This window comes from Actinomyces sp. HMSC065F12 (assembly GCF_001814535.1).
GTDB classification, from domain to species: domain Bacteria; phylum Actinomycetota; class Actinomycetes; order Actinomycetales; family Actinomycetaceae; genus Pauljensenia; species Pauljensenia radingae_A.
The window spans coordinates 80,899-170,048 of the sequence record NZ_KV816976.1 but is presented as its reverse complement, the minus strand read 5'-3'; the positions used below and the strand labels follow the sequence as shown (position 1 = coordinate 170,048).

At 59.9% G+C, this 89,150-nt stretch carries 72 protein-coding genes and 1 tRNA gene (1 of these 73 running past the window's edge); 23 read left to right on the top strand and 50 right to left on the bottom strand.

The features are described from left to right. Positions 1-595: 595 nt before the first annotated feature. Positions 596-1,249 (top strand): hypothetical protein, encoded by a 654-nt coding sequence (locus tag HMPREF2975_RS05885; RefSeq protein WP_141757308.1) that lies wholly within the window; start codon positions 596-598, stop codon positions 1,247-1,249. Between the two features lie 15 nt (positions 1,250-1,264). Here HMPREF2975_RS05885 and HMPREF2975_RS05880 read toward each other — a convergent pair whose 3' ends face one another. Continuing rightward, the gene (locus tag HMPREF2975_RS05880) at positions 1,265-3,634 is read right to left on the bottom strand and encodes a glycogen/starch/alpha-glucan phosphorylase (protein WP_070726454.1); all 2,370 of its coding nucleotides are present in this window, start codon (positions 3,632-3,634) and stop codon (positions 1,265-1,267) included. Positions 3,635-3,967: 333 nt separating this feature from the next. Here HMPREF2975_RS05880 and HMPREF2975_RS05875 point away from each other — a divergent pair, with 333 nt between their 5' ends. The 5 genes from HMPREF2975_RS05875 to HMPREF2975_RS05855 all read left to right on the top strand — a co-directional run bounded on the left by HMPREF2975_RS05875 (position 3,968) and on the right by HMPREF2975_RS05855 (position 12,191). Continuing rightward, the gene (locus HMPREF2975_RS05875) at positions 3,968-5,992 is read left to right on the top strand and encodes a maltotransferase domain-containing protein (RefSeq protein ID WP_070726451.1); all 2,025 of its coding nucleotides are present in this window, start codon (positions 3,968-3,970) and stop codon (positions 5,990-5,992) included. A gap of 197 nt (positions 5,993-6,189) precedes the next feature. Further along, positions 6,190-7,905: a maltose alpha-D-glucosyltransferase gene (gene treS / locus HMPREF2975_RS05870; RefSeq protein WP_058237816.1), complete on the top strand. Its 1,716-nt coding sequence runs from the start codon at positions 6,190-6,192 to the stop codon at positions 7,903-7,905. Further along, positions 7,898-9,307, top strand: a complete 1,410-nt coding sequence (locus tag HMPREF2975_RS05865; RefSeq protein WP_058236973.1) for a phosphotransferase — start codon at positions 7,898-7,900, stop codon at positions 9,305-9,307. Before treS ends, HMPREF2975_RS05865 begins: the two co-directional genes overlap by 8 nt. A gap of 102 nt (positions 9,308-9,409) precedes the next feature. Continuing rightward, positions 9,410-11,599 (top strand): 1,4-alpha-glucan branching protein GlgB, encoded by a 2,190-nt coding sequence (glgB, locus tag HMPREF2975_RS05860; protein ID WP_070726449.1) that lies wholly within the window; start codon positions 9,410-9,412, stop codon positions 11,597-11,599. 70 nt (positions 11,600-11,669) lie between these two features. Then, complete coding sequence (locus tag HMPREF2975_RS05855; protein WP_070726447.1) at positions 11,670-12,191, top strand: O-acetyl-ADP-ribose deacetylase; 522 nt, start codon at positions 11,670-11,672, stop codon at positions 12,189-12,191. Positions 12,192-12,253: 62 nt separating this feature from the next. Here HMPREF2975_RS05855 and HMPREF2975_RS05850 read toward each other — a convergent pair whose 3' ends face one another. The 24 genes from HMPREF2975_RS05850 to HMPREF2975_RS05730 form a co-directional block, all read right to left on the bottom strand. Next, positions 12,254-13,216, bottom strand: coding sequence for a tetratricopeptide repeat protein (locus HMPREF2975_RS05850; protein ID WP_227469280.1), 963 nt, complete (start codon positions 13,214-13,216; stop codon positions 12,254-12,256). Then, complete coding sequence (locus HMPREF2975_RS05845; RefSeq protein WP_058236976.1) at positions 13,217-14,230, bottom strand: DUF8094 domain-containing protein; 1,014 nt, start codon at positions 14,228-14,230, stop codon at positions 13,217-13,219. Then, positions 14,227-15,879 (bottom strand): hypothetical protein, encoded by a 1,653-nt coding sequence (locus tag HMPREF2975_RS05840; protein ID WP_141757307.1) that lies wholly within the window; start codon positions 15,877-15,879, stop codon positions 14,227-14,229. The genes HMPREF2975_RS05845 and HMPREF2975_RS05840 overlap by 4 nt, the downstream gene beginning before the upstream one ends. A 498-nt stretch (positions 15,880-16,377) precedes the next feature. Beyond that, positions 16,378-17,631 (bottom strand): N-acetylglucosamine-6-phosphate deacetylase, encoded by a 1,254-nt coding sequence (locus HMPREF2975_RS05830; RefSeq protein WP_058236979.1) that lies wholly within the window; start codon positions 17,629-17,631, stop codon positions 16,378-16,380. A 13-nt stretch (positions 17,632-17,644) separates the two neighbouring features. Further along, on the bottom strand, positions 17,645-18,343 hold the full coding sequence (gene nucS, locus HMPREF2975_RS05825; RefSeq protein WP_070726439.1) for an endonuclease NucS: 699 nt from the start codon (positions 18,341-18,343) through the stop codon (positions 17,645-17,647). A gap of 27 nt (positions 18,344-18,370) precedes the next feature. Continuing rightward, on the bottom strand, positions 18,371-18,793 hold the full coding sequence (locus HMPREF2975_RS05820) for a DUF2550 family protein (RefSeq protein ID WP_058236981.1): 423 nt from the start codon (positions 18,791-18,793) through the stop codon (positions 18,371-18,373). 79 nt (positions 18,794-18,872) lie between these two features. After that, on the bottom strand, positions 18,873-19,136 hold the full coding sequence (locus tag HMPREF2975_RS05815; protein WP_058236982.1) for a F0F1 ATP synthase subunit delta/epsilon: 264 nt from the start codon (positions 19,134-19,136) through the stop codon (positions 18,873-18,875). After that, a complete protein-coding gene (gene atpD / locus HMPREF2975_RS05810) occupies positions 19,136-20,590 on the bottom strand; it encodes a F0F1 ATP synthase subunit beta (protein ID WP_371935771.1) in 1,455 nt (484 codons plus the stop codon). The genes HMPREF2975_RS05815 and atpD overlap by 1 nt, the downstream gene beginning before the upstream one ends. Before the next feature lie 18 nt (positions 20,591-20,608). Beyond that, a complete protein-coding gene (locus HMPREF2975_RS05805; protein ID WP_058236983.1) occupies positions 20,609-21,535 on the bottom strand; it encodes a F0F1 ATP synthase subunit gamma in 927 nt (308 codons plus the stop codon). Positions 21,536-21,538: 3 nt separating this feature from the next. Further along, the gene (gene atpA / locus HMPREF2975_RS05800; RefSeq protein ID WP_070726435.1) at positions 21,539-23,173 is read right to left on the bottom strand and encodes a F0F1 ATP synthase subunit alpha; all 1,635 of its coding nucleotides are present in this window, start codon (positions 23,171-23,173) and stop codon (positions 21,539-21,541) included. A 43-nt stretch (positions 23,174-23,216) separates the two neighbouring features. Beyond that, entirely contained in the window at positions 23,217-24,044 is an 828-nt protein-coding gene (locus HMPREF2975_RS05795) for a F0F1 ATP synthase subunit delta (protein ID WP_058236985.1), read from the bottom strand. Next, a complete protein-coding gene (locus HMPREF2975_RS05790) occupies positions 24,044-24,628 on the bottom strand; it encodes a F0F1 ATP synthase subunit B (protein WP_058237819.1) in 585 nt (194 codons plus the stop codon). Before HMPREF2975_RS05790 ends, HMPREF2975_RS05795 begins: the two co-directional genes overlap by 1 nt. Positions 24,629-24,633: 5 nt before the next feature. After that, the gene (gene atpE / locus HMPREF2975_RS05785; protein WP_058236986.1) at positions 24,634-24,840 is read right to left on the bottom strand and encodes an ATP synthase F0 subunit C; all 207 of its coding nucleotides are present in this window, start codon (positions 24,838-24,840) and stop codon (positions 24,634-24,636) included. 45 nt (positions 24,841-24,885) lie between these two features. Beyond that, entirely contained in the window at positions 24,886-25,785 is a 900-nt protein-coding gene (atpB, locus tag HMPREF2975_RS05780) for a F0F1 ATP synthase subunit A (RefSeq protein ID WP_070726433.1), read from the bottom strand. Between the two features lie 143 nt (positions 25,786-25,928). Next, the gene (locus HMPREF2975_RS05775) at positions 25,929-26,456 is read right to left on the bottom strand and encodes a hypothetical protein (RefSeq protein WP_058236988.1); all 528 of its coding nucleotides are present in this window, start codon (positions 26,454-26,456) and stop codon (positions 25,929-25,931) included. 2 nt (positions 26,457-26,458) lie between these two features. Beyond that, positions 26,459-27,601: a glycosyltransferase family 4 protein gene (locus HMPREF2975_RS05770; RefSeq protein ID WP_058236989.1), complete on the bottom strand. Its 1,143-nt coding sequence runs from the start codon at positions 27,599-27,601 to the stop codon at positions 26,459-26,461. Positions 27,602-27,613: 12 nt separating this feature from the next. Next, entirely contained in the window at positions 27,614-28,273 is a 660-nt protein-coding gene (locus tag HMPREF2975_RS05765; RefSeq protein ID WP_070726430.1) for an L-threonylcarbamoyladenylate synthase, read from the bottom strand. A 4-nt stretch (positions 28,274-28,277) separates the two neighbouring features. Beyond that, positions 28,278-29,186, bottom strand: a complete 909-nt coding sequence (gene prmC, locus HMPREF2975_RS05760; protein ID WP_070726427.1) for a peptide chain release factor N(5)-glutamine methyltransferase — start codon at positions 29,184-29,186, stop codon at positions 28,278-28,280. After that, entirely contained in the window at positions 29,179-30,282 is a 1,104-nt protein-coding gene (gene prfA / locus HMPREF2975_RS05755) for a peptide chain release factor 1 (RefSeq protein WP_070726425.1), read from the bottom strand. Before prfA ends, prmC begins: the two co-directional genes overlap by 8 nt. A gap of 83 nt (positions 30,283-30,365) precedes the next feature. After that, the gene (gene rpmE / locus HMPREF2975_RS05750) at positions 30,366-30,578 is read right to left on the bottom strand and encodes a 50S ribosomal protein L31 (protein WP_058236992.1); all 213 of its coding nucleotides are present in this window, start codon (positions 30,576-30,578) and stop codon (positions 30,366-30,368) included. A gap of 174 nt (positions 30,579-30,752) precedes the next feature. Continuing rightward, positions 30,753-32,618 carry a transcription termination factor Rho gene (gene rho, locus HMPREF2975_RS05745; protein ID WP_058237821.1) on the bottom strand — a complete coding sequence of 622 codons (1,866 nt, stop codon included), beginning with the start codon at positions 32,616-32,618 and terminating at the stop codon, positions 30,753-30,755. A 269-nt stretch (positions 32,619-32,887) separates the two neighbouring features. Continuing rightward, positions 32,888-33,832: a homoserine kinase gene (gene thrB, locus HMPREF2975_RS05740; RefSeq protein ID WP_070726485.1), complete on the bottom strand. Its 945-nt coding sequence runs from the start codon at positions 33,830-33,832 to the stop codon at positions 32,888-32,890. A 148-nt stretch (positions 33,833-33,980) separates the two neighbouring features. After that, entirely contained in the window at positions 33,981-35,093 is a 1,113-nt protein-coding gene (gene thrC, locus HMPREF2975_RS05735) for a threonine synthase (protein WP_070726420.1), read from the bottom strand. A gap of 3 nt (positions 35,094-35,096) precedes the next feature. Then, positions 35,097-36,404 (bottom strand): homoserine dehydrogenase, encoded by a 1,308-nt coding sequence (locus HMPREF2975_RS05730; RefSeq protein WP_058236994.1) that lies wholly within the window; start codon positions 36,402-36,404, stop codon positions 35,097-35,099. Between the two features lie 263 nt (positions 36,405-36,667). Between HMPREF2975_RS05730 and HMPREF2975_RS05725 the strand changes: the two genes are divergently transcribed. The 6 genes from HMPREF2975_RS05725 to hrpB all read left to right on the top strand — a co-directional run bounded on the left by HMPREF2975_RS05725 (position 36,668) and on the right by hrpB (position 45,771). After that, positions 36,668-38,410 carry a pyruvate dehydrogenase gene (locus tag HMPREF2975_RS05725; RefSeq protein ID WP_070726417.1) on the top strand — a complete coding sequence of 581 codons (1,743 nt, stop codon included), beginning with the start codon at positions 36,668-36,670 and terminating at the stop codon, positions 38,408-38,410. 264 nt (positions 38,411-38,674) lie between these two features. After that, positions 38,675-40,771: a formate C-acetyltransferase gene (gene pflB, locus HMPREF2975_RS05720; protein WP_058236996.1), complete on the top strand. Its 2,097-nt coding sequence runs from the start codon at positions 38,675-38,677 to the stop codon at positions 40,769-40,771. Positions 40,772-40,827: 56 nt separating this feature from the next. Then, positions 40,828-41,079 carry an autonomous glycyl radical cofactor GrcA2 gene (gene grcA2, locus HMPREF2975_RS12935; protein WP_058236997.1) on the top strand — a complete coding sequence of 84 codons (252 nt, stop codon included), beginning with the start codon at positions 40,828-40,830 and terminating at the stop codon, positions 41,077-41,079. A 146-nt stretch (positions 41,080-41,225) separates the two neighbouring features. Next, positions 41,226-42,107, top strand: a complete 882-nt coding sequence (gene pflA / locus HMPREF2975_RS05710) for a pyruvate formate-lyase-activating protein (protein WP_070726483.1) — start codon at positions 41,226-41,228, stop codon at positions 42,105-42,107. A 123-nt stretch (positions 42,108-42,230) separates the two neighbouring features. Then, complete coding sequence (locus HMPREF2975_RS05705) at positions 42,231-43,127, top strand: aldose-1-epimerase (RefSeq protein ID WP_058237823.1); 897 nt, start codon at positions 42,231-42,233, stop codon at positions 43,125-43,127. Continuing rightward, positions 43,108-45,771, top strand: coding sequence for an ATP-dependent helicase HrpB (gene hrpB / locus HMPREF2975_RS05700; RefSeq protein ID WP_227469279.1), 2,664 nt, complete (start codon positions 43,108-43,110; stop codon positions 45,769-45,771). The genes HMPREF2975_RS05705 and hrpB overlap by 20 nt, the downstream gene beginning before the upstream one ends. A gap of 183 nt (positions 45,772-45,954) precedes the next feature. On the opposite strand, the gene HMPREF2975_RS12930 is transcribed toward hrpB, so the two are convergent. The 11 genes from HMPREF2975_RS12930 to HMPREF2975_RS05650 all read right to left on the bottom strand — a co-directional run bounded on the left by HMPREF2975_RS12930 (position 45,955) and on the right by HMPREF2975_RS05650 (position 58,030). Further along, the gene (locus tag HMPREF2975_RS12930; RefSeq protein ID WP_070726415.1) at positions 45,955-47,835 is read right to left on the bottom strand and encodes a S8 family peptidase; all 1,881 of its coding nucleotides are present in this window, start codon (positions 47,833-47,835) and stop codon (positions 45,955-45,957) included. A 141-nt stretch (positions 47,836-47,976) separates the two neighbouring features. After that, on the bottom strand, positions 47,977-48,183 hold the full coding sequence (locus HMPREF2975_RS12265; RefSeq protein ID WP_141757305.1) for a hypothetical protein: 207 nt from the start codon (positions 48,181-48,183) through the stop codon (positions 47,977-47,979). A 239-nt stretch (positions 48,184-48,422) separates the two neighbouring features. Further along, a complete protein-coding gene (locus HMPREF2975_RS05690) occupies positions 48,423-49,262 on the bottom strand; it encodes an aldo/keto reductase (RefSeq protein ID WP_092648689.1) in 840 nt (279 codons plus the stop codon). Positions 49,263-49,362: 100 nt separating this feature from the next. After that, positions 49,363-50,817, bottom strand: a complete 1,455-nt coding sequence (gene lysA, locus HMPREF2975_RS05685) for a diaminopimelate decarboxylase (protein ID WP_070726411.1) — start codon at positions 50,815-50,817, stop codon at positions 49,363-49,365. Between the two features lie 45 nt (positions 50,818-50,862). Further along, positions 50,863-52,542 (bottom strand): arginine--tRNA ligase, encoded by a 1,680-nt coding sequence (gene argS / locus HMPREF2975_RS05680; protein WP_058237002.1) that lies wholly within the window; start codon positions 52,540-52,542, stop codon positions 50,863-50,865. 96 nt (positions 52,543-52,638) lie between these two features. After that, positions 52,639-52,711: transfer RNA gene (locus HMPREF2975_RS05675), tRNA-Arg, on the bottom strand. A gap of 84 nt (positions 52,712-52,795) precedes the next feature. Next, the gene (locus HMPREF2975_RS05670) at positions 52,796-53,473 is read right to left on the bottom strand and encodes a DUF4126 domain-containing protein (protein ID WP_070726408.1); all 678 of its coding nucleotides are present in this window, start codon (positions 53,471-53,473) and stop codon (positions 52,796-52,798) included. Between the two features lie 59 nt (positions 53,474-53,532). Beyond that, entirely contained in the window at positions 53,533-54,297 is a 765-nt protein-coding gene (locus tag HMPREF2975_RS05665; RefSeq protein ID WP_070726404.1) for a glycerophosphodiester phosphodiesterase family protein, read from the bottom strand. After that, positions 54,288-55,388: a M23 family metallopeptidase gene (locus HMPREF2975_RS05660; RefSeq protein WP_083314443.1), complete on the bottom strand. Its 1,101-nt coding sequence runs from the start codon at positions 55,386-55,388 to the stop codon at positions 54,288-54,290. Before HMPREF2975_RS05660 ends, HMPREF2975_RS05665 begins: the two co-directional genes overlap by 10 nt. 258 nt (positions 55,389-55,646) lie before the next feature. After that, positions 55,647-56,696, bottom strand: coding sequence for a hemolysin family protein (locus HMPREF2975_RS05655; protein WP_070726401.1), 1,050 nt, complete (start codon positions 56,694-56,696; stop codon positions 55,647-55,649). After that, entirely contained in the window at positions 56,693-58,030 is a 1,338-nt protein-coding gene (locus tag HMPREF2975_RS05650; RefSeq protein ID WP_070726398.1) for a hemolysin family protein, read from the bottom strand. The genes HMPREF2975_RS05655 and HMPREF2975_RS05650 overlap by 4 nt, the downstream gene beginning before the upstream one ends. A 272-nt stretch (positions 58,031-58,302) precedes the next feature. Between HMPREF2975_RS05650 and HMPREF2975_RS05645 the strand changes: the two genes are divergently transcribed. Further along, positions 58,303-62,085, top strand: a complete 3,783-nt coding sequence (locus tag HMPREF2975_RS05645; protein ID WP_083314442.1) for a multifunctional oxoglutarate decarboxylase/oxoglutarate dehydrogenase thiamine pyrophosphate-binding subunit/dihydrolipoyllysine-residue succinyltransferase subunit — start codon at positions 58,303-58,305, stop codon at positions 62,083-62,085. Between the two features lie 335 nt (positions 62,086-62,420). Then, positions 62,421-63,023 (top strand): GDSL-type esterase/lipase family protein, encoded by a 603-nt coding sequence (locus HMPREF2975_RS05640; protein ID WP_058237007.1) that lies wholly within the window; start codon positions 62,421-62,423, stop codon positions 63,021-63,023. A gap of 34 nt (positions 63,024-63,057) precedes the next feature. On the opposite strand, the gene HMPREF2975_RS05635 is transcribed toward HMPREF2975_RS05640, so the two are convergent. The 4 genes from HMPREF2975_RS05635 to HMPREF2975_RS05625 all read right to left on the bottom strand — a co-directional run bounded on the left by HMPREF2975_RS05635 (position 63,058) and on the right by HMPREF2975_RS05625 (position 66,430). Further along, on the bottom strand, positions 63,058-64,467 hold the full coding sequence (locus HMPREF2975_RS05635; RefSeq protein ID WP_227469278.1) for an Nramp family divalent metal transporter: 1,410 nt from the start codon (positions 64,465-64,467) through the stop codon (positions 63,058-63,060). Between the two features lie 808 nt (positions 64,468-65,275). Next, positions 65,276-65,350 carry a 50S ribosomal protein bL37 gene (locus HMPREF2975_RS13075; protein ID WP_371935780.1) on the bottom strand — a complete coding sequence of 25 codons (75 nt, stop codon included), beginning with the start codon at positions 65,348-65,350 and terminating at the stop codon, positions 65,276-65,278. 175 nt (positions 65,351-65,525) lie between these two features. Beyond that, the gene (locus HMPREF2975_RS05630) at positions 65,526-65,837 is read right to left on the bottom strand and encodes a hypothetical protein (protein WP_058237008.1); all 312 of its coding nucleotides are present in this window, start codon (positions 65,835-65,837) and stop codon (positions 65,526-65,528) included. Further along, a complete protein-coding gene (locus HMPREF2975_RS05625; protein ID WP_070726475.1) occupies positions 65,834-66,430 on the bottom strand; it encodes a sigma-70 family RNA polymerase sigma factor in 597 nt (198 codons plus the stop codon). The genes HMPREF2975_RS05630 and HMPREF2975_RS05625 overlap by 4 nt, the downstream gene beginning before the upstream one ends. 325 nt (positions 66,431-66,755) lie before the next feature. Between HMPREF2975_RS05625 and HMPREF2975_RS05620 the strand changes: the two genes are divergently transcribed. Genes HMPREF2975_RS05620 through rsgA form a run of 3 tightly spaced genes read left to right on the top strand, consistent with a single transcriptional unit; the run spans position 66,756 to position 69,768 of the window. Then, positions 66,756-67,262 (top strand): DoxX family protein, encoded by a 507-nt coding sequence (locus HMPREF2975_RS05620; RefSeq protein WP_070726395.1) that lies wholly within the window; start codon positions 66,756-66,758, stop codon positions 67,260-67,262. Then, positions 67,259-68,698 (top strand): 3-phosphoshikimate 1-carboxyvinyltransferase, encoded by a 1,440-nt coding sequence (gene aroA / locus HMPREF2975_RS05615; RefSeq protein ID WP_070726392.1) that lies wholly within the window; start codon positions 67,259-67,261, stop codon positions 68,696-68,698. The genes HMPREF2975_RS05620 and aroA overlap by 4 nt, the downstream gene beginning before the upstream one ends. After that, positions 68,695-69,768 carry a ribosome small subunit-dependent GTPase A gene (gene rsgA, locus HMPREF2975_RS05610; protein ID WP_058237828.1) on the top strand — a complete coding sequence of 358 codons (1,074 nt, stop codon included), beginning with the start codon at positions 68,695-68,697 and terminating at the stop codon, positions 69,766-69,768. The genes aroA and rsgA overlap by 4 nt, the downstream gene beginning before the upstream one ends. A gap of 101 nt (positions 69,769-69,869) precedes the next feature. On the opposite strand, the gene HMPREF2975_RS05605 is transcribed toward rsgA, so the two are convergent. Then, positions 69,870-70,610, bottom strand: a complete 741-nt coding sequence (locus HMPREF2975_RS05605; protein ID WP_070726474.1) for a glutamine amidotransferase — start codon at positions 70,608-70,610, stop codon at positions 69,870-69,872. Between the two features lie 93 nt (positions 70,611-70,703). Here HMPREF2975_RS05605 and HMPREF2975_RS05600 point away from each other — a divergent pair, with 93 nt between their 5' ends. Genes HMPREF2975_RS05600 through HMPREF2975_RS05590 form a run of 3 tightly spaced genes read left to right on the top strand, consistent with a single transcriptional unit; the run spans position 70,704 to position 76,026 of the window. After that, positions 70,704-71,513 (top strand): inositol monophosphatase family protein, encoded by an 810-nt coding sequence (locus HMPREF2975_RS05600; protein WP_070726389.1) that lies wholly within the window; start codon positions 70,704-70,706, stop codon positions 71,511-71,513. A gap of 53 nt (positions 71,514-71,566) precedes the next feature. After that, complete coding sequence (locus HMPREF2975_RS05595) at positions 71,567-72,838, top strand: exonuclease SbcCD subunit D (RefSeq protein WP_070726386.1); 1,272 nt, start codon at positions 71,567-71,569, stop codon at positions 72,836-72,838. Next, positions 72,835-76,026: an AAA family ATPase gene (locus HMPREF2975_RS05590; protein WP_070726383.1), complete on the top strand. Its 3,192-nt coding sequence runs from the start codon at positions 72,835-72,837 to the stop codon at positions 76,024-76,026. The genes HMPREF2975_RS05595 and HMPREF2975_RS05590 overlap by 4 nt, the downstream gene beginning before the upstream one ends. 12 nt (positions 76,027-76,038) lie before the next feature. On the opposite strand, the gene HMPREF2975_RS05585 is transcribed toward HMPREF2975_RS05590, so the two are convergent. The 3 genes from HMPREF2975_RS05585 to HMPREF2975_RS05575 are packed head-to-tail and all read right to left on the bottom strand — an operon-like array spanning position 76,039 to position 78,564. Further along, complete coding sequence (locus HMPREF2975_RS05585) at positions 76,039-76,578, bottom strand: DUF6912 family protein (protein ID WP_141757304.1); 540 nt, start codon at positions 76,576-76,578, stop codon at positions 76,039-76,041. Between the two features lie 58 nt (positions 76,579-76,636). Further along, positions 76,637-77,947 (bottom strand): CpaE/TadZ family protein, encoded by a 1,311-nt coding sequence (locus tag HMPREF2975_RS05580; RefSeq protein ID WP_070726382.1) that lies wholly within the window; start codon positions 77,945-77,947, stop codon positions 76,637-76,639. Beyond that, complete coding sequence (locus HMPREF2975_RS05575; protein WP_070726379.1) at positions 77,944-78,564, bottom strand: SAF domain-containing protein; 621 nt, start codon at positions 78,562-78,564, stop codon at positions 77,944-77,946. Before HMPREF2975_RS05575 ends, HMPREF2975_RS05580 begins: the two co-directional genes overlap by 4 nt. A 258-nt stretch (positions 78,565-78,822) precedes the next feature. On the opposite strand from HMPREF2975_RS05575, the gene HMPREF2975_RS05570 reads away from it, so the two are divergent. Then, positions 78,823-79,038, top strand: coding sequence for a helix-turn-helix domain-containing protein (locus HMPREF2975_RS05570; RefSeq protein ID WP_058237829.1), 216 nt, complete (start codon positions 78,823-78,825; stop codon positions 79,036-79,038). A 7-nt stretch (positions 79,039-79,045) separates the two neighbouring features. On the opposite strand, the gene HMPREF2975_RS05565 is transcribed toward HMPREF2975_RS05570, so the two are convergent. After that, the gene (locus HMPREF2975_RS05565; protein ID WP_141757303.1) at positions 79,046-79,654 is read right to left on the bottom strand and encodes a hypothetical protein; all 609 of its coding nucleotides are present in this window, start codon (positions 79,652-79,654) and stop codon (positions 79,046-79,048) included. Positions 79,655-79,735: 81 nt separating this feature from the next. On the opposite strand from HMPREF2975_RS05565, the gene HMPREF2975_RS05560 reads away from it, so the two are divergent. Together HMPREF2975_RS05560 and HMPREF2975_RS05555 are read left to right on the top strand one after the other, a co-directional pair. After that, complete coding sequence (locus HMPREF2975_RS05560; protein ID WP_141757302.1) at positions 79,736-80,884, top strand: hypothetical protein; 1,149 nt, start codon at positions 79,736-79,738, stop codon at positions 80,882-80,884. Beyond that, the gene (locus HMPREF2975_RS05555; RefSeq protein ID WP_083314439.1) at positions 80,881-81,363 is read left to right on the top strand and encodes an Rv3235 family protein; all 483 of its coding nucleotides are present in this window, start codon (positions 80,881-80,883) and stop codon (positions 81,361-81,363) included. Before HMPREF2975_RS05560 ends, HMPREF2975_RS05555 begins: the two co-directional genes overlap by 4 nt. A gap of 85 nt (positions 81,364-81,448) precedes the next feature. Here the strand turns inward: HMPREF2975_RS05555 and secA are convergent, their stop codons facing one another. From secA to mtrB, 5 genes are all read right to left on the bottom strand, one after another. Continuing rightward, positions 81,449-84,427 carry a preprotein translocase subunit SecA gene (gene secA / locus HMPREF2975_RS05550; protein WP_070726374.1) on the bottom strand — a complete coding sequence of 993 codons (2,979 nt, stop codon included), beginning with the start codon at positions 84,425-84,427 and terminating at the stop codon, positions 81,449-81,451. Positions 84,428-85,100: 673 nt separating this feature from the next. Beyond that, positions 85,101-85,775, bottom strand: coding sequence for a ribosome hibernation-promoting factor, HPF/YfiA family (hpf, locus tag HMPREF2975_RS05545; protein WP_058237022.1), 675 nt, complete (start codon positions 85,773-85,775; stop codon positions 85,101-85,103). Positions 85,776-85,952: 177 nt separating this feature from the next. Next, positions 85,953-86,726 (bottom strand): ComF family protein, encoded by a 774-nt coding sequence (locus HMPREF2975_RS05540; RefSeq protein ID WP_227469277.1) that lies wholly within the window; start codon positions 86,724-86,726, stop codon positions 85,953-85,955. A 48-nt stretch (positions 86,727-86,774) separates the two neighbouring features. Next, positions 86,775-88,514, bottom strand: a complete 1,740-nt coding sequence (locus HMPREF2975_RS05535) for an LpqB family beta-propeller domain-containing protein (RefSeq protein WP_193600003.1) — start codon at positions 88,512-88,514, stop codon at positions 86,775-86,777. Continuing rightward, positions 88,511-89,150, bottom strand: partial view of an MtrAB system histidine kinase MtrB gene (gene mtrB / locus HMPREF2975_RS05530; RefSeq protein ID WP_070726369.1) — the 3' end only. Its footprint extends 1,019 nt past the window's final position; the window shows 640 of its 1,659 coding nt (coding positions 1,020-1,659); its start codon lies beyond the right edge, outside the window; the stop codon is at positions 88,511-88,513. Before mtrB ends, HMPREF2975_RS05535 begins: the two co-directional genes overlap by 4 nt.

Sequence of the window (89,150 nt, the reverse complement as noted above, 5' to 3'; positions counted from 1 at the left end):
CCACTTTCGCGCTCAAAATATGTAAGGTACGCCGTGCTATTGATTAGTAAGTTCTAGTAAGCTATACTGACATTGATACAGCTTCAATACTAACAATGTTGTTGGGAGGCAACCAGATGCACAAGACACCACTGTCTACGAGAATTCTTTCAGTGCTTTTTTCAGTGTCCTTGCTAACTTCTGTGTTCACGGTGCTATCACCTCATCAGGCAAATGCGGCATCAGCGAGCACAAGCGCCACATATTACCGATCCAACACGATTTTCACCACTGTGCGGCACCATACTCCCGGCTATATGTCATGGGAAAACCAACGGGGCACAACGCACTGGAGTGACGGCACCACAACATCTACCTACTGCGGTGGCGCCTCAGGCGACGCAGTAGCCTTGCGCTACCCGGGAGGGAATCAGTTCGCAGTAACATACTTCATTCCGACGAAGGCCAATCACAAGAGTTTCCCGCAAAGCTACGGGGCACGTGACTTTGTTATGTCCTTCGCAATCAAAGGTACCTGTGGCGCGCCGCCATGGGAAGAATCTCGATCAGTATGGGGAGTGATCCATTACTAATGCATACATCCATCACGAATCACATGCGCGCCACGCGCATTCTTCTGATCGCAGCAGGACTTCTATGCATCGCAGCGACCTGTCTTGCACTGTTCGTCCTCACGCCCAGCACGCAGGCAAACAGGACTGAAGCGCGCAACCCTGATCTTGCACAATACGCTCAAAGCGCCGATATTCCAGAGCAGATCAGCACTCAGGCACAGCAGGAAATGGCACAAGTGGGCGAGGAATACCCGCCTGGCGCCACCCCGCCCACCGTTGCCGACCTGCTTCCGTGGGCAGTAGGCGCTGAAGTGGATTCAGTAAGCACCGATCACATTCAGTACACGTCCGGCGCCGATAACCCCGTAGCAATGCGTCAGGCACAGCAAACTGACCCGTCTACCGACGCTCCCGTCACAGTCGTCACCGCCGAAGGAGATGTTGCGGTCCTCGCAGCCCTTGACTGGGAGTGTGCCTGGATCAAGGAATTCGTTAACGCCACGAACAGTGGAAACGCGGACCGTGTGAACACAGCAGTGACGCAGATCAGCAAATTCCCCGATCTTGACGTCATCCAGCGTTTTAACCCTGAAGTCGGTGAAGGACACGCCCGTGACGTCATTCCCCGCATCCAGCAAGGAGACGTCGAATTTGCGAACTATTGGCTCGCTACCACATGTAGCGAGCCTGAATAGTTCAGCGTGACAGGATCACTGGTCGATCGGGGCTGCCTCAAGCTTCCACACCTCGCGCGCATAGTCGCGGATCGTGCGGTCCGATGAGAAGCGTCCCGACTTCGTGATGTTGACCCATGTCTTGCGTGCCCATGCCTGGCGGTCACAGTAGTCACGCGCCATCTGGTCGCGAGCCGTGCGGTAGGCATCGAAATCACCCAGCACGTAGTACACGTCGGCCGGATCGTAACTGCCTTCCAGCAGTGACAGACGCAGGTCATGGAAATCACCTGTGCCGCCGTCATCCAGCGTGCCGTCAGTCATTGCATCGAGCACACGCTTCAGTCCAGGTACGTTTTCATAGTGCCAGCGCGGATCGTATGTACGGCGCAGTTCAGGCAACTCATCTTCCGTGGCACCGAAGATGTAGGCGTTATCCTGGCCCACAGCGTCCAGAATCTCCACGTTCGCGCCATCGAGCGTGCCCAGCGTCAGTGCACCGTTCATCATGAACTTCATGTTCGAGGTGCCCGACGCTTCCTTGCCGGCAGTTGAAATCTGCTCAGACACGTCAGCAGCCGGAATGATGTGCTCAGCAGGCGAGACGTTGTAGTTTTCCACGAAGATAACTGTGATGCGCCCGTCAATGTCAGGATCGTTGTTGACCAGATCCCCGATTGAGTTGATCAGCTTGATGATCGCCTTGGCACGTATATATCCCGGCGCTGCCTTCGCACCGAAGATGAACACGCGCGGCGGCAGATCCAGTGACGGATCCTCCTTGAGTCGGTAGTACAGGTCCAGAATGTAGAACGCATTCATCAGCTGACGCTTGTACTCGTGCAAACGCTTGATCTGCACGTCGAAGATCGCATCAGGATTGACCTCAATGCCCTGGCGGTTCTTGATCCACTGAGCAAAGTCAACCTTGTTGTCATGCTTGATGTCGATCAGTCGCTGCAGAACACTCTCGTCAACGCTGTCAGTGAACTGTGCGAGGACGTCAAGATCGGTGACCCACTGGTCTGAGCCGGTCACCTCGTCAAGCAGGGCGGACAGGCGCGGGTTGCACTGACGCAGCCAGCGACGAGGGGTCACACCGTTCGTCTTGTTATTGAAGCGCTCGGGCCAGATGTCATGCCACTGACGCAGCGTTTCGCGCTTGATAATTTCTGTGTGCAGCGCGGCCACACCGTTAATCGAATACGACGCATAGCAGGCAATCCACGCCATGTGCACCATGTTGCCCTGGACCGGAGCCATGTAGTTGATGGTTCCCTCGTCGATGCCGCGCTCAGTCATGTCGATGCGGAAGCGGCGGTCGATTTCGCGCACAATTTCCATGATGCGCGGGAAGAGGCGATCAAAGATCGATGTCTCCCACTTCTCCAGCGCTTCAGCCAGCACCGTGTGGTTCGTGTACGCGAACGTGTGACTGACGACGTCCCATGCTGCTTCCCACGTCCAGCCGTACTCATCCAGCAGGATTCGCATCAGTTCGGGGATGGCCAGAACCGGGTGAGTGTCGTTGAGCTGAATCGCATTGAAATCAGCCAGCGTTGTCAGGTCGCCCTCGTGCTGGGCAATATGGTTGGCAACAATGTCGTGCAGCGAGGCGGCGCAGAAGAAGTACTGCTGGCGCACGCGCAGGATCTTGCCCTCGAACGTGGAGTCATTGGGGTACAGCACGCGTGAAATGTCGGCGACGGCTTCACGCTCGACAATGGCGTCAGTGAAGCGCTGCGAGTTGAACGCGTCGTAGTCGAATTCTTCAACCGGCTCTGCACGCCACAGTCGCAGCGTTCCCACGTTACGTGTGCCGTATCCGGTGATCGGCATGTCGTAGGGAATGGCTCGCACATCCATGTCGGCATAGTGAATGATGCGCTGTTCTTCCTCGCGGCGCACAATGAAGGGGTAGCCCTCCTCCATCCACGCATCGGGCTGTTCACGCTGGAAGCCGTCCTCAAACAGCTGCTTGAACAGGCCATAGCGGTACAAGATTCCGTAGCCGTTCACCGGGTAGTCCAGTGTGGCGCAAGAGTCGAGGAAGCAGGCTGCCAGTCGCCCGAGGCCACCGTTGCCCAGCGCTGCATCCGGTTCCTGTTCCAGGACATCGGACAGCGTCTGGCCAAAAGAATTGACGATCTTTTCTGCCTCATCCGTCAGGCCGAGGTTCGACAGGTTATTCAGCAATGCGCGACCCATCAGGAATTCGGCCGAGAAATAGTGTTCCCGTCGTTTGGTTGCATACAGACGGTTGGTACGATCCCAGTCGCTCGCGACGCGGTCAACAACTGCCGCAGAAAGGCCCTGCCACATTTCCATGAGGGTGGAGCGATCTGCTGGTCGACCTGAAAAGGAGCGGACTTGCGAAGTGGCTGCATCAGCCAGGCTATACGACATCTAGTAATCAATCCCTTCAGTTAGACACGCTGCAGCAGCTGAAGCACCCGCGTGTAATGCGCTGAATCATTCTCACACACAGCAGTCTAGTGGTCCCTGCATTCAGCGTCGAATGGTGAATATCTCCGCTGAATGCATGGTGAGAAAATTTCATTGACGTTTCACGTGGGGTCTCGAACGTGTCATGGCTCAGTCACGTTCAGCCTTGATGCGACCACAAGATACGGCATGGGAATTCTTCTCGGCGATGCGCACACCACCCATGGTCCCCCACGTGCCTCCCAAATTCAGTACCCTAACAGTGTGAGCCACAAATCTTCTCGACCACTCGACATGACCGTGACGCGCATCCCCGCGGTGGAACTCTCCCCCGTTGTGGAAGGCGGGCGGCTTCCAGCCAAGGCGACCGCCGGTGAGCCATTCCCCATTCGCGCAACGGTGTTTCGCGAGGGACACGACGCCTATCAGGCCGAAGCGGTCCTGATTGACCCCGACGGACATGACCACACGATTGCTCCGATGGTGGATATTGCACCCGGTCTGGATCGCTACGAGGCATGGGTGATGCCTGACCGACCCGGCAACTGGTCATTTTGCATTCAGACGTGGTCAGATCCCTACGCTACGTGGCGACATGATGCCACCATTAAAGTCGATGCCGACATCGACGCTGACCTCATGCTGGAAGAGGGCGCACGCCTGTTTGAGCGCATGATCGAAGGGAGGGCACTGGCCAATTCTGACCAGCAGGGTCTGGCTGAGCCCCATGCGCGCGTCCTCCACAGTGCAATCTCCATCATGCGCGATGCCACCCGATCAAACCAGCAGCGCCTGTCGGCCGGTATATCGTCTTCTGTGCGCCACATTGTGCGTCAGTACCCACTGCGTGACCTGGTCGGTCGCACTGAGGCCTATCCGCTGCATGTCGCGCGCACCCGCGCCCTGGTGGGCTCCTGGTATGAGATTTTCCCTCGCTCAGCCGGAGCATTCCAGCGCCCTGATGGCACATGGGTCTCAGGCACACTGCGCACCGCAATTGAGGAACTCGATCGCATCAGTGCGATGGGATTTGATGTCATCTACCTCACACCAGTTCACCCCATCGGCACGACGTTCCGCAAGGGCAAGAACAATACGCTGAATGCTCTGGAAACCGATCCTGGTTCCCCCTACGGCATCGGGTCAGATGAAGGGGGCCACGACGCGATTCACCCTGACCTGGGAGATTTTGACGATTTCGATGCATTCGTCGCTGCCGCATACGAACGCGGCATGGAGGTCGCACTCGACTTTGCCCTGCAGTGTTCACCGGATCACCCGTGGGTCAGGGACCATCCCGAATGGTTCTCGCAGCGAGCCGACGGCTCCATCGCGTATGCGGAGAATCCGCCCAAGAAGTACCAGGACATCTACCCCATTAACTTCGATCACGATCCTGAAGGCCTGTTCGAAGCGATCCACGACCTGTTCCGCCTGTGGATCGCACACGGCGTGAAGATTTTCCGAGTGGACAACCCGCACACCAAGCCAGTGAACTTCTGGAAACGCATGATGGACACGCTGCATCGCGAATATCCAGACGTGATCTGCCTGGCTGAAGCGTTCACTCGCCCCGCCATGATGCGCACGCTGGGTGCCGTCGGTTTTGACCAGTCCTACACGTACTTCGCGTGGCGTACCTATAAGAAGGAGATCGAAGAGTACCTCAAGGAAGTCTCCGAGCAGACACCGCACCTGATGCGCCCGACATTCTGGCCGACGACGCACGATATTTTGACGCCGCAGATGACCGAGGGCGGCACCGCCATGTTTGCAATCCGCGCGATTCTGGCCGCATGCGGCGCTCCGACGTGGGGCATCTACTCCGGCTACGAGCTGGTCGAATCGGTACCGCGCCCCGGTTTTGAAGAACAGATCAACAACGAGAAATACGAGTACCGTCCGCGCAGGTGGGAGGATGCGGAGCGCACGGGTATTCCTCAGTTGCTCACCCTGCTCAACACTGCACGAGGGCGACATCGTGCCCTGCAGCAGCTTCACCAGATCAGCATTCACCGTACATCCAACGACCAGTTGCTGTGCTTCTCACGGCACATTCCCGGACAGTTCACACCTGATGGGAACTCGGACACGGTGATCGTGGTGGTCTCACTGGATCCGCATCATGAAGTGTGGGGCTCTGTTGACCTCGATGTCAACGCGCCCGGCATGGAGCTGCTCAACGCTGGCCACGGCGGCGGGTTGAACCTTGTCGATGAACTGGACGGCATGGAGTACCGCTGGGGTGCGTCGAATGTGGTGCGGCTGAGCCCGTGGACCCGCATCGGACACGTCTTTGGGGTTGAACAGCAACAGTAGAATGCACCGCGCGCCTCCAGGCGCCGCGGGTCCCACTCGCCGGGCATGAAATGCATACACACCGTGCATCAGCGCGCCGTAACTGGCAGTATGATGCCATGACCGTTGATGATTCATCGCGCGCTGAACTGGACGCCGCACCTGAGACGACGACCGCCACCTCCAGCCACTATGCGCAACTCTCACCATTCCACAATATGACGGTGGACCAGCCACACGAGGATGAAGCCGCCCTCGTCCCTGTGGCCGACGACCCCAGTTGGTACCGCCACGCAGTCTTCTATGAGCTGCTGATCCACTCTTTCCAGGACTCCAACGGCGACGGCGTGGGTGACATTCCCGGCCTGATCTCGCGGCTCGACTACCTCAAGTGGCTCGGTATCGATGCAATCTGGCTGCCCCCGTTCTTTCCTTCCCCTCTGGCCGACGGCGGCTACGACATTTCCGACTACAAGGGCATCGACGAACGCTTCGGCACGATGGATGATTTCCGTGCCCTCGTGGAAGCCGCACATGAACGAGGCCTGCGCATCGTGCTGGACATGGTCATGAACCACACGTCCGACCAGCACCCGTGGTTCCAGTCCTCACGCTCCGACCCGAACGGACCGTACGGCGATTTCTACGTCTGGCGTGACCGACCCAACGAATACGCCGACGCGCGCATCATTTTCGTGGACTCGGAAGTATCGAACTGGACGTGGGATGAGGAGCGCCACCAGTTCTTCTGGCATCGTTTCTTCTCACACCAGCCGGACCTGAACTATGAAAACCCTGCGGTGCGCGAAGCCATGAAAGACGTGGTGCGTTTTTGGTGCACCACCGGTGTGGACGGCTTCAGGTTGGATGCCATCCCCTACCTGTTCGAAGAAGAAGGTACGAACTGCGAAAACCTCCCGGCCACGCACGAGTTCATCGCGGACCTGCGCGCAATGGTCGAAGAAGAGTTCCCCGGCACCGTCATGATTGCCGAGGCGAACCAGCCGCCTCACGAGGTTGTCGCCTACTTTGGAACCGATGAGGCACCCGAGTGCCATATCTGCTTCCACTTCCCGATCATGCCGCGCATTTTCGCCGCACTGCGCGAAGAATCCTCCCACGGGCTGCGCGAAATCCTGGCTGCCACCCCTCCCCTGCCCAAGGGTGGCCAATGGGGTGTTTTCCTGCGCAATCACGATGAACTGACCCTGGAGATGGTCACGGACGAGGAACGCGCCAGGATGTATGAGTGGTACTGCCCTGAAGAGCGCATGCGTTCCAATGTCGGTATACGTCGACGACTCATGCCGCTGCTGCATGCCTCGCGCCGCGAGGTTGAACTGGCCTACGCGCTGCTGCTGTCCTTGCCCGGTTCCCCGTTCCTGTTCTATGGCGATGAGATCGGTATGGGTGACAACGTGGATCTGCCTGACCGTTTCGGCGTGCGCACCCCTATGCAGTGGGATGACACGCCGACGATGGGCTTTTCCGATGCCCCGCAGGATCAGTGGTTCCTGCCGGGAATTTCATCACCGACCTATGACCAGCGCGCAGTGAACGTGGCCGAGCACGCCACCCGCCCGACCTCGATGCTGAACTGGACGCGCAAGATGCTGAACACGCGCCGCAAGCATGCGCCGTTCGGATTTGGTGACATGACGCTGCTGTGGTCCTCTGACGATGCTGTGCTCGCGTTCTTGCGCCGAGACGAATCCGAAACGATTCTGTGCGTCAACAACCTGTCCACTGAACCGCACTCCGCGAAGATCCACCTGCCCGGCATGGCCGGCTGGCATCTGTACGATCTTGGATCGGGCAACGCGTTCCCGGATGTGCGTGACGATGAGACGGTGGACATCACGCTGCCGCGCCACGGCTTTTACTGGCTGGGCGTGACGTTCCTTGAACCAGAAAGTGAGGAAGAAGATGAGTAACGCACCGTCTTCCATTCAACTCCTGGAAGCGATCGCCCCGTGGCTCACGTCGAGGCGATGGTTCCCACGCACCAGCGACCGCACATTGCAGGTCATTGGCGAGCTCAATGCCGATTCAGGCTATCTGGAACCGCCGGGAACTCCGGAGTCCGATTCCGGTGATTTAGCGTCAGTTCGCCTGCTGATCATCCAGGCCGGCTCGCAACTGCTCAACGTCCCCCTCGTTCTCGTTCCGCAGGCCGGAGACGACGTTGCCGAAACGTTCGACAATCCTGCGACGGACGTTGACGAGGGCGACCCCATCGGATCGATTGGTGACCTGAGTATTCTGGACGGCGTGTCGGTGTGGGCATTTTGGGACACGTGGCTGGCGATGGGTCGTGCCGTTGGAACGGTGGATGCTGACACCGTTGAACGCATGCGCGACATGCGTGACCAGGTACAGGTGTATGGAGGCGAGCAGTCGAACACCTCGGTTATTTTCCGAGGTACCACAGACGAGACTCCTGGAATCATCGCGAAGGTACTGCGCGTGCTCACGGAGGGTGCTCACCCGGATGTTGAGGTGCCCACCGCGCTATGCGAGGCTGACTGGAACCACGTGCCACGCGTTTTCGGCTACGTTGCCGTCCCGGCACGCGTGCGTTCGTGGCCCAAGAAGGAATCGGAACTGTGTGTGGCGACCATTATCAGTGAGCTGGTACGCGATGGGCGCGACGGTTTCGTCTTCTTTGTCGATGGTGCCTCCCGCGGTGAAGATCTTACCGAGCAGGCACGTTCACTGGGTACCGTGACAGCTCAGATGCATGAGATTCTGGCGAGGGCTCTGCCCACTGCTGACGGGCCGACGCCATCGCAGATCGCTGCGCGGGTGCGCAACAACCTCGATGCTGCGCACGCTGAGGTCCCTGGCCTGACCGGCGAACTCGTGGATACATTGGGCCGCGAGCTGGACCAGCTCGCACAATGGGACGAGCCGCTTCAGGCGACCCGCATTCACGGCGACTACCACCTGGGGCAGACCCTGCTCAGCGATGATGGGTGGAAGATTCTGGACTTCGAGGGCGAGCCGCTGCGCCCCCTGGCCGAGCGCACCGCCCCTGACCTGCCGCTCAAGGACGTTGCCGGGATGCTGCGTTCCTTCGACTATGCGATGGCGCAGGCACGACGCCTTGCCGATGATGACTCAGCGATTGACGATGCCGTCGCTCACGAGTGGGTCAGCCAGCACCAGCGTGCGTTCCTTGAGGGGTATCACGCTGATTTCTCGGGTCGCGACGACGCACTCATGACTGCACTGATCATTGAGAAGGCAGCCTATGAGTCGATCTACGAACATAGGATGCGTCCAGACTGGCTGAGTATTCCCCTCGATGCGCTCACCGAACTGGCTGAGCGGTAAAACGGTCGACACGTGGAGCACATCGGACGGTCGTTTGTTGCAAAGAACGCCACGACCGTCCGAACGGCCACGCCGTGACCGTGTGCATGGGAAAATGAGGTCATGAACGCCTCACCGATTCCTCAAGATCCAGACCTCCTTGATACAGTGGCGCAGGGGCAGTACTACCTGCCTCATGCCGTGCTCGGAGCGCACCTCAGTGACGGGTCAGTGACGATCCGCACGGTGCATCATTTGGCCGACGCCGTCCAAATTGTCACGCCCGATCAAACAGTTGACGCTGTTCACGAACGCTCCGGCGTGTGGGTTGCCGTCTTTGAATGTGACGATATTCCCGACTACCGAGTGCGCGTGACCTACGGTGACCAGACGACACTGATGGACGACCCCTACCGTTTCCTGCCCACACTGGGCGAAATGGATATTTACCTCATTTCCGAGGGACGACACGAAGAACTGTGGAAAGTTCTGGGAGCACATCTGACTCACTACACCGGCCCGATGGGTGACGTCGAGGGCGTCGCATTTGCGGTATGGGCGCCCAACGCGTCTGCCGTGCGCGTCGTCGGCGACTTCAACTATTGGGACGGCACCGCCAGCGCAATGCGCTCACTGGGATCGTCCGGCGTGTGGGAGCTGTTCATCCCAGGTGTGGGCGTGGGAGCGCGCTACAAATTCGAGATCCGAGGGCCGGGCGGTAACTGGTTCCAAAAGGCTGACCCGATGGCACGTGCCACCGAGATTCCTCCGGCAACTGCCTCTGTTGTCACCGACCGTTTCCACAGGTGGGATGACGATGAGTGGATGGACAGGCGTGCTCACACCACCCCGCACACCGCTGCCATGTCAGTGTACGAAGTCCACATTGGATCCTGGAAACAGGGGCTGGGCTACCGTCAGCTCGCTGATGAGCTGATCGCCTACGTCACCGAAGCCGGTTTCACGCACGTCGAATTCATGCCGGTGGCTGAACATCCGTTCGGCGGTTCGTGGGGCTACCAGGTCACCTCGTACTACGCGCCGACCTCACGCTACGGCACGCCCGACGACTTCCGTTATCTGGTGGACCGCCTCCACCAGGCAGGTATCGGCGTCATCCTGGACTGGGTGCCAGCCCACTTCCCGAAGGATGACTGGGCGCTTGCCCGTTTCGACGGCACTCCCCTGTACGAGGATCCCGATCCGTTGCGTGGTGAACATCCGGATTGGGGAACGTACGTCTTCAACTTCGGGCGTCGGGAGGTGCGCAACTTCCTGGTTGCCAACGCCCTGTACTGGCTCGAGGAGTTCCACGTCGATGGCTTGCGTGTCGATGCGGTGGCCTCCATGCTGTATCTGGATTATTCACGCAAGGAAGGCCAGTGGCGGCCGAATCAGTACGGCGGTCGCGAACACCTGGAAGCCATCCAGTTCCTGCAGGAAGCCAACGCAACTGCCTACAGGCGTCACCCCGGCATCGTAATGGTGGCTGAAGAGTCAACAGCGTGGCCCGGCGTGACCGCGCCAACGTCAGGAGGCGGCCTGGGGTTCGGCATGAAGTGGAATATGGGCTGGATGAACGACACGCTGCGGTACATGCAGGAAGACCCTGTCAACCGTCGCTGGCACCACGGTGAACTCACGTTCTCGTTGGTGTACGCATTCTCCGAGAACTACATTCTGCCGCTGTCCCATGATGAGGTCGTTCACGGCAAAGGCTCGCTCGTTTCGAAGATGCCCGGTGATAAGTGGCAGAAAATGGCCTCGCTTCGCGCACTGTACGCCTACCAGTGGTCGCATCCTGGCAAACAACTGCTGTTCATGGGACAGGAATTTGGGCAGGAACAGGAATGGACCGAGCAGCATTCTCTGGATTGGTGGCTGCTCGATGACGATCTGCATTCCGGGTTGCTGTCGCTGGTGTCGGCTCTCAACAGGATCTATCGCGACGAGCCCGCGCTGTGGGACGACGACTACACGGGCTTTGAGTGGATCGACGCGTCAGACGGCGATCACAACGTGATCTCCCATATCCGCAAGGGAATGGGCTCCGATGACAAGCAGCACCTCCTTGTCTGCGTCACGAACTTTGCCGGCACACCTCACGAGGGCTACCGCGTGGGGCTGCCGTTCAGCGGCCAGTGGGAGGAAATCCTCAACACTGACAGCGAAGAGTTCGGCGGATCCGGTGTGATCAACATGGGGCCGGTCATCGCTGAAGATGTTCCATGGAACGGCCGGCCAGCATCGGCTGAGCTGCGCGTGCCACCGCTGGGTGCGCTCTGGCTGCGTCCTGTCACATCTGAGAACTAGACACGGACGGTTGAGCGGACGGGCAGCAATTCCTGCCTGCTCGCTCAACCGCCCGTGAGATATGCGAGCAATGATGGAACTGATCAGCGGCGACATCACAACACTTGAGGTGGACGCCATTGTCAACGCTGCGAACTCGTCACTGCTGGGTGGTGGCGGCGTGGATGGGGCAATTCACCGCGGAGCTGGGCCCGACCTGCTCGCCGCCTGCAAGAAAGTGCGTGCCAGCCAGTTCCCTGATGGTCTTCCCGTGGGGCACGCTGTAGCGACTGAGGGTTTCAGACTGCCGGCGCGCTGGGTAATCCACACTGTCGGACCTAACCGGCATCGCGGGCAGACTGACCCGGATCTGCTACGCTCCTGCTTCACGTCGAGTCTGCGGGTTGCCGAGGACATCAGTGCACGCTCCGTAGCGTTCTCTGCAATTTCAGCAGGAGTGTACGGCTGGGATATGGAACAGGTTGCGAGTATCGGCATAGAGGCGGCTCGCACCTATGAAAGCGAACAGGACGAGCACGCAATCAGGATCGTGTTCTGCTTATTTGATGACCGAGCCCTGCACGTATGGCGCAGCGTCGCCGGCGAGCACTAGACTGCCCCGACGCGCGGACGAGCCGATTCGAGCTGCCTCAGGTGCGATCACCACACCAGCCTCTAGATCATGAGAGCGGTTGCCAGCCTGCGACGGGCAGCGTTGACTTCCGGTGAGGATCCGGCCACGCGGAACAAGTCCAGGATGCGTGTGCGCAGCTCTTCACGCCTGTCATCATCGGTGCTGTGCTCCAAAGCGCTGATCAGAACGTCGAAGGCCTGAGCGTGCTGGCCGGCGTTAAACAGCTCATCAGCATGATCCAGGTCGTTATCCGCATTCCCAGCCGTGCCGCGCTCAAGCAGACGCACGCGCGCCAACTGGGCTTCGGCATCGTGGTCGCGCGCATTGCGCTCCACGATCTTCTCCCACGCCGCGATCGCGCCGTCGAGGTCACCTGATTCTTCCAGGTCCAACGCATGCTGGTGTTCAGGCGGTACGGGCGCCTTCACGTCCTCCCCGCTGACTGCGACGCGGCCCGTAACCCCCATCTGCTGGGCTGCCGTCAACAGTTCATCCAGGACCGGCACGACCTGTTCTTTAATCGCATTTCCCTGGAAGAGCGGGATCGGGCGCCCACCGATCAGTGCACACACCGTCGGCAAGGCCTGCACCTGAAGTGCGCGAGTGATGCCCGGAGCTTTCTCCACCTCGATCTTCACCAACTGGAAGGCGCCGCTCCTTTCGCGGACGATCCCCTCCAGCATGGACAGAACGGACGATGACTCCAAGGAGCGCGATGACCACAGTGCCATCAGCACAGGAACAGTGCGTGACGTTGCCATGATGTCCTCGAACTGAGCGTCATCGCAGTCGCGAATCAAAGGCACGTTCAGTTGCACCCCGGCATCACCGTCGGCAGGAGCGGCAGCAGGGACGCCCGAAGCGGACAGGTCAACGGCACCGTGAGAATCGGCGACCTGACGCTGCACGTGAGACTGTTCGGAGGCCTCCGCGCTGTGCGCTGCACGCGAGGCTGGTTCCCGCTGCGAATTGTGCTGCGCCATTGATGGATCACTCTCTGCCACTTATTCTCCTTCGGGTTTGGTTGAATCGTCGCGCGTGACCTGCTCGATCACACGTTCAGCGCCGATGACGCGAGCTTTCTGATCGGATCCGGCCTGCGGCAGCTCAATCAAAACCGAGACCAGGTATTTTGCAGATGCCGATCCGATAACCTTGGGGTCTCCCTCGTTAATAGCCGCAGGGGAGCCGCCCAGCTGCATGGTGGATCTGGCAACCGTGCGCTGGTAGGTGTGCGTCATTGCGAACGATGCGGACACGAGGGCTGATCCGTTGTTCAAGACGAGTCCTGAGATCGGCAATCCCTCCGTCTGTGCGTGAGCCGTGACGGTACCGGCGGCCTGCACGGATTGTCCGAGCGATGCGATCTCGTCGAAGTGCGAGCGCGCATACTCGTCTTCTGCGAACATGTCGGATCCGGCGGTGCCAGAATTGAGCATTTCGACGTATTTTTCCACTGCTTCGCTGGGCGTCATGATGAAGCCGTCGGCATCGGCAGGTACGTATGCTGCACCCGTCTCCAGTGGGGCTGTCGTGAATTCTGAGCCGCCCAGAAGGCGCACCCAGTTCTCCAGTTCGTAATTGGAGCGCGCATCCTGCTGAGTGATGACGTAAACAATCGGCAGTTCCCCGTCCGAGCTTTGCTCGATGTCCAGGAACATTCGCGGCCACGTCGTTGAGTTGGTCGATGTCACCATTTCCCCGGTGAGACTCAGCTGCGGCACCGTGGTGTCCTTGGCTTTGGCGAGCACGAACTGTGCACCGCGCATGCGCAGAGCCGGGTCTTTGACGCGTCCGGACAGGGCTTCGGTCGTGCCCTCGTCACTGGCTTGGTCGAGTGCGGCCTGGATATGTCCGAGGATCGTGTTGATGCGGTTGGCATCCAGGTTGGCCGCACCGTTTGCGCCGGACGCTGGCTGTTCAGTGGCCGGTACTTCTATTTCTCCTGACGAGCAGGCGCTGACCATCGACAGTGATGCGAGCATCACCACGGCAGCGCAGATGCGGCGGCGTATCACTGTTCCTCCTTGGTCGATCCTGTTCCGTCACGATGCAGCCAGTTCGACATGATGGACGTCCATGCGCCCTTTTGGGAACGGCCAGTGTCCTGAGGTCGTTCGGCGTCAGCTTGTGTATCGTCGCCCCGTGGATCGTCGCCGTCCTGTGAACGGTCGGTTCGGCTCGCGTGTCCAGTGCCGCTCACATGGTCGGCTTCGTTTTCCGCACGGTCGCCGTCTGTCTGACGTACGAGGGTGTCGCCGCTGTCTGCTTGGTGCGCCGACGGGACGATCGGGATGAGGCCAGTGTTGAATTCGTGGCCATCGATATTCACCGATTCTTCGCCTCGGGAGCGCGCTTCGCGTAATGCGCGTCGCGTCGGGAAGACCATCGGTACACGAGCCACGGACATGTCAATGACACCCGAATCGGTGGGGGCCGAATGTTCGACTGGTTCGGCTGGCTTTGCAGTCTCAGCCGGCTCAGCAAGCTCAGCCGGTTCTACAGCTTCCTCCGACTCAGCGGGTTCGGCAGCCTGTTTCTGTTCGACGAGGTCTTCAGCTTCGCCGTTCATGGCCGGCTCGACAGGTTCAGCGGATTCAGCAAGTTCTTCCGGCTCTTCCGCTGCTTCGTACTGGTTCGCCTCTTCGGAGCGTTTCACCTCTTCACAGTGATCGTGTTCTTGCCGGTGGGCTTGCTCCTCAGGCAAGCCGTCAGCTTCATCTGTCAGGTCGGCTACCGGGACCGGCTCGCTGACATCAAGCGACTCAGCCTTGTCTGCTTCATGGGTACCGTCCTCAGCTTGCGACACGTCACCCTCATCGTCTGCCTCGTCAGAGGCTTCCTCGGCGTCTGGCATCTGGGAGATGTCGATCGGGGCGGTGTCGGTGGTATCAGCCTGGTCACGAGACTTCAGCTCGTCGGCACGTGCCGCGCGGCGACGCTGGTTGCGCCAGATGATGACCGCCATGACTGCGGCGATCAGTGCCAGGACAATGGTCAAAAGCCACACGGCGATCGCTGCGATATTGGTGCGCTCAACCGGCCAAGTCAACGTCAATGTCGGGGCTTTCGAACCGTCTGTCGTGGCCAGTACGGACACCGTGTCAGGAACGGCTTTCAGTGTGAGCGACGCGCTCCCCTGGCCGGCTGCCTGATCCAACCACATGTCATTATCCAACGGGTTCGCAATCGAGGCCCCCGACTGAGCTTCTTCCTTGGCAGTCTGGGCTTCGGACTGTGCCTGGCCATCGGCCGTTGACTGAGGAGCAGCTGCGGATTGCTCGCCATCAGCCACATCCGACGATTGCGCCTGATTCGCATCCGTTTCCGCATGGTCGGTTACTTTCAGCTGTGTCATACCAGCTTCCAGGCCCACAACTTCGGTATAAGCCTCGTCACCGAGCCACCCGATCACATCAGGAGTGGATCCAACCACGACACTGACGGGCGTCGACGCATCGGCAGCTTCGACGGTCACTGTCACGTCTTCTGCTTTCAAAGGGAGCACACGCGCACGCGTCATCACATAGGGCTGATCTGGGTCAGCCTTGGCCTCAATGTGCTGTCCAGGTGCCCAAACGGTCAGTGTCAAAATGCCGATGATGCCAGCAACAAGAGCCACTGCTGCAAGGGCTAAAGCGCTGGCGTAACGTCTGATACCACTCACAGTGTCCGCTCCTCCGCAAAAATTCCTCGTATGTCATTCACAATACAGTGCCCGTTGATGTGAGCGCAGAACCGATGGTAATAATCCATCATATCGCAGAGTCGAAAAGGGCAGTGCCTGACGGGCTCACGAGACAGGCCCAACAAGTCAGGCTCAGAGGGGCCGAAGCCGGTGCTCCCAGCAATGCCGGTGCCAATGGCGTCTGGCTTCCACCCCCTGATCCCATCCAAAGGGTGCTTCTTCGGGCCACGCGACCACATGAGGTGTGCCAGGAGCAATCGGATGGACACAACCAGGACACGTGTACGTCTTCTGCGATCCCGACACGTACGACACCTGATAGTGCAGCCCACCAGGCCCCTCGGCACTAAGCGGCATGGAGGCCAGACGACTCATATCGAGGCGCGGATGTTCGCCGCCCCAAGGTCGTTTTCGTGACCGTCTGCCCCGCCCCATGTCGTGATCGCTCCTCTGGCCGCCTACGTCGTCTTGCCGCTCTTACTTATTCCTATCGCACACGACACCCGCGCGCCACACGCGCAAGGGGTGCAGCTCAGAATCCAGACAGACCACGTCAGCACGCTTGCCGACTTCGAGTGCCCCCACCGTCTCATCGCCAAGGATTCTGGCACCTTGAGCAGATGCCATAAATACCGCATCGACCAGCGGAATTCCAGCGCCTACTGCGACGCGCACGCAATCGAGCAGGTGAGCTGTTCCACCGGCGATCGCTCCGCCATCAGTCAGACGAGCAATCCCATCAGTTACCGTCACAGCCTGAGGCCCAAGCTGGTAGCTGCCATCCGCCATTCCGGCAGCAGCCATCGCATCAGTGATGAAGACGCAGCGCGACCGTCCGAGAACCTCGTACACACAGCGCACCAGCGTGGGATTGACATGCACACCATCACAGATCATCTCCACGACCGCATCACCTCGCGCACCCGCTGCAAGGAACTCTGCAATGGAACCGGGATCGCGGTGGTGCATCGGCTTCATGCCGTTAAACAGGTGCGTCACCGTCGCCAGGGGACGTGTATGGTCCGGGTCTTTCAGCTGATCAGCGTAGCGTCCTCGGGCGTCCTCAAAGACGGCTCGAACGTCGTCCGGCTCTGCATCCGTATGCCCCCACGATGGCAGAGCACCCCCCTCGCGCAGTACTTCAGCCACTGAACCCTCACCGCTGGCGTGCGGTTTCTCCGGCGCCACGGTCATGGTCACCGCGTGCCCGCCAGCCACGTCCAGCAGTTCAGCTGTCAGCACGGGATCCGGGTCGCAGATGAACTGTGGGTCCTGCGCGCCACAGCGCTCATGAGACACGAACGGACCTTCAAAGTGGATTCCAGCCAGCTCCCCTCGATCGGCCAGCGTGGCGAGCATGGCAGCACGTTCCTTGAGGGTCTGCGCGTCAGCAGTCACCAGCGATGCAACAAGGGAGGTCGTCCCGTGAGCGCGGTGCTCGGTAACAGCCGTCATCGCTTGCTCGGGGGTCTGCGCGTTCGGGAACGATTCGCCACCACCGCCGTGGCAGTGCACGTCGACGAGGCCAGGGATAATGATGTCATCGCTCGGCTTCAGATCATTGAGTTGTTCACGAATTGACGAGGGGGCCTCCTGCGCCGCCGCATCACCGACCCAGATAATGGTGTCGCGGTCCCACGCCACTGCCCCATCGTCGATCACCGTATCCGGTGTGACGACCCGTCCTCGAAGAGCAACGAGTGAAGTGGATTGATCAGTCTGATCCGTCATGGTCTCTCTTTTCCTAGAACAGGCGAGATTCTGCGTCATCGACGCCTCGCATTGCGTCGTAGTCGAGTACGACTACTTGGATTCCTCTGTCTTCTGCCAGTGTGCGTGCCTGCCGCGTGACCTCCTGAGCAGCGAAAATGCCGCGAATGTCAGAAAGCAGGGGATCTCTGGCCAGTAGCGACAGGTAGCGAGTGAGCTGTTCCACTCCGTCGACGCCACCGCGTCGCTTCACCTCGATAGCGATGGGAACATTGTGTTCGTCGCGCACCAGCAGATCCACCGGCCCGATTGGCGTGGGATATTCTCTGCGAACCAGCGAGTATCCCGTTCCCAGGATCAAGGGCACCTGTTCAGCCAGCAGAGCCTGCAGGTGGGCTTCCACGCCGTCCTTAATGAGGCCCGGATCCACGCCGAGGTCCTCGTTGACGTCGTGGAGAACGTCGAAAATACGGATGAGCAGCTGGTCGTCAGACTTGGCGGCCTGAACAGTCCACACCTCGCTCACGCCTAGATCCGTTTCATCGGTGCTGGGCTCATCGATGCGCATATGGCACGAGGCGCTCATCCAGTTCAGCGGCTTATAGGAGCCGCCATCGGAGTGAACCAGGACCGAGCCGTCTGCCTTCAGCATGATGACGCGCGGGGCTTTGTCCAGGTGCGCGGTTAGCCGGCCTGAATAATCAACTGAACATGTTGCTACTACGATACGCACGAAAGCGTGCCTGCCTTTTTGCTCGTTTTAGTCGATGGACGATTGCGAGGAACGCGGAGGGCCAGATTCTGCCCATGACACCAGGCCGTTGTAACTGGATGCGGCCATCGCCACCTGCCAGCGATCATCACCGGAGACCAGATGCACTTCGATCATGGTTCCGTCAACAGAGCGAGTGTCGGGCGCTGAGACTTCAAGGGTACGTCGAGGCATTGAGAAAACCGGCCGCATGGAAAACCCCACCAGGCGGTACCAGGTGAGGGTTTCGACTCCGTAATGGGCGACTCCGGCTGTCCAGCCGGACTGAGAGTCTCGGCGCGCCCAGCATCTAAACGATCCCAGGTAGGTGTCCAGCCGGCGGGCACGCACATTGATATAGCCGACGATCAGCATAGCGATGACGGCGAGTATGACGATGAGCCACAGCGCCCACACCAACGCAGTGTTCATGATGCTGTAGCTCCTTCCATGCAGTAATATCGCCTACGTCCGTGATGAATGCTCATCACGGACGTAGTTCTCAGTGTTCTCAGGACTCCATGCCTTCTGCAACAACGGTGACAACGTCAGAATCCACGGAGACGAATCCGCCGGCTACCGGAAATGTCTTCGTGTCGTCGCCAATGGTGAGAATGACGGGACCTTCTTTCAATCTAGCCAACAATGGTTGACGATGAGGCAAAATGCCCAGCGAGCCGTCTTCGACTGGGACCTGCACATACTGCGCAGCTCCCTGCCAGGACAGGCCTCGCTTCGTCACGATTTTGACGCTCAGCGCCCCTGTCTCGGCCATCAGGATTCTGCCTCAAGTTCGTGCCACTTGCGCTCCAGATCCTCAATGCCGCCGATATTGAAGAATGCCTGCTCAGGAACCTTGTCGTAGTAGCCCTCGGCAATGCGCTTGAAGGCTTCGATGGTTTCTGACAGCGGAACGGTGGAGCCTGGCTGGCCGGTGAACTTTTCAGCCATATAGATGTTCTGTGACAGGAACTGTTCGATTCGACGTGCACGCGCAACCGTGACCTTGTCTTCCTCGGACAATTCGTCGACACCCAGAATGGCGATGATGTCCTGCAGCTCCTTGTTCTTCTGCAAGATGGCCTTGACGTGGATTGCCACATCGTAGTGTTCCTGGCCGATCGCAGCCGGGTCAAGCAGACGGCTGGTCGATGACAGCGGGTCAACCGCCGGGTACAGACCCTTCGACGCGATCTCACGGGACAGTTCCGTGGTCGCATCCAGGTGCGCGAACGTGGTAGCCGGCGCGGGGTCCGTGTAGTCATCGGCTGGCACGTAGATGGCCTGCAGCGAGGTAATGGAGTGACCACCGGCAGAGGTGATGCGCTCTTGAAGCTGGCCCATCTCGTCCGCCAGATTCGGCTGGTAACCCACGGCCGAGGGCATACGGCCCAGCAGGGTGGACACCTCGGAACCTGCCTGAGTGAAACGGAAGATGTTGTCGATGAACAGCAGCACGTCCTGGTTTTGTACATCGCGGAAGTATTCCGCCATCGTCAGGCCGGTCAGCGCGATACGCAACCTGGTCCCCGGCGGCTCGTCCATCTGGCCAAAGACCAGTGCGGTCTTGTCGAAGACGCCTGCATCAGCCATTTCGTGAATCAGGTCGTTGCCTTCACGGGTACGTTCGCCCACACCGGCGAACACGGACACGCCGCCGTGATCCTGAGCAACACGCTGAATCATTTCCTGAATCAGCACGGTCTTGCCCACGCCTGCGCCGCCGAACAGGCCGATCTTGCCGCCCTGCACATAGGGGGTAAGCAGGTCGATCACCTTGATGCCCGTTTCGAACATCTTGGTGCGTGGCTCAAGCTGATCGAATGCAGGTGGTTGACGGTGAATAGGCCAGCGCTCTGTGATTTCGAGCTGTTCGCCATCTTTGAGGTTGAGCGGTTCACCGATCACGTTGAAGACGTGTCCCTTGGTGACGTCACCGACCGGGACAGTGATGGGGCCGCCGGTGTCGCGCACGCGGGCACCGCGCACCAGGCCGTCAGTCGGCTTGAGTGCGATTGTGCGAACCAGGTTGTCACCCAAGTGCTGTGCGACTTCCAGCGTCATGACGAATGATTCGGATCCTTCGCCCTGGTCAGGCAGCTCCACATCCACCTGCAGTGCGTTGTAGAGGGCCGGGATCCGGTCAGGCGGAAACTCGACGTCGACAACGGGGCCGACGACGCGGGCAACTCGGCCTTCGCCGGTTTCTGGTGATTCTGTCATGGTCATCTTCTCCATCATGTGGGCTCAGCCGTTAGCCAAGGCGTCGGCCCCGCCCACGATCTCACTAATTTCCTGCGTGATCTCCGCCTGGCGGGCCGAATTCGCCAAACGCGTGTACTTCGTAATCAATTCTTCAGCGTTGTCGGTTGCCGTGTGCATCGCTCGCTGACGCGACGCCAGTTCCGATGCGGCGGCTTGAAGCAGAACGTTGCGGATGCGGCTTTCCACATAAAGAGGCAGCAAAGCATCGAGGACGTCGCGCGCAGACGGGATGAATTCGTATTCAGGGAAAAGCAGTGATCCGTCGTCCTTTACCGGATCGACTTCATTTGTCTCGCCTTCACCATAGGCATCCACGACAGTCAGCGGCAGCATCTGCCTGACCTGAGGAATCTGACTCATCATGTTCCGGAATCGCGTGTAGACCAGGTGAACCTCGGACACGCCGGTCATCCTGTCCTCATCCAGGAACCGCTTCAGCAGTTCCTCGGCGATGCTGTGCGTCATCTCCAGGCTGGGTTCGTCCGATTCACCTTCCCACGAACGCTCGATCTCAGCGCCACGGAAGCTGAAGTAATTCTTGGCGCGACGCCCGCAGGTATACAGGATCGGGGTCTTCCCTTCTTCGCGCAGCGTGGTGATAAGGTGCTCTGTTTCACGCAGAATTGTCGCTGAATAGGCACCCGCCATGCCTCGGTCAGAAGCGACCACCAGCACGGCCACGCGAGGCGTGTCGTTTCGCACGTCGGTCAGCGGGTGCCCCATATCCGTGTGGATGGCAACTGAGGCCACAGCCTGCGTGATCGCCTGCTCGTAGGGTCCCACTTCGGTCGCATCGCGACGCGCCGCGCCGATCCTGGAGGCTGCAATCATCTCCATGGCGCGGAAGACCTTGCTCAGCGTTTGCGTAGACGCAATGCGCTGCTTGTAGATCCTCTGCTGACCAGCCATCGATCAGGCCTTCTTCTCACGGCGACGACGGATAATCTCTTCACGTGAATGTTCAGCTTCAACCTCGCCGTCCTCCAGGTTCTCACCTGGCTGAGCGCTCAGCCACTGCTGCGTGAACTTCTCTGCGGCCTCACGCAGAGCATTCTCCGTGTCATCATCCAGCACGCCAGTCTCGCGGATCGTGGTCAGCACGTCGGAGTGTGAGCGCAGGTAGTCCAGAAGCTGATGCTCATAGGAACTCACGTCAGACACGTCCAGCTCGTCGAGGTAGCCGTGCGTACCCACCCAGATCGATGCGACCTGTTCTTCCACGGGGTACGGCGTGGACTGCGGCTGCTTGAGCAGTTCCATCAGACGCTCACCACGAGTCAACTGCGAACGGGTCGTGGCGTCAAGGTCGGAAGCGAACATTGCGAACGCCGCCATCGAACGGTACTGGGCCAGCGTCAGTTTCAGCGTGCCCGCCACTTTCTTCATGGCCTTGATCTGAGCGTCGCCACCCACGCGGGACACCGAGATACCGACGTCGACTGCAGGGCGCTGGTTCGAGTTGAACAGATTCGACTGCAGGAAGATCTGGCCGTCGGTGATTGAAATGACGTTGGTCGGAATGTAGGCCGATACGTCGTTCGCTTTCGTTTCGATGATGGGAAGACCCGTCATCGATCCGCCGCCCAGTTCATCGGAGAGTTTGGCGCAACGTTCGAGCAGACGTGAATGCAGGTAGAACACGTCGCCGGGGTATGCTTCACGCCCCGGTGGGCGACGCAGCAGAAGGGACACGGCTCGGTAGGCCTCGGCCTGCTTGGACAGGTCATCGAACACGATGAGGACGTGCTTACCCTCGTACATCCAGTGCTGTCCGATAGCGGATCCGGTGTAGGGCGCAAGGTACTTAAAGCCTGCGGGGTCGGATGCCGGTGAGGCAATGATGGTGGTGTAGTCCATCGCCCCGTTTTCTTCCAGTGTGGAGCGCACCGATGCGATCGTCGAACCCTTCTGGCCAACCGCCACGTAGATGCAGCGCACCTGCTTGCTCGGATCGCCCGACAGCCAGTTATCACGCTGGTTCATGATCGTGTCGATCGCGATGGTGGTCTTACCTGTCTGACGGTCACCGATGATCAGCTGACGCTGGCCACGTCCGATCGGAATCATCGAGTCGATAGCTTTCAGACCGGTCTGGAGCGGCTCGTGGACCGAACGACGCATCATCACGCCGGGTGCCTGAAGTTCGAGGGCGCGTCGACCCGTCAGATCCTGGATCTCGCCCAGACCGTCGATCGGATTGCCGAGGGGGTCAACGGTGCGCCCCAGGTATCCGTCACCAACCGGCACAGACAGAACGTCACCTGTGCGGTGAACCGGCTGGCCTTCTTCAATGCCGCTGAAATCACCCAGCAGAACGGCACCAATTTCGCGCACGTCGAGGTTCATGGCCACGCCAAGCGTGCCGTCTTCAAAGCGAAGAAGCTCGTTTGCCATTGCACCGGGCAGGCCTTCCACGCGGGCAATGCCGTCGGCCGTTTCGGTGACGTGTCCGACTTCTTCGACTGCCGCTTGAGTGGGCTTGTAGGAGTCCACAAAAGAATCGAGAGCCGAGCGGATCTCTTCGGAGCTAATCGAGAGTTCAGCCATTGAGCGTTTCCTTTGTCTGTGTATTGTGGTGCGCCTTCATCTATCAGTGCGCGAGGGATTGGTGCAACTGTCGTAGTCGCGTTGCTATCGATGAATCTATGACGAGGTCGCCGGAGATGATTCGGAATCCTCCGATCAGGGAGGGATCGTATGTCATGTCGATGCTGACCGTTTCGCCCAGTTTCTCGTTGAGCATCGTCTGGAGGCGATGCATCTGAGTATCTGTCAACGGGCCGGCACTGATGACGGACACCAGGTTTTCATCTTTCAGGGACGCTGCGTCCTGCGCGATATGGCGCAGATGCGACATCAGCTGTCCTTTGTTGAGCCGTCCGACCTGGCGGCGCACAATCCGCAGAGTCCATGCGCTGACGTGAGGTCCGAAAATCTTTTCCGCCAGAGCTGCCCGATCGTCAGATGATCCACGCCCCAGCACCGACAGCTGCGTGCGCAGCTCCCGGTTGGACAGGAGGACCTGGTGAATGTCGGACAATTCGGAAAGAACCCGGTCCAAGCCGTCATGAGACTTCGCGTCACGCAGAAGAGCGTGAATACCCACCTGCTCCAGACCCTCGATAATGTCACTGGACGATGACCACTCGCCCTCAACGAGAGTGTGAATCACCTCGAGCGTCTGAGAGGTGACCGTGGCGGCGAACAAGTCGTCAGCCAGACGCACCTTGTCCTCACGAGCGCGCGCCGGATCGGTCAATGAGCGACCCAAGCGTGAATCGTCCCTGACCATATCTGCGATAGCGAAGAGCTCTTCCGCCACACGCAGTCCCTGGTCAGTTTCAGAGAACGTGGGCGACAAGATGCGCGACACAACTGACTGTGCGGCATCGACACTCATGCGGCTTGATCTGCGCATTATGCGTTCGTTCCTTGCGGCTGTGCGGAGGTCGACGCAGGCGTGCTCAACGACATGTCATCAAGGTCATCGAGGAAGCGGTCCATCACCCGATGTGACAGATCCTGATCCCTGAGCTGCTCAGAGACGATGCGTTCGGCCAGCTGGGTTGCCAGCTCACCAATGTCCGAGCGCAGCGAAACCACTGCTGACTGGCGTTCAGCCTGAATCTGGCGCTGAGCGTTCTCCTGAATGCGGGCGGCTTCTTCCTGGGCGGATTCGCGAGCCTGAGACTTGATGCGTTTCGCGTCAGCATTTGCCTGCTCGCGAATGGAATGAGCCTCAACGTTGGCCTGCGCCAACGCCTCTTCGCGTTCGCGTTCAGCAAGTGCACGGTCTTCACGTGCCTGTTCAGCAGCATGCAGACCGGCCTCGATGCGCTCCTCGCGCTCATCCATCATCGCGTAGATGCGGGGAAGAGCGAACTTGCCGATGACAAGCCAGATTCCCAGCAAAATGATGGCAGACAGAAAGACTTCGGCCACTGGTGGGACGAGGACGCTCGTCCCAGCCGCCGCATCTCCTGCTTCTTGCATTGGCAACATGAATATCACTGAACGACGAAGGGCATTGCGAAGCCGATCAAGGCGAGGGCTTCGACAAGTGCGGCACCGATGATCATGTTGGTGAACAGACGGCCGGCAACCTCAGGCTGACGGGCGGTTGCTTCCTGGGTCTTGCCCACCAGCATGCCAATACCCAAACCAGGTCCGAGGGTTGCAATTCCGTAGCCGATGTAGGCGATTGTTCCGGTCATGGATTCTTCCTTTTCTGTGTGTGTGCCAAGCGGCTGTGTATTTGACTAATGGGATTCCACCGACAACTTGATGTAGACAGCAGTCAGCGTGGCAAAAATGTAGGCCTGCAGGAAGGCGACGAAGATCTCGAAAAGCGTCATTGCAATGGCTGCCGCGAATGTGGCGACCGCCAGAGCCTTGAGCGAGCCTGCCGCCGCCAGCAGGGCTGACGTCCCGAAGAACGTCAATGCGAGCAACAGGTGTCCCGACATCATGTTGCACAGGAGTCGGACCGCCAGCGTTGCAGGGCGGACAATGAATGTTGAGAAAAACTCGATGGGAGTGATCAGCAGGTAAACCGGCTTAGGGAGTCCCTTCGGCAAGAGCTGCTCAGCAAAGAACGTGCCGACACCGCGGGTACGGATACCCGCCCAGATGAACGACACGTAGGAGAAGATTGCGAACACCAGCGGCACAGCGATTACCGACGAGGCGGCAATGTTGATACCGGGAACGATGCCGGTGATGTTCATTGCGATCACGCCGAAGAAAAAGACGCCGATCAGTGGCGCGTACTGTCGCCCTCGCTTCTCCCCCAACATCGGGATGGAGATCGAATCGCGGATAAACAGGGCGCATGCTTCAATCAGTTGCTGGAAGCGAGTGGGGACGATCTTCGCCCTCATTGCGCCCGCAACAAACAGAGCACAGATCAGCACCGCAGCAATGATGCGTGCCAGTGTCAGGCGGTTGACCACCGTACCGTGTTCAGGTCCGAACAGCGATGGCGGGAAGAAATCTGTCACACCGGGACTGTGGGGATGGCTGCGCAGCGCAGGAATAGCTGTCAGAGCTATCAGAAGAACCAGACCTGCCGTGACAATCCAGTACCAGAGCGGAAGGTTACGTCGCCTGGGCTCAGCGGAGCGTGACGTGACCTGTGTGGACACCTGGGTCGTTGACATCGCCGAGGACGGCCTCCTTTCGATCCGCATGCACTGCGCTACAGGCTAGCCGACACGTGGTGTCACGAGCGTTGCAGCGTCCCTACTCTAACAGGGTTCAGACCCTCTTTAGTGCCAAAACTACCTGATACGCGGGACAAACGTCACATTGAGGTGTCAGCACCCGGATCGTGCTCACCTAACCGCGTGCGGGAGTAGTCGCGAGTTTGCGCCACTTGACCGGATTGCGTCGCAGCTGGGACCACCGTGGGGGTGCGCGTACGCATCAAAATCACGAGTTCAATCACCATCAATGAGAGGATTGTCACGATTACCGTCATCGCGACAACGCGGTGATTGAGCCCCAGGGGGCGCGATGCCAAGAGCGCGACCGCCACTGCCACAAGCTTGAGCAAATATCCCCCGCCGATCCACGCCAGGAACAGATTCGGTCCCTGCGCGACCATGCGCGGCAGTGCAACGAATTCGGCGGCGCACAGGACTGCCACAACCAGGATGCTGACCAGCGCGGTCGCCCAGCCGACCGTTGACATCAACGCCCAGCACACCAGGATCCCGCCTGTCATCACGACGCCTGCAAGCACTATGAACCGGCGCAGCGCTGTCATGGCGTGATTCATCGCTGGCTGAGTAGCTGCGCGGGTGGGCGTGTGGTCATTGTCGAGTGACATGGCTACCTTTCGGATCTCGGGTCGGGCGCATCTGCCTCGGACTGTGGCGGGCGTGCGCGCGCTGATATCTTCCACGGGAATTCAGATGCGGTCAGGATCGTGGCCAGGACAATCAGCGGCACAAAAATCATCACTGTCCGGTTCCATTCAACCAGCAGCAAGGACAATGCGGCAGTCGAAATGATCGCCGTCCATAAATACAAAATCATGACAACGGCGCGATGGGAACGTCCTCGTGCCAATAGGCGATCGTGGAAGTGGGAGCGGTCGGCGTGGAATGGGCTCTTCCCACGCATCATGCGTCGAACTGCCGTCACCATCAGATCTCCGATGGGGACGACGATCACAGCCAGGGGCAAAATAATCGGCATGAGACCGGCGATGATCTGGCTTCGCTCCAGCACGTTGGGGTCGATCTGACCGGTGACGATGACACCGGAGGCAGCCAGAATCAATCCCAGCGTCTCAGCTCCCCCGCCCATCATGATGGACGAGGGGTGATAGTTGTACCACAAGAACCCGGCGCAGATCCCGACCAGTGCAATCACGATCAGTGACGCGGTTGTCGCATATGACTGTGCACCAAGCTGGCGTGACAGCAGGTAGGAATACCCGAAGAACACGGCCGCACCAATCCCCACGACTCCGGCCGCCAGACCGTCCAGACCGTCAATGAAGTTCACGGCGTTGATGATGCCGACCATGACGAACACGGTGGCAATCAGCGACAACCGTGACGACCCGATCGTGATGCCGAAGATGGGAAATGAAACGAGTTGAACACCCTGGAGTGCCATGAGACCGGCGATCAGGATCTGTCCGGTCAGTTTGGTCAGCCAGTCCAGCTCCAGCAGGTCATCGAGCACGCCCAGCACGCACATGGCTGCAGCACCTGCCATCACTGCCCACGGGATGCTGGTCGAATACACGGGCGCCATGTACGGGATTCGTGAGCCGATCAGCAAAGTGATGAGCAGACCGACGGTCATGGCGATGCCACCCAGTCGCGGTATCGGTGTGACCTGAATATCGCGTTCACGCAGCTTCGGCACAATCCCCCACCGCAGACACGCCCATCGCACCAGCGGCGTCATAATCGCGGTGACACCACTGGCTATGAGCATGAGCAGCAGGTAGACCTTCATCGGTGGCGGCCTCTACTTGTCCTCAGGACTTTTAAAAGTGCAGCCCGCTGTATCTTCCAGGTCGCGCGGGTCGATGACGCCCAGGCGGATCAGTGTGGGCTGCTCCGTGGCCATATTGATGATCGTCGAGGGAGTCGCCCCCGCCGTTGGACCACCGTCAATATACAGGTCGACGTGATCCTCGAACGAGGCAGCGGCCGCCTCAACACTGGTGGCGGGAGGCTCGCCCGTCAGATTCGCTGATGTGACGGCCATTGGACCGCATTCGCGCAAAATCGACAGCGCCACCTCACTATCAGGCATGCGCAGTGCGATCGTGCCGCCCGTGTCGCCCAGATCCCAGCCCAGGTCGGGGTGGGCGCGGACGATCAGCGTCAAGCCTCCAGGCCAGAACCGTCGCGCCAGTAAACGCGTGCTCTCACTGATGTCAGTGCCAAGCACGTCCAGCGCTTCATTATCTGCGACCAGAACCGGCGGTGGTTTGGAGCGTCCTCGCCCCTTGGCGTGTTGAACAGCTTCGACGGCGGCAGGGTCGTGTGCGGTTGCGCCGATCCCGTAGACCGTGTCGGTCGGCATGACGATGAGGCCACCACGGTTGACACACGTGCGGATGCGCTGCAGATCCTGCGCTGAGATGCCATGTGAACAGTGAAGAATAGTCGAATGTGCCACGCGGCTATTGTTCCACGACGGGGGCGGTTGCGATAACCATGCGGGGCCGTCCCGTCAAATCCGGTGCCGTATGCACATTCGTGAAGCCCTGAGCTGTAGCGTATGCCACCAGATCCTCTGCCTGAGATTCGGCGTGCTCCATAACGAGTGTGCCGCCCGGAGCCAGCAGGGCGCGCGCCCGGGTCATGATGCCACGTGGGATCACCAGCCCATCTTCTCCCCCGCCATACAAGGCACGCGGCGGGTCCAGTTGCGCTTCGCGTTGCGTAGGGTGGGCGCTGCCGGGAACATACGGCGGGTTCGACACGACAACGTCGGCCCTCCCCTCGTATTCGACGAGGGCGGATAATGCATCGGCGCGTACCAGATGAACGCGCACCGGCTCGATGTCAGCGATATTGCGAGCGGCAAGCTGACAGGCAGCCTCGTCAATCTCCACGGCAAGAACGCGCGAGGCGGGTACCTCGGTGGCAACCGCAAGTGCGATGGCTCCCGACCCTGTACACAGGTCCACCACCACAGGCTCATCCGCACTGCAGGTTCGCGCCGCGTCAATGGCGTGCTGCGCGACCATTTCGGTTTCGGGTCGAACAACGAATACGCCGGGCTCTGCGCGCAGGGTGAGCATCCGAAAATACATGCGACCTGTGATGTGCTGCAGAGGAATGCTGGTGCGCCTCGATGCGATGGCGCAGCGGTAGCGTTCTGCTGCGCGCGCGCCCACCTGGTCCGGGGCGCTCACGAGGCTGTCACAGCCCAGTACCCATTCCAGCAGCTCACGGGCATCCTGGTCGGCGTGTGCTCCCTCCAGGTTGACTGCTTGAAGGGCGCGTCTGCCCCACGCGAACAATTCGCGTGGCGTATAGGTTGCTGAACGCGGCAGCACCAGCTGCTCGTTCAGTGCCCTATTCATCGCCCGCTTTGCCCAGGCGCGCTGCCTCGTCAGCGTCGATCGCTGACTGGATGACAGGATCCAGGGAGCCGGACAACACCTGGTCAAGGTTGTAGGCCTTGAAACCGGTGCGATGGTCAGAGATGCGGTTTTCCGGGAAATTGTAGGTGCGGATGCGCTCCGAGCGGTCAACGGTGCGTACCTGAGACAGGCGCTGTGCGCTGGCTTCAGCCTCACGCTTGGCCCTGGCTTCAGCAGCAAGTCTGGATGCCAGCACGCGCATAGCTGCGATACGGTTTTGCAGCTGCGATTTCTCATTTTGCATCGACACGACGATGCCGGTCGGAATGTGAGTGATGCGCACAGCCGAGTCCGTCGTGTTCACTGACTGTCCGCCAGGCCCTGACGAACGGTAGACGTCGATGCGCAGATCGTTCTGGTCGATTTCAACTTCGTCATCTTCTTCAACTTCCGGCATGACGAATACGCCGGCAGCAGAGGTGTGGATTCGTCCCTGCGATTCGGTGACAGGAATGCGTTGGACGCGGTGAACGCCACCCTCGTACTTGAGATGAGCCCACACGCCTTCTTCCGGGCTGGGTGTGCCTTTGGCGCGGATCGCCATCGTGATGTCCTTGAAGCCGCCCAGCTCGGTGGGCGTGGAGGACAGTTCGGTGACCGACCATCCCTTCGTGGTGGCGTAGCGCTCGTACATACGTGCCAGGTCTGCTGCGAACAGGGCGGATTCTTCGCCGCCTTCACCGCTCTTGACTTCCAGGATCACATCGAGCGCGTCGTCAGGGTCGCGCGGCGTCAGAATATCGACGAGGGCATCGTGCGCCTGGCGGGTCTGTTCCTCCAGGCTTGTCACCTCATCCGCGAATGAGGGATCCTCCTCAGCGAGTTCGCGAGCTGCTTCCATATCATCAGTGGCTGCGCAGTAGCGCTGGTAAGCCTCGGCAACACGGTTCAGTTCGGCGTAGCGCCGCCCCACTTTACGAGCCTTTGCCTGATCGTTGTGCAGTGCAGGATCTGCCATTTGCTGCTCGACACTATGGTGCTCTTCGAGCAGTGCCTGCAGCGTCGGGAATTCATCTGCGTGTGATGCCGATGCCATGCGAGCTCCTCCGATTGTGGCGAAAAGATGTGCGATACAAAGACGCCGGTGCCCTGACGGGTCACCGGCGCTGAAGTCAAACGCTACTTGCTGCGTTTGCCGTAACGGGCTTCGAAGCGAGCCACGCGGCCACCAGTATCCATAATCTTCTGCTTACCCGTGTAGAACGGGTGGCACTGGGAGCACACGTCCACGCGCATCTGACCCGACGTAATCGTCGAGCGTGTTTCAAACGAGTTGCCGCATGTGCACGTCACCGTGGTGGGAACGTATTCGGGGTGGATACCCTTTTTCATGGTTTTCTCCTTACGGGATTCGAGGACGCCGGGTCCGCATGCGCAATCATCGACATCGCGCATTACGCGGTGAACCGGAACCGAGTTGCAATTGTGCCACTTTCCGGCCGATAGATCCAGATGATGTACCGGCGGTGCAGGTGAGATTACCCACCTGCACCGCCGGTGTGTGATCTAGTCAGCGTTCGGCGTGGTCTTCTGGATCAGCATGAGGAACTCAGCATTGGACTGGGTTTCCTTGAGTTTGTCCAGAACCACTTCCAGTGCCTGCTGTTGCTCAAGGGATCCGAGGACGCGGCGCAGCTTCCACATGATGCGCAGCTCTTCAGGCTTGAACAGGACTTCCTCGCGACGAGTGCCCGAGGCGTTGACATCGATGGCCGGGAAGATTCGACGATCTGCCAGCGCGCGCGACAGGCGCAGTTCCATGTTGCCGGTGCCCTTGAACTCTTCAAAGATGACTTCGTCCATCTTGGACCCGGTCTCCACCAGGGCAGAGGCCACGATGGTCAGTGAGCCGCCTTCCTTGAGGTTGCGGGCTGCGCCGAAGAACTTCTTGGGCGGGTACAGCGCGGAAGCGTCCACACCACCGGAGAGGATACGACCTGACGCCGGTGCCGCCAGGTTGTAGGCGCGTGACAGGCGCGTGAGTGAATCGAGCAGCACGACAACGTCCTGTCCCAGCTCGACCAGGCGCTTGGCTCGCTCAATGGCAAGTTCGGCAACCGTGGTGTGGTCGGAAGCGGGGCGGTCGAAGGTGGAGGCGATGACTTCACCCTTGACAATGGAGCGCATGTCGGTGACTTCTTCAGGACGCTCGTCAACCAGGACGACCATGAGGTGAACCTCAGGGTTATTGACCTCGATTGCCTTGGCGATCTGCTGGATAATCATCGTCTTACCGGCCTTCGGCGGGGAGACGATCAATCCTCGCTGTCCCTTGCCGATCGGTGCCACCAGGTCGATGACGCGAGGCGTTACGGCCTTCGGGGTGGTTTCCAGGCGCAGCTGCTCATTGGGGTACAGCGGCGTCAGTTTGCCGAATTCGCGGCGCTCGCCGGCTTCCTCGACAGACATTCCGTTAACGGTGTCCACCTTGACCAGTGCGTTGTACTTCTGGCGCTGGCGCTCGCCTTCGCGAGGCTGACGCACCGCACCGGAGACGGCATCGCCTGCGCGCAGGTTCCACCGGCGCACATTGCCCAAAGTGACGTACACATCGTTCGGGCCGGGCAGGTATCCCGAGGTACGAACAAAGGCGTGGTTTTCCTGAACGTCCAGGATGCCTGCGATAGGTGCCAGCACATCGTCTTCACGAATTTCCGGCTCATTGTCGCGACGTCGGTTGTTGCGCGAATTTCGCTCCGAACGATCTGAGCGGTCTCGGCGCTCGTCACGGTCTCGTCCGCGGCGGCGCGCATTGCGTTCTCTGCGACCGCGCCCACGGGAGTTGTTCGCGTTGTCGCCTTCAGGCAGTTCAATCTCATTGAGTTTGCGGTGAGCTGACTCGCTACCGGACTGCTCAGCGTCGGCCGAGTCATCATCACTGTGAACACCGGCGAGTTCAGCACGCACATCGAGGGCGGCCGCGCGATTCTCACGCGCCTCGTTGCTGCGGTCATACTGGTTGGAGCGTGAACGTCCGTGACCATTACCCTTGCGGGCCAGTGGCTTGCGTTCGCGGTGCTCGTCAGATGAGTCGCCCTCGTCGTGGCCGTCACCCTTGGGAGCCAGCGGCTTGCTCTGGAAGTCCGACCCAGGAAAGTCGAGTGAGAATTGACGCGGCTCGACAGCACCGGCAGTGGCGACGCGGCGACGTCCTCGTGACCGTGTCGGTGTCGAGGCCTGTTCGCCTGTCGATTCAGATTGGTGGCGTTCAGAGGCGTCAGCGGCAGGGCGTTTGTGCTCTGAGCGTGCTTGAGACAAATTGTTGCCGCGGCGGGCAGCTTCGATGGTGGAGACCAGATCGGCCTTGCGCATGGTCGAGACTCCGCGGAGCCCCATCTGCGCTGCAAGTGCCTTCAGCTCCGTCAGCTTCATGGCTGACAATGGCGCGTGATTCGATGCGCCATCAGTGTGATCGTTGCTCACTAATTGTTCCTCACTTGATCGCCCTATGCGGGCAGATGAAATCCGTTGAAAGATACACAAACGGAGGTGTACACGTCGAACAAGTCTTGTGACGAGTACCAGGATGGCCGACACAGCGGCTATGACTGTACAACACAGTCACCGCTGAAAAGTTTAACCACTTCTCCCCCCACTATGCCATCTTTCGCGTGGCAATGCGAGGATTGTTGAGCGGAAAATCACACATTGGGACGCTGCGGGCGATCTGTTCGGATTCCATCCCCGCTGACAGCCAGAGAGCGCACAGTCCAACCCGACCGCTGCGCGCTCGCACGCATGTCATCATCCACGTGGTTCAACGCCATGACAGTGGGTCCTGCGCCGGAGACCACTGCCGCCACGCCGGCTTCACGCAGCCAGTCAACCAGTGCCAGTGACGGCTCCATCACGGCGCGCCGGTATTCCTGGTGCAGATGGTCCTCAGTTGCGTCGAAAAGCCAGCGGCTGATATCCGCATCGTCCGAGCCGACAGTGCGCGCATTGTCGGACATGACGGCAACCAGCACAGCTGCACGTGAAATGTTGGCAACAGCATCGCGATAGGGCACGACGTCGGGCAGGACCTGACGCGCCTTCGACGTGGCGAGTGGGAAATCAGGAATAAACACGGTGGGCGTCATCGACGCGGGGGGCTCAAATCGCAGGGCCTGAGCGTCATCATCACCCATCCACGCCACTGTCATGCCGCCTTCGATTGCGGGGGCCACATTGTCCGGATGCCCTTCCATGTGCGTGGCGAGCTGCAGGATCGTGTGATCATCCAGCGCCTCAGCGTCGCGGATCAGCTCGCGCGCCAGGGCCAGTCCCGCCACGACGGCACTGGCCGATGAGCCTAATCCCCTGCTGTGCGGAATGACGTTATGGCAGTGCATTCTCACGCCTACCTGCGGCGCGCCCACATGATCCAAGCCCACTCGCATCGCACGCACGATCAGGTTGTCGTCGCCCTCGCTGACAGTGCCTGCCCCTTCGCCCTCGACAACAATGCTGGTCGGGCCGGCAGTGGCGTGAACGGACACGATGTCGCGCAGATCCAGTGCGATCCCGAGACAGTCAAAACCCGGCCCCAAATTGGCGCTGGTGGCCGGCACGCTGACACGAGCAAAATCCGCACGCAGTTGCACGATGGTCTCCCACACATTGATTAACAGTGAACGAGGGCGGCGCTCGCCGCCGTTCATGAGGCGATGAAACTTAGTCTAGACCGCACACGGCGCCGAATCGCCCACTAACGGCACAGCGATGCGCCTGCGTGCACCTCGGTAACGTCGGCTACTTCAACCCCAGCAGTTCAGCAACTTCGTGCGTGTCGGGTGCAACGACTTCGGCCTGCACACCCCCGTCAGGCAGAGCCGCGAGCGCCGTCTTCGTATCCTTCAGGCCATTGCCCGTCACCGTGCACACAATTCGTGCGTCGCGCGGAACGCGTCCGTCTTCAGCTGCACGGAGCAGCCCGGCCACGGATGCGGCAGATGCCGGCTCGACGAATACTCCGGCTTCGCCGGCGATGATCTGCTGGGCGCGCATGATTTCCTCGTCGGGAACAGCGGTGATGAGTCCCTTGGAATCGTCGCGCGCACGTGAGGCGAAATCCCACGACGCAGGGAATCCGATCCGGATGGCGGTCGCAATTGTTTCCGGGTTGTCGATGGGGTGTCCGGCAACAAATGGTGCCGCTCCGGCTGCCTGCACGCCCCACATCTGCGGTACGTGTGTGGCAACGGCTGGAAGGTTCCGGTAGGACTCTTCCATCGTGGTGACAGCTTTCTGGCCAGCGTATTCGTTGTAACCCATCCAGTAGGCGGAAATGTTCCCGGCGTTTCCCACGGGCAGTATGTGAATGTCGGGCGCATCGCCCAGCGCGTCAACGATTTCGAATGCGGCGGTCTTTTGCCCCTGTAGGCGGTAGGGGTTGACCGAGTTGACCAGTGCGACAGGGTAGATTTCCGTCAGCTTGCGCACGATGCGCAGCGCATCGTCGAAGTTTCCGTCGACCTGAACCAGGCGGGCACCATGCATGATGGCCTGGGCCAGCTTTCCTGCAGCGATTTTTCCGGCGGGCAGGATCACGACGCATTGCAGTCCGGCAGCCACAGCATAGGCTGCAGCCGAGGCTGACGTGTTGCCGGTGGAGGCGCAAGCGATCATCTGGGTGTCGGTGGCGGCGATTTTGGACACGGCCATTGTCATGCCGCGGTCCTTGAACGAGCCAGTCGGGTTGGCGCCTTCCACTTTCAGCCAGACGCGCGCTCCGACGCGCTTCGAAATGGCAGGAGCTTCTACCAGTGGTGTGCCACCTTCCAGCAGTGTTACAACCGGGTCGGATTCTTCCAGTGGGAGCCGCTCAGCGTATTCACGCAGCAATCCGCGCCATTGATGAGCCATGTGTTATTCACCTTCCATACGTAGGAGCGACGCCACGTCGATGACGGCGTCAGATTGACGGAGTGCTTCAGCTACTGCCAGCACGTCAGCCTCACGGGCACAGTGCGTGGCGATCACGATGGTGGTTTGCGCACCCGGTTCACCGTCACGCTGGTCGACCGAGTGGATGGATACGCCGTGACGGGCGAATACGGAGGCCACGTCAGCTAAAACACCCAGATCGTCATGAACATGCAGACGAAGCTGATAGCGGGTGCGTGTCATGCCCTGTTCAATGATCGGCAGATGCGCGTAGGTGGATTCGCGCGGAGCATGGCCACCGTGCACACGGTGGGACGCCCCGGCGACCAGGTCGGACAATACCGCTGAGGCGGTTGGCGCACCGCCTGCGCCTTGCCCGTAGAACATGAGCCGTCCGGCAGATTCGCCTTCGATGATGACGGCGTTGTACACGCCGTCGACAGTGGCCAGTGGGTGTCCTGTCGGCACGAGGGCCGGGTGGACGCGCGCGTTGATCACTTCATTGCCCAGATCGTCGAGGCAACGCTCAGCCACGGCGAGCAGTTTGATCACGTGATTGGTGCGCGCCGCTTCCATCATGTCGTCAGCGGTGATCTGCGAGATGCCTTCGACGCTGACATCGTTCATGGATACGCGTGAATGGAACGCCAGGGAGGCCAGCAGTGCGCACTTAGCGGCAGCGTCATACCCTTCGACATCAGCAGTGGGGTCAGCTTCCGCGTAGCCTCGTTTCTGCGCGTCGGCAAGGGCTTGTTCGTAGCTGGCGTGTGCGGTGAGCATGGAATCAAGGATGAAGTTCGTCGTGCCGTTGACGATGCCGACAATACGGCTGATCTTGTCACCTGCCAGCGATTCACGCAGACCGTAGACAACTGGGACGGCTCCAGCCACTGCCGCTTCGAAGTACAGGTCCGTATCCGCCTGGGCCGCAGCCTCGTACAGTTCCGGGCCGTGGGCGGCAAGCAGTGCCTTGTTGCCGGTCACGACCGTTGCCCCACCATTCAGGGCCCGCAGCACGTATTCACGTGCCGGTTCAATGCCGCCGATCAGTTCGATGACGATGTCTGCATGGTCGATCGCTTCTGCCGCATCCGTTGTCAGCAGTTCCGGATCGATGTCAACATCACGCGGAGCGTGCACATTTCGCACGACGACAGCTGAGATTTCCAGCTGCGCTCCGCATCGTTCGCTCAAGTCATCGCTTCGTTCGTGGATCAGTCGAATGACCTGCGAGCCGACGGTTCCCGCTCCTAGGATGGCGACTCGCACTGTGCGCGGCTGTTCCGACATCGTGCACCCCTTCATTGATCAGACGTTTCGATAGTGATCCTAACCAAGGCCACAGGCCCGATGCGACAGTGTCCAGTGTGCGGCACATGGATCCGCGTCGTTGATGCTCGCTCCTCGTCAATGGCGACCGTCACTGCGAGCGAGGGCTCCCTCGTGAGCGTCATCACGAGGTATATGGCAGCAAGATTGCGTACAGTAAAAGATGCGCCGCATGTATGTGGTGATTCGCAGATCGATCCTCGACGGTTAAGGAAAAAGACGCAATGAACGTCGCAGAACAACTCGTCAGCCAATTGGTGGAAGCTGGAGTACATCGGATCTATGGAATCGTGGGCGATTCGCTCAACCCAATTGTTGATGCGGTGCGCAAAACCGGAGGATCCGCCAGGGGCGGTATCGACTGGGTGCACGTGCGCCACGAGGAGTCGGCCGCGTTCGCCGCTGCCGCTGATGCTCAGGTGTCCGGAAAACTGGCAGTGTGTGCGGGTTCATGCGGCCCGGGAAACCTGCACCTGATCAACGGCCTCTTTGATGCGCAGCGTTCCGGCGCGCCTGTCCTGGCTATCGCCTCACACATTCCCAGCGTGCAGATCGGACAGTCTTACTTCCAGGAGACCCACCCCGACCGGCTTTTTGTGGAGTGCTCGTCGTACTGCGAAATGGTTTCCACCGCTCAACAGGCTCCGCGCGTCATGAACGCTGCGATCCGTCACGCGATTGGCACTCAGGGTGTCGCAGTGGTGACGATTCCCGGTGACGTGTCTGACCAGAAGGCGCAGGCTCCCACACCCCAGTTCGTTCCGGCTCGCCGTCCGATTCTGCACCCCAACCCCGATGATGTTGCTCAGCTTGCCACCATGCTCAACAAAGCCAAGAAGGTCGCGATTTTCGCGGGTATCGGTGTGGCGGGCGCACATGATGAGGTCATTGCACTGGCAGACGCACTGCAGGCACCAATCGGGCATACCCTGCGCGGGAAAGACTTCATTCAGTACGACAACCCCTTCGATGTCGGCATGACCGGCCTGCTGGGATACGGCGCAGCTGCAGAAGGCATGAACGATGCGGATGTCCTGCTGCTGCTTGGAACAGACTTCCCGTACAACCAGTTCCTGCCTGACACGCTGACCGTACAGGTCGACAACAGCCCCGAAAAACTCGGACGACGCACCGACGTGTCCCTGCCGATCTGCGCCGATGTCAAGGCATTGATTGACAGCCTCATGCCGCAGCTCAAGGGACGCCGCTCATCAGCATTCCTGAAGAAGCAGCTCAAGAAGCACGCCAAGATCATGAAGGCACCCGTCGGCTCCTATACGCGCAAGGTCGAGCACATCAAGCCGATTCACCCCGAATACGTCGCACACGTCCTGAACGAGATTGCCGCACGCGACGCGATCTTCACCGCCGACACCGGCATGTGCAACGTGTGGACAGCCCGCTACATCGATCCGCTGGGGTCGCGCCGACTGATCGGCTCCTTCCTGCACGGATCAATGGCGAATGCTCTGCCTCAGGCCATCGGCGCTCAGGAAGCATTCCCGGACCGCCAGGTGATCTCCATTTCAGGCGACGGCGGCCTGTCAATGCTGCTCGGCGAGCTGGTCACAGCCCGCATGCATGACCTGCCCATCACGGTCATCGTGTTCAATAACTCAACGCTGGGCATGGTCAAGCTGGAGATGCTCGTGGACGGAATGCCTGACTTCGGCACCGACGTGCACGACATGCACTATGCAGATGTCGCGTCCGCAATGGGATTCCAGGCTGAACGCGTGGACGATCCTCAGGATGTGCGCAATGCCTTGACGAGGGCGCTCAGCCATCGCGGTCCCTCCCTCGTCGAAGTCATCACCGATCCAAACGCGCTGAGCCTTCCACCTGAAATTACCGGCGAGCAGCTGTTCGGCTTTGCCACGGCCATGTCGAAGATCGTGTTGAACCGCGGTGCCGGCGAAGCAGTGTCAATGGCAACGTCAAATATGCGCAACATTCCACGCTTCTGATCCGGCGCGGACAGGACTCCCTCGTCGCTTACTGCATAATGCGACATTCGTCATGGGACTTTTGTCCCATTGCTCAGAATGCCGTCAGCATAACCACGCGCAGTGAGACGTAGTCCATAGGTCCTGATTCAGGATCCTCCTAGAAGGCCCAGCGCTTTCGAGAGACAATAAGGTCAGATGTCAAACAGACATACATTGGCTGGCCGCGAACCACGCCACCGAAACCCTTCAGATCGAAGGGACCGGAACCGGAGAAGAGGGATTATGACCACCCAGATGACCGCTCCAACATCCGTCAGCGAAGACCCGTGGGATGGGTTCGAGCGCGGTGCATGGACCGAGCACATCGACGTTCGTGATTTCATTCAGCGCAACTACACGCCATACGAGGGCGACGCCTCCTTCCTTTCTGGCCCTACAGACAAGACACTGCGCCTGTGGGACACACTGGAGAAGAATTACCTGTCCGAGGAGCGCAGGAAGCGCGTACTCGACGTTGACACGGATACACCGGCAGACGTTGACGCGTTCGGGCCCGGATACATCAGCGACGACGACAATGTGATCGTCGGCTTGCAGACCGACTCACCCCTCAAGCGCGCGATGATGCCGTTCGGCGGATGGCGCATGGTGGAAACCGCCATCAAGGAAGCCGGCAAAGAGGTCAACCCTGACGTGAAGAAGATCTTCACTCAGTACCGCAAGACCCACAACGATGCCGTGTTCGATATTTACACACCTCGAATTCGCGCAGCCCGTTCTTCCCACATCATCACCGGCCTGCCGGACGCCTACGGCCGTGGCCGTATCATCGGTGACTATCGCCGCGTCGCTCTGTACGGTGTCGACGCGTTGATCGAAGCCAAGCAGGTTGACAAGGACCGCTACGCTGATCAGCCGTTCTCCGAGCACTGGGCCCGCTACCGTGAAGAACACGCCGAGCAGATCAAGGCTCTGAAGAAACTGAAGAGCATGGCTGCCAGCTATGGCTTCGACATCTCAGGCCCCGCGAAGAACGCGCAGGAAGCTGTGCAGTGGACCTACTTCGCTTACCTCGGGTCCGTGAAGTCTCAGGACGGCGCTGCAATGTCGATCGGCCGCCTGTCCGCATTCTTCGATATCTACTTCGAGCGCGACCTCAAGGCAGGCGTGATCACCGAGCAGGACGCTCAGGAAATCATCGACGCCCTGGTTGTCAAGCTGCGTATCGTGCGTTTCCTGCGCACCGAGGCGTACGATCAGATCTTCTCCGGCGATCCCTACTGGGCAACCTGGTCAGATGCCGGTTTCTCAGAGGACGGTCGCACACTGGTCACCAAGACGTCTTTCCGTCTGCTGCAGACACTGCGCAACCTGGGACCGGCTCCCGAGCCAAACATCACGATCTTCTGGGATGAGAACCTGCCCGCAGGTTACAAGGAATTCTGCGCCTCGATCTCGATTGAGACGTCCTCCATCCAGTACGAATCCGATGAGCAGATCCGCGCTCACTGGGGCGACGATGCAGCGATCGCGTGCTGTGTGTCTCCGATGCGCGTGGGCAAGCAGATGCAGTTCTTCGGCGCGCGCGTCAACGCCGCCAAGGCTCTGCTGTACGCCATCAACGGTGGTCGCGATGAGATGACCGGCAAGCAGATCGTTGACGAGTACGAGCCCATCAAGGGTGACGGCCCGCTGGACTTCGATGAGGTCTGGGCCAAGTACGAGGACATGCTGGACTGGGTTGTGGGCACCTACGTTGAGGCCCTCAACATCATCCACTACTGCCACGACCGTTACGCCTACGAAGCGATGGAAATGGCACTGCATGATTCGGATATCGTGCGCACCATGGGCTGCGGTATCGCCGGCCTGTCCATCGTGGCCGACTCCCTGGCTGCCATCAAGTACGCCAAGGTCGTCCCCGTGCGTGATGAGACCGGCCTGGTTGTGGACTACGAGGTCGAAGGTGACTTCCCGACCTACGGCAACGACGATGATCGTGCAGACGAAATCGCCGCCACCGTTGTTCACACCATCATGGACAAGATCCGTCAGATCCCCCTGTACCGTGATGCCATCCCGACTCAGTCGGTGCTGACCATTACCTCGAACGTGGTTTACGGCCGCGCAACCGGCGCGTTCCCCTGCGGACACAAGGCCGGCACACCTTTCGCGCCGGGCGCCAACCCGCAGAACGGTGTGGACACGCACGGCATGGTCGCATCCATGTTGTCGGTCGGTAAACTGGACTACAACGATGCCCTTGACGGCATTTCGTTGACCAACACGATCACGCCATCAGGTCTGGGTCGGAACAAGGGCGAGCAGGTCACGAACCTGGTCGGCATCCTCGATTCCGGCTTCATTCCTGAAGACTGATTGAGACGACGAACAGTTCTTTTGAGATACTAGAAACAACCTGAGAAGGAGAGATCATGGCAACGAAGACGTTTGATGAGCGCCTGGCCGACATGAAGGACAAGCGTGAGGAGAACGGCGGCATCAAGGGGCTGTACCACGCCAACATTAATGTGCTGGACCGTTCCACCCTGGAAGATGCGATCGACCATCCTGAGAAGTACCCGAACCTGACGGTGCGTGTGTCCGGCTACGCAGTGAACTTCGTGAAGCTCACCCGCGAGCAGCAGCTGGATGTTCTGTCCCGTACGTTCCACCACTCAGCCTGATCCCCGCAGGCACGAGGGCGTCCTCGGCACTGCGCGATGACACCGCAATGCGAAGATCAGAAAACTGAAACGTGCCGCTTGGTTGCCTGCCGATCGATTCAACGACGGCAGGCAGCCAAGCGCTTTTTATGGCAGGAGGTGCATACATGACGACACAGTCACAGCCAGTGGCTATTGAGCTGCTCGGCGACCAGGATTTTCAGCCGCCAGCTAATCGGATGACCGGGGCGGGCACAGCCGGCCTGCAGGAGCTGACCGACCTTGAGCGAACAGATCGTCTGCGCCGTATGCGCGAAGGAACACTCGGGTCGATTCACTCGTGGGAACTCGTGACCGCGGTGGACGGACCTGGTACCCGCATGACGATTTTTCTCAACGGGTGCCCGCTGCGCTGCCTGTACTGCCACAACCCTGACACTCTGAATATGCGCGACGGCCAGCCCATCGAGTCCGATGAACTGTTGCGCCGCATTAAGCGCTATCGCAGAATCTTCCGTACCACCGGCGGCGGAATCACGCTGTCGGGCGGCGAAGCACTGATGCAGCCTGCTTTTACTGCACGCATCCTGCGCGGCGCCCGTGAAATGGGTATTCACACGGCGCTGGACACTTCCGGCTTCCTGGGTGCGATGGCAACTGATGAAATGATCGAGGACACGAACCTGGTGCTGCTCGACGTGAAGTCCGGTGATCCTGATACCTACCGAAAGGTCACTGGCCGCGACCTGCAACCCACCATCAGTTTCGGGGATCGCCTGGCTCAGCACGGCACCGAAGTATGGGTACGTTTCGTCCTGGTGCCGGGTTTGACCGACGATCCGGACAACATCGACCGAGTGGGACGGATCGTCGAAAAGTGGCCGAACGTGTCCCGTCTGGAAGTCCTTCCGTTCCACCAGATGGCGATTGACAAGTGGAAGAACCTGGGGATGACGTACACGCTGGAGGACGTCAAGCCCCCGAGTGTGGAGCACGTGGATAAGGTGCGCGAGCAGCTGCGCCGCTTCGATATTGCAGCGGTGATGTAGCAGTGCCTCGCGCCACCCTTGGCGTGGTTTCCGTCACCCGCGCTCGGGGTGTCAGCGCAGCGGCCTCGAGCCACTACACTGGAAGAAATCTATGACGATTGCCAGCACAGATGGGTGGGAACGATGACACGCACACTTTCCGGACACGATATTGCTCTGCGCGCAGGCGCATACACCGCTCACGTGGTGTCGGTGGGAGCGGCTCTTGCTTCCCTGACGTTCAACGGCCGCGATGTCACGCTTCCGTTCGACCCGAACGTTTTGACGAAGGGCTACTTCGGCAAGACGCTGGCACCGTGGCCCAACCGCATCACCGAGGCGACGTACACGTGGAACGGTGAGCGCATGGACGTGCCGCGAAACGAAATCGAAACCGGGGCAGCTCTGCACGGGCTGGTGTCCTGGACCGACTGGACCGTCGTACACTCCGATTCTGATTCAGCGACCATGAGCACATTCCTGCCGCCGCAATACGGCTACCCCTTCGCCCTCGACCTGTCGGTGACGTACGCACTGAGCGCGGAGCGCGGCCTGAGCATCACGATCTACGCGAAGAATGTGGGCAGCGAACCTGCCCCCTATGGTTGCTCACACCACCCCTACATCACGATCGGTCAGCAGTCGATCGATGCGATGACGCTGACGGTTCCGGCCGGCAAGGTTTTCGATGTCGATAAGCGTTTGGCACCCGTCGAACTGAAAGATGTGGAAGATCTGGATCTGGATTTCCGCTCCGGGCGGCTCATCGGCAGTCAGTCGGTCGATCACGCGTTCACCGAATTGCCCGACGGCACGTGGCAAGTCAGCCTGTGTGACGAGGGTGGCTCATCCGTGTCGGTCACCTCTGACGCGCCGTGGGTTCAGGTGTACTCCGGTGATCAGCAGGGACGTATCGCCACCGCTGTTGAGCCGATGACTTGCCCGCCTGATGCGTTCAATTCCGGGATCGACCTGATCGTGCTGGAACCGGGCGAGGACTACTCGATGACGTTCATGATCAGTGCTGACTTCGTCGAGTGAGCACACTGACACTGTGACGGATCCGGGGTCGAGTGCCAGCGAGCCCCGGCGATCGCTGTTTGATCTGATCACACATCCACCGGACCTGCCTATCGTGTCAGTCCTCGATCAGGTGACGCGCGCCGCGCACCCGGGGACGTTTGCCGTCGTGTCAGCCACCGCCGGGTCCGGTAAGACGACGCTTATTGCGCCCGCTGTCGCAGCGCGCGTCAGCGGCACGGTGGTCTGCACGCAGCCGCGACGTATGGCTGCGCGCGCTTCCGCCCGACGAATCGCCTCCCTGCTGGGTGAGCGTGTGGGGGAAACGGTCGGGTTCACGGTGCGCGGCGAGCGCGCCGTCGGCCCGCACACGCGTATCGAGATGGTCACCCCTGGCGTGTTGGTGCGCCGCCTCCAGGCTCATCCGGATTTGCCGGGAGTGAGTGCCGTAATTCTGGACGAGTTCCATGAGCGTGCGCTCGACTCTGATCTGGCCCTGGCGTTCCTGCTCGATGTACGGCAGACACTGCGTGAGGATCTGACGATCTTCCTCACCTCGGCAACGCTGGATATGGCGCCGACACTGACTTTCGTCCGCGCCCACGCCTGCGAGTGCGAGGGTGCAGATGTCATGACGATTGAGGCGCCGGGCGTGCTGTTTCCACTGGAACAGTCGTGGGCGCCTGCCGCACCGAGCGTTTCTGCTCTCGCACCTGTCGGTGGCAGTGGTCGAGTGGGAGTAAGTCGAGAGTTCCTGGCTCACATGGGTCGCGTTGTCGATGAGACTGTGCAGCGCACCAGCGCAGATGTCCTGGTCTTTGTGCCAGGTGCACGCGAGATCCGCATGCTGATTGATGAGTTGCGTGCGCGTCTGCGAGGCGACGTGGAGATAGTGCCTCTGTTGTCTGCTCTGTCGGCGGCCGAGCAGGACCGTATCCTGACACCTGTGCCTGAGGGCTGCGAGCGACGGCGACGCGTCATCGTGTCCACGTCGATCGCTGAATCGTCACTGACTGTTCCCGGAGTGCGCGTCGTTGTTGATTCTGCGCTGGCTCGCCACCCGTCCATCGACCCGGCACGCGGTGTCACCACCCTGGTCACAGTGCCAGCGTCACGAGCTGAGATGGTCCAGCGTTCAGGGCGTGCAGCCAGGCTCGGCCCTGGCTGGGCGGTGCGGTGCTGCGCGGAAAATGAGTGGGCGCGCCGCCGGCAGACCCCGGCCCCGGAAATCGTGGAGTCTGATCTGACTGATGCACTGTTGCAGTGCGCGGTGTGGGGCGTGCGCGACTTTGCTGACTTGCCGTTGATGGATCAGCCCCCCTCGGGCAATGTCCAGGCTGCTCGCGAGGCGCTGGTCGCTATCGGGGCGCTCGACACTGAGGGCGCGCCCACACCTCATGGCGAGATGATTGCGCGACTGCCGGTCGCACCCTCGCTTGCTCACGCACTGGCAGCCTGCGCGCCGGTCATCGGGGTGGAGGCCGCGTGTGAGTGTGTTGCGATCATTGATGAGCAGATTCGCTGTGACAACGCCGATCTTGCTGCCAGCGTGCGCCGTCTGCGCCACTCCTCGCACGCCGAGTGGTCGCATATACGCGACCAGTCGGCGCGACTGACACGCCTCATGGGTCGATACGCTGCCGACATGTCGCGCCACGCACCTGCAGATCAGCTCAGCCGTGATGACCAGCTTGCCCTCGTCGCGGCCACCGCTCACCCGCAGTGGATCATGCGTAGGCGCCGCGATTCTCCCTTGTCCTACCAGTCGGTGTCCGGTCTGGGAGCGTCCCTGCCCGCCACCAGTCCCCTCGCCGGACAGCAGTGGCTGGCGGTGAGCGATATGACACGGCCGTCAGGCAGTTCAACCGCGCTGATCCGGGCGGCGCTCCCCCTCAGCGAGGATGATGCGCTGGGGTGTGCGGGCGCCCTTGTCCATGAGGACACGCGCGCCTGGTATGATCCGGCAGCACAGCGATTTCGCGGCGAACAGGCCACCATGCTGGGTGCTATTCGACTCGCGTCACGGTCACTCAGGACGCTGCCACCGCAGACTGTTCAAGATCTCATGGAGCAGGTCTTGAATGAGCACGGAATGTCAGCGCTGACGTGGACACCGACCGCCGTGCAGTTGCGTGCCCGCATGGCAGCGCTTCACGAGACTGTCACAGATCCGTGGCCGGATGTGTCGGATGCAGCATTGGCCTCGAGTTTTCCGCAGTGGGGAGCTGAGGATTTACCTGCCTTGGCTTCGGGAAAACCACTGACCAGCATCGATACGATGCGACTGTTGCGTTCGCTGTTGCCCTGGCCTCAGGCTGCGCGACTGGATGAACTGACTCCGCCCGATATTGAGATTCCAACGGGAGCACGTCGGCGCATTGAGTGGACTGAGAACGGGCCGACGCTCACGCTGCGAGTCCAGGAAGCATTCGGGTGGACGTCTACGCCCAGATTCGTCGACGGCCGAGTTCCGCTGATTATTCACCTAACCGATCCGGCCGGTCGTCCGGTGGCGATCACTTCCGATCTTGCGTCGTTTTGGGCTGGTCCCTACCAACAGGTTCGCTCCGAGCTTCGCGGCCGGTACACGAAGCATGCCTGGCCTGAAGACCCCCTGTCGGCTACTCCCAGCTCGCGCGCAAAGGGACGAGGGCGATCCCGCTGAGAGTGTTGAACGGCGGTTGTTGAACGCCGAGGGTTCGCCGGGGCTGCTCAAAGAGCGAAGGATTCCCGCCGGCGCTGCCTGTGGTGGCCTGGACAGACAACGTGGCGCCCACACCACACGGTGCAGGCGCCACGTGTGAGTGCGACATCGGATGCGGTTGCACCCGGTGCCATCCTCACTAAATCAGGAACGCGTCATGCGTCGCGAAGCTGTCAACGCTCCAGCCCCAGCAAGCGCAAGACCGGCCAGTGCCATCGCGGGCACCGATGCGCCGGTACGGGCAACGCTGGGCTTTGCACTGTATGCAGCTGGCTGCTTATTTTGCTCGTCGTGCTTGCGGGTCGTGTCCAGAGTTCCCTGAACAGCCACCGTCACATCGTCATCAGCACGCGCATCGTTATTACGTCCCCACGCGTCGACTGCAACATTCAGCTTCCTGTCCGCAGTGAATGCCTGAGCGACTTTCAACTCAGCTTCCAGAAAGGCAACTTGCGAGTCGAAGGCGCCAGTCCCGTCAAGGGTGGCCACGGACCGACCGTTGACTCGCAAAGCAGCTTTCGTGTAGGGCCCGGAGACTGCTGCACGAATCCTGACGTACTCACCCTGGGGAGCAACTTTCTCATCCGCAATGGCCTTCCACGACTGGCTCTCAGAGTCCCAGTACTCCACTCCCGCAACCGTCGGCTGAGGCTGATTCACTGTGACAGCAGCCAGTGCGTCCACCAGACCGGTGCCGCGGTATTCCTTGCCGTCTGGCGCCTCTGCGTTGTTCGGGTCGGCCAAGACCTTGTAGCGGCCACCTGCCTGTTCACGCAGAAGGTTTGCTGCCTGGTCAGCACTCAGCGTCGGGTTAACGGACCGCAAAAGTGCTGCAACGCCTGCGGCATGTGGCGACGCCATAGATGTACCGCTCTTCGATGCGTACAGTGCAGTCTCATCCCGCCAGTAGAAACCAAGTGGAATCGTTGAGAAGATTCTCGATCCAGGTGCGGCGACATCAATAGCATTCGCGCCGTAGTTCGAGAAGGATGAGCGATTGAAGGGTCCGTCAAGCGGATCTGAACCCTCTGGCTTTTCCACCGAAGAGACCACGACCACTCCGGAAAGATCGCTGGGAAGGTCCACGCCTCCCACTGACGAGCGGTTCTCAATTGCAGCTCCAGCCACATCATTCGGGCTGCCACTGTCTGTCGTCGCGTTGTCAATGTCGCGATCGTCATTGCCGGCAGCCGAGATGTTGAGCACGTCGTGGTCGTGGGAGTAAGCAACCGCGCGAGTCACGGCCTCCAGGCCTGCAGCCTGGTTTTCTTCAGTGGGAAGCCAGTGTTCCCACGGATCGGTGAAGTATGAATTATTGGTCACCGCGATGTCGTGTTCTGCAGCCCAGATGAAGCTGCAGGTAACGTATTCGGGGTAGAACAGACCATCAGCGTTTCCTGCCTTAATCGCGGCAAGTTTCGCATGCGGTGCCACACCGTCAACGCCGATCCCGTTGTGCGCTGCAGCAATCGTTCCAGCAACGTGTGTCCCGTGATCAGATCCAGGTTTCTGGGAGGGCTGCCATGCCTCAAATGAGGTGTCAGGAATACCATTGTGAGCGCATCCAACGGATTTGCTCTGATCGATCTGGTCCTTGAGGTCTTCGTGGGTTCCATCGATACCGGAGTCGATGACACCAACCGTGACCGGCTCAAGCATGACATCGACGGCCGCTGCCTGGTCGGCACGGACAGCCTTCAGACCCCACGCTTTTTCGGATTGAGGATCGGGTGTGTACTCCTGGTCCAGTTCACTGTTCTTTTCAAGCTGGCTGCGACCCGTCATCCTCGTCGATGTGCCTGGCTGCCCTGACGGGGCTGAGTCTTGAGCCGCTTCCACGACAATCTCGTCACCTTTAACCTTGGCGTAGCGGGTGGGTCCGACGTTTGTCAACGGCACCTTCTTGTCGGCCAGTGTCGTGCGCACGTGCTCCGCAAAGTTTCTGTCAGCTGTCTGAGCAAAGAATGAATCGATCTGCGGGTACTGCTGCAGGATCACGGCACCCGTGTCACGCACGGCCGCCACGGCAGCGTTAAACTGATCTGAACTGACGCCGCGCTTGAGGTTAATCGCAAAATTCTGGACGTAGGGAACACCTGGCTCAGGATCGCTCGCATCGTTCGCCTGGGGGGTTCCCTCGTCTGCCGCCCTGTCTGTTGCGGCCGGCTAGTTCGCCGCTACTGGCTGTCCTGACTGGGCGCCATCAGGTGACTGAGGGGCATCTCCAGATTGAGCAACTTCCACTTCTGCACCGTCGTCAGCTGGTGTTCCAGGCTGGGCTCTGCCCACTCCCGTGACGACACCAGCGCTGGCCACGCCAAGAGCAACCGTCACTGCTGTCAGCCGGGCAGCCCGCGTTACATTACGCTGCACACGCATTCTTGACCTCACTTTTACCATGTTGAAAGAAATCTGAGAGTTTGACTTCAGATAAACCGCAGGTTAAGTGAGATGCATTCAAGAAAGGCGCAAGGTTTCACATTCTGATTAGTTTGTCCACAACGTGATCACACACTACAGGTGTCAATATCTTCTGGTCTAAACTACGCCTGAACTGCCGCGACACACAACAACCCCTACGCAACACGCAGTTCTGCCAGTTTAAACGCTCTTTACTCAAATTCGTCCGGATGCGCCCCGATGCGGCCACTTTCACTGTGGAGGGCATCGATCGCCTCCAAGTCAGTTTCCGGCAGGCTCACACCAGCTGCAGCCAGGTTTTCCTCCATGCGCTCAGGCGACGTGGTCTTGGGAATGACCACGCGACCACGTTGCATATGCCACGCCAGAACAGCCTGCGCCGCGGTGACACCGGCACGCTCAGCGATGTCGAGGATCACCGGGTCCTCGAGGTCGCGCGCCTGGCCCAACGGTGAGTACGCTTCGATGACCATCCCCCGGTTACGAGCATCGGACAATACGTCAGGCTGCGAGAAAGACGGATGAACTTCGGTTTGTAAGATCACCGGTGTCACGCCCGTCTCGTCGCGTAGACGGTCGAGGTGATGAGGCAGAAAGTTGGAGACGCCCAGCGCGCGCACGGCTCCCGTGTTGAGCATGCGGATCATGGAACGCCACGTTTCGACAAAAAGATCTTTCGAGGGAACCGGCCAGTGAATCAGATACAGGTCGATGACATCGAGACCAAGCGCACGTCGGGAATTATCCAGCGCCTCAATGGCTCGGTCAGCACCGTGATCGCTATTTTGCAACTTCGTCGTCACGAAAATATCGGAACGCTCCAGACCTGAACGTCGAATCGCCTTACCAACGCCGGCTTCATTGTGATATCCAGCGGCAGTGTCGATGTGCCGATATCCCGCCTCGATCGCCTGTTCGACCCGTTCTGCAGTTTCCTCAGGCGGTATTTGGTAGGTACCAAAACCAACTTGCGGGATGGTCATTCCCTGTTTCAACACAATGTCATTCACGTGAGAGGTCGAATCAGCCATGCATCGACCATAACGCACTGCGCCGCTGGTGCAAGTGGCATTGACGTAATAGGGCGCACAGCTGCCAGTGATCCTGAAGCTTCACCCAGCTTCACGCAGGTCAGGCGAGGCCCACGTCGCAGGCCAGTAGATCTTCCACGCTTTGGGAACGCACGATAACCTCAGCATTCCCGTCGCGCACGGCCACAACGCCTGGCCGCGGCACCATGTTGTAATTCGACGCCATCGACCAGCCATAGGCTCCCGTCGCCAGCACCACCAGCAGGTCACCGCGATGCAGGTCAGCGGGCAGGTCGACGTCCTTCACGACGATGTCACCGGACTCGCAATGCTTTCCAACCACTCGGCAGCGCACCAGCGGAGCACTAAGCCGCCGATTCGCCAGCGTGACGGAATATTCCGCGTCGTACAGTGCGGGTCGAATATTGTCCGACATTCCCCCGTCGACAGCCACGTAGCGGCGCACCAGATCGCCACTGACCTGCACGTCCTTCACCGCACCCACCGTGTACACGGTGACCGTTGTCGTGCCGATCACGGAGCGTCCTGGCTCCACGCTCACTCGCGGGACTGGTTCGTGATAACGCTCAGCTTCTGCTCGAACGGTTGTAGCCAATTCACGCGCCACCTGCGCAGGTGTGGGTGGAATCGGGTCGGTTGACGTATAGGCGATGCCCAGTCCCCCACCCAGATCGATGTCATCGACGAGGACACCCAGTTCCTCATGAATCCTGTGGCGGAAAGCCATGACTATCCGTGCGGCGTGGGCAAAAGGCTCAGCCTGAGCGATCTGCGAGCCGATATGGTTATGCAGACCCACCAGCGTCAGGTTCGGAGCATCCAGAATCGCACGGACGACGCTCATCGCATCGTCACCTGCCACCGATAGACCAAATTTCTGGTCTTCGTGGCTGGTTTGAATCATCTCGTTGCCACCTGCATGGATGCCGGTCTTCACTCGAACCATGACACGCCCTGTCACGCCGCTCTCGGCCGCAATGCGTTGAATCTGATCCACTTCACCAGGTGAGTCCACGAAGATGCGGGCAATGCCTCGGCCGTTACCAGCAGTGAGCGCCACACGGATTTCCTCGTCCGACTTATTGTTCCCATGCAGGCCGATGCGCTCGGGGTCCACGCCGCTGCGCAGCGCACTGGTCAACTCCCCGAAGGTGGAGGTGTCGATGCCCATGCCACGTTCAGTGGCGGTGCGGGCCACGTGGGAGCACATGAAAGCCTTGGCGGCATAGAATGCGTCGCCACCGTTCATGCCGTATCCGTCCCAGAATTCCTCGGTCATGGTGGACGCCCACATACGAGCGCGAGCCTGAAGGTCGCGGTCATCCAGAACAAAAAGCGGCGTGCCGAACTCTTCGGCCATCTCCGTCAGCGCGCACCCACCGATTTCGATGACACCATCATCTGTGCGGCGAGCTGACCACGGCCACATGTCCGCACGCTCGGAAGGCTCGGGACAGACGAGGGTACCAACGGTTGCTTTTGCTGGCACGCTGGGGATCAGAGTCAGGTCGTCCTGTGCATCATGTGCTGACATCGTGGTCCTCTTTCTCGATTCCTGGCGCTGGACAAGCTGCGCGCACTACATGCGCTCAGGGGCGCTCACTCCCAGCAGTGCCAGTCCGTTACGCAGAACCCGCGTCACCGCATCGTTGAGCCACAGGCGGGCCACGTGGGACTCGGTCACGTCCTCGTCAGCGCGAGGGGTGACGCGGCACTGCCCGTACCATGCGTGGTACGTCGCAGCAAGTTGTTCGAGGTAACGGGCCACACGATGAGGTTCACGCATTGAAGCGGCCTGCGCAACAAGCGCCGGGAATGTGGCGAGCACTCCGAGCAGTTCACTGTCGGCAGGATGGTCCAACGCGGACGGGTCGAATCCGGCGTCTCGGCTGACACCGTGTTCAGCTGCATTACGCGCCACGTTGCAGGTTCTGGCGTGTGCGTACTGCACGTAGTAGACAGGGTTTTCGTTTGTGTGCGAGGACAGCAGGTCCAGGTCGATGTCCACGTTTGAATCCATCGATACGCGCACCAGTGAGTAGCGTGCGGCGTCAACGCCCACAGCATCCACCAGGTCATCAAGGGTGACGATCGTGCCGGCTCGTTTCGACATGCGCACCGGTTGTCCGTCCTTGACCAGGTTGACCATCTGGCCGATCAGGATCTGCATGTTGACACCTGGCTTGTCACCAAATGCTTCGCACATGGCCATCATGCGGCCGATGTAGCCGTGGTGGTCAGCGCCGAGCAGGTAGATTGCTGCGTCTGCTCCGCGGGAGCGCTTATCCAGGTAGTAGGCCACGTCGCCTGCGAAGTAGGCAGCCTGGCCGTCCGACTTGATGAGGACGCGGTCTTTGTCATCACCGTAATCGGTGGTGCGCAGCCAGACGGCGCCATCCTCGTCAAACACTTCGCCGCGTTCGCGCAGGATTTCGATGGCACGTGTGACGGCTCCGGAGGTGTGCAGGGAGTCTTCGTGGAAGAACACGTCAAATTCGGCGCGGAAGGCGCGCAGGCGATCCTTGATCTGCGCGAACATCAGGTCAACGCCGCGAGCGCGAAATGCCTCGACAGCCTCTTCATCCGGCAGTGTGGCAGGATCAGGCTCCCCTGCTGCCGCCGCATCGTGACGCACCTGGTCTGCGATGTCCTGAATGTACTGGCCGCCATACCCGTCCTCGGGCGCTTCCTGACCGCGAGCGCGCGCCACCAGTGAGCGGGCGAAACGGTCAATCTGGGAGCCGTGATCGTTGAAATAGTATTCGCGCGTGACTTCTGCGCCGCTCGCGCTGATCAAGCGGGCCAGCGAGTCGCCCACGGCCGCCCAGCGTGCGCCACCCAGATGAATCGGGCCGGTCGGGTTGGCCGAGACGTATTCGAGGTTGATATGCGTGCCGGCAAGTGAGTCGTTGCGCCCATATGCTTCGCCTGCTTCCACGATGGTGCGCGCAAGCTCGCCGGCACTGGCTGCGGCCAGTCGGATGTTAATGAATCCCGGACCTGCGATCTCAACGCTGTCGATCCCCTCGTTCTCACGCAGTGCGTCTGCCACGACGGTGGCCAGGGCACGCGGCGCGGTGTGTGCTTTCTTGGCCAGTTGCATCGCAACGTTGGATGCCCAGTCTCCGTGTTCGCGTTGCCGAGGGCGTTCCACGGTCACTGTTTCAGGGATGTCAGCCTCATCCAGGGTGATGGTGCCGGCGTGGGCGGCATCGCGCACAATACGCGTGATCAGTGCAGAAAGTTCTTCAGGCGTCATGGTTCAAGATTAGACGGCATCGGCACCGTGCTTCCACTCGTTACCGCACTGTGGCGCACCCCGCGTTCAATCTCTCATTGAGCGCCTGCCTGTGAGCGCCCCGAACAGGACTCGAACCTGCGACCTTCTGCTCCGGAGGCAGACGCTCTATCCGCTGAGCTATCGGGGCCAACGCCTGTCGAGTTTAGCACTTCCGCCTGCAGTGGCGCTCCCCTGCTCACGCGCACAGCCAGTGGAAAGGATCACCCGGCATTTAGTCGCGCGTAGGCCGCCCTCGTGCATCGTTGAGATTGTCGAGGGTGTCCGCGTCGCTGATGATCTCTCGTTCGTGACGACCTAATCGCGGGACGCGCTGTAGGGAGCGGCGCACCGTCACGATCGCCCACGCCATGAATGCGATGACAATGACGACCAGGATCAGAGCAATGATGGGTGCGACCACGGCGAGCAGTGAGATCCCCAGGGACGCCGTGTCCTCGCCTGCGGAGATGAACGGAGTGGCCAGGCCTGCGGTTGTCACATTGGCGATCGGACGTGCGGATGCTTTCGTCAGGTGGACGACCAGCGCGATCACCAGTCCGATGACGATGGGCAGCCAGTTGGACGTGTCGGCAAAAAACGAGTCCGGGTCGTTGGTGGCAACCGTTTGTGCACCCACACCAGAGGCGAAGACAATGCCACCGGATGCCGGCCGAATGAATGTGTGCACGATGTCGTTGACCGAATCGAGGGCCGGGATCTTGTCAGCGACGACTTCGACGACCAGAAGGACTGCGAGGATTCCCAGCGACCACCATGATGACAGCCAGTTCCACGCGGGCGGCAGATTCACCCACGACGTGAATTTGTCCAGTGCGCCCATGATGAGCAAGGGAATGTACGCGTTCAGGCCGGCAGCACTTGACAGGCCGGTGGCAGTCAGAATCTCCATAGGTTGATTTTCGCACCGCCGGACGTCGCATCGCTACTTCTGTGTGCAGTAACCAAATGTCAGAGGCGCGCGAGTTCCAGGGCCATCGTGGGCCGGTCGGTAATAATGCCGTCGACTCCCATTCGCCTGACGTGTTCAATATCCGCGGCAGCGTTCAGTGTCCACACGTGGACAGCCAGGCCATGTCGGTGTGCCGTGGCAATGAAACGCGGCGTGACCACGCGAATCCCTCTAAATGCCAGTGGTACTTGTGCGGCAAGCACTCCCTGGTCAGGTCCAGGAACGTTCCATGTGCGCGCACTTGAGGCGGTCGAAGCTGCGCCCATGAGCCTCGCGATCCCTGACATTCCCAGCGACGTGGAAGCGAAGGGGCGGGCGTGGCGAACGCGGCGCAGACGCGGCTCACTGAACGAGGCTAGGACAACTCGATCCCATGCCTCTGCCTGATCAATGACATGGATCAGCGGGTCGACAACCTCATCAACCTTTGCATCAATGTTCCATCGCGCCAGCGGCAGTTTGCTCAGCACGTCTTCGAGTCGTTCAACCGGCTCACCGTTGGCCGTATCAAGGCTGCGGATCTGGTCGAACGTACGTTGCGCAATAGTGACCGGTTCACCGTGTGTGACCTGTATGGAGGGGTCGTGGTGGACGACAACGACACCGTCCAGTGTCAGGTGCACATCGGTTTCCTGGTGGATCACGCCCGCGTCAATGGCTCCGCGGAAGGCGCGCATCGTATTTTCGGGCCTCTCGTCAGCTCCGCCTCGGTGAGCGATGATGAGTGGTCCTCGCTCATCTGCCCGCTGGGAATTTACTGACATACCTGATCCAGGAAATGTGCCTGATGCTCCGGCATCCACTGCATCGGATCGACCGGCGTGTCATCTGCCGTACGGATTTCAAAGTGCAGGTGCGGCCCTGTGGACCATCCTTCATTGCCCACCGCACCGATCACCTGTCCGGCCGTCACGGTGTCGCCTTCCTTCACCAGCACGTCACTGGAACTCTGATGGGCATAAGCCGAGTAGTACACGGTTCCGTCAGGGAGGCGGTGCTCAATACGCACGTAGGATCCTGAGCGGGAGTCCTGGCTGAATTCGACAACCGTGCCGTCAGCAATCGCGTGGATTGGCTCTCCCAGCGTGGACGCCATATCAACGCCTTCATGCATGAGGAGTTGGCCTGAGATGGGTGAGACGCGCATGGAGAACGGTGAGGTCACTTCGTAGCTGCCCTGCTTCAATGGCCACATGACATTGGCAGATTCACGCACCGCACGGTTTCCGTCAGCGGCACCTTCTGCCTGCACACACGGGTCGACGTCCAGTGGCTGGCGTGCGCGTGAACGAGATGCGGCACCGGCGTACGCCTCGAGCGTCCCAGCATGCGTGGTCGTGTTTCCGATCGTCGCCCAGCTGGTCTGAGCAGGCCCGCTGTAGGTGGCTGCGACCGGCTGGTCGGACACATCCTGCGGGCTGAGGAATGCACTCAGCGGGATCGCAATTCCAATAGTGGCGACAGCCAGGACGCTGAGAGCCAGCGGTTTGCGGGTGCGTAGGCGGCTCGACGGCGCATTATTCTGCCTCGTATAGGATGTCGTGGTGCGTCGCACGCGTCGTGAACGTGTTGGACGAGCGTGGCGATCAGCCCGTTTGGGCAGCGCGTCCAGTCCGACCAGAGCCTCATTTCGCGAGGTGTCAGCCGCTTCGTCGTCGATTGACGAGGGCGACGCGTCCGCATGCAGCGAGCGGCGAGATGGGAAAGGTGAGATCACGCTGAGCGCGTCGATGGACTCAGGGCGTGTGTGCTGGTGGATCGTGCTGCGACGAGGAAACGGGGAGGCGATAGTGTGACCCTGTTCAGGTACCGTGTGTGGCGCATCGATTTGCGGTGTCAATTCCGCAGATCCCATGCCCGTTCCTTCCTGAATTCCACAGATATCGCCCTCGACGCATCGTCTTGTCGATTGCGCCGCATAGCACTGACGTCAATATAACCCGCGACAGCTCTGATCACAAAACTATAACGGCCTGTGACCGAGACTAGCTGATGCACTGCCAGATGGGAAGCCTAATCCGCGCGAGACGCACGGGTCATTCATCACATCAGGTCGCCAGTGGGCACCATCACGCACGTTGCACTCCCCCGCCGAGATCTCTGCCGCACAGTGTCACCCGAGCTGTCCGCGCTGCAGGGAATCCCTGACTTCACCGACCAGGTCTTCGAGTATGTCCTCCAAGAACAATACACCGATGACTGCCCCCGATTCCCCCATCACCAGTGCACAGTGTGTCCCCGACTTCTGCATGCGTCGCAGGGCGTCTTCCACCTCGTCATTTTCATGGACGCGATCCATCTTCCGGATCCTCCATGCGGTGATCGGCTCCAGACGCTCCTTTTCAGTATCGGCATAGAGGATGTCCTTGAGGTGAATGTAGCCGATGATTTCGTCGCCGTCTCCAGTCACCGGGAAGCGTGAGAATCCCGTTTGCGCCACGAGGCGCTCGACATCGTTGGGTGTCGCGTCGCGAGGAACCGTGATCAGATCGTCGAGGGCGACCATGTCCGACTTTGCGGTTTCTTCAGAAAACTCGAGTGCTCCGCTGAGCAGTCCCAGGTCGTCCGAGATTGTTCCTTCGCGCTCCGACAGCTTGACGATCGAAGCGACTTCTTCGACGGTGAAGGTCGCGGAAATTTCCGACTGTGGCTCGATTCCGCGGATCTTCAGGAACCAGTTCGCTGCGTTGTCCATTGCATGGATTACACCGTGCAGTACGTGTCCCATCGCGACGAGCGGCGGAGCCAATATCAGCAGCGCGGTGTGCGGCATGGCGATCGAGATGTTCTTCGGCACCATTTCCCCGAACACCACATGCGCGAACAGGACGATCAGGAGGGCCACAACAAACGCGACAACGTGAGCGCTTGCTGACGGCATTCCGATTGCCACCAGCGGGTCGTGAATGAGGTGCGCGATCGCCGGTTCAGCAACGAATCCCAGTGACGTGGAGGCCACCGTAATACCCAGCTGGCAAATTGCCAGCATGAGGGAGACATGTTTGAGCGCGTACATCGCCTGCTTGGCGCCGCGCACGCCTTTGTCACGCAGAGGCTCAATCTGTGATCGCCTGGTCGAGGTGGTGGCGAACTCACCCGCCACGAAGAACGCGTTGATGGCCAACAGCAATATGGTCAGAAAGATGCCAAGTGCGGGGCTCATATCAGCTCATCCTCCTGCTCCTGGTCATCGGTCTGGGGAGGCTCCACTTCAATTTGCGTGACGCGCCGGCCCTGCATCTGCGTGACAGTCAGGCGCACACGATCGACCACCACTGTGTCGCCTGTTTCGGGGACGCGACCAATATTGTCAATGATCAGCCCAGCCAGGGTTTCGTAGCCGCCCTCGTCGGGGACGATAATTCCGAGCCGGTCGGCCAGCTCGTCGGGCCGCAGCCTGCCGGGCACCAGGTATGTGCCGTCAACTTGGGTGCGTATACCGAGGCGACGATGATCATGCTCGTCGGATACCTCTCCGACGATTTCTTCCACGACGTCTTCCAGGGTGACGATGCCGGCAACTCCGCCATACTCGTCCACCACAACAGCCATCTGCAGGCCCTCTTCACGCAGGTGAAGCAGCAGCGGAGCTAGAGACATCGTCTCGGGCACTTTCGGGGCGGGGTTGAGCAGAGAGGACGACAGGACGGACACGTCAGAGCGTTTCTCCCACGGCACAGCAACCGCGCGGCGCAATGAGACAAAACCGAGCACGTCATCACTGTCATCACCAATGACGGGGAAACGCGAGTGACCAGTTTCTTTCGACAGTGCCACGACGTCAGCAGCTACCGCGTCGGATCCAAGCGTGCACAGCAGTCCTCGATCGGACATCACGTCCACGGCGGAGAGCTGACCGACTCGAATAGAGTTCGTGAACAAAGATGCGGTGGAGGTGTCCAGTGTTCCTTCTTCTGCGCTGTGACGCACGAGGGCGGCCAGTTCGGACGCCGACCGGGCAGAGGAGATCTCTTCCTGGGGTTCAATGCCTATTAGCCGCAAAATCGCGTTCGCTGTGCCGTTGAGCAGGAAGATGATCGGTTTGCAGATCCACGTGAACGCCATCTGGAATGGCACCACCATACCGGCGGTTTTCAGCGGGTGCGCCAGAGCAAGGTTCTTGGGCAGCAGCTCACCGAAGAGCATCGAAAATGCATTGATGAGCACGGCTGAGACGAGTACGCCAATCGTTCCGGCAATGGCGCTGGCTAATCCCACGGATATCAGGCCGTCGTTGATCAGTCGGGTCAGAACCGACTGGGTTGTATAGCCCAGCAAAATAGTTGTCAGCGTGATTCCGACCTGGGAACCAGATAGCTGGGTGGACAACGTGCGTGTGGCTTTCAGGACTTGTGCTGCGCGCTTATCGCCTGCTGATGCTCGCCGTTCGACGGATGCCTGGTCAAGTGCAACCAAGGAAAACTCGGAGGACACAAAGATGAAGGTGCCGAATGTCAGCACAACTCCGAGCAGCAAGAAAATGATGTTTAAAACCACGAGGCAACCTCATGTGTGTGCGACTGACTGGGCACACCGCTAGGCATCATTAAAGTGAATGTCAAGGGGCAACTGTCACTGTCCATGATGACCAATAGTGTACAGGCAAATGTTCGGGCATGAACAGTGGTGGACATGCGGCGCGGCCACCCTCGTACCGATATGTAAAGGAATAGACAAGTATTGGGTGGGTATTTGGCCAGCACACGCACAGTTTGACAAAAACTCGATAAATTATCTCAATATCGAGAGACTTCCCCACAAAACCCTCTATGCTGGAGGCGAGCAAACCTCACGTTTCCACGATAGGAGTGACCACGGTGGACGCCTCCGATCAACACGAATCAACTCATGAGTCCGAAAAGGATCAGCAGTGGTGGATTGACCACATGAGGGTCCAGTACGACGAGGATCCCAGTTCAGTTGACGACGCCTGGCGCGAGTACTTCAAGGCTGTCGACGCCCTCGAAAAGGCTGACGAAGCCGATGTGCGCGTCACAGCTGAAGAGGACATACAAGCCAGCGAACCGGACGGCGACGAAGCCGACCAGACTTCGGCAAGTGACGTTGCCGACGAGTCGGAGGAAGAGCGTCCAGCCAACACGATGCTGGTCACACGATCCGACCTTCCTCCCGCACCACTGGCGCAGACCAGTGAAGCCACCTCGCCCTACACGCGCATGACGGCGGCGCGCGCGGCCACTGAGCTCAATGAGGATGCGCGGACCGAAGATCGTACCGATCTGTTGAAGGGCATTGCACGGGCAACGGCGAAAAACATGGACCAGTCGCTGACGATTCCGACCGCCACATCTGCCCGCCAGGTACCGGCAAAACTGCTGATCGAAAACCGTTCACTGCTCAACCGCCACTTGGCTCGCACGACCGGCGGCAAGGTCTCGTTCACTCACCTGATCGGATACGCGCTGGTGGAAGCCATGTGCGAGATGCCGTCAATGAACGTGCGCTACTCCACCGACAAGAAGGGCCGGCCGCAAATTGAGCGTCTCGCGCACGTCGGTTTCGGGCTGGCGATCGACGTGGCGCAACCCAACGGGAAGCGCTCGCTGATGGTGCCGGTCCTGCAGGAAGCGGACACACTGACATTTCTCGAGTTCGTTGCCGCCTATAACGACACGGTGCGTCGTGCTCGCGATGGTGAACTGACCCCGGATGATTTCCAGGGCGGCACCGTGACCCTGACGAATCCCGGCACGATCGGCACCACGACATCTGTTCCGCGCCTGATGACAGGTCAAGGACTCATCGTCGGTGTCGGCGCGACGAACTACCCCGCCGAATTCGCGGGCGTGTCCCCTCGCCGTCTGGCTCAGCTCGGCATCGGCAAGACGATGTTCCTGTCCTCCACCTATGACCATCGCATTATTCAGGGTGCGGCATCCGGCGAGTTCTTGCGGTTGATGGACAACAAGCTGTCCGGCAAGGACGGATTCTGGGATCGCGTCTTCGATACCTATCATGTCCCCCACCCGCCTTATCACTGGGAGCCTGATCGCGAATACGACATTGAGCGCGAAAAAGGCAAGCCTGCACGTATTGCGGAATTGATTCACGCATACCGCTCGCGCGGGCACCTTGCTGCTGACACTGACCCGCTGGCTTATCGTGTGCGGCGCCATCCTGACCTGGATATCACCAGCTACGGCCTGTCGGTGTGGGATCTGGATCGTCAGTTCCCCACAGGCGGTTTTGGCGGGGAATCCTACATGACGCTGAGGGAAATCCTCGATCGTTTGCGCGATACATATACGCGCACCATCGGCATTGAATACATGCACATTCAGGATCCTGAGCAGCGCAAATGGGTCCAAGAGCGCATCGAGAAGCCCTACTCCGTACCCTCGCCTGAGGAACAGCGCCACATTTTGTCTACTCTCAATCACGCGGAGGCTTTCGAGGAGTTCCTCCAGACCAAGTACGTCGGGCAGAAGCGATTCTCACTGGAGGGCGGCGAATCGCTGATTCCACTGCTTGATGCGATCCTGTCGGATGCAGCACAGACCGGTTTACCTGAGGTGGCTATCGGAATGGCTCACCGCGGCAGGTTGAACGTACTGGCCAACATTGCCGGCAAGTCCTACGGGCAGATCTTCTCTGAGTTTGAAGGCAACGAAAACCCGCAGGACGAAGGCTCCGGCGACGTGAAGTACCACCTGGGCACTGAAGGCGTGTTCAGCCGTGAAGACGGTGTGGCCACCAAGGTGTATCTGGCTGCAAACCCGTCGCACCTGGAGGCCGCTGACGGCGTCCTCGAAGGCATCGTGCGCGCCAAGCAGGATCAGCTCCATGACGATGATTTCTCGGTTGTGCCGATTCTGATCCACGGCGATGCCGCCTTCATTGGCCAAGGAGTCGTGCAGGAAACACTGAACCTGTCTCAGCTCAAGGGATATCGAACCGGCGGCACGATCCACCTGATCGTCAACAACCAGATCGGTTTCACAACCGGCCCGACATCGGGACGCTCAACCCGTTACCCGACGGACCTGGCCAAAGGCCTGCAGGTGCCGATCCTGCACGTCAACGGCGATGATCCCGAGTCAGTGGTGCGCATGGGACATCTGGCAATGGCCTATCGCGAGCGCTTCCATAAGGACGTGATCGTGGATCTGGTGTGCTACCGCCGACGCGGCCACAACGAGGGCGACGATCCGTCGATGACGCAACCCGTCATGTATGAACTGATCCGTCAGATTCCATCAACCCGCACCGTCTACATGCGTAACCTGATCGGACGCGAGCAGCTGACCGAAGAAGAGGTCGAAGCATCCATCAAGGAATACGAAGACGAGTTGAACAAGATCCTCACGCAGACCCGTGAGGAAGGCTGGCAGGTTCCTGAATCCCAGCTGCCTGGTCAGGGCATGATGATCGGTTGGGAATCCCCCGTTCCGGCAGGCGCCATCGAACGCATCGGTGAAGCATTCAACACCTTCCCTGATGGCTTCGTTCCCCATCCCAAGATGCTGAAGCTGTGTGAACGGCGTCAGGAAATGGCGACGGGCACGCGCCCGATCGACTGGGGCTTTGGTGAGCTGATCGCTTTGGGCTCGCTGGTCATGGAAGGAACTCCGGTGCGTTTTTCCGGACAGGACGCCCGTCGTGCAACGTTCGTCCAGCGTCACGCGGTTCTGCATGACCACAACAATGGCCGCGAGTTCACTCCGCTCAACTTCCTCACCGACGATCAGGCGATCTTCGAAATCTATGATTCACCCTTGTCTGAGTACGTCGTCATGGGATTTGAGTACGGCTACTCGGTTCAGCGTCCTGATGCGCTGGTCGTGTGGGAAGCACAGTTCGGTGATTTTGCGAATGGTGCTCAATCGGTGATCGATGAGTTCGTCAGCTCATCTGAGCAGAAGTGGGGACAACGCTCCTCGGTTGTCCTTCTGCTCCCCCACGGCTATGAGGGCCAGGGCCCCGACCACTCGTCAGCGCGCATTGAGCGTTATCTGACCTTGGCCGCTGAAAACAACATGTGGATCTGTCAGCCGTCGACACCGGCACAGCATTTCCACATGCTGCGCACGCAGGCCTACAGGCGCCCTCGTAAACCCCTCATTGCGTTCACGCCCAAGCAGCTGCTGCGTCTGCCCGCAGCCAGCTCGTCGATCGACGATTTCACGTCCGGTCACTTCCTGCCCGTCATTGGCGAGGTTGATCAGCGCGTCACCGATGTCAATCGCGTGGTGTTGTGTTCAGGCCGTCTCTACTACGACCTGGTCAAGGAACGTGAGGCGAAGGAAGCATGGTCGACTGCGATCGTGCGCGTCGAGCAGTACTACCCCAAGCCGATCGATGAGATTCGTGAGCAGCTGGATCGCTACCCGGGTGCTGAGGTTATGTGGGCGCAGGATGAGCCCCGCAACCAGGGCGCGTGGCCGTTCATGGCGCTTAACGTGTTCACCGAACTGGGCGTGCAGCCCATCGTGGTGTCGCGTCCTGCATCGGCTTCGCCTGCGGCAGGCCGGGCCTCCACCCACAAGCGCCAGCTCGCGGAACTGCTCGCCACACTCTTTGGCGAGGACTGACCTGCTCGCTTCATAGACGCCTCGTGCTCCTCGATTTGCGCCTCTCGCGCTCGAGGGGCACTTGGCATGTGAGCTCCGCTTCTGTACCATCCGCCCCGTCATCTAAGCAGGACTCTGGGCATTTAGCGCGCGGGCCTGAATCTGCGGAACTTCTTCCTCACTCCTCACAGGCCCGTGCACAGCTGGTGTGTGAACCTCGATCTGCGGAGCTTCTTCGTCGTTCCCACATGCCTTTGAACACCTGTCGCGCCAGAATCTGACCTGCCAGCTTGCGTTACATGTGATGGGCGCTGCGAGCGGCTAATCTAGTGGAAGGTGCATGAAGGAGGAAACCAGTGAAGCGCATCTGCGTGATCGGTGATGACTTGGTTGCCGGAATCGGTGACCCCCGAGCCTTGGGGTGGGTTGGACGCGTCATTGCACGTACCCGTTTTGCCTCAGCCCCCGCCGTCATGCCTCTCGCCGTTCCTGGAGAAACAACCGCAGGTCTCGCTGCCAGGTGGGAAAGTGAAGTCAACGCGCGGATTTCCTCATCCGACACATTACACATGGTGGTAGCCGTTGGTGCGGCCGACGTGCCCAGTGGGTTATCTACACCGCGGTCACGCCTGAATCTGGCCAATATTGTGGACCGTGCGCGCGAGCGCGGCATCTCCACGCTTGTGGTCGGCCCACCGCCTCTGGCCGGAGCCCAGCAGCAGCAGCTGGCGGCCCTTGACCGAGCATGTGCGGAAGTGTGTGACCGCCGGGGTATCACCTACGTGACGTGCCTGGAGCCCCTGGTCGCACATGACCAGTGGATCGCTGACATGGCCGCATCGACAGCCCGCTCCCCCCATGAGCTCACGTTGCCGGCGCAAGCCGGATACGCGCTGATGGCGTACCTGGTTCTTCACCAAGGCTGGTTTGAGTGGGTGGACGCTGACCCGATGCCGTAACAACCTGCCGGCCGCGGCGAGGTTGCCGCGCTGGTCAGAGCCACCCTCCAACGATTTCGAGGATCAGTTTCAGGTTGAGGATTGTCAGCACGATGGTGGACACCCATCCCAGGATTGCGACCCATTTCGCGTTGACGAAGCGCTCTCCCATGATTTTCTTCGACGATGTCAGCCACACCAGTGGCACCATTGAAATCGGCAATGCGATGCACAGGAATACCTGCGATCCCACCAGGAGTTCTTCGAGGGCGACCTCGGAACCATTAAATGCAATCGTGCAGACCAACACAGGAATCACAGTGATGACGCGGGTGATGACGCGGCGCGCCCACAGCGGAATGCGCAGCCTGATGAAACCCTCCATCACGATCTGGCCCGTCAGCGTGCCGGTAATCGTTGAGTTCTGGCCCGAGGCCAGCAGTGCGACAGCGAAGAGCGTGGACAGAACCGGGCTGGCAACTGTACCTGCCAGCGAGGGATTCTGGAGAGCATCGTAGAGCGAGCCGAATGTGGACAGGTCCTCGCTGGAACCGAAGAAGAGCGCAGCACCCAAAAGCAGCAGGAGGCAGTTGATCACGAACGCTGCACCCAGCTGGATGTTCGAATCCCACGTAGCGAAACGTACGGCGCGAGCCTGGTCGCCCTCGTCATGTCGGTTGTAGGAACGAGACTGCACGATGGATGAATGCAGATACAGGTTGTGGGGCATGACGGTTGCGCCCACAATGCCAAGTGCCATGGTGAGTTCGCCGCGGCTCAGCGTCTGGGGTGACGGCAGGAAACCCTTCGCCATGTCGGGGATGCTGGGTTGCGCAAGGATGACCTCGTACAGGAAAACCGCCATGATCGTCAGAATCAGCGTGACGACGATGGCCTCAATCTTCCTGAAACCGACGCTCATCAGCAGCAAGAGCAGCAGCACGTCGAGGACGGTGATGAGGACACCGACGATGAGCGGCAGTCCAAACAATAAGTGCAAGGCGATAGCTGCGCCGATGACTTCCGCCAGGTCGGTCGCCATGATGGCGAGCTCGGTGACGACCCATAGGACGAGCCCGAGTGTGCGCGAGGTGTGGGCGCGCGTAGCCTGCGCCAGGTCCATGCCGGCAACGATGCCAAGTTTGGCTGCCATGTACTGCAGCAGCATCGCGATCAGCGAGGAAACCAGAATGACGTTGAGCAGCAGATACCCGTATTGCTGACCGCCGCCGATGGAAGTTACCCAGTTGCCCGGATCCATGTAACCCACCGCGACCAGGGCGCCCGGGCCCGAAAAAGCGAAAAGTTGGCACAGGAAGCTCGCATTCTTATCAGGGATCGCCACAGTTCCGTTGATCTCCTGCAGAGACGGCCCGTTAGCAAGGGTCACTAAATGCCGGCGACCGTCTGTGCGCGGTGCTGCATCGTCGCGTCCAGTCGTGCGCACTCCACTCTCACGTTTCACGTGCACTTTCTCTTTCTCTTTATCAATCCCTCGGTGCGAGGAGGAATCCCCTCAAACGCCTGGCCTCGAATAAGCCCAGGCAGCTTCCCAGACCCACGGCATCAGAACCATTTGTAGAACCTCACGGGTATACGATACCTCTTTTTCGGCTACCCGGAATTCATCTCGAGATGTCTGCGCCACACTTCACAGCGCCTGTCATGGCCTAGGACCAGCGACCCCAATGTGGATCTCTCGATGCACATACCCCTAGATTTAAGGTCTCTCGTTGCACATACCCCTAAATTTGACTCGCAAAATGCACATACCCCTAGATCAAGCGTCAGCGGAGATACACACAGACACACTCATGGCCCGTGACCAGCGCTTTTGAAAACTCGCCCAAGGACAGGGTTTTTAAATCTAGGGGTTCGTGCACAAAAAAAGCGAAGATCTAGGGGAATGTGCACCTGCCCAAGTTAGATCTAGGGGAATGTGCACCTGCCCAAGTTAGATCTAGGGGTATGTGCACCTACTCGGGCTAGATCTGCGCTTGCGGAGCCGAATGTCAGCCCTTCAAGCCCATAGCCAGCGCGCACCGCTCACCCCATACACACATTTCGGGCATTAACCCAACATTCTGGGCATTAACCCCACCACATTCCCGACTTTAACCACCATTTCCAACGCGCTCCCCGCCCGCGACCGCCTGTCGCCCCAGGCACATAAAAAAGCCCAGCACCATGAGATGCTGGGCTTTACTCGCACGGCCTCAGGATCGTGAGATCCGGTCAGTGACGTGCGTCAGATTAGCTTGCTCGCACACCAACTAGCAGTTGGGACGCTTGCCATGGTTGGCAGCGTTCTTGCGACGTGCACGGCGCTTACGACCACGCTTCGACATCACGGCCTCCTCAAATTGTTGAATCAACTTGCCCAGTTTTCCATAGACTGGCCCAAGTCACAAATATCTCAGGCTAATCGAAACCAATCTCACGTCCCCAGCCTTGGTACTCTCCTCCACTGCCCCGGCATTCACGCCCGTCAGCCTTAGCTCTCAGGTCCACAAGCCCTGCCAATTACTCCTGTTCATACACGCTGCAGATCCGCATCCGCAGCGATTCAGGCGCACGCACCGTGCGCGCCAAGTAGGCCCGTTTGAGCATCTGCCGGAACTGGCGCTCACGTTGGATGGCTCGCTGACAGGTCTGACAGCGCTGCACATGGGCAACCAACAGCTCAGCCGCCCGCTCATCCAACGCTTCGATCGGGATCGCGCGCGCAGCGTCACCCTCGTCGTGACAATCCGACCACGTGCGCATCTCGACATCCACGATCTCGCCGACGTGTGCACGCAGTTGGGAACAGGTGATGTGAATGAGTGATCTCATGCGTTGTCTCCTATCCCGTATTCGCGCGCAAGGCCTGCCAAAGATTTCCTCAATGCCGCCCTGCCGCGATGCAGACGCGACATTACCGTGCCGATTGGAATGTCCAGCGTCTGAGCGATTTCTTTGTAACTGAGCTGCTCGACGTCCGCCAGCCACACGACCACTCGGTAGTCCTCTGACAAGTCCTCCATCGCGTCGCGTACCTGGTCGGACGGAATGCGGTCAAGTGCTTCGGCTTCAGCTGAGCGCAACCCCTCTTCCGAATGCGACGCGGCATCGACCAGCTGCCAGTCCTCCACCGTTTCCGTGCCCGAGCGTTTCGGGGAGCGCTTGGCCTTGCGGTAGTGCGTGATATACGTGTTGGTCAGGATCCGGTACAGCCAGGCCTTGATATTCGTGCCCGGCTTGTACTGGTCGAACTTTGCGTAGGCTTTCTCAAATGTTTCCTGCACTAGGTCCTCAGCATCAGCCCGGTGGCGCGTCATCGACAGTGCCGCGCCGTAGAGCTGGTCAAGCAGCGGGAGTGCTTCAGCCTCGAAACGTTCCTTCTTCCCCACCGGCGCAGACTCTTTAAGCGCAGATCCATTGGCCACAGACTCATTGACGAGGGTGACCTGCCCGCCGTCAGATTCGCCATCCACGCGCGTCGACGGATCCAGATCCGCAGCCGTTTCAGCAGCGGTATGCTCGGCGCTGTGGGTGTGAGTGAACGTGTGTGCCATCAGCATCCACATTAGTGCCAAATGGCCGGCCAGGCCGGCCAGGCCGGTCACACCCACCTGATATCGCGTGTCACCTGCCTGAAAAGCCCCGCGGATGCTCTGTTGCCTCATATACTTCATAACGAGCGGGGAACTGAATTTGTTCCATCGCTTCTTCACAGTCGCCAGATCATCCAGAAGGGCAGACCATAGGATCATGAATATTCTTCGCCTAGTCGCACGACCATTGCTCGCACTCCCATTCATTGCAACCGGGGTGAGCGCAATCAGGAACCCCGACGAACACGTGGAGCGCATTGAACCGGCACGTCCGCTGCTTGACAAGACCGGCCTGACGCTGAGCGATGGCCAGCTCAAACTTGCCACACGCGCACTGGGCGGCGTGACCGCTGTCGCCGGAGTGTCACTGGCTCTGGGCAAGGCCACACGAACCTCTGCAGCGGTATTGGCTCTGACCTCCATCCCTCTGGCTCTGGTGAACAACCCCGTGTGGACGGAGGGAACCCCCGATCAGCGCGCTGCGTGGAGGAACGGCCTGATCAAGGATTTCGCTTTGTTCGGCGGCCTGGTCATCGCCTCGACCGACCGTGAGGGACGCCCATCCGCCACGTGGAAGCTGCGCAACTGGGCCGATCACCGCTCCGAGCTGCGTGCGGCACGAAGTCAGGCATGGGATGACGCTTCGGAGGTCTATCAGGCATGACGGCGGGGGCTTTGCTTCCCCTCTGGTCCGCGCCTTTCATCGAACCTCACCGGCGAATCGATGCCAGCGTCACAGTTCCCGGTTCAAAATCGCTGACCAATCGTGCATTCATTCTGGCCGCTCAGAGTACGAATGAGTGTGTGATCGACGGAGCTTTGGATTCGCGTGACACACGCCTGATGGCCGATGCGCTCGAACAATTGGGCTGCACTGTCGATTGGGATTCCACAGGATCGGCGCGCGTGCGTCCCTCTCGGCACACGATGGGCGAGGCGCGCGCACACATTGACTGCGGCCTTGCCGGAACCGTCATGCGTTTCGTGCCCGCCCTGTGCGCCGCGGCCGGCGTGCACGCGTTTTTTGACGGCGACGAGGGAGCACGCGTACGCCCTCTAGACGCACTCCTGAGCGCTCTGACCAGTGCCGGCGCTCGTATCACCTGTCATGGCGAACCAGGTTTCCTGCCTTTCGAACTCGACGGGATTCCCGCTGATATTTGCGGCAGTGATGGCGTGACCAACCGCCATGCACCGATGACGATTGACGTTGATACACACGAGTCGTCACAATTTGCCTCAGCGCTGCTGTTGAGCGCTCCCCTGCTCGCCACCCGTATGAACAGGCCGGTTCAGATTCGACTCACTGGCCGGGTCGTGTCTCTGCCGCACATTCAGATGAGCGTGCGGACCCTCCAGGAATGGGGTGTGACCGTTCGCTCCGGCACAGACGAGGGTGGCCTGAACGGCCCTGACAGTGCGACCTGTGGCAGCACAACACCAACCGACGCACAGGCTCCCTCGTGGATTATTGAGCCGGAGCTACCGATCCTGAGCCACGTTGCCATCGAGCCCGACCTGTCGAACGCCGGGCCGTTCATCGCTGCTGCTCTGGTCACCGGTGGGCAGGTGCGAATCCCGCACTGGCCCGTGCACACGACGCAACCCGGTGACGCGTTTCGTCAGATCGCTCAGCAGATGGGTGGGCAGGTCAACGTGGATGCCGACGGGATCCTCTGCGTGAAGGGCCCCGAGCGTGGCCGGTTGCTCGGCGTTGACCGTGATATGAGTGACATCGGTGAGCTGACGCCGACCGTGGCGGCGCTGGCAGCTGTCGCATCGACCGAGTCGCATCTATCGGGAATCAGTCATCTGCGAGGGCATGAAACGGATCGTGTGAGCGCTCTGCGCACCGAGATCGAGCGACTGGGCGGTGACGTAACAGAGCACCCTGATGCGCTGACGATTCGCCCGCGAGCGCTCCACGCAGCGGACCTGCACACGTATCACGATCACCGCATGGCGATGTTCGGAGCAATCATCGGACTGGTGGTGGACGGCGTGCGCGTCTTCGATATTGGGACGACAGGTAAGACACTGCCTGATTTTGTCGCGCTGTGGCAGGCGACGGTCGCATCGGCCGAAAGTGGGGATCAGTGAACAGACGCGATATCGGCACTGATGATCCGCGGGTGCGAGTGCGTCCTGGTCGAGGATCCCGGCCGCGCACCAAGAAGCGCCCGGACTGGTCGACCCGCCCGCTGGGTCGCGTTATTGCGATTAACCGCGGGCGTTTCATTGTTGCCGCCGATAGCGGTGTACGCATTGTTGCAGTGCAGGCTCGCGAGCTGGGTCGCGGCTCTGTCGTTGTCGGTGACCGAGTGCGGCTGACGGGAGACCTGTCGGGTGCGAAAGATACTCTGGGGCGCATCGTCGCTGTTGAGGAGCGCTCATCGGTGCTGCGGCGCTCGCGTGAGGATGTGCCTGAACAGCGCGAGAAGATCATCGTGGCAAACGCGCAGCTGATGGTGATCGTTACGGCGCTGGCCAGTCCGCCGCCTCGGATCGGGATGATTGACCGGTGTCTGGTTGCCGCACATGAGGCAGGTATGGAATCCCTCGTCGTCCTGACGAAGTCTGACCTGGCGCCTGCTGACGACATTATTCGTACCTACGACGGCTTTGGTGTCCCCTTTGTCGTGACGACAGCTTCAGGAACCGATGAAGGCGGCTGTGGGCAAGTCACGACTGGTTTGGAGGAACTGCGCGCTCACGTGGAAGGCAGGACGTCGGTGCTCGTCGGCCATTCGGGAGTGGGTAAGTCCACGCTCATCAATGCGCTGGTACCCGATGCGCATCGCAGTGTTGGTCACGTCAATGCCGTGACTGGACGAGGGCGGCACACGTCCACGTCGTTGGAAGCTTTCATGTTGCCGTCAGGCGGGTGGGTGATTGACACGCCCGGGGTCCGTTCCTTCGGCCTGGCCCACGTTGACGAATCCGATGTACTGGCGGTGTTCCCTGAGCTGAAGGATGTGTGTTCGTGGTGCTTGCCGATGTGCACGCATCTGGAGTCGGAGCCTTCATGCGCGCTGGACGCATGGATCAGTGGGCAGGAACCTTTCAACGCGCAACCGGTCAGCAGTGACGAATCGGACAGGCGGCGCAGGATTGTCGATTCGGCGCGCCGACTTCTCGAGTCCACGGCAAGCGCAAGAGCTCACCACTGACGCGCGCCGATCGGCGCACTCGGGCTAGCCGCCCCTGAGGGGCCAGGCCGACTGCGGGAGCTGAGCCGACCGCGAAGATCAGCCTGGCAGCCAGAAGCAGTTCAGCCCCGGCGGAAATGGCGAGCGAAGTTTTGCAGGAATAAGTGCGCGCCCGACACATCGGCCGACGCGGTTTCCGACTCAATGCGGGCACGTTCAGTCGGCGCATAATAACCCCGGTCCGCATATTCGCGGATTCGCACGTCAATACCTGCGTGATCAAGTTCGGGGTGGAACTGGCTGGCCCAGCACGACTCCCCTACCCTGATCAGCTGCACTGGCGCGATAGACGGTCCCTGCGCAATGAGCACAGCACTGTCAGGCATGGCGGTCACGGCCTCGTGGTGGCCGACGAATGCGCGGAACGTGTCGGGCACTCCCTCGCACAGCGGATCCCCTGCGGCGGCCGACGTAAGTGTCATCTGCGGTGCGGAGATCTCCTCGGCAGCTTCAGGTCCGACGCGTCCGCCCTGATGCACAGCAAGTAGACCCAGGCCGTAGCAGATTCCGAAAAAGGGGAAGGACTCGTCGAGGAGGCGGTCAAAGAGTGCGAAAAGGTTACGCTCAATATCGTGCTGTACCTGACTTTTCCGGTCTTCAGGAGCGGCCACGTCAAACGGTGATCCGCACAGAATGATTCCGGAATACTCGTCGAAGTTGACTGATGGGAAGGGTTCAGCTTCCATTCGCACATGTACGATCTCATCGGATGACAGGCCTGCCAGGCGCGGCAGGTTAATCAGCTCATCGCGTGCAACGACTTCTTCGCTACGTGAAGTCAGCATGAGGAATGGTTGTGACATGTCCATACTGTAAACGGAATGTGTCCCGCTGCGCTCAGCGAAGCGCCGCCGTGAGATAGGACTTTACACGCCAAATGCCGATACTGTAGAAGCATGTCTGATACTCGCCGTTACATTGAGGACCTCCGCCTGGCGCACGTCCTCGCAGACCAGGTGGATGCGCTGACGATGGATCGTTTCGGTGCGCAGGATCTTCAGGTTGAGTCCAAGCCCGACCTCACTCCCGTAACCGATGCTGACCGTGCGGCGGAGGATTTGATCCGCTCCCAGCTGTCCCACGTGCGCTCGCGCGACGCGGTAGTCGGTGAGGAACGAGGCTCGTCGGGCCATTCTGCCCGCCGGTGGATCATCGATCCGATTGACGGGACGAAGAATTTTGTGCGCGGTGTGCCGGTGTGGGCAACGCTGATCGCACTGGTTGAAGATGATCGGGTCGTGATGGGACTTGCCTCTGCGCCCGCGTTGAAGCGGCGCTGGTGGGCTGCTGCTGACCAGGGAGCGTGGACCGGCACCTCGTTGATGCGAGCGAAGAAAATCTCCGTGTCGAAGGTGGATTCGATCGAGGATGCGTCCCTGTCGTATTCCTCACTGGACGGATGGCTCCACCATGATCGAGGAGGGCAATTCCTCCAGCTACAGTCATCATTTTGGCGCACCCGTGCCTACGGTGATTTCTGGAGCTACATGCTGGTCGCTGAAGGTGCGGTCGATGCAGCATGCGAACCGGAACTGAACGTGTGGGATATGGCGGCGTGCTATGCGATTGTGACTGAAGCTGGCGGTTCTTTCACGTCGTTGACCGGCGAGGACGGCCCGTGGGGTGACAATGCGTGTGCCTCCAACGGACTGATTCACAAGGAGATTCTGACCCAGCTGGATTGGCCTGACAGCACCTCTGATTAGGGTGTTTGCCGGGGCGGTACGCAAATGCACATGGCATGGAGCACACTGACAGCATGTTGATTGTGCACACCTCTGACTGGCATGTTGGCCGCACCCTGCACGGGGCCGACCTGTCCCCAGCGCGCGACCTCTTCTTCGAGTGGCTCATCGATCTGGTGAAGTCGCGCCACGTCGATGCGCTCCTCATCAGCGGCGATTTATTCGATCGAGCAATCCCTCCCGCCCACGTTCTCCGTCCTCTGTCGGACGCCCTTGTTCGCCTATGTTCACTGACTCGTGTCATCATCATTCCCGGCAATCACGATTCCGCCATTCGGCTGGGCTACCTCGCTCCTTTTCTTCAAGACTCACTCACGATTGCTTCCACCATCGAGGACATTGACCGCCCCATCGTCGTCACGTCCAGCGACGGTGAGCATGCCACCATCTACGCGATTCCCTACCTCGAGCCTGACCTGGTGCGCGAACCCCTGTCTGACATTATTGACGAGGATGGCCAGGCGATTCCGTTGGTGCGTTCGCATGAGGCCGTCATAAGTGCTGCGTTGCGCCGAATCGGTGCCGATATCGAGGCTCGCCACGATGGACACGGTATGCGCAGCGGTGAGGCGACCGGCGGACATGACGGCGGGCGTGACAACGATGAGACCAGTGGCGTTCTGAACAGCGATGACGGCGTGCGAATCGTCATGTCGCACGCATTCTTCACAGGAGGAGCCCCATCTGAATCAGAACGCGACATCCAGGTCGGTGGGGTCGCCTCGGTGCCAGCGGGTGTCTTCGACGAATACGGTATTGACTATGTGGCTGCCGGCCACCTCCACCGGCCGCAAAATATCAGCGGAAGCAGCGCCACGATCCGCTACAGCGGATCACCTATGCCGTTTTCCTTTTCTGAGGCTTCCTCCACCCAGTCGGTGACGCTTCTTCATATTGACGGAGGCACACTCACCGACATTGAGGCCGTTCCCACCCCTATCTGGCGCAATCTCGACGTGATCGAGGGGCCCTTTGAACAGGTTATTTCTGACCAGTATGCGGAGCAGAGAGACGACTTCGTCTCGATCACGGTAACTGACGACATTCGTCCGCGTGACCTGATTGCACGCATCCGTCACGTCTTTCCCTACGCGCTCGCCATCTTGCATGCGCCACCCGTGCCCGCCAGCCAACGCCTTACCGGTCCGAGCAGACAGGCCGCGCGCTCAGATCGTGCCGTCATTGACGAGTACTTCGAGCAGACGATCGGCCGTTCCCTGAATGAAGCAGAGCGGTCCGTCATTGATTCAGTGTGGGAGCAGATCCAGGTCAGGAGCGTCCAATGAAAATTCGTTGCCTTGATCTGGAAGGTATTGGCCCGTTTATCTCTCACCACACAGTGGACTTCACGCGCTTCGACGATGGTGGGCTTTTCCTGCTGCACGGTCCGACCGGGGCTGGAAAATCGACGATTCTTGACTGCGTGAGCTTCGCGCTTTACGGCACAGTTGCACGTCAAGGCGATGCAGATAATGCACGTCTGCGTTCAACGCTGGTTGATGAGAAGGCACCCTCGCGCGTGTCCCTGGTCTTTGAAACAGATGCGGGTATCTTCCGCGTGACGCGTACTCCCCAGTTCACGCGTGAGGGCCGTAAGACTGCCATCAACCAGAGTGCTCACCTGGAAAAGGTTCGAGCCGACGAATCCGGCACCTACGTCACCGTCGATGCGCTCTGTTCCGGAGTCAAAGATACGAATATTGAGATCACTCACCTCATCGGTCTTAACGGCGTTCAGTATCTGCAAACAGCGATTTTGCCGCAGGGAAAATTCTCCCAGTTTCTCACTGCCTCATCTGAAGATCGTCACGCACTGCTATCCAGCATCTTCCAGACTTCTCTTTTCGTCAATTTCGAAACGGCACTGAAGGAGAAGGCCAAGGCGGCGCGAGGAAGCCTCGAACACGATCAGCAACAGGTCAGTTCACTGATTCACTCACTGCCCGCGCAGTTATGGCAGGCACTCGGTGGCACAGACCCTGATTCGACACCGCCGCCCAGCGCCCAGGAAAGTGGGTCCGACGAAAACCAGTCGACGGCAGATCTCAGCGCACACGATTCTCCACCGATCACTGCCGCCATGCTGGTCGAGTTGATCGGCATTGACGATGCTGCCATACGTACGCATCTGGAGGATGGTCAGAGGATTCTTGAGCATCAAGCACACGATGATCTGAAGCGCTCGCATGAGTGTGCGCACACTGCAGAAGAACTGGGCAAGCAGCTGCAAGCCGCGACTGACCTCGCCCGGCGTGTGCGTGAGCGCATCGAACTGGAAAAACGCGCGAGCACACTCAACGCTGAGCGTCACGACATTGACGCAGTGCGCACCCAACTGGCTCGAGCACGCCAGGCAGCTCACGTTATTCCTGTTCTCCATCGCCTGGACGAGGCTCGAACGCGCCAGGTCGACGCGCGCGATGCGCTGGCGGACGCGATGGCTGCTGCCCGCAGTGCCCACGTCGATCCTGCTTACCTGTCAGGTCTGGACACCGACGAATCGCGCGAGCCTTCCCTGGCAGATGACAGTGAGATAGCTGCCACGGTGCTCACGCTGACCCGTGCCCATGACACTCTGCACGCTCGCCACATCAAAATCTCTGAACTGGCCACCGTGGAGGCCGCTTTGCCAGAGCGACGCGAAGCCTTGCAGGGGCAACAAAGTCAGCTCGAGCAGCTTAACCGGCAGCAGGAGTTGCTGCGTCAGCGCATGCGCAACGATGCCGAACAGTTGGAAGCCCTGGCTGCGTCCGATGAGCGGGCAACGACCGCTTCGATCGACCTCACCGCGGCTCAAACGCGCCACGAGGCTCTCGACAAGCGGCTCGACGCCGCACGCCGTGCCGTCACTGTTGCTCAGAAGTTAGAAGACACGATACGCGAAGCTGAACAAGCTCAGGCGCGCATCGACACAGTTCATGACACTATACAGCAGGCGCGGCGCGCACTGCTCGCGCAGTCAGCCCTGCGTATTGCTTCGACTCTGGAATCCGGCAAGCCGTGTCCGGTGTGCGGCTCAACCGAGCACCCATCCCCTGCCCAGGCAGGCGAGGCGGGCACCGTCGATCCTGCTGACATCGACCAGTTGCACGTGCAGTATCAGCAGGAACAGGATGCATTCACCCAATTAAGCGCGCAATGCGCATCGATTCGTTCCACATGGGATGCCCTCGGGCAGCAAGCTGACGGAAGCGTGGAGGATCTGACAGCCGCACTGGCAGACGAAGCACGCACAATCGACGCTCTGAAAGTTGCTCTACAAGCGGTGCAACACGACCAGAAGACCGCCGAGAAACTTCGGACGCAGCGCACACGTGACGACGAATCATGCCGTGACCTGCTCCGCCGCAGTGATCGCCTGACTCACGACATTGAAACGGCGCAGGCAGCTCTAGATACTGATGAGAAGCGGTGTACAGCGGCGCGCGCCCACGGCGATGGCGAAGCGACCTTGCAGGACATAGATCACGACATCACAGTGCAGATCGACGCCATTGACACATTGAGACAAGCCTGTGAAAACGCCATCCACGCGCGAGCTGCCGTCGACCAGGCGCTGGCTGAACAGGCGGATGCCCTCGAACGATACGGCTACGCTGAAGGCGATGGTGGCACCGCCCAGGTGCGCGCTGACATGCGCACCGACGTGGCAATCAGCGAAATGGATGCTCGCATCACAGCGTTTGATCGAGATGACGCACACGTGCACAATTCCCTGCAATCCGAGCGCCTGAAAGACGTTGACACGTCCCGGAGTCCCGACGTTGACGCCGCAGCGCGCAGCTACGAAGACGCTCAGTCAGTATCGCGTGAAGCAGCCCAACGTGCCGGCGCCAGCTCGCAGGTTGCTGCCGATGTGAAAAAAGCTGTGGCAACTGTTCAGGAACGCCTCGACACACTGGTGAAGAACCGCGACGCGTTCGGGCCGCTTGACTACCTCTCGCAGCTGGCATCATCGGGTCAGCTCTCGGCGGACTCACCGCAAACTTCTCTGTCCCACTGGGTGCTCGGTAGACGACTGGATGACGTTCTGGCCTGCGCTAACCCTCGTATCATGACAATTTCGAACGGGCGCTACGAGCTGATTCGTTCAGACAAGGACTATTCGCGCAATAAAGCTCAAGGCCTCGGCCTGACGGTACTCGACCATGAAACAGACAAGGTACGCTCCCCGAAGACGTTATCGGGAGGAGAAACATTCTACATTTCCCTTGCTCTGGCACTGGGCCTGTCCGATGTCGTGACCACCGAAAACGGTGGCATCGAACTGCGCACGATGTTCATCGATGAAGGCTTCGGGTCACTTGACTCCTCCACCCTCGACACGGTGATGGCGCAGCTGGCGTCCCTGCACACATCAGGGCGTACCATCGGCGTGATTTCGCACGTCGCAGACATGACGTCGCGGATCTTAGACCAGATCGAAGTCATACCAGTGGCTTCGGGAGGATCAACACTGCGGGTACGCGCATAGGCACCTCGAGAATCACACGTGGGTACGGCCGCAGCTGACGATGCCACCACCAGCGCACGCGGTGCGCTCACTCGCGTCAAACCACAGCAACGGTTCATCCCACAGCGCGTCAAGAGCCCCGGTCACATCGTCCTCAGTGAGGGCCTGCGTCACGCGCTCAACCAGCGGCGCCGCCTCCGCGTCATCAATGAAGAAAGCCACCACATCATCCCACCGGTACGTCTGGGGACGTGCCTGTGCAACATGCACAGCGGCCAGGTCGCCTGCCTCATCGCTGACCTCAGCCTCAGCCTCACACGCGATGACAACTCGGCGTGCCGGCACACAGAAGGCAGGTGAATCAGGGCATGCGCGAGCCTCATCACCATCTTCTTCGTCCTCTGCATCGCGGCGATCGCGGATCAATTCGAGTGAGGCGAGAGCAGCCTGGTTCATCGCAGAGTCTTCACGCTCCTCAATGTCGTCGCCTCGAAGCCCATCCTCAAGAATCGCCACATACCCTGGTCGAACAGGCGGCTGATCGGCAGATAACTCGTCTAAAACCGCTGGCACATACAATCGCATGCCTCCAGTGTCCCACATCAGTGCCGCGCGCTTGCCGCGGTGAGCATCACGCAGCATGTTCAGGAAGCACAGCCAACACCACCTGGGTCAGCGCGGCCAACGCCTGACCGACCGGCTGATCAGGTTCGGCATGAACAATTGCCCGCGCGTGCAGCAGGGAGGCGCTCACGCGCGAGTCCTCCGGGACAAGTTGAATACTGCGCCCGGGAATCACCGGAGCGAGGGCCTGCACAATCGCGTTGACAGGTCGAGGCCCTGCTCCCGACGATGACACATGGTTGGCCACCAGGATCGGCTCGACGTGCGGGGCGATCTGGCCTACCCACTGATACGCGTCCACAAGCCGATTGATACCCAGAGAATCACCACGAAACACGCACATCACCGCATCAGCGCTCCGCACAATTGCCGCGACCAGGTCATCGCGCGACCCCTGATGCCGATTCCCCGGTGCCACCGGATCCAGCGTTGCTGCAGCCACGTCCACGATGATGAGGTCATACAGCGAGCGGGCCGCCGACAGTGCGCTGACCACCGCTGCCGGTGATACCTCACGCCACCGTTGCGGCGACGTGATTCCCGTGAGAATGTCGAGGGAATCGGTCAGTGGTACTGCAGCTCCCCGAATCTCGTCGGCTCCGACATCAGTGCGCGCAGCAGTCCGTGAGAGCACAGCGATACCCGACGCATCCTGCGCAATACCCGCCATATGAGCCAGGGATGGTGCACACGTGTCAGCATCGACGAGGAGGACGCGCGCACTGGCTGACGCACCCGCCGCCACGTTGAATGCTATTGTCGACCTTCCGGGAGCACCTGACGGCCCCCACACACAGACGATCTTCCCGAATTCCGCAGTCCCGTCAACGCTGCGCTGCGCGTCTGATAACTCGTCATCACCGTCGGCAAATGCGTAGGAGCGCTTTTGATGCGCTATCTGGGCTTCCCGTCGGCCGGACGCATCCTCCCCCGTTTGGGGAAGCTCACCGCTCTCCGGAGAAAAAGATGCACTCATCCCCAAGGCGCGCAGCGAATCCACGATCCCATCAGGTGAATCGGGCTGAGCAATTCCATCAGCATGCAGCGCACGTAAGGACGGCGCATCAGCCAGGGGCGCGAGAACAATGACACCGATATGGTGCGCGTGCAGGTCCTCCACGATGCGGGCATCAAGGTCAGGATCATCAGCATCAATAATGGCGCATTGTGCAACCGATGAGCGCGCGCATGCCCGCACTTCCGTCAGGTCAGCGCACCGGCGCGACACAGTAAACTCCTCGCTTTCGTTGATCGCCTGGACGAGGCGCCCCTCCGTCTGGGTCGGCGCGCACACGATCACACCGATCGGCCCACTCATTGTCCGATCGGAACGGCCGTGATCGTTCCGTTTCCTCCCGTAGCTTCAAGCACGGCTGAGACGTCAGAAAATGGGATACGTACTTCAATTCTGTGCACCGATGCAGCACCGATTCCTGCGGCGCCCTCGACACTGCGAATAAAAACGGCGTTGCCCGATACGACCGTTGGGTGGGACTGATGGTCTTTGCTCATGGAGGCTGAAGGGATCGACCACAGTTCAATGGATGTGCCGGTAGCAGTGGACTCCGGTAGTCCGGCACCTATGTCGATCACGAGGCGGCGATAATCGTCGTCTTCGTCTGTTGTCACTGCTCCCGTTGCAATCAGCTCACCTTTTCCGATGCTGTGCGACGCCAGCGCTCCGTCAGGAAGCTCATCGCGCTGCACATACGCATCGCTTTCGGGCCGTGCATCCACGATCTGCAGATTCGACGTGTCCAGCGGTTCTCCCGGAGCGATGTCGCGCGTTGCCTGATAGATGCTTACTCCGCCGCGGGCATGAGATACAAGGAGTGTGCACGCAAGGATAGACAGCGTGACGAGTGCGATGCCGATCAGGAATCGCGGATCACGTATGACGCTGCGCCGGCGCGGTATTCGGGCGGTGTTCTTCATATGTGGCACTCCCACATCATGCCCGGTTTTTTCCTCGATGTGGAGTTATCCACAAAAACTTCCGCTCACCCCCACACACTGCCTTTGCGGTCAGTTCGCTCTGACCTGCATCTTCACACATGAGGCCTCGTCGAGGAGTCCTCTCGCCTCGTCCACATGCTCACAAAGTGGACACGCAACTTTCGATGAACACCGCACTATATCCACAACAAGTGAATAAAGCTTTACTGAACTGAAAGGAAATGTCATGATATGGGTATGACTTCACGATTCCTGACACTGGCCGACGTCGCTGAAACACTGAACCTGACGATGTCCGCCGCCCGTTCACTGGTGACGTCGGGGGAACTTCCTGCAATCCAGGTTGGCGGCAAGAAGGCATGGCGGGTCGAAGCCAGTGTTCTCGAGCAGTACATTCAGGATCAGTACGCGGCTACTCGTGAGCGCATGAAGGTCGAATCGGCTCACAGCTAACGGCGCGTCAGATCATCAGCGAATCTGCCATCTGGCTCGGCGCACGCAGTGTGCGTATCCCACCCGTCGACAGCGACATGACGACTGGAGTGGTGAAGTCACGCGTGTCAAGAGCCTGCCCGCTGGACATGCTTTCAAGATCAAAGTGGTCACCCATGACAGCACAGACGTATCCTGCGTGCTGGCCGCCTTCATGGTCGATGACGACGTACACATTCTCATCTCTCAGCGCGCGCAGAACGTGACTGATCGCCACCTCATGTGCCAGCGCTGACTCATCGGCTGCGCGACTTCCCAGCGGCCAGGCTGCGACAATGGCGTGAGCCGGGATGAGCACCATGTGTACCCCATTGTCGATCACAATCCACTCACGCGCGCAGTCTCGAACGATCCCTGCCATGCGCTCACCTCCGCGCAGTAAGACGTTCAAGTTACTCCCCCGCGTCGCGAGCAGGCGCGCTGACATCGTTACACGCGCACACTCAACATCTGCGAGCTCGTCGACAAGAATGTCCATTTCCTCGCGCCGTTCAGCATCGAAGCGCGCACTTAAGTCTGCCAGAAGGCGATCCAGATCCATGCGCACAGTGTGGCACAAACTAAAAGGAACTGCCACCACTTGACATCAATTATTCTTTCATGCACACTCTAATCAATTCTTACGAACTAACATCAACTGACACGAAAGAAGTTCGATATGAATGGAGACAGTAGGTCTGGATACGTAGTCGAGACGGATGTCATGGATGGAACTGATTGCAATCGTGGGCTGGTGACGGTCACTGCCTGGGCAGGTGTACCTCTCCTGGCACTGACCGCCTACCTCGCTGTCCTCATTGTGCGATCAGGTGATCTGTATCGACCGGAGCTGTTGATTGCTCTGATCATCGCCTGTGTTGCAACGGTTTTTCTGGCATGGAACCAGCTCTGCGTCTTCCTGGCACTCCTCGCGACAGCTTCGTCGCGCACTGATGCACTGTCGCGGGCTCTCATTCGTTTTATTCGTCGCTTCGGCACGCAGCAGGCACGCGCAGTAATCGCGCGTCATGCTCTGGCGTTGAGCGTGTCGACCACCGCGATCAGCGCTATTGGAATGCCGGTTTTTGCCGCGCCACTCACGCCTTCCACCCCTTCTCTGACCAGTACATCATCTGCCACGCACGTTCTTCCCTTTTCTTCCATCGACGAGGGTGACTCCACGATTCCCGATGATCTGACCTGGCCAGCGTTGACCGCACAATCCACTTCGACAGCGCAATCAGGAGGTCCAAGCGCACAGCTTCCCTCCCCTTCTCACCAGATGCCACACGACACTCAACCAGAAGGCAACGCGATGGCACCCTCGCACTCTGGGCCGTCGACACAGACCGAGCACTCTGCACCATCTGCGAAGAACACTCCGCCTCAAGTCAGCCACCCTGCTGGATCATCGGCTTCCCAGGGCACCGACTCATCCAAGCAGCCCGCCTCCCCCTCGCACGCATACAGCACCGATTCCTCGAGGAAGCCTGCTTCACCTGTTTCCTCCAACGGTTTAAGTTCTGCCGGACAGGCAGCCTCATCCGTCCACTCACACGGTGTTGGCGCCGCAGGACACGATGCTTCGCCCGCCCCCACCCACAACACCGCTTCGTCCAACACGGGCAGCGCCACCCACTACGAAATCCAGCCTGGCGATTGTCTGTGGACGATCGCTGAAACATCCCTCCCCGCCTCAGCATCCGATGCCACGATCGCCCGCCATGTCGAGCGACTGATCCATGCGAACGCTGAGGTAATCGGAGACGATCCTGACCTGATCCACCCAGGAACAGTTATCACGATTCCCCCTAAGGAGAACTCATGAGCACGATACGCGCAGCCGAACGTTACTCCCGCAGCACAGATGGCTGCCTGAGATGGGATATGCGTCGAGATATGCCCACCCCGCTCGTCCTCGATTTTGAAGAGCGCCTCAAGCCCGATCCGGCGCGCCCCATTGCGCGCGACACGTTGCCCGACGCAGGGACGTGGGCAGCCAACCTGACGCGCGGCATCATTGAGGTTCTGCTGGGACGCAGACCCATCATGCAGCTTCGACGGTGGGTCGTGCCGGGGCTCTACGACCAGATTGATGCCACGGACTTCGATCCGGGCGGCGCGCTCCCCGCGCGGCGCACCAGCCCTGCCCCATGTCGCGTCATGTCAGTGAGCACGTGCGCCATCAAACCCGGGACGTTTGAAACCACCGTCGTCTTTGCGGTGTGCGGCCGGATCAGGGCAGCAGCGCTGAGGCTGGAAGATTTTCGAGGGCGATGGCTCGCCACCGCTCTCGACATCATTTAGAATCCGCCCGCGCACTACCTGTCAGGAGGCATAGGGAATTCGCCTGCAAAGAGAGCGGATCTCTCGCCTGCCAGGTATCGATGCCTTAGCGGTTTTTCCTCCGCTTGGCCGCAGCACGACGCTGCGCACGGTTCCCGCCGCCAGACGAAGCCGCGTTACCGCTCCTGCCTCGTCCAGCAGCCCGACCGCCAGCAGGCGACGCCTCGCCAGCGGTGTTACTCGATGAATACTTCAAGCGTGCTGCCTGCTTTTGCTGGCCCACATCACCCATCACAGATGTAGCACGCGCCAGCGCTGCAGACGAAGCTGCAGCTTTTTGCTCGGCTTCCTGCTGCATCTGACGAATCCGGCGCTGCTGTTCACGTTCAGCCTCTGACGCCTCGTCTGAGTTCCCTTCCTTGGCGTCATCCTCCGAATCCCACAGCGCTGAAGCAGTTTCCAGCGCTCCGGTCGTGTCTTCTTCAGCAGCCTCATCGTCCTGTTCACCAGCAGGTGAGAGCACGCCCTGTTCGCGCAGACGCTGCCACGCGAGTTCGAACTGGTGCAGGTAGCCGAAGATCTGCTGAACCGATTCTTCGCGGATACGCTCCATCATCGCCTGGAACATCTGCGCGCCCTCAGCCTTGTATTCGACCAGAGGATCGCGCTGTCCCATTGCACGCAGGCCGATGCCTTCCTTGAGGTAGTCCATCTCATACAGGTGCTCGCGCCACAGGCGGTCGACCGTCGCCAGCACGACACGGCGTTCGAGGTCACGCATCGGATCTTCCCCGAGCTGCTGAATTGCCAACGGATTCTGTTTGAGCTGCTCCTCGCCCAGCTCATAAACCGTGTGGATGTCACCCCTGATTTCAAAATTCAGGTCATCGCGCACCAATGAGTCCTGCCCGCCGTGAGCTTCGGCCACCTCTTTGGCGCTCACTGATACCGGGTAGTAGGAGCGCAACGCTGCCCACAGCTCGTTCAGATCCCAATCGTGAGCCGAATCTTCCTGCGTGTGCTCAGCAATGAGTGATTCAACCAGACGATCCATGAACCAGGATACCTGATCCTGCAGGTCAGCACCCTCAAGGACCTGACGACGCTGGTCATAAATCAACTCGCGCTGGTTGGTCATCACGTCGTCATACTTGAGGACGTTCTTGCGGATCTCAGCGTTACGGCCTTCGATCTGCGATTGTGCACTCGCAATGGAGCGTGACACAGCCTTGGACTCCAGTGGCATATCTTCCGGGTATGCGTTCGAGGCCATAATGCGCTGCGCAATCGTTGAATTAAACAGGCGCATCAGGTCATCTTCCATTGACAGGTAGAAACGAGACTCGCCCGGATCTCCCTGACGGCCGGAACGACCACGCAACTGGTTGTCAATGCGTCGCGACTCATGGCGCTCAGTGCCCAGGACGTACAGGCCACCGGCCTCGCGCACCTCTTCGCGTTCAGCTTCAACTGCCGCTTCGGCTTCCTCCAGTGCTTTCGGCCACGCCTCGCGGTACTCCTCAGCGTTCTCAGTCGGATCGAGACCCTTGGCAGCAAGATTGGACTGCGCAATGAACTCCGAGTTGCCGCCCAGCATAATGTCGGTACCACGGCCAGCCATGTTGGTGGCAACGGTAACTGCGCCCTTGCGGCCAGCCATTGCCACGACTTGAGCTTCACGCTCATGCTGTTTGGCGTTCAACACCTGGTGGGAGATGTGATGCTGACGCAGCATATTGGACAGCACTTCGGATTTCTCCACAGACGTCGTGCCCACCAGGATCGGCTGTCCAGCCTTGTGGCGTTCCTCAATATCCTCAACGATCGCGTTGAGTTTGCCTTTCAGCGTGGGGTACACAAGGTCGGAGTGATCCTTACGGATCATCGGCCGGTTCGTCGGAATCGGAATGACACCCATCTTGTAGGTATTGGAGAATTCGGCGGCTTCCGTTTCAGCCGTACCCGTCATACCGGAGCGTGACCCCTCAGGATACAAGCGGAAGTAGTTCTGCAGCGTAATGGTTGCCAGCGTCTGGTTTTCAGCCTTGATCTGGACCTTTTCCTTCGCTTCGATCGCCTGGTGCATACCTTCGTTGTAGCGGCGCCCGGGCAGCACACGGCCGGTGTGCTCATCGACAATGAGGACTTCGCCCTTACTGACGATGTAGTCCTTGTCGCGGTGGAAGAGTTCCTTAGCCTTGATGGAGTTGTTCAGGAAACCGATCAGCGGCGTGTTGGCGGCTTCGTACAGGTTCTCCACGCCCAGCTGGTCCTCGACTTTATCGATGCCGGGTTCCAGGATGCCAACCGTTTTCTTCTTCTCGTCGACTTCGTAGTCCGCGTCGCGTTCCAGCAGCTTCGCGATGCGCGCGAACTCGGTGTACCACCGGTTGACATCACCGGTCGCCGGCCCGGAAATAATCAGAGGCGTACGCGCCTCGTCAATCAGGATCGAGTCAACCTCGTCAACGATGACGAAGGCATGGCCGCGCTGCACCATGTCTTCAGTGCGCTGAGCCATATTGTCTCGCAGGTAGTCGAACCCGAACTCGTTGTTCGTGCCGTAGGTGATATCGGCGGCGTACTGTTTGCGTCGCTCGTCTGGGGTCTGGCCGGTGAGGATACATCCGACGCTGATGCCGAGGAAGCGGTAGACGCGTCCCATCAGCTCTGACTGATAGTGCGCCAAGTAGTCATTGACGGTGACCACGTGGACGCCTTTGCCGGTGAGGGCCCGCAAGTACGAGGGCATCGTGGCAACCAGAGTTTTACCTTCACCGGTTTTCATTTCGGCAATGTTGCCCATGTGCAGGGCAGCGCCGCCCATCACCTGGACGTGGAATGGCCGTTGACGCAGCGTCCGCCAGGCAGCTTCGCGAACTGTGGCGAACGCTTCCACCATCAGTTCATCCAGCGTCTCGCCGTCTTCGTAGCGCTTCTTGAATTCAGGGGTCTTAGCCTGAAGTTCTTCATCGGTCAGTGCCTTAAAATCCTCTTCAAGTGCATCTACGTGGTTCGCGATACGCTCGAGTTTCTTCAGCGTTCGTCCTTCTCCAGCTCGGAGGATTTTGTCAATCAGTGACACCGGTTCTCCTGACGTCTCATTCGAGGCACTTTGCCCCTACGTGCACGCACCCTAGTTAAAAGGCGCATATCACGCTTATACAGTCTACGAAAAATCTGCCACAAACGATTAATGGCATTCAACTCTTTCGCTCTCAGCCACACTCAGCACCCTGTCGTCGCGTATTCGACCGTCCTCTCACTCCCCCACAACCCCAACTGTCGATCTCGCGCCCTACCGCACAGATGCCACGCCAAACTTGTCTCTAGCCATGCGGGTCACAGGCGTATAGGCATATCCGCCCTTCGCTGCAGTCAGCTGAGATCGACAGTTGGGGCACAGAAGGCGGGCAAGAGGGGCACGCATGAAGGATGAACCCGTACAAGGCGCGGGCTCAAGGGATGAGCACGCGCGAATGGCGGCACGAGAGCGGGTACGAGGGAGAAAGGCACAAGACGCGTCCGCGGCGGCAGCACCGATCGCTGGTACAGCTTTCACGCATACAAAGGTGTGGCCCGCTGCCAAGGCAGCGGGCCACATAAGGGGCCAGTCAGCGGTTAAGCCGACGCCAAGACCTATCAGGCCGGCGCTGTGAACTAACAGGTCAGCACGATGAACTGACAGCACTATGAACAACAGGCCAGCGCGATGGCTATCAGGTCAGCGCTTACACCGATGCTTTGACCTATTTCGCCTAGTCGTCTCGCGATTCGCCTTCTCCGATTCGAGTATTCAGGCGGATCACACCGTAGGTCCAGCCGTGACGGTGATACACCACGCACGGTTGGTGCGTTTCCTTGTCGACGAAGAGGAAGAATGGGTGACCAACCAGTTCCATCTGGTCGAGCGCCTCATCCACACTCATCGGCTCAGCTTCATGGACTTTTTGCCTGACAATGACGGGAGAATCACCCAGCTGTTCTTCACGGGCCTCACCCGGCTTGAGGTCGTACGCGCTCTTCAGTTCGGCACGAGGCGCGGCGGCTGGCTTTGCCTCGGGTTCAAGTTCGGATTCAAGGGTGCGCGGATCGAACTCCTCATGCGGGTGTGGCTGGTAATGGCGCCGATGATCTTTCGCGCGGTCGCGCGCACGACGCAGCCTTTCAAAGAGCTTTCCCGCTGCGATATCAACTGCCGCATAACGGTCCGCTGAGGTTGCTTCGGCACGGATAACGGGGCCTTTCCCGTAGACCGTCAGCTCGATACGCTCAGCGGTGTCGGCTTGCCGCGGGTTCCTTTCGTGGGTCAATTCCACGTCCACGCGCTGTGCCCGCGGATAGAACTGCGTTGTCTTCGACACCTTCTCTTCAACGTACTCACGGAAATTCGGATGGATTTCGGCATTACGTCCGACAATTGTGATGTCCATGTCTCCTCCAGAGATTCAGTGGGCCCGGTGCCCACGTCAACAGTGCTCACGCTTCATTGCGATGAGCGGTGAGTGTTGCTATCACCCCCTGTATCGCGGCAGGTCCGACGTTACGGAACCGACCTGCCTTCTGTTATGTGCCTTCCATCATAATGCATGGTCGTGACGTATTTCACGTTACTGGGGTGTGTCTGTCGCACTGACCCGACACAGGGTGACGACCGCCTGAACCGACGGTCCCAGCACTTGCGCCATTTCACGCACCGTCGCCCCCGTCGTCATCACATCATCGACGAGGATGACGTTCACTTTGGGCACAATATCGACACGCCGAATCATCGACCCGCTGCGTCCTGCGGCGCGAGCAGCCCCGCTTTTCCCAGACTGGCTGCTGCTTCCCACACGCAAGCGCACTGCATCGATGACGCGTACACGCATCCGCGAGCGCCCATCATCAGCATCAACGCGCGCATGCAACAGACCCACCGCTACTCCGTGCGCCACATCGAGCGCCACGAGTTGTCCGCGAAAACGCCTGGCAAAGCGTGACGGAGCCGGCACGACCCATATTTCATCCGCATCAAGTGTTCGCCACGCCGCCTCGCGCGCCACATGTTCCCCCAACGTGATCCCACAGCGCCACAGAAATTCACTCAGATCTACGCGTGGACGATGCTTGGCAGCCAGAACGATCGAACGCAGCGCTCCCGCATATTCGCCCAGTGCCCACGCCATGATCATCTGCTGTTCGTTCACCTCAACCGCCTGCCAGGCGCCCGGATCATTCGTGGCAATGGCACGGCAACGCTCGCACAGAATCGCATCCCACTTACCGCACCCCACGCATTGCACGGGCAAGATCAGGTCCGACAGTGCATGGGACCCCCTCGTCAATGTGTGATGCAAAAGGTGAGTTGCGTCGGCGTAATCCACTCCTCCAGCAGACCTCATTAGGTGCCTCGTGTCGACTCACACGGGCCGTTCTGTGGATAACCCGTCTCAGCCCGGATAGGAAATCTCGCGAACGGGGGCGCCCACGGCCTGCCACACCGACCCTGAACGCGAATACAGGTTCCCTTCTCGGGTGCGGATGTAGATGTTCGAGGGTGTCGCCCCTCCACTGATCATCTCGACCTCACCAGGCACAGGCATGGTGGAGCCGAATCCACCCAGGGGCTCGATGCGGATCTGAGGTGAAGAATCCGAGGCGGACTCGTCGAATACGAGCGTCACGGTGCCAGCCCACGACACGTCATTGACCGTGGCAGACGTGGCGCTGACCTGGATGGGCGTGCCCACGCTGGTCGGCACTCCCTGAGGGTCACGCACGATCGGCGCGACCCACACCGAACGGGTCGTACCGACTTCGCGGATCAGAGCCAGGCGCGCACCGTCGGGTGAGACCTCCACCGAGTGAATAGTGTGGGAGTGGTCAAATGGTGAGGGGAGCTCAATGTAGGTGCCGCCCAGCCCCATGATGTAGATGGGAGAACCTGGCGTGGTTGACGACGTTGCCCACGCCATGTCGAAGCGGTCGACTGAGGGCCATGATGGCGAGGCGACCGGATGCGCGACCTGCCCGCCATCACCGTCAGCAATATAGACAGTGTCCTGCCCCACCCACGCCATCGCAGCATCAGAGGTGGGTCCAATTGCCGGCTTTGACGCGTCTGGCCCAATTTGCTCCGGGGTAAGAAGCAGGCGCGTGGAATTGCCAGATACGCTGACAAAACCTGTATCTGAAATCCCCACCGCACTGTCCATGCGATAGTCGGGACCCAGCGGCACTGCCAGGTCCTCGATCGTCGCACCCTCAGACACAATGCGCACCGAGGTGACGGACGTGGATTGCGTTAACGTGGTGTAGATCTGCCAGTACAGTTCCGTCGGGTCCTGTACCGGCGCGACCTGCCCGTTAAGCGCCACGCTGGCCACCTGGTTGTCAACGCTGATTCCTCCTGCGCCCAGGGCTACGCCTTCTGGAATCGCCGAGGTGACGGCCGGCGCGATCGACTGGGATGGTCCTGCGAGGAGTCCTTCCATAAGGTGAGTAGCCAGGCGGCGGATCGGATACCATCGCGGATCAGGCACCAGCGCTCCCCCGTCATTGGACGGGAAATACAAGGAAACGAGCTGGTGGGAGGCTGCCAAGGATGCTTCCGACACCATGACCCCATCGTCCAGAGAATCGATGCGCCACTGACCATCTTCCTGGACCAAGTGGAACGACCGTGCGATCTGAGAACCCGATTCGGAGGGTGTCAGCACACCGTTGGCGTCGATTGTTGCGACCGCGGGGGCAGTGACCTCTGTCGTCACATCGCCCGTACCTTCCTGCAACTGTGTCGAGGGTGTCGACGCGGTCGCATACACCTGAATCATTGTGGTCGGCTGCCACGTCTGGGCAGCTTTTTCGGTCAGATACAGGCGCGCCGCTGCAAAATCGTCAGTTGTGCCGGCAGCGCACGCCAGCAGGAAATCGGACACCAACATGTCCGGGGTGCTGCCCTGAGCCGGGCCACCTGCCGCCACTTCAACCGGTTCGGCTGATGGCGTGGGAACGTCGAACGGGTGGGGCGAGCTGGCAGTCGGCAACACTGAGCAGGCAGCAGCTGACAATGCCATCGCAATGCCTGTTGCGCATGCGAGTGCACGCATAAGGACCGGCGACTGCGAGACGGGCGAACCTGCTGACCGGTGCCGCACACCGCATGCACGCGCGATTCGATTCAGCCTCATTCCGCCTCGCCTCCTTCGGACGAACCATCCTCGCGCCCCTCGCCCCATTCATCCTTCCAAAGTTCCAGCGGGCGGGATGCCACGGCTGTGCCCACCTTGCGCGGCAACGTGATGACGAATGAAGATCCTGCTCCCGGCACGCCCCAGGCTTCAATGGTGCCGCCATGCAGGTTGATGTCCTCGCGCGCAATTGCCAGACCCAGCCCGGTTCCACCCGTTGTGCGCGTGCGAGCGGGGTCAGCTCGGAAGAAACGGTCGAAGACATGGGAAACGGTCTCTTCACTCATCCCCACGCCGTGATCGTGCACCCGCAGGGCGACATCGGTGTCGGTGGCGGCAATGTCGATATCAACGGCGCGGCGCTCCGCGTGTTCGATCGCATTGACAACGAGGTTGCGGACAACTCGTTCGACGCGGCGCGAGTCGATCTCTGCGTCGCATCTGTTTTCTGGGTTGTGGATGATGATCGGCACGTTGAGACGCTCAGCGAGTTCACTGTGATCGTTGACCACTTTCGCTGCGAGTGCACGCAGATCCGTGGACTCGGCATCCAGCAGGGCACTTCGGGCGTCGTAACGGGAAATCTCCAGCAGATCAGCCAGCATGGAGTCAAAGCGTTCGACCTGTTCGTGAAGG

Bases quoted from the DNA above. Each gene is read 5' to 3' on its own strand.
- HMPREF2975_RS05885 (WP_141757308.1), top strand. From the start codon at position 596: ATGCGCGCCACGCGCATTCTTCTGATCGCAGCAGGACTTCTATGCATC.
- HMPREF2975_RS05880 (WP_070726454.1), bottom strand. From the start codon at position 3,634: ATGTCGTATAGCCTGGCTGATGCAGCCACTTCGCAAGTCCGCTCCTTT.
- HMPREF2975_RS05875 (WP_070726451.1), top strand. From the start codon at position 3,968: ATGACCGTGACGCGCATCCCCGCGGTGGAACTCTCCCCCGTTGTGGAA.
- treS (WP_058237816.1), top strand. From the start codon at position 6,190: ATGACGGTGGACCAGCCACACGAGGATGAAGCCGCCCTCGTCCCTGTG.
- HMPREF2975_RS05865 (WP_058236973.1), top strand. From the start codon at position 7,898: ATGAGTAACGCACCGTCTTCCATTCAACTCCTGGAAGCGATCGCCCCG.
- glgB (WP_070726449.1), top strand. From the start codon at position 9,410: ATGAACGCCTCACCGATTCCTCAAGATCCAGACCTCCTTGATACAGTG.
- HMPREF2975_RS05855 (WP_070726447.1), top strand. From the start codon at position 11,670: ATGATGGAACTGATCAGCGGCGACATCACAACACTTGAGGTGGACGCC.
- HMPREF2975_RS05830 (WP_058236979.1), bottom strand. From the start codon at position 17,631: ATGACGGATCAGACTGATCAATCCACTTCACTCGTTGCTCTTCGAGGA.
- HMPREF2975_RS05820 (WP_058236981.1), bottom strand. From the start codon at position 18,793: ATGAACACTGCGTTGGTGTGGGCGCTGTGGCTCATCGTCATACTCGCC.
- HMPREF2975_RS05815 (WP_058236982.1), bottom strand. From the start codon at position 19,136: ATGGCCGAGACAGGGGCGCTGAGCGTCAAAATCGTGACGAAGCGAGGC.
- atpD (WP_371935771.1), bottom strand. From the start codon at position 20,590: ATGACCATGACAGAATCACCAGAAACCGGCGAAGGCCGAGTTGCCCGC.
- HMPREF2975_RS05805 (WP_058236983.1), bottom strand. From the start codon at position 21,535: ATGGCTGGTCAGCAGAGGATCTACAAGCAGCGCATTGCGTCTACGCAA.
- atpA (WP_070726435.1), bottom strand. From the start codon at position 23,173: ATGGCTGAACTCTCGATTAGCTCCGAAGAGATCCGCTCGGCTCTCGAT.
- HMPREF2975_RS05795 (WP_058236985.1), bottom strand. From the start codon at position 24,044: ATGCGCAGATCAAGCCGCATGAGTGTCGATGCCGCACAGTCAGTTGTG.
- HMPREF2975_RS05790 (WP_058237819.1), bottom strand. From the start codon at position 24,628: ATGTTGCCAATGCAAGAAGCAGGAGATGCGGCGGCTGGGACGAGCGTC.
- atpE (WP_058236986.1), bottom strand. From the start codon at position 24,840: ATGACCGGAACAATCGCCTACATCGGCTACGGAATTGCAACCCTCGGA.
- atpB (WP_070726433.1), bottom strand. From the start codon at position 25,785: ATGTCAACGACCCAGGTGTCCACACAGGTCACGTCACGCTCCGCTGAG.
- HMPREF2975_RS05775 (WP_058236988.1), bottom strand. From the start codon at position 26,456: ATGTCACTCGACAATGACCACACGCCCACCCGCGCAGCTACTCAGCCA.
- HMPREF2975_RS05770 (WP_058236989.1), bottom strand. From the start codon at position 27,601: ATGAAGGTCTACCTGCTGCTCATGCTCATAGCCAGTGGTGTCACCGCG.
- prmC (WP_070726427.1), bottom strand. From the start codon at position 29,186: ATGAATAGGGCACTGAACGAGCAGCTGGTGCTGCCGCGTTCAGCAACC.
- prfA (WP_070726425.1), bottom strand. From the start codon at position 30,282: ATGGCATCGGCATCACACGCAGATGAATTCCCGACGCTGCAGGCACTG.
- rpmE (WP_058236992.1), bottom strand. From the start codon at position 30,578: ATGAAAAAGGGTATCCACCCCGAATACGTTCCCACCACGGTGACGTGC.
- rho (WP_058237821.1), bottom strand. From the start codon at position 32,618: ATGAAGCTGACGGAGCTGAAGGCACTTGCAGCGCAGATGGGGCTCCGC.
- thrC (WP_070726420.1), bottom strand. From the start codon at position 35,093: ATGGCTCATCAATGGCGCGGATTGCTGCGTGAATACGCTGAGCGGCTC.
- HMPREF2975_RS05730 (WP_058236994.1), bottom strand. From the start codon at position 36,404: ATGTCGGAACAGCCGCGCACAGTGCGAGTCGCCATCCTAGGAGCGGGA.
- HMPREF2975_RS05725 (WP_070726417.1), top strand. From the start codon at position 36,668: ATGAACGTCGCAGAACAACTCGTCAGCCAATTGGTGGAAGCTGGAGTA.
- pflB (WP_058236996.1), top strand. From the start codon at position 38,675: ATGACCACCCAGATGACCGCTCCAACATCCGTCAGCGAAGACCCGTGG.
- grcA2 (WP_058236997.1), top strand. From the start codon at position 40,828: ATGGCAACGAAGACGTTTGATGAGCGCCTGGCCGACATGAAGGACAAG.
- pflA (WP_070726483.1), top strand. From the start codon at position 41,226: ATGACGACACAGTCACAGCCAGTGGCTATTGAGCTGCTCGGCGACCAG.
- HMPREF2975_RS05705 (WP_058237823.1), top strand. From the start codon at position 42,231: ATGACACGCACACTTTCCGGACACGATATTGCTCTGCGCGCAGGCGCA.
- HMPREF2975_RS05690 (WP_092648689.1), bottom strand. From the start codon at position 49,262: ATGGCTGATTCGACCTCTCACGTGAATGACATTGTGTTGAAACAGGGA.
- lysA (WP_070726411.1), bottom strand. From the start codon at position 50,817: ATGTCAGCACATGATGCACAGGACGACCTGACTCTGATCCCCAGCGTG.
- argS (WP_058237002.1), bottom strand. From the start codon at position 52,542: ATGACGCCTGAAGAACTTTCTGCACTGATCACGCGTATTGTGCGCGAT.
- HMPREF2975_RS05670 (WP_070726408.1), bottom strand. From the start codon at position 53,473: ATGGAGATTCTGACTGCCACCGGCCTGTCAAGTGCTGCCGGCCTGAAC.
- HMPREF2975_RS05665 (WP_070726404.1), bottom strand. From the start codon at position 54,297: ATGTCAGTAAATTCCCAGCGGGCAGATGAGCGAGGACCACTCATCATC.
- HMPREF2975_RS05660 (WP_083314443.1), bottom strand. From the start codon at position 55,388: ATGGGATCTGCGGAATTGACACCGCAAATCGATGCGCCACACACGGTA.
- HMPREF2975_RS05655 (WP_070726401.1), bottom strand. From the start codon at position 56,696: ATGAGCCCCGCACTTGGCATCTTTCTGACCATATTGCTGTTGGCCATC.
- HMPREF2975_RS05645 (WP_083314442.1), top strand. From the start codon at position 58,303: ATGCTGGAGGCGAGCAAACCTCACGTTTCCACGATAGGAGTGACCACG.
- HMPREF2975_RS05630 (WP_058237008.1), bottom strand. From the start codon at position 65,837: ATGAGATCACTCATTCACATCACCTGTTCCCAACTGCGTGCACACGTC.
- HMPREF2975_RS05620 (WP_070726395.1), top strand. From the start codon at position 66,756: ATGAATATTCTTCGCCTAGTCGCACGACCATTGCTCGCACTCCCATTC.
- aroA (WP_070726392.1), top strand. From the start codon at position 67,259: ATGACGGCGGGGGCTTTGCTTCCCCTCTGGTCCGCGCCTTTCATCGAA.
- HMPREF2975_RS05605 (WP_070726474.1), bottom strand. From the start codon at position 70,610: ATGTCACAACCATTCCTCATGCTGACTTCACGTAGCGAAGAAGTCGTT.
- HMPREF2975_RS05600 (WP_070726389.1), top strand. From the start codon at position 70,704: ATGTCTGATACTCGCCGTTACATTGAGGACCTCCGCCTGGCGCACGTC.
- HMPREF2975_RS05595 (WP_070726386.1), top strand. From the start codon at position 71,567: ATGTTGATTGTGCACACCTCTGACTGGCATGTTGGCCGCACCCTGCAC.
- HMPREF2975_RS05590 (WP_070726383.1), top strand. From the start codon at position 72,835: ATGAAAATTCGTTGCCTTGATCTGGAAGGTATTGGCCCGTTTATCTCT.
- HMPREF2975_RS05580 (WP_070726382.1), bottom strand. From the start codon at position 77,947: ATGAGTGGGCCGATCGGTGTGATCGTGTGCGCGCCGACCCAGACGGAG.
- HMPREF2975_RS05575 (WP_070726379.1), bottom strand. From the start codon at position 78,564: ATGAAGAACACCGCCCGAATACCGCGCCGGCGCAGCGTCATACGTGAT.
- HMPREF2975_RS05570 (WP_058237829.1), top strand. From the start codon at position 78,823: ATGACTTCACGATTCCTGACACTGGCCGACGTCGCTGAAACACTGAAC.
- HMPREF2975_RS05560 (WP_141757302.1), top strand. From the start codon at position 79,736: ATGAATGGAGACAGTAGGTCTGGATACGTAGTCGAGACGGATGTCATG.
- HMPREF2975_RS05555 (WP_083314439.1), top strand. From the start codon at position 80,881: ATGAGCACGATACGCGCAGCCGAACGTTACTCCCGCAGCACAGATGGC.
- hpf (WP_058237022.1), bottom strand. From the start codon at position 85,775: ATGGACATCACAATTGTCGGACGTAATGCCGAAATCCATCCGAATTTC.
- HMPREF2975_RS05540 (WP_227469277.1), bottom strand. From the start codon at position 86,726: ATGAGGTCTGCTGGAGGAGTGGATTACGCCGACGCAACTCACCTTTTG.
- HMPREF2975_RS05535 (WP_193600003.1), bottom strand. From the start codon at position 88,514: ATGAGGCTGAATCGAATCGCGCGTGCATGCGGTGTGCGGCACCGGTCA.